The organism is Gammaproteobacteria bacterium (assembly GCA_029882975.1).
Taxonomy (GTDB): Bacteria; Pseudomonadota; Gammaproteobacteria; order SZUA-152; family SZUA-152; genus JAJDNG01.
Map to the genome: position 1 here is coordinate 1 of JAOUJW010000012.1, position 115,343 is coordinate 115,343.

The 115,343-nt window shown below is 43.7% G+C and carries 95 protein-coding genes and 2 pseudogenes (1 of these 97 running past the window's edge); 72 read left to right on the forward strand and 25 right to left on the reverse strand.

Features of this window, described 5'->3' with window-relative positions; genetic code table 11:
* The 3 genes from OEY58_10445 to OEY58_10455 form a co-directional block, all read right to left on the reverse strand.
* Positions 1–928, reverse strand: a 928-nt coding sequence (locus tag OEY58_10445; protein MDH5325870.1) for an NAD-dependent epimerase, incomplete at its 3' end; no start/stop codon positions are given.
* A 38-nt stretch (positions 929–966) separates the two neighbouring features.
* A complete protein-coding gene (gene tviB / locus OEY58_10450; GenBank protein ID MDH5325871.1) occupies positions 967–2,244 on the reverse strand; it encodes a Vi polysaccharide biosynthesis UDP-N-acetylglucosamine C-6 dehydrogenase TviB in 1,278 nt (425 codons plus the stop codon).
* Positions 2,245–2,320: 76 nt separating this feature from the next.
* Entirely contained in the window at positions 2,321–3,658 is a 1,338-nt protein-coding gene (locus OEY58_10455; protein ID MDH5325872.1) for a UDP-glucose/GDP-mannose dehydrogenase family protein, read from the reverse strand.
* Positions 3,659–4,008: 350 nt separating this feature from the next.
* Here OEY58_10455 and OEY58_10460 point away from each other — a divergent pair, with 350 nt between their 5' ends.
* The 22 genes from OEY58_10460 (at position 4,009) to OEY58_10565 (ending at position 34,594) form a co-directional block, all read left to right on the forward strand.
* Entirely contained in the window at positions 4,009–5,409 is a 1,401-nt protein-coding gene (locus OEY58_10460) for a TIGR03013 family PEP-CTERM/XrtA system glycosyltransferase (GenBank protein ID MDH5325873.1), read from the forward strand.
* Positions 5,410–5,444: 35 nt separating this feature from the next.
* Positions 5,445–7,499, forward strand: coding sequence for a PEP-CTERM system histidine kinase PrsK (prsK, locus tag OEY58_10465; GenBank protein MDH5325874.1), 2,055 nt, complete (start codon positions 5,445–5,447; stop codon positions 7,497–7,499).
* Between the two features lie 41 nt (positions 7,500–7,540).
* The gene (gene prsR, locus OEY58_10470; GenBank protein MDH5325875.1) at positions 7,541–8,908 is read left to right on the forward strand and encodes a PEP-CTERM-box response regulator transcription factor; all 1,368 of its coding nucleotides are present in this window, start codon (positions 7,541–7,543) and stop codon (positions 8,906–8,908) included.
* An 80-nt stretch (positions 8,909–8,988) separates the two neighbouring features.
* Positions 8,989–10,422: an EpsI family protein gene (locus OEY58_10475; GenBank protein ID MDH5325876.1), complete on the forward strand. Its 1,434-nt coding sequence runs from the start codon at positions 8,989–8,991 to the stop codon at positions 10,420–10,422.
* 27 nt (positions 10,423–10,449) lie between these two features.
* A complete protein-coding gene (gene prsT / locus OEY58_10480) occupies positions 10,450–13,227 on the forward strand; it encodes a PEP-CTERM system TPR-repeat protein PrsT (GenBank protein ID MDH5325877.1) in 2,778 nt (925 codons plus the stop codon).
* Between the two features lie 77 nt (positions 13,228–13,304).
* Positions 13,305–14,048 (forward strand): PEP-CTERM sorting domain-containing protein, encoded by a 744-nt coding sequence (locus OEY58_10485; protein ID MDH5325878.1) that lies wholly within the window; start codon positions 13,305–13,307, stop codon positions 14,046–14,048.
* A gap of 273 nt (positions 14,049–14,321) precedes the next feature.
* A complete protein-coding gene (locus OEY58_10490; GenBank protein MDH5325879.1) occupies positions 14,322–14,930 on the forward strand; it encodes a polysaccharide export protein in 609 nt (202 codons plus the stop codon).
* Positions 14,931–14,951: 21 nt separating this feature from the next.
* Positions 14,952–16,520: a chain length-determining protein gene (locus OEY58_10495; GenBank protein ID MDH5325880.1), complete on the forward strand. Its 1,569-nt coding sequence runs from the start codon at positions 14,952–14,954 to the stop codon at positions 16,518–16,520.
* A gap of 12 nt (positions 16,521–16,532) precedes the next feature.
* Positions 16,533–17,447 carry an XrtA-associated tyrosine autokinase gene (locus OEY58_10500; GenBank protein ID MDH5325881.1) on the forward strand — a complete coding sequence of 305 codons (915 nt, stop codon included), beginning with the start codon at positions 16,533–16,535 and terminating at the stop codon, positions 17,445–17,447.
* 42 nt (positions 17,448–17,489) lie between these two features.
* Complete coding sequence (locus OEY58_10505) at positions 17,490–18,932, forward strand: TIGR03016 family PEP-CTERM system-associated outer membrane protein (protein ID MDH5325882.1); 1,443 nt, start codon at positions 17,490–17,492, stop codon at positions 18,930–18,932.
* A 43-nt stretch (positions 18,933–18,975) separates the two neighbouring features.
* The gene (locus OEY58_10510) at positions 18,976–19,863 is read left to right on the forward strand and encodes a DUF3473 domain-containing protein (protein MDH5325883.1); all 888 of its coding nucleotides are present in this window, start codon (positions 18,976–18,978) and stop codon (positions 19,861–19,863) included.
* A 15-nt stretch (positions 19,864–19,878) separates the two neighbouring features.
* Positions 19,879–21,810: an asparagine synthase (glutamine-hydrolyzing) gene (asnB, locus tag OEY58_10515; GenBank protein MDH5325884.1), complete on the forward strand. Its 1,932-nt coding sequence runs from the start codon at positions 19,879–19,881 to the stop codon at positions 21,808–21,810.
* Positions 21,811–21,821: 11 nt separating this feature from the next.
* A complete protein-coding gene (locus tag OEY58_10520) occupies positions 21,822–22,067 on the forward strand; it encodes an acyl carrier protein (protein ID MDH5325885.1) in 246 nt (81 codons plus the stop codon).
* Complete coding sequence (locus OEY58_10525) at positions 22,067–23,629, forward strand: acyl--CoA ligase (protein MDH5325886.1); 1,563 nt, start codon at positions 22,067–22,069, stop codon at positions 23,627–23,629. The genes OEY58_10520 and OEY58_10525 overlap by 1 nt, the downstream gene beginning before the upstream one ends.
* A 9-nt stretch (positions 23,630–23,638) precedes the next feature.
* On the forward strand, positions 23,639–24,535 hold the full coding sequence (locus tag OEY58_10530; protein ID MDH5325887.1) for a peptide chain release factor N(5)-glutamine methyltransferase: 897 nt from the start codon (positions 23,639–23,641) through the stop codon (positions 24,533–24,535).
* A 29-nt stretch (positions 24,536–24,564) separates the two neighbouring features.
* On the forward strand, positions 24,565–25,548 hold the full coding sequence (gene nadE / locus OEY58_10535; protein MDH5325888.1) for an NAD(+) synthase: 984 nt from the start codon (positions 24,565–24,567) through the stop codon (positions 25,546–25,548).
* Between the two features lie 90 nt (positions 25,549–25,638).
* Complete coding sequence (locus OEY58_10540) at positions 25,639–26,154, forward strand: hypothetical protein (GenBank protein ID MDH5325889.1); 516 nt, start codon at positions 25,639–25,641, stop codon at positions 26,152–26,154.
* A gap of 36 nt (positions 26,155–26,190) precedes the next feature.
* Positions 26,191–26,601 (forward strand): GtrA family protein, encoded by a 411-nt coding sequence (locus OEY58_10545; GenBank protein ID MDH5325890.1) that lies wholly within the window; start codon positions 26,191–26,193, stop codon positions 26,599–26,601.
* Positions 26,602–26,609: 8 nt separating this feature from the next.
* On the forward strand, positions 26,610–28,187 hold the full coding sequence (locus OEY58_10550; protein MDH5325891.1) for an NAD(P)/FAD-dependent oxidoreductase: 1,578 nt from the start codon (positions 26,610–26,612) through the stop codon (positions 28,185–28,187).
* The gene (locus OEY58_10555; protein ID MDH5325892.1) at positions 28,171–29,562 is read left to right on the forward strand and encodes a glycosyltransferase family 39 protein; all 1,392 of its coding nucleotides are present in this window, start codon (positions 28,171–28,173) and stop codon (positions 29,560–29,562) included. The genes OEY58_10550 and OEY58_10555 overlap by 17 nt, the downstream gene beginning before the upstream one ends.
* Before the next feature lie 8 nt (positions 29,563–29,570).
* On the forward strand, positions 29,571–30,776 hold the full coding sequence (locus OEY58_10560; GenBank protein ID MDH5325893.1) for a glycosyltransferase family 4 protein: 1,206 nt from the start codon (positions 29,571–29,573) through the stop codon (positions 30,774–30,776).
* A 191-nt stretch (positions 30,777–30,967) separates the two neighbouring features.
* Positions 30,968–34,594: a discoidin domain-containing protein gene (locus tag OEY58_10565; GenBank protein ID MDH5325894.1), complete on the forward strand. Its 3,627-nt coding sequence runs from the start codon at positions 30,968–30,970 to the stop codon at positions 34,592–34,594.
* A 48-nt stretch (positions 34,595–34,642) separates the two neighbouring features.
* Here the strand turns inward: OEY58_10565 and OEY58_10570 are convergent, their stop codons facing one another.
* From OEY58_10570 to OEY58_10590, 5 genes are all read right to left on the reverse strand, one after another.
* Complete coding sequence (locus tag OEY58_10570) at positions 34,643–35,821, reverse strand: ATP-grasp domain-containing protein (protein ID MDH5325895.1); 1,179 nt, start codon at positions 35,819–35,821, stop codon at positions 34,643–34,645.
* A gap of 1 nt (position 35,822) precedes the next feature.
* Positions 35,823–36,845 (reverse strand): polysaccharide deacetylase family protein, encoded by a 1,023-nt coding sequence (locus OEY58_10575; GenBank protein MDH5325896.1) that lies wholly within the window; start codon positions 36,843–36,845, stop codon positions 35,823–35,825.
* Positions 36,846–36,858: 13 nt separating this feature from the next.
* Complete coding sequence (locus OEY58_10580; GenBank protein ID MDH5325897.1) at positions 36,859–38,001, reverse strand: DegT/DnrJ/EryC1/StrS family aminotransferase; 1,143 nt, start codon at positions 37,999–38,001, stop codon at positions 36,859–36,861.
* 62 nt (positions 38,002–38,063) lie between these two features.
* On the reverse strand, positions 38,064–39,125 hold the full coding sequence (locus OEY58_10585; GenBank protein MDH5325898.1) for a FemAB family PEP-CTERM system-associated protein: 1,062 nt from the start codon (positions 39,123–39,125) through the stop codon (positions 38,064–38,066).
* A 22-nt stretch (positions 39,126–39,147) separates the two neighbouring features.
* Positions 39,148–39,831 (reverse strand): hypothetical protein, encoded by a 684-nt coding sequence (locus OEY58_10590; protein MDH5325899.1) that lies wholly within the window; start codon positions 39,829–39,831, stop codon positions 39,148–39,150.
* A gap of 443 nt (positions 39,832–40,274) precedes the next feature.
* Between OEY58_10590 and OEY58_10595 the strand changes: the two genes are divergently transcribed.
* Genes OEY58_10595 through OEY58_10615 form a run of 5 tightly spaced genes read left to right on the forward strand, consistent with a single transcriptional unit; the run spans position 40,275 to position 45,175 of the window.
* Positions 40,275–41,423 carry a glycosyltransferase family 2 protein gene (locus tag OEY58_10595; GenBank protein MDH5325900.1) on the forward strand — a complete coding sequence of 383 codons (1,149 nt, stop codon included), beginning with the start codon at positions 40,275–40,277 and terminating at the stop codon, positions 41,421–41,423.
* Positions 41,424–41,435: 12 nt separating this feature from the next.
* Positions 41,436–42,245, forward strand: a complete 810-nt coding sequence (locus OEY58_10600) for an alpha/beta hydrolase (GenBank protein MDH5325901.1) — start codon at positions 41,436–41,438, stop codon at positions 42,243–42,245.
* Between the two features lie 5 nt (positions 42,246–42,250).
* Positions 42,251–43,198, forward strand: a complete 948-nt coding sequence (locus tag OEY58_10605) for a hypothetical protein (protein ID MDH5325902.1) — start codon at positions 42,251–42,253, stop codon at positions 43,196–43,198.
* Between the two features lie 5 nt (positions 43,199–43,203).
* Positions 43,204–44,451, forward strand: a complete 1,248-nt coding sequence (locus OEY58_10610) for an O-antigen ligase family protein (GenBank protein MDH5325903.1) — start codon at positions 43,204–43,206, stop codon at positions 44,449–44,451.
* Complete coding sequence (locus tag OEY58_10615) at positions 44,405–45,175, forward strand: GDSL-type esterase/lipase family protein (GenBank protein ID MDH5325904.1); 771 nt, start codon at positions 44,405–44,407, stop codon at positions 45,173–45,175. Before OEY58_10610 ends, OEY58_10615 begins: the two co-directional genes overlap by 47 nt.
* Before the next feature lie 24 nt (positions 45,176–45,199).
* On the opposite strand, the gene OEY58_10620 is transcribed toward OEY58_10615, so the two are convergent.
* The 4 genes from OEY58_10620 to OEY58_10635 are packed head-to-tail and all read right to left on the reverse strand — an operon-like array spanning position 45,200 to position 48,914.
* Positions 45,200–46,495 carry a GDSL-type esterase/lipase family protein gene (locus OEY58_10620; GenBank protein ID MDH5325905.1) on the reverse strand — a complete coding sequence of 432 codons (1,296 nt, stop codon included), beginning with the start codon at positions 46,493–46,495 and terminating at the stop codon, positions 45,200–45,202.
* 24 nt (positions 46,496–46,519) lie between these two features.
* On the reverse strand, positions 46,520–46,672 hold the full coding sequence (locus OEY58_10625) for a DUF5989 family protein (protein MDH5325906.1): 153 nt from the start codon (positions 46,670–46,672) through the stop codon (positions 46,520–46,522).
* Positions 46,672–47,118: an SxtJ family membrane protein gene (locus OEY58_10630; protein ID MDH5325907.1), complete on the reverse strand. Its 447-nt coding sequence runs from the start codon at positions 47,116–47,118 to the stop codon at positions 46,672–46,674. Before OEY58_10630 ends, OEY58_10625 begins: the two co-directional genes overlap by 1 nt.
* A complete protein-coding gene (locus tag OEY58_10635; protein ID MDH5325908.1) occupies positions 47,073–48,914 on the reverse strand; it encodes a carbamoyltransferase in 1,842 nt (613 codons plus the stop codon). Before OEY58_10635 ends, OEY58_10630 begins: the two co-directional genes overlap by 46 nt.
* Before the next feature lie 243 nt (positions 48,915–49,157).
* Between OEY58_10635 and OEY58_10640 the strand changes: the two genes are divergently transcribed.
* Entirely contained in the window at positions 49,158–49,898 is a 741-nt protein-coding gene (locus OEY58_10640) for a PEP-CTERM sorting domain-containing protein (GenBank protein MDH5325909.1), read from the forward strand.
* On the opposite strand, the gene OEY58_10645 is transcribed toward OEY58_10640, so the two are convergent.
* Positions 49,830–50,783, reverse strand: coding sequence for a glycosyltransferase (locus tag OEY58_10645; protein MDH5325910.1), 954 nt, complete (start codon positions 50,781–50,783; stop codon positions 49,830–49,832). The two genes, OEY58_10640 and OEY58_10645, sit on opposite strands and share 69 nt — an antisense overlap.
* A gap of 14 nt (positions 50,784–50,797) precedes the next feature.
* Complete coding sequence (locus OEY58_10650) at positions 50,798–51,952, reverse strand: glycosyltransferase (protein MDH5325911.1); 1,155 nt, start codon at positions 51,950–51,952, stop codon at positions 50,798–50,800.
* Between the two features lie 520 nt (positions 51,953–52,472).
* On the opposite strand from OEY58_10650, the gene OEY58_10655 reads away from it, so the two are divergent.
* The 3 genes from OEY58_10655 to OEY58_10665 all read left to right on the forward strand — a co-directional run bounded on the left by OEY58_10655 (position 52,473) and on the right by OEY58_10665 (position 55,492).
* Positions 52,473–53,354 carry a hypothetical protein gene (locus OEY58_10655; protein MDH5325912.1) on the forward strand — a complete coding sequence of 294 codons (882 nt, stop codon included), beginning with the start codon at positions 52,473–52,475 and terminating at the stop codon, positions 53,352–53,354.
* Positions 53,355–53,362: 8 nt separating this feature from the next.
* Positions 53,363–53,755, forward strand: coding sequence for a fibronectin type III domain-containing protein (locus tag OEY58_10660; protein ID MDH5325913.1), 393 nt, complete (start codon positions 53,363–53,365; stop codon positions 53,753–53,755).
* Between the two features lie 183 nt (positions 53,756–53,938).
* Positions 53,939–55,492: an oligosaccharide flippase family protein gene (locus OEY58_10665; protein MDH5325914.1), complete on the forward strand. Its 1,554-nt coding sequence runs from the start codon at positions 53,939–53,941 to the stop codon at positions 55,490–55,492.
* Positions 55,493–55,506: 14 nt separating this feature from the next.
* On the opposite strand, the gene OEY58_10670 is transcribed toward OEY58_10665, so the two are convergent.
* A complete protein-coding gene (locus OEY58_10670; GenBank protein ID MDH5325915.1) occupies positions 55,507–56,700 on the reverse strand; it encodes a glycosyltransferase family 4 protein in 1,194 nt (397 codons plus the stop codon).
* A 591-nt stretch (positions 56,701–57,291) separates the two neighbouring features.
* Between OEY58_10670 and OEY58_10675 the strand changes: the two genes are divergently transcribed.
* Together OEY58_10675 and OEY58_10680 are read left to right on the forward strand one after the other, a co-directional pair.
* Complete coding sequence (locus tag OEY58_10675) at positions 57,292–57,573, forward strand: hypothetical protein (protein MDH5325916.1); 282 nt, start codon at positions 57,292–57,294, stop codon at positions 57,571–57,573.
* Positions 57,574–57,590: 17 nt separating this feature from the next.
* Positions 57,591–58,721: a glycosyltransferase family 4 protein gene (locus tag OEY58_10680; GenBank protein MDH5325917.1), complete on the forward strand. Its 1,131-nt coding sequence runs from the start codon at positions 57,591–57,593 to the stop codon at positions 58,719–58,721.
* Here OEY58_10680 and OEY58_10685 read toward each other — a convergent pair.
* Positions 58,718–59,452, reverse strand: a complete 735-nt coding sequence (locus OEY58_10685) for a YdcF family protein (GenBank protein MDH5325918.1) — start codon at positions 59,450–59,452, stop codon at positions 58,718–58,720. The two genes, OEY58_10680 and OEY58_10685, sit on opposite strands and share 4 nt — an antisense overlap.
* Positions 59,453–59,623: 171 nt before the next feature.
* Here OEY58_10685 and OEY58_10690 point away from each other — a divergent pair, with 171 nt between their 5' ends.
* The 4 genes from OEY58_10690 (at position 59,624) to OEY58_10705 (ending at position 62,203) form a co-directional block, all read left to right on the forward strand.
* The gene (locus tag OEY58_10690; protein ID MDH5325919.1) at positions 59,624–59,869 is read left to right on the forward strand and encodes a methyltransferase; all 246 of its coding nucleotides are present in this window, start codon (positions 59,624–59,626) and stop codon (positions 59,867–59,869) included.
* A complete protein-coding gene (locus tag OEY58_10695) occupies positions 59,859–60,365 on the forward strand; it encodes a hypothetical protein (GenBank protein ID MDH5325920.1) in 507 nt (168 codons plus the stop codon). Before OEY58_10690 ends, OEY58_10695 begins: the two co-directional genes overlap by 11 nt.
* On the forward strand, positions 60,366–60,947 hold the full coding sequence (locus OEY58_10700) for an acyltransferase (GenBank protein ID MDH5325921.1): 582 nt from the start codon (positions 60,366–60,368) through the stop codon (positions 60,945–60,947).
* Between the two features lie 92 nt (positions 60,948–61,039).
* Positions 61,040–62,203: a glycosyltransferase family 4 protein gene (locus tag OEY58_10705; GenBank protein ID MDH5325922.1), complete on the forward strand. Its 1,164-nt coding sequence runs from the start codon at positions 61,040–61,042 to the stop codon at positions 62,201–62,203.
* Positions 62,204–62,231: 28 nt separating this feature from the next.
* Here the strand turns inward: OEY58_10705 and OEY58_10710 are convergent, their stop codons facing one another.
* The 4 genes from OEY58_10710 to galE form a co-directional block, all read right to left on the reverse strand.
* Positions 62,232–63,017 carry a hypothetical protein gene (locus OEY58_10710; GenBank protein ID MDH5325923.1) on the reverse strand — a complete coding sequence of 262 codons (786 nt, stop codon included), beginning with the start codon at positions 63,015–63,017 and terminating at the stop codon, positions 62,232–62,234.
* Positions 63,018–63,078: 61 nt separating this feature from the next.
* Positions 63,079–64,359: a putative Ig domain-containing protein gene (locus tag OEY58_10715; GenBank protein MDH5325924.1), complete on the reverse strand. Its 1,281-nt coding sequence runs from the start codon at positions 64,357–64,359 to the stop codon at positions 63,079–63,081.
* Positions 64,360–64,872: 513 nt separating this feature from the next.
* Positions 64,873–66,096 carry a pyridoxal-dependent decarboxylase, exosortase A system-associated gene (locus tag OEY58_10720; protein MDH5325925.1) on the reverse strand — a complete coding sequence of 408 codons (1,224 nt, stop codon included), beginning with the start codon at positions 66,094–66,096 and terminating at the stop codon, positions 64,873–64,875.
* Positions 66,097–66,106: 10 nt separating this feature from the next.
* Complete coding sequence (gene galE / locus OEY58_10725) at positions 66,107–67,102, reverse strand: UDP-glucose 4-epimerase GalE (protein MDH5325926.1); 996 nt, start codon at positions 67,100–67,102, stop codon at positions 66,107–66,109.
* A 234-nt stretch (positions 67,103–67,336) separates the two neighbouring features.
* Between galE and OEY58_10730 the strand changes: the two genes are divergently transcribed.
* The 17 genes from OEY58_10730 to OEY58_10810 all read left to right on the forward strand — a co-directional run bounded on the left by OEY58_10730 (position 67,337) and on the right by OEY58_10810 (position 91,446).
* The gene (locus OEY58_10730; protein MDH5325927.1) at positions 67,337–67,663 is read left to right on the forward strand and encodes an acyl carrier protein; all 327 of its coding nucleotides are present in this window, start codon (positions 67,337–67,339) and stop codon (positions 67,661–67,663) included.
* 608 nt (positions 67,664–68,271) lie between these two features.
* Positions 68,272–71,955 carry an XrtA-associated ATPase gene (locus OEY58_10735; protein MDH5325928.1) on the forward strand — a complete coding sequence of 1,228 codons (3,684 nt, stop codon included), beginning with the start codon at positions 68,272–68,274 and terminating at the stop codon, positions 71,953–71,955.
* A 291-nt stretch (positions 71,956–72,246) separates the two neighbouring features.
* Positions 72,247–72,510: a hypothetical protein gene (locus tag OEY58_10740; GenBank protein ID MDH5325929.1), complete on the forward strand. Its 264-nt coding sequence runs from the start codon at positions 72,247–72,249 to the stop codon at positions 72,508–72,510.
* Positions 72,511–72,734: 224 nt separating this feature from the next.
* On the forward strand, positions 72,735–74,909 hold the full coding sequence (locus tag OEY58_10745) for a YjbH domain-containing protein (GenBank protein ID MDH5325930.1): 2,175 nt from the start codon (positions 72,735–72,737) through the stop codon (positions 74,907–74,909).
* Between the two features lie 275 nt (positions 74,910–75,184).
* A complete protein-coding gene (locus tag OEY58_10750; GenBank protein MDH5325931.1) occupies positions 75,185–78,031 on the forward strand; it encodes an SLBB domain-containing protein in 2,847 nt (948 codons plus the stop codon).
* 39 nt (positions 78,032–78,070) lie between these two features.
* Positions 78,071–79,000 (forward strand): hypothetical protein, encoded by a 930-nt coding sequence (locus OEY58_10755; GenBank protein MDH5325932.1) that lies wholly within the window; start codon positions 78,071–78,073, stop codon positions 78,998–79,000.
* Positions 79,001–79,117: 117 nt separating this feature from the next.
* Positions 79,118–80,221 (forward strand): DegT/DnrJ/EryC1/StrS family aminotransferase, encoded by a 1,104-nt coding sequence (locus tag OEY58_10760; protein ID MDH5325933.1) that lies wholly within the window; start codon positions 79,118–79,120, stop codon positions 80,219–80,221.
* Positions 80,222–80,223: 2 nt separating this feature from the next.
* Positions 80,224–80,799 carry an acyltransferase gene (locus OEY58_10765; GenBank protein MDH5325934.1) on the forward strand — a complete coding sequence of 192 codons (576 nt, stop codon included), beginning with the start codon at positions 80,224–80,226 and terminating at the stop codon, positions 80,797–80,799.
* A 2-nt stretch (positions 80,800–80,801) separates the two neighbouring features.
* Positions 80,802–82,292, forward strand: coding sequence for an oligosaccharide flippase family protein (locus tag OEY58_10770; protein ID MDH5325935.1), 1,491 nt, complete (start codon positions 80,802–80,804; stop codon positions 82,290–82,292).
* A complete protein-coding gene (locus OEY58_10775; protein ID MDH5325936.1) occupies positions 82,289–83,467 on the forward strand; it encodes a TDP-N-acetylfucosamine:lipid II N-acetylfucosaminyltransferase in 1,179 nt (392 codons plus the stop codon). Before OEY58_10770 ends, OEY58_10775 begins: the two co-directional genes overlap by 4 nt.
* Positions 83,468–83,472: 5 nt before the next feature.
* The gene (locus OEY58_10780; protein ID MDH5325937.1) at positions 83,473–84,771 is read left to right on the forward strand and encodes an oligosaccharide repeat unit polymerase; all 1,299 of its coding nucleotides are present in this window, start codon (positions 83,473–83,475) and stop codon (positions 84,769–84,771) included.
* Entirely contained in the window at positions 84,768–85,907 is a 1,140-nt protein-coding gene (locus tag OEY58_10785; GenBank protein ID MDH5325938.1) for a glycosyltransferase, read from the forward strand. The genes OEY58_10780 and OEY58_10785 overlap by 4 nt, the downstream gene beginning before the upstream one ends.
* 82 nt (positions 85,908–85,989) lie before the next feature.
* On the forward strand, positions 85,990–86,769 hold the full coding sequence (locus OEY58_10790) for a glycosyltransferase family 2 protein (GenBank protein MDH5325939.1): 780 nt from the start codon (positions 85,990–85,992) through the stop codon (positions 86,767–86,769).
* Between the two features lie 32 nt (positions 86,770–86,801).
* The gene (locus tag OEY58_10795) at positions 86,802–88,559 is read left to right on the forward strand and encodes a carbamoyltransferase (GenBank protein ID MDH5325940.1); all 1,758 of its coding nucleotides are present in this window, start codon (positions 86,802–86,804) and stop codon (positions 88,557–88,559) included.
* A gap of 13 nt (positions 88,560–88,572) precedes the next feature.
* A complete protein-coding gene (locus tag OEY58_10800) occupies positions 88,573–89,328 on the forward strand; it encodes a glycosyltransferase (GenBank protein MDH5325941.1) in 756 nt (251 codons plus the stop codon).
* Positions 89,329–89,408: 80 nt separating this feature from the next.
* On the forward strand, positions 89,409–90,038 hold the full coding sequence (locus tag OEY58_10805; protein MDH5325942.1) for a class I SAM-dependent methyltransferase: 630 nt from the start codon (positions 89,409–89,411) through the stop codon (positions 90,036–90,038).
* A 178-nt stretch (positions 90,039–90,216) separates the two neighbouring features.
* Positions 90,217–91,446 (forward strand): undecaprenyl/decaprenyl-phosphate alpha-N-acetylglucosaminyl 1-phosphate transferase, encoded by a 1,230-nt coding sequence (locus OEY58_10810; protein MDH5325943.1) that lies wholly within the window; start codon positions 90,217–90,219, stop codon positions 91,444–91,446.
* Here OEY58_10810 and OEY58_10815 read toward each other — a convergent pair.
* Positions 91,356–92,033: pseudogene (locus OEY58_10815) on the reverse strand (transposase). The gene OEY58_10810 and the pseudogene OEY58_10815 sit on opposite strands and share 91 nt — an antisense overlap.
* Before the next feature lie 191 nt (positions 92,034–92,224).
* On the opposite strand from OEY58_10815, the gene OEY58_10820 reads away from it, so the two are divergent.
* Positions 92,225–93,436 (forward strand): undecaprenyl/decaprenyl-phosphate alpha-N-acetylglucosaminyl 1-phosphate transferase, encoded by a 1,212-nt coding sequence (locus tag OEY58_10820; protein ID MDH5325944.1) that lies wholly within the window; start codon positions 92,225–92,227, stop codon positions 93,434–93,436.
* A gap of 74 nt (positions 93,437–93,510) precedes the next feature.
* Positions 93,511–94,128, forward strand: coding sequence for an adenylyl-sulfate kinase (gene cysC, locus OEY58_10825; GenBank protein MDH5325945.1), 618 nt, complete (start codon positions 93,511–93,513; stop codon positions 94,126–94,128).
* Positions 94,129–94,142: 14 nt separating this feature from the next.
* On the opposite strand, the gene OEY58_10830 is transcribed toward cysC, so the two are convergent.
* Positions 94,143–94,670, reverse strand: coding sequence for a GNAT family N-acetyltransferase (locus OEY58_10830; GenBank protein ID MDH5325946.1), 528 nt, complete (start codon positions 94,668–94,670; stop codon positions 94,143–94,145).
* A complete protein-coding gene (locus OEY58_10835; protein MDH5325947.1) occupies positions 94,670–94,939 on the reverse strand; it encodes a DUF1778 domain-containing protein in 270 nt (89 codons plus the stop codon). Before OEY58_10835 ends, OEY58_10830 begins: the two co-directional genes overlap by 1 nt.
* Before the next feature lie 186 nt (positions 94,940–95,125).
* Between OEY58_10835 and OEY58_10840 the strand changes: the two are divergent.
* The 16 genes and pseudogenes from OEY58_10840 (at position 95,126) to OEY58_10915 (ending at position 114,004) form a co-directional block, all read left to right on the forward strand.
* Positions 95,126–95,215, forward strand: a pseudogene (locus tag OEY58_10840) (adenylyl-sulfate kinase).
* Between the two features lie 372 nt (positions 95,216–95,587).
* A complete protein-coding gene (locus OEY58_10845; GenBank protein ID MDH5325948.1) occupies positions 95,588–95,845 on the forward strand; it encodes a hypothetical protein in 258 nt (85 codons plus the stop codon).
* Between the two features lie 343 nt (positions 95,846–96,188).
* Positions 96,189–96,530 carry a hypothetical protein gene (locus tag OEY58_10850; protein MDH5325949.1) on the forward strand — a complete coding sequence of 114 codons (342 nt, stop codon included), beginning with the start codon at positions 96,189–96,191 and terminating at the stop codon, positions 96,528–96,530.
* Positions 96,531–96,546: 16 nt separating this feature from the next.
* Positions 96,547–96,939, forward strand: coding sequence for a hypothetical protein (locus tag OEY58_10855; GenBank protein MDH5325950.1), 393 nt, complete (start codon positions 96,547–96,549; stop codon positions 96,937–96,939).
* A gap of 162 nt (positions 96,940–97,101) precedes the next feature.
* Positions 97,102–98,559, forward strand: a complete 1,458-nt coding sequence (locus tag OEY58_10860) for an Ig-like domain-containing protein (protein MDH5325951.1) — start codon at positions 97,102–97,104, stop codon at positions 98,557–98,559.
* Between the two features lie 362 nt (positions 98,560–98,921).
* The gene (locus OEY58_10865; protein ID MDH5325952.1) at positions 98,922–99,281 is read left to right on the forward strand and encodes a hypothetical protein; all 360 of its coding nucleotides are present in this window, start codon (positions 98,922–98,924) and stop codon (positions 99,279–99,281) included.
* 1,435 nt (positions 99,282–100,716) lie between these two features.
* Positions 100,717–101,019 carry a hypothetical protein gene (locus OEY58_10870; GenBank protein MDH5325953.1) on the forward strand — a complete coding sequence of 101 codons (303 nt, stop codon included), beginning with the start codon at positions 100,717–100,719 and terminating at the stop codon, positions 101,017–101,019.
* 99 nt (positions 101,020–101,118) lie between these two features.
* Complete coding sequence (locus tag OEY58_10875; protein ID MDH5325954.1) at positions 101,119–101,475, forward strand: hypothetical protein; 357 nt, start codon at positions 101,119–101,121, stop codon at positions 101,473–101,475.
* 267 nt (positions 101,476–101,742) lie between these two features.
* Positions 101,743–102,789, forward strand: a complete 1,047-nt coding sequence (locus OEY58_10880; GenBank protein MDH5325955.1) for a hypothetical protein — start codon at positions 101,743–101,745, stop codon at positions 102,787–102,789.
* Between the two features lie 1,115 nt (positions 102,790–103,904).
* Positions 103,905–108,761 carry a PKD domain-containing protein gene (locus tag OEY58_10885; GenBank protein ID MDH5325956.1) on the forward strand — a complete coding sequence of 1,619 codons (4,857 nt, stop codon included), beginning with the start codon at positions 103,905–103,907 and terminating at the stop codon, positions 108,759–108,761.
* Positions 108,758–109,234 (forward strand): hypothetical protein, encoded by a 477-nt coding sequence (locus OEY58_10890; GenBank protein MDH5325957.1) that lies wholly within the window; start codon positions 108,758–108,760, stop codon positions 109,232–109,234. The genes OEY58_10885 and OEY58_10890 overlap by 4 nt, the downstream gene beginning before the upstream one ends.
* A gap of 320 nt (positions 109,235–109,554) precedes the next feature.
* Positions 109,555–111,813 carry an FG-GAP-like repeat-containing protein gene (locus OEY58_10895; GenBank protein MDH5325958.1) on the forward strand — a complete coding sequence of 753 codons (2,259 nt, stop codon included), beginning with the start codon at positions 109,555–109,557 and terminating at the stop codon, positions 111,811–111,813.
* Positions 111,814–112,256: 443 nt separating this feature from the next.
* Positions 112,257–112,619 (forward strand): hypothetical protein, encoded by a 363-nt coding sequence (locus OEY58_10900; protein MDH5325959.1) that lies wholly within the window; start codon positions 112,257–112,259, stop codon positions 112,617–112,619.
* A gap of 55 nt (positions 112,620–112,674) precedes the next feature.
* Positions 112,675–113,028: a hypothetical protein gene (locus OEY58_10905; GenBank protein ID MDH5325960.1), complete on the forward strand. Its 354-nt coding sequence runs from the start codon at positions 112,675–112,677 to the stop codon at positions 113,026–113,028.
* A 53-nt stretch (positions 113,029–113,081) separates the two neighbouring features.
* A complete protein-coding gene (locus OEY58_10910) occupies positions 113,082–113,426 on the forward strand; it encodes a hypothetical protein (protein ID MDH5325961.1) in 345 nt (114 codons plus the stop codon).
* Positions 113,427–113,632: 206 nt separating this feature from the next.
* The gene (locus OEY58_10915; protein MDH5325962.1) at positions 113,633–114,004 is read left to right on the forward strand and encodes a hypothetical protein; all 372 of its coding nucleotides are present in this window, start codon (positions 113,633–113,635) and stop codon (positions 114,002–114,004) included.
* 65 nt (positions 114,005–114,069) lie between these two features.
* Here OEY58_10915 and OEY58_10920 read toward each other — a convergent pair whose 3' ends face one another.
* A complete protein-coding gene (locus tag OEY58_10920) occupies positions 114,070–115,011 on the reverse strand; it encodes a GDP-L-fucose synthase (protein ID MDH5325963.1) in 942 nt (313 codons plus the stop codon).
* Positions 115,012–115,026: 15 nt separating this feature from the next.
* Positions 115,027–115,343, reverse strand: partial view of a GDP-mannose 4,6-dehydratase gene (gene gmd / locus OEY58_10925; protein MDH5325964.1) — the 3' portion only. It continues 769 nt past the right edge of the window; only the last 317 of its 1,086 coding nucleotides appear in the window; its start codon lies off the right edge, out of view; the stop codon is at positions 115,027–115,029.

Sequence of the window (115,343 nt, forward strand, 5' to 3'; positions counted from 1 at the left end):
ACAACCGGGTGATGTCCTGTACATCGGCATAGGTGTCCGGGACATCACCCGGTTGTAGTGGGAGGAAATTTATCTCGGCCTTTTTACCCAGGCAGTTCTGCAGCACTTCAATATAGTGCATCAAATCTACCGGCTGGTTGTTGCCAATATTGTACAGGCGGTAAGGTGCCAGTGCGGTGCCCGGGTCGGGGTCGTCACTGCTCCAGGCCGGATTGGATTGGGCCACATTGTCCAGCACTCGGATAACACCTTCGACGATATCGTCGATATAAGTGAAATCGCGGCGGTGTTTACCATAGTTAAACACGTCAATGGGTTTTCCGGCGAGAATGTTTTTGGTAAAAAGAAACAGGGCCATATCCGGTCTGCCCCAGGGGCCGTAGACGGTGAAAAAGCGCAATCCGGTGGTGGGCAATTGGTACAAATGGCTGTAGGTGTGGGCCATGAGCTCATTGGCTTTCTTGCTGGCGGCATACAGGCTCAGGGGGTGATCCACATTGTGGTGAATGGAAAAGGGCATATTGGTATTGGCGCCATACACTGAACTGCTGGATGCGTAGACCAAGTGTTCCACTTCATTGTGACGGCAGCCCTCAAGAATATTAACAAAACCCTGGATGTTGCTATCTATGTAGGCGTGGGGATTGATCAGTGAATAACGCACCCCTGCTTGGGCAGCCAGATTGACAACGCGATTGGGCTTGTGTTTTTTGAACACCGCTTCCATATCGGCACGGTCTTCAATATTGATGCGTTCTTCGCTGAAGCCGGGCTTATCTTTAATCAAATCCAGCCGAGATTGTTTCAAATTGACATCGTAATAGTCATTGAGGTTATCAATACCGACAACTTCATCACCCCTTTGCAGCAAGCGCTGAGCCAGTTTGTTACCGATAAATCCGGCTGTGCCGGTAATTAAAACTTTCATTCAATACTCCAGGCTTTTCTTACTCAAATTACAAACGTTTACAAGCGGTCGTCCACCTCGGCTCTGGGTAACAGGCCTTTGGCGTCAAATAAAACACTATTGGGTTTACAAAGCTTTTTAATGCCGGATATGCCCATTTCACTGAACTGGTGATGACTGACCGCCAAGATTACAGCATCATAGGTGGTGTGGTTAAGTTCGGATACCGGTGTAATACCGTATTCATCTTGCGCTTCCTGAGGATCCACCCAGGGGTCGTAGACGTGTACATTGGCGTGGTATTCCTCGAGTTCCTCAACGATGTCGATCACCCGGGTATTGCGCAAGTCAGGGCAATTTTCCTTAAAGGTTAAGCCAAGGATTAAAACATTGGAATCCACCACATGGATTTTTTTATGGGTCATGTGTTTAACCACTCGTTCTACCACATGGGCTCCCATCGCATCATTGATGCGTCGTCCTGCCAGGATGATTTCCGGGTGATAGCCGATCTCCTGTGCTTTGTGAGTCAAGTAATAGGGGTCTACTCCTATACAATGACCGCCTACCAGACCGGGGCGAAAGGGGAGGAAGTTCCACTTGGTGCCGGCCGCTTCCAAAACTTCGTTGGTGTCAATGCCCAGTCGGTTGAAAATCAGCGACAGCTCATTGATTAAGGCGATGTTCACATCCCGTTGGGTGTTCTCTATGACCTTGGCGGCTTCAGCGACGCGAATAGAACTGGCTTTATGGGTGCCGGCTGTGATGATGCTGGCGTAAAGCGCATCAACGTAGTCTGCGACTTCAGGCGTGGAACCGGAAGTCACTTTGAGAATGTTAGTAACTCGGTGTTCCTTGTCGCCCGGATTAATGCGCTCCGGGCTGTAACCGGCGAAAAAATCGCTATTGTACGTCATGCCCGATTCCCGTTCCATAATGGGGACACAAACTTCCTCGGTGGCACCGGGATAAACGGTGGACTCGAAAATCACCACATCGTTTTTGGCCAGCAGCTTGCCGACGGCAGTGCTGGCTTTTTCCAGCGGGCTCAGGTCCGGGCGTTTGAAATTGTCAATAGGTGTGGGGACGGTGACAATATAGACGTTACAGTCGCGTAAATCTTCCGGGTTATCACTGTAGGAGAGTTTATCCGCTGAGCGTAATTCGTCGGCGTCCACTTCCAGGGTATGATCCTTACCGGCGCGCAATTCCGCAATCCGCTTGGAATTAACGTCCAGACCTACCGTGGGAAATTTCTTTCCTAATTCCACGGCCAGAGGGAGGCCTACATAGCCGAGGCCGATAATGCCGATTTTGGCGTTATTTATATCGAACATGATAAGAGTTCCTAATCATTTGTTGCATATTTTGTGGTGCCGGGTTTCGTTGTATTCATAGCGGCTGTGGGCACCTTTAACCCGCTGTAGGCACCCCGCGACCAATCGCATAATAGGTGAAACCTTCGGTTGCCATAAATTGTGGGTTATACAGGTTTCTGCCATCAAATACGACCGGCTCCGACAATTTCGATTTGATTGACTTAAAGTCGGGGCTGCGGAAAATATTCCATTCCGTAGCGATTACCAACGCGTCTGCTCCGCTAAGCGCTTGTTCTGCGTTAGTGCACAGTGTTAAGCCTTTTTGGGCCCCGTAGATACGTTGTGTTTCTTCCATGGCTTCCGGGTCAAAAGCTTGGACAGATGCTCCGGCAGCCCACAAGGCTTCCATTAAAGTACGACTGGGGGCCTCACGCATATCATCGGTATTGGGTTTGAAAGACAGCCCCCAAAGCGCAAACGTTTTGCCTTTTAGGCCACTGCCAAAATGCGCCTGAATTTTTTGAAACAAAACCTGTTTCTGACGTTTATTGACTTCTTCCACTGCATTGAGCAGTGTGGCTTCATAGCCCACCTGTGCCGCAGTACGCTCCAGTGCCTGTACATCTTTGGGGAAGCAGGAGCCTCCATAACCACAACCCGGATAGATGAAGTGGTAACCAATGCGTGGATCAGAGCCCATGCCAATGCGTACGTTTTCAATGTCCGCGCCCAGTCGTTCCGCCAGATTGGACAGTTCATTCATAAAACTGATTTTGGTGGCTAACATGGAGTTGGATGCGTACTTGGTTAACTCGGCTGAACGAATGTCCATGTTGATCAGTCGGTCGTGATTGCGGTTAAAGGGTGCATACAAGGCGCGCATGATTTCGGTGGTGCGTGGGTTGTCGGTGCCAATGACAATGCGGTCCGGCCGCATGAAATCATCGATAGCAGCACCCTCTTTCAAAAATTCAGGGTTGGAAACCACGTCAAATTCCAGTTCCGCGTTTCGGGATGCCAATACTTCTGCAATTTTCCCCCGAACTTTATCCGCCGTGCCCACGGGTACAGTGGACTTGTTGACTACAATACGAAATTCGTCCATGGCCTCGCCTATGCCTTTTGCGACCGCCAATACATACTGCAGATCGGCAGAACCGTCCTCATCCGGTGGGGTGCCCACGGCAATAAACTGGAACAATCCATGCGCGACCCCCAGTTTGGCATCTGTGGTAAAACGTAAACGGCCGGCTTCCACGTTTTTCGTTACCAAGTCCTCAAGGCCGGGTTCGTAAATGGGTATTTCGCCTTGATTCAAGCGTTGAATTTTGTTTTCGTCAATATCCACGCACAGCACATCATTACCCACTTCCGCCAGGCAGGTGCCGGTTACCAGTCCGACGTATCCGGAGCCATAGATTGTAACATTCATGATTTTTCTCTTTGTTGCTATTACCAAATTAATAAAGTACGGTGTCGCTATTCTTTACGGTTTCTGCACGCGGCCGCACTGAGATTTAAATTCCACAAAACAATACCAGAGACCATCCCATTAGTCATCTGTAATATACTGAATTAGTGTGAAAAGGGTTGATTTGTATGGTGTTGGTATCTTATCAACATTATAATTGCAGCTCGTAACTCACGGGTTCTATCGGTGGAAACTAAAAAATAATAGCAGAATTCCGATTACATTTGATGTGTCCCGCCACCGAAGGACGTGGATCTATCCATAACAAAGTGTAAACGTAAACTATTCAAACAGTTATCGTAGGTTAAATTTTGGTTCGACTATTTAAACAATATATCCCAGTGTCGCTTGTCTATCTGGCCCTGGTAGAACTGGTATTGCTGTTTTTTTGTTTCTACGGCGGTGTGGTTTTTCATTCGGCTATAGAGTCAGATTTTTCGGTGACGAGTATTGCCCCCTTGTACCCCAAAGCCATTACCTTTGCTTTAGTACATTTCCTCAGTATCGGCTCAATGGGTTTGTATCAAAGGCGGTTCCGATTGGGGATTGCGGGTATTTTATTGAGGTTGTCGGCCGCTTTTTGTATGGGTGCGATCGCTATGAGTTTTATCTACTATGCGCTGCCCACTCAGTCCGTAGAACGATTGACTCAAGCCGCTTCTTTTGTCGTGGCGTTCTCCACAATTACTTTGGTTCGAGTTCTTTTTATGAAGACGGTGGACCAAAACTTGTTGAAACGACGCGTGCTGGTTCTGGGTGCAGGTGAATATGCCGGACAGATTCAGAACAATCTGCGGCGTACAACCGATCAGCGTGGATTCCTGGTGGTCGGGTATGTCCATGTGCGTGGCGAACACGACGTGGTGAATGAAGCACTTATTCTAAGGCCGGAACAACCGTTGGTGACTATTTGTTCCCAATTACAAATCGATGAAATTGTGGTGGCCGTAGGTGACCGGCGTCGCAAAAGTTTCCCGGTTCACGAATTATTGGATTGTAAATTGAGCGGGGTAGATGTTATTGATTTAACTCAGTTTTTTGAGAGAGAGGTGGGTAAAATCAAACTCGATATCGTTAATCCAAGCTGGCTGATTTTTTCCGAAGGCTTCAGTCAGGGCGAATACCAGGCCTTTTTTAAGCGCGCCTTTGATGTGCTCATGAGTCTATTGCTGCTGGCAGTAACCTGGCCGGCTATGGTTCTTGTGGCCATCGCAATATTTGTAGAAAGCGGGTTTCGAGGTCCCATCCTGTTTAAACAGGTTCGGGTAGGTCAGCATTGGCAATTGTTTCATGTGTTGAAGTTTCGCAGCATGCGGGTCGATGCCGAGAAAGACGGAGCGCAATGGGCGCAGAAGAATGACAATCGGGTGACCCGGGTGGGTAGTTTTATCCGTAAGGTGCGTTTGGATGAGTTACCACAAATTTTTAATGTGTTAATGGGGGATATGAGCTTTGTGGGGCCGCGTCCGGAAAGGCCTGAGTTTGTCACTGAGCTGTCCAACCAAATTCCTTATTACGCTGAGCGTCACCGGGTTAAACCGGGTATTACCGGGTGGGCCCAGGTGTGTTATCCCTACGGAGCTTCAGAAAAAGATGCGCTGGAGAAACTGCAATTCGATTTATACTATATTAAAAACTACACCTTGTTTCTGGACTTGGTGATTATATTGCAAACGGCCCACGAAGTGACTTGGGGTAAAGGTGCGCGCTAACTGTAATCGAAGTTTTGCAGGGTTTTAACATTGAAATGACAATCATAAACATTGCCGCCACCGGTTATGGTATATGTGCCGTCACCTTCCTGTTTTTAACAATCATTCTAGCTGTTAACTGGAGGGGGCATAGCCAAAGCGCTTTGCTTATTTCTGCGTGTATTGCCACTATTGTTTGGTCCCTACTTTGCGCATATCAGGTTTATTATCCAGACGTATTACATCCCTACCTGAGAATAACCGAACTACTCCGAAATTTGTTATGGATAAGTTTTTTGTTTTATTTGCTTGATCTGCGTGCTCAGGAAAGTAGCAAAAACAAAACGTTGTTGATGCTGAAGATATTTGCAACGCTATTAGTTTTATCCGGGGTTTTGGTGGAGTTGGGAGGGTTATTTGTCCCGTATATTTTTAATGCCAAACTCGTTTTTATCATCTTAATAGTAATTACACTGTTGGGATTGATTTTGGTAGAGCAGCTTTTCCGAAATACACCAATGGATCAGCGCTGGTCCATTAAATTTTTTTGCGTGGGTGTGGGAGGGGTTTTTGCGTATGACTTTTATATGTATGCCGACTCCTTACTCATGGTTGAAACCGATCAAGGTTTAATGAGTGCCCGCGGCTACGTCAATGCCATGGTTAGTCCTTTAATTGCGATATCGGCATCCCGTAATCCTCAGTGGGCGTTAAGGGTTCATGTTTCCAAACGATTTGTGTTTCATTCAGCTGCCATATTGGGGTCCGGATTTTATCTGCTGGCAATGGGAGCTGGAGGCTATTATGTGAAACAATTTGGAGGTACTTGGGGGGGGATTGCTCAGGTCATTCTGCTGACGGGTGCTTTGATATTGCTTCTACTTCTGCTTTTTTCAGGTTACATACGGGCCAGGATTAGAGTGTTTTTAAGCAAGAATTTTTTTCACTATAAGTACGATTACCGAGATGAATGGTTGAAATTGATAAATGCGATGGCGATGGAGCAAAATGACTACCAGATTCGCAGCAAGGCTATAATGGTAGTTGCGGATATCGTGGAGAGTCCGGCGGGCATTTTATGCCTGAAGGAGGATGACGGTGTCTATCGGACATCAGTGAATTGGAATATGCGGCAGGATGGAATATGTGAAACAGAGGCCAGTTCATTGGTAGAGTTTCTTAGTCGAAAACAATGGGTAATAAATATTGATGAAGTTCATGAAGTAACCGAACTTTATGACGGCTTGGAATTGCCCCGGTGGGTGGGTTTATTACCCCAGGCTTGGCTAATATTGCCATTTCTGCATCGTAAGGAGTTAATAGGATTCGCCGTATTGGCCCGCTCCAGAATTGAAACCAAAATAAATTGGGAAGACAGGGATTTGTTATTGACCGCGGCAAGACAGATATCCAGTTATTTGGTTTTGTTGAGAGCAAATGAAGAACTGATGAATGCAAAACAGTTTGATGCATTTAATCGGTTGTCTGCTTACGTAGTGCATGATTTGAAGAACTTGGTGGCCCAGTTAAGTTTGGTCGTAAGTAACGCTGCGAGGTTTAAAAACAATCCGGAGTTTATGCAGGATGCGATTGAAACCGTGCAAAATGCTACCGAAAAAATGCAGAAGTTATTGGATGGCTTGAGACAAAATCGACCAGTAGGTACTGTGGCAACGGAAAATATACTGCTACTGATAAAAGACGTAATTCGTAAGCGTGGCGGAACCCTTCCGATACCTGAGTACATAGGTACAAATCAGGATATATTTTTACCGTGTGAACGTGATCGGTTTCAATCCGTTTTGGAGCATCTGGTGGAAAATGCCCAACAGGCGACAGACGCAAGTGGTTGGGTTCGGGTTTCTCTCAGTCGACAAGGAAATGGTCATATCGAATTGAATGTCGCAGACAGCGGTTGCGGTATGGATGATCAATTCATAAAGGAACGACTTTTTAAACCGTTTCAAACGACCAAAGGTAATGCAGGAATGGGGATCGGAGTGTATGAAGCAAGGGAGTATTTCCGCTCCCTGGGAGGAACAATGAGTGTTATCAGTGAGATAGACAAAGGTAGTTCATTTACTGTGGTATTTCCCAATAATATGAAATAATAGGGGCCGGCGCTCCCTAATTTTCATTGAATGTCTGGGGTATGACTTTGAAAGACAAGAAAAAATATCTATTGGTTATTGAAGATGATCCTGGTTTGCAACGCCAATTGAAGTGGTGTTTTGAAGGATATGAAGTTCTTATTGCGGGTACTCGTGAAAGTGCCATCGCCCAGTTGCGCCGTTATGAACCGAGCGTGGTGACCTTGGATTTGGGTTTGCCGCCGGATCCGGCCAATGCGACAGAAGGCTTGAAAGTGCTACAGGAAATTTTGACACTGGCACCCTACACAAAGGTAATTGTGGTAACCGGAAATGACGATAGGGAAAATGCGATTCAAGCAGTGTCTATCGGCGCTTATGATTATTATCAGAAACCCATTGATTCTAAGATGCTCAGCATGATAGTGGATAGGGCTTATACACTCTATCAGTTGGAAGATGAAAATAGAAAATTGGTGAGAAAGAATCGATTAACGCCTATAGAAGGAATTATTGCATCCAGTCCGCAGATGATGAAAGTCTGCCGGACTATAGAGAAAGTGGCTCCTGTGGATGTGACCACGTTGCTATTGGGTGAGAGTGGAACCGGAAAAGAGTTGGTGGCTCGGGCTTTACATTCCATGAGCGGGCGCGAAAGCAAGCCATTTGTAGCGCTGAATTGCGCAGCCATACCGGATAATCTTTTGGAAAGTGAACTGTTTGGTTATGAAAAAGGGGCGTTTACAGGCGCTGCTAAGCAAACAAGAGGAAAAATAGAATTCGCCGAAGGCGGTACGTTTTTATTGGACGAAATCGGTGATTTGTCATTAGCATTACAGGCTAAAATTTTGCGGTTTTTGCAGGAGCGAGTGATAGAAAGGGTTGGTGGACGCCAGGAAATTCCTGTGGATGTAAGAGTGATATGCGCCACGCACAGGGATTTGGAACAGATGATAAAGGAAGAAAGATTCCGAGAAGATTTGTACTATCGTATTAGCGAAATAACGATTCAAATCCCGCCTTTGCGTGAACGATCCGGGGATGCACTTTTATTGGCAAAAAGTTTTCTGGAAAAATTCTGCAGTTTACAAGGACGGTCGGCTAAAGTTTTCAGTAGTGATGCGCAAGCTGCTATTGTCCAGCATCTATGGCCAGGCAATGTTCGGGAGCTGGAAAATAAAGTTAAGCGCGCTGTTATAATGTCCGATAGTGATCAAGTGACGGCCGAAGACATGGAGCTGGATTCTATAGTTAGCAGTGATAACATTGTTAATGTCCTCAATCTTCGTTATGCCAGGGAGCAGGCGGAAATTACTGCTGTGCAACAGGCATTGTCATTGACTAAGAATAATGTATCAAAAGCGGCAGAACTGCTCGGCGTCAGTCGACCTACACTCTATGATCTAATGAATAAGTTCGGTTTCAATTAAAGGGCCGCGGTTTGGTAGTGTCAAATCACGTAAACCCAAAATTGATTGCGTCCGTCGCTGTATTTCTCGTTTGTATTTCTATGGTTTTACATTGGACTACGCTCCGGGAGTTAGGGGTATTGTGGTGGCGCTCCTATACATACGGCCATGGTCTGTTGGTAGCTCCTGTTTGCTTGTATCTGTTGTGGGAAAAGTATCCCGAGTTACAGGAAACTCCCCACTCAGTGAGTTTGAGCGGTTTGTTTTTTCTTACTGTATTCAATGGCATCTGGTGGATTGCATACAGTATCGATATCAACATACTGGTTAAAGTGGTTGTGTTAGTGATGCCGGCACTTATTGTGTGGACTGTTTTGGGAAAACATGTGTTTAAATTATTGTTATTTCCATTGACCTACATACTGGTAGCGGTACCGGTGTGGGATCCGCTGGAGTCGATATTGCAGGTGCTTACCGCATACACGGTCGCCGGTGGTCTATCTTTGGTCGGGGTACCTGTTTTTCTGGAATCCACCTACATTTCGATACCAGAAGGTCAATTTCATATAGAAGAGGTTTGCGCCGGACTTAGATATTTTTTGGCGGCATTGGCGATTGCGCTATTGTTTTCGCACATGTATTTAAAAAAATTGTCGGTACAAATGGTATTTGTTGGAACAGCATTGGCGATTGCGGTTGTTGTCAATTGGGTACGTGTATTTCTTGTGATCCTGGCAGGACACCTTTCAAATATGCAGCATTCTTTCGTCCATGAACATGTCGGCCTTGGGTGGTGGATTTTTTCAATATCATTGATTCCAGTGTTTGCCTTAGGTATTTATATGCACAGAAAAAGTGCGAACCAAGCCGGTTTGCCAGTGGGGGTACATAGTACTCCAAAGAGTATTCCTGGCTATAAACCTGTGATTGTGTTGCTGTCTAGCGTACTTGTCCTGATACTCACGCCGGTGTCTGCAAATCAGTTGAAACAAAGAGGCATAGAGAGGGATTTCCCTGTTGTTTTACCTGAGGGCATCGGGGGTTGGGAAGGGCCTTTCGAATTAGAATCAATAGTCAATATCAGCTATGCCTCGGCGGATTACTCTTTAATTCGTTCATATAAAAAAAACAATGATAAACTAGCGTTGTTCGTGGCGGGATACAACAGCCAATCGCAAGGAAAAGAGCTGGTTCATTATGAAAACCGCGTGGTTGGTAGTTCAAATTGGAATATATATAAAAATGGAAAAATACTTTTAAGTAATTCCGGTGAAACTAAATTAGCGGTTAAGGAAAGTTTGCTAAAAAGAAAGCAAGGCCAGGTTGCGGTGATGTGGCAATGGTATACAGTAGCAGGTGAAAATACTTCGTCGGAAATGATGGCTAAACTGCTTCAATTAAAATCCATTGTTACAGGAAACTCTCGAGCAAAAGTGACTATATTGGTTTCTGGTATTTATGCGGATGCAAGCAGTGCAAGATCTCAATTGGAAGATTTTGTTAGTACGATGCGGAAAAAATTGGATTCGGTATGAATTGGTTTGGTAAATTTGGAGAAGCACATGCGAATTGGTGATTTCAGTAAGGGTATAGCGGTTACAGTGTGCAGTGTTTTTCTCCTGGCCTGTTCAGGAAAGTCCCCAGAGGTTTTGTTAAATGAAGCTTCAGAGCAAATCCGGCAAGGAAACTATCGCATAGCTATCATCAATCTGAAAAACGTTTTAAAACAAAAACCGGACAGCCGCGAGGGAAGGTTTTTACTGGGTAAAGTCTATCTGGAGATAATGGATGGTGTAGCGGCGGAGAAAGAGCTTTTGCGTTCTGGTAAATTAGGAATTGCTCAAGAGAAAATTATCTCACCACTGGCAAATGCTTATTTGCTTCAAGATAAATACGCCAAAGTAATTGAGCTGATTCGTTCGGGGCAAGCAAAGACATTGGATGCGGAGTTGTCTACATATATGGCGCAGGCCTATCTGGGGTTGGGGGATTTGTCGAATTGTGAAGAGCAGTTGAATTATGCGATGTCCATCAATCCTGATTTTGTCCCTGCATTGTTGACTAAAAGCAAACTACTTTATAGAAATAATAAATATGATGATTCCAAAAAGTTTTTGAACCAAATTACCGCTCTGGACGCTGGGTTTGTGCCGGCGTGGCTGATGTTGGGTGAAGTCGCAGCATCCAGTAGTGATTACAACACGGCAACACAAATGTATCAAAAAGCATTAGACATAGAAACCTCAAAATCTACACCGGTTCAGACCGGTTACATTAAAATTCGTATGGCCAATGTGCTCATGGATAGCGGTGAAATAGGAAAAGGAACTGCCATACTGGATGAATTGTTGGCCGAAAACCGGGAAAACCCCATTGCGAACTATTTATATGCGGTACACAAATACAAGTCCGGTGATAGAAAAGCGGCCTACGATCATTTGCAGCTCGTGCTCAAAGCGGTTCCGGATCACAAACCAAGCTTGCTGTTACTGGGGGCAGTAAATTTTGGTGAAGGGAAGCTTGAGCAAACCGACGTGCAAATTTCCAAGCTTCTACAAAGCGATCCAACTAACCCAACCGCCATAAAATTGCTGGGTGCTACACATTTGCGCCAGAGCCAGCCTGAACAAGCGCAGGAATTGGTGCAATCTGTTTTGGATCAAAACCCCAATGATTCGGAGCTCTTGGATTTAATGGGGAGCGCATTGCTGGCTCAGGGTGAGACCGAGAAAGGATTGGCTTACATAAAGGAAGCGGTATCAAGTAAACCGGAATCTGTGTTTCTAAGAAACAAGCTGGCATCAATATACCTCAAGCAAGGTGAAGTGGATTTAGCCGTACAGGAACTTGAAAATACAACTACACGCAAGAGCCAGGATTATAGGTCTCAGGTTCTATTGATTCTAAGTTACCTCAGCAAAAAGAATTTCCTTAAAGCTGAGCAATTGGCTGCTGCTTTGATAGAACAGTTTCCCAATGAAGGGCATGCCGGGCTTGTGCTTGTACAGGTGTATTTGATACAGAAAAAATTTGATAAAACGGAGGAGACAATAAGGCAGGCCTTGACTTCGTATGAAGATTATACCCCATTGCATCACAGCCTGGTTCGATTATATGTCATGCAGGGAGAACTGCAAAAGGCCGAAAAGCATTTAAATCGCATGCAGGAGCTGTTTCCGGAAGACAGTTCGATATTTGTTTCAATGGCACGGTTACATGTTTTACAAAATCAAGAGCAACAAGCAATAGAAAAATTGGACAAAGCAAGAGTTAAAAACACGAGCGACATTTTTTCGCGATTAATTTTAACTCGTTATTATTTGCAGAAATCAGATAAGGCCAATGCAGGGCCTGTTCTAAGTGAGGCCGAGACTCTGGCACCAAAGCGATGGGATGTAAAAATGTTACGCGCAATATACGAACTGCGTTTTGGTGACAGAAAGCGGGCGAAGCTCAAGTTCCAGGAACTGGTGCAATCTAATCCAAAATTAGGTATGGCGCATTACTATCTTGGTACCCTGCAAATGTATGAGCGCGAGACGCAGTCCGCTAGAAATTCATTTCAAAAGGCAATGCAGTTGCAACCATCGATTTCGAATGCGTATCTGGCATTAGGAAGGCTGGAATTGATCTCGGGTCGGGAAAAGGCCTTTAAGTCGATAATACTTACAGTTAATGATCGATTTCCCAATTCGGGGTTGGGAGACCTGTTAATGGGGGACTATTCTGTCGCCAAGAAAGATTATAAGAAAGCAAATGCTTTATACGCTAATACCTCTAAACACATGCAATCGTCCGAACTGCTGTTAAAAAGACATTATGTATTGCACCGACTTAAGAGATCGCGCGAGGCGACCTTGTTGCTGCAAAACTGGTTGAAACAACACCCAAATGACGTGACGGTACGAAAAAAACTGGCTTGGGATTATAAAAGTAGTGGTCAAGTGGACAAATCCATACGTGAATATCGGAAAATTGTCGAAATTGATCCAAAAGATGCCTCTGTTTACAACAATTTGGCTTGGTTGTTGTTTGAGTCACAAGATTCCAGTGCATTGGAAGTCGCCAACAAGGCCTATATGCTTGCTCCGGACAAACCGTTCATAGTGGATACCTATGGATGGTTACAGTTAAATTCCGGAAATTCCGCCAAAGCATTGGCTCTGTTGGAAAAAGCAGCGGAGTTGGCGCCAGTGCATATGGAAATTCAATTACACTACGCTGAGGCGCTGCAAAAAAATAGTCAAACGGAAAAAGCTAATCGCGTGCTGGAAATTGTAGCAGCTTCCGGCAACAAAAAACTCGCTGCGCGAGCTAGGGAATTAATGTCTGCTAAGTAGCATGGGTACTGTCGGTACAGTTTACACTTGTTGAGAAAGTAATAGAAAAAAATAATACAAATCAATTGGATGCGAATATGGCACGATTGATGCTTATAACAAGTCATTTCAGCAGTAATTTTTTCAAGAGGCTAGACATGAGAACAAAATTAGGGTTTCTCGCAGTATGTTCGCTTTTCGCCGTTTTGATTACCGGTAATGCTCATGCTGTCGCATACGAATATAACTACCAGGACGTGCAGGAGTTTTCACAGCTGTGGGCGGTACCTGACGGTTCAGCTGTTTTGGCTACGGATCCTTTCAGCGGAACGGGTTTTAATTCGGCTGGTGAGTTTTCTATCTTCTTCAATCCGACTCTGCCTATAGGGACTCCTGTGGAAATGGGGTTAGGGGTTGTTGGTGATCGGGATTTTTCCAGCTATACCGGTGTAACAATGGATCTACGTAACAGTAGTATCAATCAAGCAATTTTTGCAGCACTGTTTTTGACCGAAGATAATGGTGACGGTACATTTAATCTCTACCACGGAAACGTGCTGGCATTGAATGATAACGAAGCCGGAACAATGGCATTGGATTTTTCCAGCGCCAATTTACTTGTTATAGCAAATGATTTTTCGAGCTATACAAGTGCCGGAGCAGTCGCTTTGGATGTTGCAAATACCACATTTTCCTCTTACGGTTTTTCAGTGGGAACCATATCTGATGCCAGCACGTTCATTCACGCCTCTGCTGTTCCAGAGCCGAATACACTGGTGTTGTTAGGTAGCTCCATTTTGGTATTTGGTGGGTTACGTAGAATATTGCAGGTTTCCGCCTGATAGAACAAACAATCGGTTCACACTCCCGGGCTTTCCGGGAGTGTTTCGCTTATTCCATTCAGATTTGTTCTCTATCCCATTACACGGGAAATAAAGTTCATTGCCTTAGACCCGATAACTCAAAAAGACACCCTAATATGGAGTGGCGGAAATACTTAAGAAATTACTCCAGAAAGTACTAATTCAGTGTAGGAATGTAATACAATTGCGTTTTTAAGGTGTCTAATTGAAATAGTTGAGAAATTTCCTCGATTTCCTAACACGGTAGTCCAAATGAAATTTATAACACGTTGTTTTTTATTGGTATTAGTTGGTTTGCTGACGGGTTGTGCCACGGTGTTGGTTCAGCCGAAAACGGATCTGTCCGCTCCGAATTTCGAGTATCGATTGGGTCCGGGGGATATAATTGATATTTTTGTATGGCGTAATTCCGATCTTACGGTGAACGGTATACCCGTAAGACCAGACGGTAAGATTTCTGTACCTTTGGTGGAGGAGCTGTCGGCCAGTGGTAAAACACCAAAGCAATTGGCGCGTGACATCGAAGGCCAACTGGCGAAATATATTAAAGACCCATTTGTAACGGTTATGGTTAGGGATTTTGTTGGTCAGATAGATGACCAGATACGGGTCGTAGGAGAAGCCGCTACTCCTAGGTCTCTGGCCTATAGAAAGAGTCTGACCGTGTTAGACGTGATGATAGCCGTTGGAGGTCTCACGGAGCATGCTGCGGGTAACCGGGCTGTGTTAGTAAGAAAAGTTGGCGGCAAACAGGTTTCTATACCGGTATACCTCGAGAGCTTGTTGAAAGATGGTGTTATCGACGCAAATATATCAATGGCGCCAGGAGATATCCTGATTATTCCTGAGTCTTGGTTTTAGCGGGTTATTGAGTTTATATAGATGAATGATGCATTAGTTCAATACTTCGGTTATGTCCGCATCGTCTGGAGGCGACGTTGGCTTGTGGTATTAGTTGCGGCGTTAATTTGCGGGATCGGATGGCCGGTTGTCTTGAAGCTGCCAAATACTTATGAAGTGAAAGCACAAATCCACCTGGATACACAAAGTATTTTAAAACCTCTATTAAGCGGACTTGCGGTTGATAGTGAACTGACGCAAACAACGGCCCTGGTATTGCAACGAACTCTATTAACGCGTCCGAATCTTGAGAAGGTTGCGCGTGCTGTGGATATCGATTTGTTGGCGAATACACCATCACAATTTGAAGCACTGATTCGAAATTTGGGTTCGAATATATATATCTCTCAAATGAGAATACCGACTACGCGTCGTCGTCAAGCCGCAGGCGGTGAGGCCGTGTTTGAAATAGTCTACAGAGATCAAGATCCTCAAAGAGCCAAGATGGTGGTCCAGGAAATTTTAACTCTATTTGTTGAAGGTACTCTCGGAGCGGCACGAAAGGATACCGAGTTTACTGAGCAGTTTCTCAATTTGAAAATTGACGAGTACGAAGCTCAACTGGTTGAGGCGGAGGAGAGGCTAAAACATTTTAAAAGGAAAAATGTCGGATTGATGCCCAGAGAGGGGCAAAATTACTATTCGCAAATGAGCTCTGAGAAAAGTCGGCTAGAGGAAGCTCAGTTACAGTTGGACGAAGCGGTAAACCGGCAGCGGGAGCTTAAGCGACAGTTGAACGAGGTGGTTAATTCATTTCGCTCTTCCAGTTCCGATGCTGCATCGAATCCACTGGATGCGCGCATACAAACTGTACAACAAAAATTGGATGAATTGGAGTTGCAGTACACAAAGAACCACCCTGATGTGGTTGCAGCACAAAGAATGCTCCAGGAATTGCAAAAACAAAAACAATCCGAAAAAGCAAAAAGCACGGATACCGGAGAGGCGAATCTACTGGATAACAACCCGGTATATCAGGAGTTGAAGGTGGATCTCGGTCAGGAAGAAGCACAAATTGCAGCTTTGAAGGTCCGTGTATCCATGTATGAGGAGAGCCTGCACAAACTGCAAATGCTAATCGATACAATGCCCAAGGTTGAGGCGGAATTTGCAAAATTGAACCGTGACTACGGTATTATCAAAGAGAATTATTTGGGCTTGGTAAAGCGAAGGGAATCAGCAAAGCTTTCTTTTGATGCGGAAAACAAAGATGACAACGTCAACTTTAAAGTTATTGATCCACCTAGAGTGCCGCTCAAACCCATCAGTCCTAATCGACTACTGCTGATAACAGCTGTGTTGGTGTTAGGAGCAGGCGCGGGTATCGCTTTAGTAATTCTTTTGATTCAACTTAAACCGACTTTTTACAGTGCGTCTGATTTATCCCGAAAGCTGGATTTGCCTGTTTTGGGTTCAGTGTCAAAAGTGATACAGCCTGGAGAAATTGTTAAAGGTCGAATTGGTTTGTTGGGTTTTGGGCTTGTCATCTTAGCTATTTTGGCAGCTTATAGTGGATTGATCGCCATGCAATTAAATCTGATTAAGTTTTAGAGAGTGATGCAAATGAGTAGTATTGAGAAAGCCATCCAGAAACTGCAGAAAAAGAAAAAAGACTCAGGCGGTCAACTATCCGGCACGTTGAATTCGCGTAGTTCCTCAGATGCAAACAGGAGTATCCCCGATGCCTTTGTGGACGAAGAAGAGTTTTTGGCAACCCGAATTCAATCGACGCAATCTCAGCAAACGCGTCGACAGGTGACTATAGATTTGCAAAGATTGGAACAACGCGGCATGTTGACTCCGGATAGAATGCATTCCGTGATGGCAGAAGAGTTTCGTGGTATTAAAAGACCGCTCATAAGTAATGCTTTTGCCACCGGTGCCCTTGCCATAGACAAGGGAAACCTATTGATGGTTACCAGTGCCTTACCGGGAGAGGGAAAAACTTTTATCAGTGTGAATCTGGCTATGAGTATTGCCATGGAAAAAGACAAAACGGTTTTGCTTGTGGACACGGATTCCTCGAAAACCGGTGTCAGTTCTTTGTTAGGCATTAGTCCGGAACCCGGGTTGACAGATTATCTATTGGATGACTCCATAAATTTAAGCGATTTACTGGTTAGAACTAATATTCCAAAACTGACACTACTACCATCGGGCCGCTACAACGATAGAGTGTCGGAACTTATGGCCAGTCAAAATATGAAACGTTTGATATCAGACCTTTCGCAGAGGTACCCGGATAGGGTGGTGGTATTTGATTCACCTCCAATATTGGCGACCAGTGAGGCAAGAGTTTTAACTGACTTGGTTGGACAAGTAGTATTTGTCGTTGCGGCGGAAGACACCGCTGAATCAGCGGTTAAGGATGCTATGGAGTATTTGGATAAAACCCGCCCCATAGGATTAGTTTTTAATAAAAAAATTCAATCACTCGGTACGGGTTACAACTACTATGGATATGGGGCGGAAAAATAGAATTTTCCGACGCCAATCAAGCAGTACACATGTATTATAAAAATGATAAACGCAAGAAAAAAATTCGGGACTGAATTCCTCGGAGTGAAATTACGAGTTTTTTTTCTGTCGCTTGTTGGTTTGAGCTGGGCAAACAGTCTCCACGCTGTGCAGTGGCAGTTTACGCCAACGATGGAAGCGGCATTAGCCTACACGGATAATGTTTCGCTTAGTGCGACATCGGAACAGTCGGAAGTAATCCTTGAATTAAACCCGGGTTTTACTATGCGTGGTGAAGGAGCACATACAAAGCTTTCTTTGCAGTATGGCCTGGAAGCTTTTTATTACAATGAAATGTCAGAACAAAATGGTACTTACCAGCAAATGGATTTGTCATTGGATCAAGACATTTTTACCGATAATTTAGTTTTGAGTGTGGCAGGCAGTTATCAGCAGCAAAATATAGACGCAAGAGAAAACGCGCCTTCGAGTAATATGTTTGTAACAGGAAATCGGACGGATATGCAGAGTTATTATGTCGCACCTACATATAGGGTGCCGCAAACGGATACCCCCGGGGTGATGATTCGTCCTTCTTATGGTGCAGTGCGATATGACGAAACGCCTGATTTCAATGCGCGAGTGACTCAGCTGTTAGTTGTCGTAAATCAAACCCCCAATGTACGAACGCTGGCTTGGAATGTCAGCGCACAAAAACGGACGGTAAGATACCGGAATCAGGATGAACTGAACTTGGAAAGGCTGGATTACGGTTTAGATTTACCATTGGGTACTCAGGTAGTCTTGAAGGCAACAGCAGGTAAAGAGGAAAACAGATATTTCTATCAAAATATCGAAAGTATCTCCACCGGCGGAACCTGGCGCGCAGGGTTACGTTGGGAGCCAGCGGGACGTACATCAGTGGAGTTGGGTTCGGGCGAGCGATCTTTTGGAAAGACATACGACTTTGAGTTAAATCACGGTTCGAAATATTCCACCTGGAGATTGGGCTACAACGAGGATGTTGAAACTCTGTCTTTACAGTTACAACCTGTGTCCGGAGTGGATAGTGAAGGTGGGGTTGATGTCCCGTTGCCGTCTGAAGGTATCCAGGGTGTAGGTAACGAAGTATTTATTGCTAAACGCGTTAGCGGTTCTGTAACGTATTCGAAAGCGAAGTCTGACTACAATTTATCCTTGCTTCAAGAGAAAAGGGAGTATGAAATTGTACAGAGATCAGAGACGTACACAAACTTTGATGCAGATTTTTCATGGTCTATGTCAAGTCGGTCAGAGCTAAAAACGGGTATCGGACTGAGAAGAAGTAGTGCGAGTAATGATAGTCGAGTGGATAGTCTTCGTGAATTCACCATTTTATTTAGTAACAGAACAAGTCGTAAAATATCAACAAGCTTGAAGTATACGCATGCGTCCAACAATTCCACATCAGATATTTTGGATTACAGGTATAACTTGGTTGCACTGGAAATTGCGGCAAAATTTTAAAGGAGTGATTTGGTGAAGAGGGTGTATAAGAGGGTAAATGTTCATGGTCAGCGGTAAAGTAGTTAATGCCATGACTGTTGATGTGGAAGATTATTTTCACGTTTCGGGTTTTTCAAGGTATGTTGAACAAGCCAACTGGGAAAAATACGAATGCCGAGTAGAAGCAAATACTCGAAAGCTGCTGGAGTTGTTTGATAAATACGACGTTAGGGCAACTTTCTTTGTCCTAGGGTGGGTAGCAGAACGGTTTCCGAATTTAGTTAGAGAAATTGCCAAGTTGGGGCATGAAATAGCCTGTCATGGTTATAGCCATAAGCTGATTTATGAACAAACACCGGACGAATTTCGGAGAGAAACTGTAAAAGCCAAGACAATTTTAGAGGATATTATTCAAGACAGCGTTCTTGGATATCGAGCAGCCAGTTACTCTATCGTAAATAGCAGTCTATGGGCTCTGGATATATTAGTGGAATGTGGGTTTTCGTATGACTCCAGTATTTTTCCGATTCACCATGATCGATATGGTATATCAAATGCGGAGTTGTTTCCGCATAAACTAACCACCCCGTCCGGACATAAGCTGATAGAGTTTCCGTTATCAACAGTCAGGTTTCTAGCAACAAATGTTCCGATTGCCGGGGGTGGTTATTTTCGTTTGTTTCCTTACCATGTGACGAAAACTGGACTCGCCCACATAAATCGTCGCAATCGGCCATTTATATTTTATCTACATCCATGGGAAGTGGATCCGGATCAACCCCGAGTCGCAGCCAATTGGAAATCAAGGTTTCGACATTATAACAATTTGAATAAGTGCGAAAAACGATTGGAAAAATTGGTTTCTGAATTTACGTTTTCCACTGCCCAACATGTGTTAAGTAATCAAGGATTGTTAGACACCTCGTCGGATAAATTGGCGTTTGTTTCTTAGAGAGGGAATAGGGTAGTGTGTGGGTTAGCCGGTATATACAGTAGCAATAAGCAAGCCCCGTTTATGGGGGACCTGAAAAATATGGTGCGACAACTTAGCCATAGAGGTCCGGACGGTACAGGATTCATAGAGTTTCCTAAAATTGGTTTGGCCCATGCGCGTCTGAGCATTATTGATTTAGAGGGAGGGTCGCAACCTATTCATAATGAAGATAAGTCAATATGGGTAGTGTTTAACGGGGAAATTTTCAATTTTCCTGAATTACGACAGCAATTGATACAACAGGGACACTTGTTCTATACGCATACAGACACAGAGGTAATCGTTCATCTTTACGAACAGTATGGAGAAACCTTTGTTGAACATCTCAACGGTCAGTTTGCCATCGCGCTATGGGACAATAATAGTGAGACATTATTTTTAACGAGGGATCGGGTAGGTATAGTGCCTTTGTTCTATCAGAGCATAGATAATCGGCTCCTTTTCGCTTCAGAGGTTAAATCTTTGTTAGCGACCGCTTCCAGTTCGCCAAGTCTAAATACAAAGGCGCTCGATCAATTAATGACATTTTGGGCGCCGGTGAGTCCAAATACGATATTCTCCGAGATTCAGGAAGTCTCTCCAGGTGAGATGTTGCGTGTAAAAAATGGTGATATTAAACACATTCAATATTGGGATTGGAGTTTCAGTGAAACGCAGTACCGGGGCGGTGATGAAGATAGCTTGGCCGGAGAGCTGCACGACCTTTTGATTGACGCGACTAAAATTCGATTACGTTCCGATGTGCCGGTCGGGGCATATTTATCAGGGGGTTTAGACTCATCGGTCATTGTCGCCATACTGAAACACTACGGTGGCGTACCATTGAGAACATTTTCTATCGGGTTCGACTCTGAAGAGTTTGACGAAGGCTCGTATCAAAAAGCATTAATTGCACATTTAGGGACCGATCACAGTGCAATTAATTGTAGTAACTCTGATATTGCCGATTCGTTTGTAGATACAATTTGGCATACCGAATCTCCCATATTACGGACTGCGCCGGTGCCTATGAGAAGGCTGTCCGGTCTGGTGAAACAGGAGAATTACAAAGTAGTGCTCACCGGAGAGGGTTCCGATGAGGTATTGGGCGGTTATGACATTTTTAAAGAAGGTAAGATCAGACAATTTTGGGCAAAGAATCCAGATTCCAGTTTCAGGGCCGGGTTATTAAAGAAACTGTATCCTTATTTGGATATTTCGCAAGGCAGAGGACAAGCATATTTGAAGCAGTTTTTTGGTGCGGATCTTGATAAGCCCGATCTTGCATATTTTGCGCACATACCGCGATGGAACACCACTGCAAAAATTAAAGAATTTTTTTCCGATGATGTTAAACAGAATCTAAATAGTAATGCGCTGGAGGATTTATGCGCCACACTACCTGGAGCAATTCATCGGTGGCATCCGTTTAATCGAAGTCAGTATATAGAGGCTAAATCTCTAATGGCAGGCTACCTCTTATGTTCGCAAGGGGATAGGATGTTATTATCCAATTCAGTGGAAGGACGGTTTCCATTTTTAGATCATAGGGTAATTGAATTTGCCAATACCTTGCATCCTAAATACAAAATGAAAGCGTTAAACGAAAAATTCTTATTGAAAAAAGCATTTAGAAAATATCTTCCTCCGAAAATTGTCAGTAGATACAAACAACCATACCGGGCACCTGACATTGCCGCTTTTTTTGGGGGGGAAGTGCCGGAGTACGTTCACGAGTTATTAGGTGAGAAGAGCATATTGGATGCGGGATATTTCGACTCTAATAAGGTTGGCCGGCTGAAGAAAAAAATAGAAAAAGGGCGTGCCATAGGTTACAAAGATAACATGGCTTTGGTGGGGATACTATCTACGCAAGTTTGGCATTATCATTTTATTAAAAACTTTAACAAAAATTTTGGGAATTAAGGGTATAACACATGTCTACCGAACAAAAAATTAGAGACTATGTTTTGGATAACTATCTGTTCACCGATGATCAGAACGCTCTAAAGAACGATGAGTCCTTTTTAGATAAGGGAATTATAGATTCAACGGGAATTATGGAAGTAATTCTATTTTTGGAAGAAGAGTTTGGAATTGAAGTAGAAGACGAAGAGATGGTTCCTGAGAATCTCGACTCTGTTAACAATATTGTTAAATATATACAATCCAAACAAAGCTGATGGTCGATTCCGATTTGACAATACCGCCCCGGTTACTGCGAGACGGCCTGCTTTCCTCTGCAAAGCGTACACCGGACAAAGTCGCCCTTGTTATCGAGGGCGTGGAGTATACTTACTCTCAATTGATGCAAGCTGCACTTAAAATGGCATCACAGCTCGTACAGTCCGGCATTCAAAGAGGCGACAGAGTTGCTATCTATATGGACAATACATGGCCCTGTGTGGTTAGTATATACGCAGTGTTAATTGCGGGCGGGGTATTTCTTGTTATAAATCCGCAAACAAAATCTGACAAACTGGAATTTGTACTTAAAGACAGCGATGCAAAGGTTTTGTGTACGGATAGCCACTTGGCTGGAGTCTTCGCTGATGTGGTGGTAAACAGTCAGGTTACAACAGTAATCTGCTCTGGCGACACAAGCGAATTGACGTTAAGTTGTTTGTTGGATTTTAATCAGATATTGGCAAGTAATGCACCATTGGAAAAACCTGTTTTCGTTGTCCCAAACGATATGGCTGCGCTGATATATACCTCTGGTAGCACGGGAGTACCCAAAGGGGTGATGCATACCCATCAATCTATGGTGTTTGCTGCATGGAGTTTAATAGAATACTTGCGCTTATCGCGGGAAGATAAAATATTGCTTGTGCTTCCTGTTGCCTTCGATTATGGATTGTACCAGCTATTCATGGCATTGAAATTGGGTGGTACATTGGTAATAGAGCGTTCATTTACATTTCCAGTACAAGTGTATAAACGGATTGAAGAGCAAAAAGTAACGGTGTTTCCCGGTGTGCCTACAATTTTTGCCATGATGGTATCGGCTCATAAGAAAAAACCTTTGTGTTTTCCTACCGTCACTAGAATCACTAACACGGCTGCTGCTTTACCGGAAGAGTTTGTGTCGTATCTTCAGGAAATATTTCCGAACGCTTTAATTTATAAAATGTACGGCTTGACTGAATGTAAACGTGTCAGTTATCTGGAGCCGGAATTGGTTAACGCAAAGTCCAACTCGGTTGGTAAAGCTATACCGGGAACTGAAGTTTATCTACTGTCAGAAAAAACCGGTCAAGCTGTATCCGCTGGTGAAACAGGGGTTCTGTACGTTAGGGGTCCTCATATCATGCTCGGGTACTGGAAACAGGACGAGCTAAGCAGGAAAATGCTTAAACCGGGGAGATATCCCGGTGAAAGAGTGTTATGTACACACGATTTATTTCGGATAGATTCGGAAAACTATTTGTATTTTGTCGGACGCAACGACGATATTATAAAAACTCGAGGAGAGAAAGTAAGTCCCGTTGAGGTAGAAAATGCTTTGTACGAAATAAAAGGCATAAAAGAAGCAGCGGTCATTGGTGCTCCGGATGAGTTGTTGGGTGAATCTGTTAAAGCATTTGTGACGTTGGAGGCAGATTCGGATTTGACAGATAAAAAGATTAAGAAAATATGTTTGTCGAAACTGGAAAATTTCATGGTACCTAAAGATATAATTGTCGTGCCGGATTCTTTACCAAAAACAGCAAACGGTAAGATAGATAAAAAGGCGCTTTCTTGAGGAGGTGGTATGGAACAGAGTGAATTCTATCGAAAATGCCATTCAAGAATCAGCGGAGAACTAGCATTCCTTCCGGATAAGCCGGAAGAGAACGTGGATAATACGCTTCGAGCGTTGTGGTTTGCGGCTGCCGGTGACCCAAAGTCTGCACAAGCTGCGGAGGATGGCGAGTTGCCCGTGTTAGATGCGGAGAATATGTCAAAATTAGAGGAATACCTGAACAGGCGTCTGTCCGGGGTTCCGTTGGCTCATATTACCGGGCGACAACAATTTATGGGTGTAGAGTTGATCGCCGGCCCAGGCGCATTGGTACCCAGAAAAGAAACTGAAATATTGGGTCAGTCAGCAGTTTCTATCATCAAGGATAGGGCCGGAAGACAGGAAACAGTGCAAGTTATGGACGTGTGTACCGGTGCGGGAAACCTCCCTGTCGCCTATGCTTTGTCCGGGGATAACGTTAAGGCATATGCTGCGGATTTGGCAAGTGAAGCTGTAAGTCTGGCCCGGGAGAACGTTAAATTTCATAATTTGGAGGATAGAGTGGAGGTCAGGGAAGGGGATTTACTGGCTCCGTTTGATTCCCCGGAATTTTACAATAGCATGGACTTGCTAAGCTGTAATCCTCCGTATATATCCAGTGGCAAAGTAGATACGATGGACAAGGAAATATCGGCGCATGAACCGCGACTCGCTTTTGATGGCGGACCTTTTGGTATTAAAATTTTGAACCGGCTGATTAAGGAGGCACCAAAATACCTAAAGGAAGGTGGTTTTCTGGTATTTGAAGTTGGCGAGGGACAAGGGGATTCTATATCTCAGCGTTTGAAAAAGACCGGCTTTTATTCCACGGTGGAGTGTCTTTATGACTCTGATGGAAACATTAGATCATTAATGGCTCAGAAATAGTATTATTCAACAGATTGAGAGAGAAGAAAATGCCAAATACACCATTATCCCAACAGGTGTTGAATATCAACGAAGCAGAAGAAGTTGCTGTCATTACAAACTCGATTAGAGATCATTTACGTAAAAATTTAAACCGGCGTGGGTTGGTTGTTGCGATTTCGGGGGGAGTGGACAGCGCAGTGTGTGCAGCGTTGTGTGTTGAAGCCATAGGAAAAAACAAAGTTTTCGGCTTGTTGTTACCGGAAACTGATTCATCATCCAAAAGTGTTACTCTGGGTAAGCAATTGGCGGATCAATTAGGGATAGATTACCAAATCCAAGATATCGCCCCGGCGCTCGAATCAATAGGTTGTTACCAGTGGCGTGACGATGCTATTCGGAAAATTTTCCCCGACTACGGACAAAATTGGAAAAATAAACTTACTATAAGTGGTGGTAGTGAAGGGCAGATGAATCACTTCATGTTGGTAGTGCAGGACCCAGAAGGCAATATAAAACAAGAAAGGTTGAAATTAAAAGAATATTTACAAATAGTTGCTTCGGTTAATTATAAACAAAGAATTCGAAAGACGGTAGAGTACTTTCATGCAGACCGTTTGAATTATGCCGTTGTGGGTACTCCTAACAGATTGGAGTACGATCAGGGCTTCTTTGTAAAAAATGGAGACGGGTCAGCTGACATTAAACCAATCGCACACTTATACAAAACGCAAGTCTATACTTTGGCGAGGTATTTTAATTTGCCAATGGATATTTGTAACGCGGCACCTACTACCGATACGTATAGTATGGCTCAAGGTCAGGATGAGTTCTATTTTGCGTTGCCCTACAATAAAATGGATTTGGCACTTTGGGCTCACAATAACGGGCTTCCCCACCAGGACTTGGCCGAGGCATTGAATATCAGTGTGGATCAAGCGGGTTGGATTTATAGAGATATAGAATCAAAAAGACGTGCAACTAAATATTTACATACCAGACCATTGTTAATTCAGGAAGTGAATGAGATTTAGGCGTATTTAGGGATGTCGTTATATACGCAAATTTATAGTGCAATCTAATTGAATATATTTTCCAGAGTACTAAAAAAGATCGCTAGAGTTGTGCGGCACGAGAGTGTCAAGCGGCAGGCACGCAGCTGGTCACAAAAAAACCTGGAGAACACCAGAGCAAAAAAGTTGTTAGTCCTTTGCTATGGCAATATTTACCGAAGCCCTTTGGTTTCGGAGTACTTAAAAATAAAATTGAAAGAAACGGGTCTAGAAGTGAAATCTGCAGGGTTTTATCCAGTTGAAGGCAGGTGCTCTCCCGATGAACATGTAAGGATGTGCATGGAGAAAGGAGTGAATTTGTCACATCATCGATCAGATGTGCTTTCAAATGAATTGTTATCCTGGTCCGATATTGTGCTGATAATGGATTGCAGAAATTGGGACTTGTTGATGGATATGGATCCGAAATCAATGACCAAAGTAGTATGGTTAGGCAGCTTTCTTGAAAATGGCGACATTGAAATCGAAGATCCATATGGCAAGTCAACTGAGATAGCAGAACAAATTGTGGACAGGCTTCTGTCAGCATCGGATGGTTTTGTAAAGAAAATTAATACGGGTTGCTGATTGATTTTTATAACGAATTCGTAAAAGAAGAGTACTATGTTAGATGCAATCCTAAAGAATAAAACAAATAATACGCTTATCCAGTTAATCAGATACACTTTTGTCGGGGGATTCGCGTTTACTGTCGATTTTGGAACACTGTATGTGTTAACAGAGTTTTTTAATGTGTATTATCTGGTATCTGCGGCGATAGCATTCACCATTGGGTTGTTAATCAACTATACGCTTAGTGTTATTTGGGTATTTGATAAACGCGCTGTTCAGAATAAGTGGTTAGAGTTTGCTATATTTGCAGCCATCGGAATGGTCGGACTGGCATTGAATGAACTGTTTATGTGGTTTTTCACTGAAGTGGTCGGGCTCTACTATATGTTGTCCAAGATGATTTCCACCGGGTTCGTATACCTGTGGAATTTTATTGTTAGAAAAATCACATTATTTCGCTAGGAGTTATCATGAGTAAGAAAGTGGCAGTCATCATTGGTGCTGGGCCGGCAGGACTTACGGCTGCTTATGAATTGTTGGAAAAGTCTGATATAAAACCGGTAATATTCGAGATGACGTCGGACATTGGAGGAATTTCCAAAACAGTAAATTATAAAGGTAACCGCATTGATATTGGCGGTCATCGTTTTTTTTCGAAGTCGGATCGCGTGATGGACTGGTGGCGTAATATTATGCCTCTACAAGGTGCACCATCTAAGGACGACATAATTCTGAAGCGGGAAGTTACTTTATCGGATGCGCCGGATGCCCCGGATCCCGAAAAGACCAGCGTGGTTATGCTGATACGGCGGCGGCTGTCCAGGATATTTTTTCTCAGATCCTTTTTCGATTATCCTATTTCGCTGAAATGGAATACGTTTAAAAACCTGGGAATCGTTAGAATTATCCGAATTGGGCTCAGTTACGTTAAAGTTTCAATTTTTCCAATTAAAGAAGAAAAATCGCTGGAAGAATTTCTAATTAACCGATTTGGCAGAGAGTTATACCTAACATTTTTCAAAGATTATACGGAAAAAGTGTGGGGTGTTCCATGTAACCAGATTAAACCGGACTGGGGTGCACAGCGGATCAAAGGATTGTCGATAACGAAATCCGTTTTACATGCGATCAAAACCCTATTCAAAAAAGATACGAGTGTCGGACAGAAAAACACCGAAACATCCTTAATTGAACAATTCATGTACCCCAAATTAGGCCCCGGACAAATGTGGGAGGAAGTTGCGAGAATAGTTACGGAAAAAGGGGCAGAATTGCATTTTAACAAAAAGGCAGTAGGTATAAACCTGGGAACCGGTCGAGTGGCTTCTGTGGCATTTGAAGACATTGGAACAGGTGAAGTCACGACTATAGAAGCGGACTATGTATTTTCCACCATGGCCGTGAAAGATTTGGTGGAGGCTATGAGCCCTGGTGTTCCGGAAAATGTACTAAGAATCGCATCGGGTTTAACTTATAGGGATTTTATCACCGTAGGTGTTTTGCTAAATAAGCTGAAAATTGACAATGAAACCAATATTCCCACAGTGAATTCTATAGTTCCTGATAACTGGATATATATCCAGGAACGGGACGTAAAGCTGGGACGGCTTCAAATATTTAACAACTGGAGCCCTTATATGGTTAAGGATCCAGACACGGTATGGTTGGGTATGGAGTATTTCTGTTATGAAGGTGACGAATTATGGAGTATGTCTGACAAAGATATGTCGGAGTTTGCCGTTAAGGAACTGGAAAAAATAGATATCATAGACTCGACTGATGTATTGGACACAACAGTTATAAAAATGCCAAAAACTTACCCGGCATATTTTGGAACCTACAACGAGTTTGATGTGGTCAAGGATTTTGTCGACGGTCTGGAAAACCTGTTTCTGGTCGGGCGAAACGGAATGCATAAATACAACAACGCAGACCATTCTATGTTGACGGCAATGGTGGCAGTGGAAAATATTGTCGCAGATAAGAAGTCCAAAGAGAACATATGGAAGGTCAATGTAGAACAAGAATATCATGAAGAAAAGTCGTGAGTGGATCCAATCGATAATAAGCAATCCATTGTATGGATTGCTTGTTATTTTAGTCATTTTAACTTTGGCTAATTCCTGGTTTCGTGGGTTTGACCACGATGAATTGGAGGCTATACATACGGCATGGAAAATGGCTGCCGGTGAAGTAATATATGTAGATTTTTTCCAACATCATAACCCGTTATTCTATTATGTTTTGGAGCCATTCTTATGGGTTTTTAGCGATGATACATCAGTTTTACGTATCGCACGTTTGTTCATGTTTACCATGTATGCGGCAGTACTGTTTGTTACTTATAAGTTAGCTTTGCTTGTGCTCAAGGAACGGAGAGATGCTCTACTAAGTGTGGTGGTATTGGCAGGTACTACATATTTCTTCGATAAAGCTATTGAAGTACGTCCGGATGTTCCCCAGGTCCTCTTCGGTTTGATGTCGATTTATTGGATGTTTCTGTATTTTGATAAAAGAAAACTGATGTATGCTTTATTAAGTGGAGTCAGTTTGGGTATATCTTTCTTGTTTTTGCAGAAAGCAATTTTCTTGATCCTGATCATTGGCTTGATTCTAGCGAGGCGACTGTTTAATCGATCGATGCCTGTTCAGGAATTTTTTTATTATTGGTTAGCGTTCGCTGCTACTGTTCTACCTTATGCGCTGTATTTGCTTTTAAATGATCAATTTTCCACCTATATAACCTTTAATTGGTTATTAAATATGAAATTTTCTCATACATTCTCCCCGGTTAGTGGTGTACTTGCTATCTACCAAAAAAACACATTGGTTTGGTTGTTTTTTATAGTGGGTGTCGCTTGTATGGAGAAAGGAGTGATGCGGGAAATATTGTTTTTGGTGTTAGCCTTGATGGGATCCTTACTCATGGTGAAAGCACCCTATCCGCAATATTACATGATGTTTCTTCCCTTGGTTGCGGTAGTTGCAGCGCTAGGGGCCAGGCGAATGTTTCAATACCCGGTACATTATGGAATCGCTGCAGTCGTGGCCAGCGCGCTACCAATTTTTGTTTTGGCTACACAAGTCGTATTAAAGAATAACAGCAAGGAGTTGGCAAAAATAGAGTATGTTAGGTCAAACACCAAGCCGGACGATTTCATCTATGATGGAGAAATCTACTTTAATCTTTTTCGCAGAGATATAGATTATTTCTGGTTCAGCGTGAGGCCTGGCGTGGGTGGGTTGGCGACTTATCAGTCTATAACGCCGTATTCGTATGATGTATACGAATCTATAAGGAAGTACAAACCGGCATTAATCTCGTTAAATTATTTAGATAAAGATATGCCAATAATTAAGAACAACTACTTTCAATCAGATAAGTATCCGGACCTATGGTTACGGAAGAGCTCGGACAGCTAGGAGATTAGGTGCTGATTTATTGTTTCGCGGAAAGATATCCGGATCCCTACAAACCGTACCTGGACACCCAACTGGCTTATTTGCTGCGCGAGAGTCATCGTGTTCAGGTATTTGCCGAAGGAAGGTACGAAAGGGACAGAGTAGGCTTAAGCACGGAGCTGCTAAATTTAGAGGAAAAAACTCAATATTATCCGTCAACGTTAAAAACTCTTCCTCGCTTTTTTGGTAATGCTTGTATCGCAACAATTAAATCACCCTTGGCAAGTTTAAAGAATCTATACAGAACAATCGATGGCAGTGCGTCATTTAAAAAAAATCTAATGAGTGCAGCAAGAGCTTTGGTGCTGCCGACAGCTGAGCCGGATGTATGTTTGATTCACAATCTTGCCACGATGGAAAAGCTGACATTTCTCAAACAATTATACCCCGGATCGAAGGTGGTTATGTATTACCATGGAGGCGAGTTACCTAGACAACAGTTTATCCGCGATGAGAAAAATATATTCGATTCCACAGATAAAGTGTTTACCTGTACCCGGTACAGTCTGGACCATGCCGTTAAACGAGGTTGTCCGTCGGAGAAAATATTTATTAGTCCTGTGGGTTTCGAATTGAATAATTACCCTGTGGATGAGAATAAGTTTTACAGAAAAGATGAAGTATTAAGAATGGTGTCTATAGGCAGATTTAGCCAGGAGAAAGGGTTTATATTTGCTCTACAAGCGATACATAGTCTTGTTAAAGAAGGTCACACAAATATTCATTACACTCTTATAGGCGATGGGTATTTGAAACGTGAGTTGATTGATTACGTCCATACTAATGGCTTGGAGGGTTATGTAGAATTTGCCGGTGAGATGCCATATGCTAAAGTGATAGAGACTCTCTCTAAAATGGACTTATTAGTTTTACCCAGTATAACTACGGAACGTTGCGCAGAAAATCAGGCATGCGTGGTGCAGGAAGCGCTATTAATGCGTTTGCTGGTTATTTCGACTAAAGTAGGTGGCGTGCAGGAATCCATTTGTGATGAGTTAACGTTGTTTTCAGTAGAAGAGCAAGACAGCGCCGGCATCGCATCTATGATAAAGCTTGTTCTTGGTTTTTCTCAATCCAAATTCCGAACTTATGCAGACAGGGGCCGTGAGTTTGCGATTAATAAATATTCTATCAGTAAAGTAACTCAGCAACTGCTGCAACAATCCATAGGCTAGGTTTGTGGGATAGCCAGAAAGTGTCGGAATAATTTACAATCATGGAGAGATGAACTAAAAATACGTTATAACTATATGAATAATATGTAAAAATCAAATAGGTATGAATATTGCAGGTTTACATATCGAATATTGAAATTGCAACTAGATAGAGCAATTATTGACCCCATCCAACTCAGTAAGAAGTTCATATGATTCAATCAAAAAAACAACGATCAGAAAGCCCCGGAAGAATTTTAATAATATTGATTCTTGCATTATTTTTACACGTACCCTTCGCAGCAGCAGATTGGTCCATCGGTATCTATGAAGGCAGTACACCGATAAGCGCCGGGCCGGTATCCGGTGTTCCTAATGCAGTTATTACCGCGGCAGATGTGACAGATGTACCGGCCGGTTTTGTTGCCGATCCATTTTTATTCCGGGACGCGGGTACCTGGTACATGTTTTTCGAGATCCTGAATCTCAATACCAGTGAAGGCGATATTGGTTATGCGACCAGTCCGGATGGATATAACTGGACCTATCAACAAATTGTTTTAGATGAAAGTTTTCATTTGTCTTACCCGCAAGTATTTCAGGTAGGTGGCCAATATTATATGATACCGGAGACTGGAGACACTGACTCCATTCGCTTGTATACCACTAGTACATTTCCAACCAACTGGACCTATGTTTCCACATTGATAAATACCAGTATTGGTGATATTGATCCGACTATTTTCCAATTTAACGGTAGTTGGTGGATATTTTCCAGTCCCGCGACCAACGATCAACTAAGGTTGTATTATGCGGATAATCTTACCGGCCCTTGGACCGAGCACCCCAGCAGTCCGTTGATTACTGCGGATGCAAGTAGAGCGCGGCCGGGAGGTAGTGTTATAAATGACGGTGTTCATCTTTATCGAATTGCTCAAGATGATCTACCTAATTACGGTACCGGTGTTAGAGCATTTGAAATTACAACCCTAACCCGTAGCAGCTATGCCGAAGTGGAAGTGGTTGGTAGTCCGTTATACGGTCCTTCGGGGTTTGGGTGGAATAGGGACGGCATGCATCACATGGACGTTAAACCTAACGGTACCGGCGGATGGCTTGCTGCGGTGGATGGTAGAGGGGATTTTTCGCAAAAACTGGACAGTGGGATTTCAAAGGATACGTGGGTATTGTGGGATGTGGATAGCGAGGAATTGGTAGCAGAAAACGGTTCCGCCACTAATGCTTTTGATAACGATATTAGTACCTATTGGAATTCGGAATGGTTGGATGTGTTTCCTTTGTTGCCCCATTCTATAGAAATTGCATTGGGTGGACAGTATCCTGTTGATGGATTTGTATATATTCCCCGGCAAGATGGTACTGTGAATGGGCGTATTGGAGGCTATGAATTTTATGTGAGCGTTGACGGCCAGAACTGGGGATTACCGGTGGCCTCAGGAATATTCGCGAACGATGCGACTGCGAAAGAAATTCGATTTTCACCGCAAAATGCGCAGTTTGTTCGTCTGGTAGCAACCAGTGACTGGGCCGGTAGTAACTTGACATCAGTAGCTGAGTTGTATGTGTTGAATAGTGCTGGTGCAGGAACAGGGAATGTGGCGCCAAATGGCACTATTGATACACCCGCTACCGATATAACGGTATTTACTGGGGAAAGCGTCAATTTTTCCGGTACAGGCGTTGACGTGGATGGCGATTTACCGCTGAGCTACATTTGGAGTTTCGGCGCAGGTTCCGGTATTGCAGATGCTACCGTAGAAGACCCGGGGTCTGTACAGTTCAACACCCCCGGTAATTACACGGTAACCTTTACTGTCAGGGATTCAACCGGGTTGGGTGATCCTACACCAGCGACCCGAACAGTAACCGTCCGAAACGCGGGCGCCAGCGATCCCATCCCCCAGGCTGCCTGGAGCTTATTGAATGTGGATAGCGAAGAAACTGCGGGAGAGAATGGATCTGCAGTAAATGCGTTTGATGGTGATTTGTCCACCTTTTGGCATACCGACTGGTCAGGTGCCAGCCCATCGCATCCACACAATATTGATATTTTTCTGGGTGGCCAGTTTTTGATAGATGGCTTTGTATATACCCCAAGGCAGGACGGTGGTGAAAACGGGCGGATTGCGGATTATGAACTGTACATCAGCTTGGATGGCGTTAATTGGGGCGCTCCGGTAATCAGCGGCACCTTTGCCAACAATGACCTGCCTAAAGAAATTAATTTCGTGACAACTGAAGGTCAGTATGTTCGTTTCATGTCGCTGAGTGAGGTTAACGGTAACCCATGGGCAGTTGCGGCCGAGATCAATGTATTAGGCAATGCCAGTGCCGGTTCAGGGAATCTGGCGCCCAATGGTTCCATTATCACGCCGACGACGGATATCACTATCGCAGTCGGAGGGTCCATTGATTTTAGTGCATCGGCCTCCGATCCTGATGCCAATAATCCTTTAAGCTATCTTTGGAATTTTGGTGCCGGATCTGGAATTGCCGACTCAACAGCGCTTGTTCCCGGTGCCGTAGCTTACGGATTAGCCGGTACCTATACAGTAACCTTTACGGCCACTGACGCGCTGGGTTTGAGTGATCCTACACCTGCCATTCGCACGGTGACCGTTATTGATCCTTCGGCCACTACGCCCATTCCCCAAACCGCATGGAGTTTGTGGTACGTAGACAGTGAGGAGACTGCTGCCGAAAACGGAGCAGCGGTTAATGCCTTTGATGGTAATCCGGGGACTATATGGCACACAGATTGGTCCGGAACCAGTCCTGCACCGCCACACACATTAGAGATCGCGTTGGGTGCGCCCTATACTGTAGACGGGTTTGTGTATACGCCACGGCAGGATGGTGTCAATGGTCGCATTGGTGACTATGAGTTTTATGTCAGCACGGATGGTAGCAATTGGGTCCAAGTGTCAGTAGGTAGCTTTGCCAATGACAGCAGTGATAAGGAAGTTCGATTTGCCGCTTCGGAGGCGCAGTTCGTACGTTTGGTTGCCGTAGGCGAAGTGAATGGCAATCAGTGGACCACGGTCGCAGAGCTCAATGTTCTTGGTGTGCCGAGTACGGGGGGGGGTAATTTGCCTCCAAATTCAAACATAGACAGCCCGAACCAGAATCTGACCATAGTGGCAGGCGATAGCGTGAGTTTTACTGCGACCGGTTCTGATATAGATGGTAATACCCCATTGACTTATTCCTGGAATTTCGGCCCGGGTTCGGGCCTTGCGGATTCAACACTGGAAGATCCGGGACTGTTACCGTTTAATACCCCAGGGACTTATACCGTGACTTTGACCGTAACGGACTCTTTGGGCTTGAGTGACCCGACACCGGCGACCCGGACAATTACCGTGCAGGATCCAAATGCCGGTACACCTATTTCGCAGTCCGGTTGGAGTCTGCTGGCAGTGGATAGTGAAGAGACTGTTGGTGAGAATGGAGCTGCCAGTAATGCTTTTGACGGGAATCCTGATACTATATGGCATACCCAATGGTTGGGTGGCAGTCCCACTCCACCGCACAATATAGATATTGCATTGGGGGCTTCTTACTCCGTTGATGGTTTTGTATATGTACCTAGACAGGACGGTGGAGAGAACGGCAACATTAATTCCTACGAGTTTTATGTAAGTGTTGATGGTGTTAGTTGGACGCTTGCAGCATCTGGTGTATTCGCCAATGATGCCAGTTTCAAAGAGGTTCGTTTTAGTTCGCAGCCGGCACAATATGTTCGTTTGGTTGCGATTTCAGAAGTCAATGGCAGTGAATGGACTTCGGTTGCCGAAATACAAGTGTTTGGACGGTAGAACACAAAATCGATCCGGCTGTTCGTTCATAGCCGGGTCGGTTGGCTATTAAAAAAATTTTCTCCGCGTTTCCAATAACCAGGGTTTTATATCCTTCCATGAGAACACTTCGTAGTGGGTCTGCTTGTTCCATAGTTTAAGAAATTCAAGTAAGGTTTTCAGTCGCCCTGGGTGAGATGGTGGTAATTGCAGTTTGTGCGGTGGTTTCAACAGCAACAAAAGCAAAGCATCAAAATCACCCCAAAACCAACGAGAACGAATGCCAACACGATACTGGGGTACCGGATTTCTGATCTGTTTTAATTGGTAATCCGTCATGATCAAAGGAAAATTAACGCCGGCATCAATGGCCAGTTGCAGTGAACCCCAATAACGCGCGTTGATTTCCATAAGTTTAGGTTCATTATCATCTTCATCCAGTTTGAACTCCACCATGGCTACGCCATTCCATTTCAAGGCTTTGAGTAATTTATCCGTGTATAACTTTGCCTTCGGATTAACTTCGGTACTCTCCCTCAAAACACTAACGCCCCCTGACGGAGGTTTTTCCCTCAAACGACGATGACTGAAAATTGCCATTAATTGCCCATCCGCATAACAGGCAAAAACCCCAATCCCTGGGCCGTTAATTCTTTGCTGCAAAAGAACAGGATATTCCTCTTCCGGTTTATCTTCTAATGATTTACGGAGTTCCTCAGAGTCATAGGCATAACTGACTCGTGTTAAAAGCCAGCCTGACTTGGTTTTTACTCGCGATCTGGAGGGTTTGATGACCACCGGGTACGGAAATGCCGGATCCAGTGTTTCCAGATCTAATATGCTGTTCAGGGTGTGCGTTCTCGGAATGGGAACATCCAACTTGGCGGCTAGGTCAAATACATGAGCCTTGTTCGACGCATTGGCGATATTAAAATAGTCGGAAAATGCCAATTTACATTTTCCTTGAAACATTTCAGAGTTCTCGGTAATTAACAAAGTGGTAATCTCGGAAACCGGTATAACTAAATCAATTTTTTGTATTTCGACTTGCTGGAGTACATCCTCAACAAACTTATCGCTATGTCTCACCGGGTCTGCGTAAGTAAATTTACCATGGCAATATTTGGATGCTGAACTAATAGAGTCTTCGGTTTTTTCGCCACAAAATACGGTATAACCTGCTCTTCCTAATGAACGGGTGATGGCCAGGGCTGCACGGTTATTTCCGTCAGTTAACAGAATGTTCATGTTATAGCAGCCCTAACACGCGGCAGAAAAAAATGGGAATGCTTGCCGATACGGCATTGTTTACATTGACTCGTTTTAACATGAATGGGTTGTCGTTTGCGCTGACATGACCGCGTTGGGTGGTGAATGCTACTTTGTAGTTACATTCCTCACACAGAGAAAGCGTGTCTTGATTGTAGTCCCCATTTGGAAATGCAATGGAATCGATGCTTAAGCCGGTTTCGGTTTCTATAATGGTTTTAGAATGGCTAAGTTCATTTCTCTGCCGGTCACGGCTGAGTTTGGGTAACATCGTGTGAGACTGGGCATGTGACCCATAGTAGATAATATTTGAGTCCATGGCACGAACCTGATCCCAATTCAGGTAACTATCCATGTTTTCCAGAGGAAACTTTATATTCTGATCGTGCATGTATTGCTCAAGATCACAAAGCAAGGTTTCGATAGTTTCGGGCGACTGATTTTTTTGTTGGCTGACAAATTTTAAGATCTCATGGTCAGGGTCATTTGATTTCATTTCAAAACCCATACGCCCAAGTAGCTGTGCATGTTGGGCTAAATCTTTACAGAGTATATGCATGGTGTTACATAGACGTTCCTGCCAGAAAAGTTTTCCGGTGCCCATGTAGTCTGTCGGTAAAAAAATAATTGCAGGAATATTTCGTTTCTTAAGCTGTGTGTATGCGTGATCGTGATTATCTATCCAGCCATCATCGAAGCTAATCAGGCAGCTGGGTTTTTCAAACGGGATTTTCCGGTGTAGTGATTTAACAAACTCCGGCGCCGACAAAACTTGAAAATGTCTTTTGAGAAAATCCAGTTGCTTCTCAAAAGACTTTTCGTCAACAATTATGCCTTTATGTGAATAGGTTTTGAGACCCGGAGTCTCGGGAATGACACGGTGATACATTAAAACCACGGCTTTACCTCGCATGACCCATTTTTTAAACAAAAACAGCAGGCCTGAATAGTAAAGCAAAGCACATATAAGTCTTTTTATCAGTTGTTTAAAGGTGTGCAACATTTGTGTGTCCCACTCAAGAACTAATGAGTATATCAATGGTTTTATCTAAGGATTGTTGGTTCATGTATGCCTGGGTCGGTAGTGTGACAATCTCTTTTGCAACCTGGCATCCTCCAGGACAATTTAGGTCTCTGCGATCCAAAGAGTTACGCAACTGCGGAACATTTATTATTGCCTCAGGGTATGAAGTGGTGGCGCCGATGCCGGCCGCATTCAGTTTATCTACGATTTGATTTCTATTATCGGATATTAACAGCGGCAGTCTAAGATAGACCGGTTTAGACTGCTTGACAGGATGTATCGGCGTTATGGATGTATAAGGTTCTAAGGTTTGAATCATGTATTCTGCATTGTGAATTCGTCTGGAGTTGATTTTATCCAGGTCCTCAAAAAGCGTAAATGCCATATTTGCCATGACCTCGGAGTAAGCATGAACCGGGTAGTCTGTGGTGTATGGGGTGGTTCCCAGACTTAACAGTTTGGCGGCAATCCAATAGTACCGAGGCGGAAGAAGCAGCGAGTAAGCGCAGAGTTTTACGGTGTCTGCCATTAGACTTAGTGAAGATTGCAGCGGCAGGCTATTTACGGTTTCATCAAACACTTGACTAAATTCCGCATGATTGCTTACCACTATACCGCCTTGGATAGACGTGATGTTTTTCCCTTTGTCCAAGCTGTAAATACCGACATCGCCATAGGTTCCGGCGTATTGATCTGCAATCATTGCCCCCATGCTTTGTGCGGCATCATCAATAAAAAACACATTATGCTGCTTAGCGATGTTGGTTATCGCCGGTAAATCGTTGGGGAACCCGTAAAGGTTGGAACTGACTATTGCCAGAACTTTGCTGAAATCAAAACGATTGAGTGCGTCGAGATCATAGCTTAAGGTGCCGGGGTCAATATCGCACACGCGAATCTTTAACCCGGCTTTTTCCACTGACCCAGGGACTGAGTAACAGGTATAGGAGGGGATAATCACTTCGTCTGCTCCCGGATGGGGCGCCAGTGTTCTTAGGTCTCTAAGGGCCAAATAAAGCGCCGTTCTTCCTGACGAAATAAATTGACAGTTGAAAGTATGAAACTTTTCCTCGATCGCGTGTCGGAATGTTTCAATAGACTTTTTACCCGATAGTGATTGTGCTAACCATTTCATCAATACACGGGTCGGAATTGGAGTGCCGGCAGGAGCGAAATACTTTGGCATCGAGGTTGCTCTCAAGGAATTCTATTGGCCAACAAGGGGCCAACCAGGGTGGTCACTTGCAGTGGAAGTTTTCGCCAAAGCTTTATGGCAAGATCATATTTGGGATTGTTTACATTTAACTGAGGTATCTCGTTGTTTTTATTTAAAGCGTATTGCCAATAAAGCTGTAAAGCATTTGCATTCCACTTCTTTTTAAATTGCTCACTATTGGATTCTGCGCTGGATCTACCCAAATGATAAGAACTGAATCCTTTTTCACTGGCATCTTTGATCATATCCCAGTATAAGGCGTAATTTGGTTGTGCTTTACGGTATTCAGGCAATGCGCCTGCCCACATCCCTTCCACGGTATTTTTGTAATAACCATTGAAAGCGGCAGCAACCGGGTTGTTTCCCATGTAACAGACAAATATTCGGGTGCTTTCACCGAACCGATTTAAAATGGATTCGAAATATTGTTTTCGATATATAGGGGTACCGTGATTCTTCCATGAACCGGACAATACCGTGAAAAAATCGTCCAACAATTCCAGGTGCCCCGATCTCACAGATAGATTATTTTTGTAAGCTCTTCGTATATTGGTACGGTGTTTGGAGCTAAAACCGTTCCACACCGTTTCTGGGTCGTTACTCAATTGTAGTGACATACTTATCTTGTGTAAGGATGTATGTAGTTGGATTTGTGGTGATGCGAGTTGTTGTAGCGACCGAATTTCCAGGTAATCCGCTCCTAAAGAGCGGCTAAGTACTAAAGACTCCTCAAGCAATTTTTCCTGGATTGCTGTGTCATTGCTGCAGGGGCCTCCAAAATTCACAAATGGCATTGAGCAAAGTATATTGCCAAACAACACACTATTGACATGGATCAAAGGAAATGCCCCGACGATAGTGTTGGAGGAGTCGAAAGCCGCTAAAAAATAACTTCTATTTCCCAAGCAGGACTCGTTAAGATCCATCCACTCGCACCGATGGTAGAATGATGCATTAATATTGGATTCCAAAAACTTATTCCACTGTTGGCAATAGGATGAATCAACAGGTTTAATTGTTATATTCGGGGTGTCTTGTTTCAATGCAGTTAAATCCGAGTGAAAATTAAATTATTTCCGCCAGAGAAAATATCAACTGTCTGGCGAGTTGCTGTCTGCCCAATGAGTTAAGATGCCCACCGTCATGAGTGTATTTGCTGTGTAGTACAGGGATCATACGGTTATTAATTTTAACGGTGCTGTCTTTATTGTTCACGTACGATTCCCAGCGGGCAAGATCAAACAGGGGTTCTTTGCCGTTATACAGCTTTCTGAGTTTATTGTTATATATTTCACGTTTTTCGTTCAATTTTACATCTGTTGTGTACTTTCCCGCTAGTGATTTCAGTTTGGGCACCCACGCCGGGCGCACGGTGGTAATGGGAACGGTGCAATGTAAAATCGTTAATTCCGGGAATCTTTTTAATACTTTTTCCATGGCTTCTTGATAAGAATTTAGTAATTGGTCCAAATCGGTTTGTGGCTCTATATCAACATAGCACAGCTTAACAAAACAAATATCGACGCTTGCGCCAATGCCATTGTCCAGTACCTTAACGAATTCGTGTATTTTCGAGATGGGGTTCCGATTGGTACCGATGCGTTGATGAGCAAATACCGGCTTTGAAAATGTCCCAGCGTCAAAGTTTTCAGTAATGTTGAACTCTCGCTTGAAATCAAGCTTTTCGATACCCGCCATCAGGTCGAAGCCAACAGATTGATGAGCGAAAAACAGTTTTTTTTCAGCCAAACGGTGAATCAATGCGCTTAAGTGGTCCATGTCTTCCGGGTTCATAATTATCGAACAAAATAGCCTAGTGCAGCAGTGTGAGTCTGTCTCGGCCATCCTGAGACATTCTGCCGTCCGTGGCATGAAAATTGGGGATTCATGGTTCGAAAGTTTCCAAAGTAAAAAATAGAGTTGCTGCATAACACGGTGTTTTTATTTGAAAAAATAGTATACCAAAAAAATCGTCCAGATTCAGTAGCGCAGTGAACAGCTGACTTTTTGGAGTACCCGACAAACGGTAAATATTTCGGTACCAAAACAAAAAAATTGGTGATTTATCAGGTGATTATGCTGATCTAAATAGGTAGAATAGCGGGGAACAAATTAATGCTCGATCTGTTGCAAATAACTCCAATAAATACAATTACATAGAAGTTGTCGAGAAAGACAACAGGATTTCCTATATGGTGTTTGAATACATATTTTGGCTGATGTTTTTTGGGTGCTTCTATGCATATTTTGGCTACCTGTTGCTGCTCAAGTGTATGGCCTATATTTACGAGCCGCCGAAGGATCCGGCCCCGAATTATGATCTTCCCTTTGTGTCTGTTTTAATCCCTGTACACAATGAGGCTGCCATAATAAGAGAGAAAGTTGCCAATTCCCTGGCGTTAGACTATGAGTCGGGTAAGCTGGAGCTGGTCTTCATATCGGACGGTTCCACTGATGAGACCACCGAGATTCTGAAAGCGTATAGCGAAAAAAACATAATAGTGGTGGAAATCAGAAGTAGAAAAGGTAAAGCAAACGCGCTAAATGTAGGGTTGGAGCAGGCTGCAGGTGAAATAATAGTGTTCTCTGATTCTTCAATTATGTTAGAGAAAACGGCTGTCCGAAATCTGGTTGCTCCCTTTGTAGATCGACGTATTGGCGCCATTTCTGGTGAAGATCATATTCGAGAAATGGGTGGGGAAGGCCTGTACGGGAAATACGAATTGTACTTGAGAAATCTTGAATCTAAAGTCGGGTCTATTGTCGGCGCCAGCGGATCTTTTTATGCTCAACGTAAAGAACTATGTGACCCTTTTGTCGAAGGAGTTGCCCCGGACTTTTTGTCTGTATTGAACACTCTGGAAAAGGGCTATCGGTGTGTCACCGAGCCGGGCGCAGTGGGGTTCATGACCGCCTTGCAAGATCATAAAGACGAATATAACAGGAAAATACGGACGCTGGTCAGAGGGATGGCGGCATTGTTTTATAAAAATAATTTGTTGAATCCATTTAAGTACGGGTTTTTTGCCATCGAATTGTTGTCTCACAAACTGGCCAGATGGTTGGTGCCCGTTTTTATGATTATATTGTTGGTCAGTAATCTGTTTATGCTCGATCAAGCACTGTATGTTGTGACATTTGGGTTGCAGTTAGTGTTCTACATCGCTGCGATATTCGCGCATCTCAAGGTGATGTCTTTACATAAGCAAATTATCGGTAAGATTCCGTTATATTTTTGTGCAGCCAATCTGGCAATTCTGGTGGCATGGATACGCTATATCAGTGGCGTTCGTCAGGAAATTTGGCAACCAAGTAAACGATCCAGTAGTTCAACTCGGTAATCAACGATCAAAATGAAAGAAGAACCTTTTTACTTTCCAAACAAGAGATGTCAGTTATTTGGGATATTGCACTATCCTCATACAACGTGCCAGGGTGGGTTTGTATTTTGTCATCCGTTTGGCGAGGAGAAACTCTGGGCGCATCGAGTATTTGTTAATTTTGCACGTTTGCTAGCTCAACAAGGGTTTGCCGTATTGCGCTTCGATTTTATGGGGAACGGGGACAGCGAAGGGAAATTTGAGCAATGTACCGTTGAATCGAAAATATCGGACATCAACGTGGCCATAGCACAATTAAGGGAAAAATGTCCTGATGTGGGGGATATTGGATTATTAGGTTTACGCTATGGAGCCAGTTTGGCTATGTTAGCTCTAGCGCAAAACCCACAACAAGGACCGTTGATTCTCTGGGACCCCGTTCTAAGTGGTGCCAAATATATGAACCAGCTATTACGGGCGAATCTGACAACACAACTTGCTACGCATAAAAAAGTCATACATAACCGTAAGGCGCTTATAGACAGAATGAACAACGGTACGCCCGTTAACATAGAGGGATATTTATTGTCAAAAGACCACTATGATCAGGCATTGGAAATAGACTTGACCAAAGAGGCGGATAAAATTAAAAACAGATGCCTTGTCGTACAGATAGGTAAAGATGGCCAAGCGATCAGCGAGGGATTAAGTCAATTCAGCGACATGTTGTCAGGCGGTAGCTTAAGTAAAGTCGTGGAAGACGAGTTTTGGAAAGAAATTAAGCGGTTCTATAATAAAGCACCTGAACTGTATCGTTGTACTTTAGAGTGGCTTAGGGGGTAGTTTCTGTGAAGTCCGAAGCAGTTGTTTTTGAAAACAAATCAGGGCAGAAGCTGTTTGCCGTGATGCAGGAACCTGAGCAGGTTACATCCGACGTGGGTATTATTTTATTACCGCCTGGTGTGAAAATGCGCGTCGCACCGCATCGTCTTTATTTGGATATGGCTGAGAGATTCTTGGAACTGGGTTTTGTTGTATTTCGTATGGATTTTAACGGTTTGGGAGATTCGGAAGGCGAACACACTGAGGTGTATTTAGCAGATCTGTATAACGAGGTGCAAAACGGCCGCTTTGTGGATGACACATTGGCCGGTATTGAGTATTTGGCAAAGAAATCCGGCGTAAAGCGTTTTATCCTCTCCGGTTTGTGCGGTGGTGCCATAACGGGTTTGCTGGCTGGTGAAATGGATAAACGTGTAATCGGGGTTTTGGGGTTAGGACTACCCATAATATTTGACGTTAGTGAAAGTGATCGATATAAATATTTGACAAAAGGCCAAATCGAAAATTATAAGTACCGCTATATTAAAAAACTATTCAGCTTAAAGGCCTGGTTTCGCTTGTTGAGCGTTAAAAGTGATTATAAAACTATGGCTGTAATTCTAAAGCAATTGCTCGGCCAGAAAAAACAAGAATCCACCCAGGTAGTGGTTACTGATGCCGGTGAAAGTACCATTGTCGGCAACGTGAATCCACGATTTTCTCCGGCATTTTTTAACCTGTTGCAAAGATCCGGTAATATTCTTTTGATATTCAGTGGGGCGGACCGCTTGCAATGGGAATTTCAAGAAAAGTTTTATGATCCCAACCGGTCGGCCTTGGAAAGGTTTTCTGACTATTTTTCCATCCATACAGTGGAAAATGCCAACCACATATTTTCAGAAAACAATTGGAAAGCGGAGATGCTGTCCGTGTCTGAAGGTTGGCTGAAAAAACACTACCTTGAGAATGTTTGATTGAAATGAATTTGTTTTTCATAGCCTATTTATTTGTAATTGTCAGCGAATATGTTGGGTTGGGATACGAATTCAGAATTATCCAAAAATTACATTTACCCTTGCTGACTGTTTTATTGCTATTCATGTACTTGATGGTCAAAAATGGTACCGAAGTATTTTCCTCAAAACTTGCTAAAATGTTAATGGTTTTCGTTGCGCTAACATTTTTTGCAATGGCTCATTCTTACGTGGCGACGTACAGCTTGAATGCATTTAAAGCGCATTTTGGGTACTTTATGCTGTTTGTTATTGGGTATTATTTGTTAGACTCGCCCAAGCGATTGGAACAGTTAGCCAAAGTTTATGTCCTTATATTTATATATTTGATATTTATTAATATAGAAAAACTTGGCGGAGCGCGTGTAGGACATTTTAGGGCGGGTTATTTCCTGGGGGACGGTAACGATTTTGGCTGGGGTATTTTAGTTGCATTACCATACGCAATTTATCTATTTCGAAGCAGCAGCTCAATAGTCAAGAAAGTATTGGCAGCAACGGCAGCAATTGTCTTGCTGTTTGGGATTGTGGGAACGCAGTCCAGGGGTGCCTCTTTGGCGTTAGCGGCCTCTATGGTGTACTTGTTTGTGTTTTCCGGCAAGAGCAAAGTAGCGGGCATAGTGACTCTGCTTGTGATGGGGTTGGTCGCGATTCCGTTTTTACCCGATAAATATCTGGGTAGAATGGAAACCGTTAAGTCCTATGAAGAAGATAATTCGGCTATGGCTCGCATCAGAGCCTGGACATCGGCTACTCAAATGGCTTTAGACCATCCAATTCTTGGTGTCGGAGCGGGAAATTTCCCTACGGCTTTTGGTCGGTTTTACCTGCCCAAAGACGCACCTACCGGGAAATGGTACAACGCACACAGTATATATTTCCTTACGTTGGGGGAATACGGTTTTCCCGGTATTATTATATTAATATCGATAATAGTGGCCAATTTTAAAACCAACCGGGCTACACTGCTGCTGATACAGCAAACCAAAGATGGGACTGTACCGGAGATGTGGCCCAATCTGATAAACATGGGATTGATTGCTTATTCTGTAGGTGGGATGTTTTTAGGTGGACTTAATTATCCACATATCTATGTCATTAGCGGAGTCACTTTGGCTCTGCACCGGATGGCGAAAAAGGAATTAGAAACAAGCAAAGGTGAAATTAGTGAAGAAAGCGAAAAACAGGTACCGATACGTAGACGCTATTACTAGACATATAGTAACAAGTTTAATTTGTGTTTGTTGTGCGCAGAACGCAATCGGTTCACCAAGTCAGGAAAAAATCATGCAGGAAGAAAAATCAGTACAAAACCCTGGAAAAAGTATAGTGATAATGGGAGCATCATACGCAAAATCCTGGGGTGTTCAGTCCATTGCCGGATACAAAGTGATTAACAAAGGGCAGGGCGGACAGCAGACAGCTGAAGTATTGGACCGATTTCAAGCGGATGTTGTTGCCCTCAAACCCAGAGCAGTTCTGCTTTGGGGGTTTATAAATGACATCTTCCGCGCCGGGCAAAAAGACCGTACGGAGTTACATCAGGATATACAACGGAATATAGAGAGTATGGTTGAGTTGTCTCAAAAAAATGGGATTGAGCCCATCTTGGTGTCTGAAGTGACTATCCCGAAACCTTCCGGTCTAATGAATCAGTTAAAAGGGCTGGTTGGAAAAATATTAGGGAAAAAAAGTTATCAGGATAAAATAAATGAACAAGTTATTTTATTGAATCAGTGGTTATTGTCGTTGGGGAAACAGAAAAATTTACTGGTTTTGGATTTTCACCGAGAACTCGCAGCCGATGATGGATCCAGAAAAATCAATTATACTCAGGAAGACGGCAGTCACATATCTGAAAGTGCCTATGAGCGTCTTACACAATATGTGTTTGCAGAAGAGGGCCGTATTGCTCAACACCTGGAAAACAGGAAATAGATACGGGAGATAGAGGACTTTCAATTACTGCGCTGTAAGCTTTAACCTAATGTAATTGGAAATGTATTCAGCAACAATTCGATGACCTTCTACAGTGTAGTGGTCTTCATCCAGAAAGTATTTTTTAATAAGCACTTCACGATTGGTGTCACGAGTCAATTCCGAGTCGATTCTTTTTGAAAAAACGTCTGTGAAGTCAATTACATCTATATTGTTTTGTGTGGCAAATTCTCTCAGAATGGTTTGGGGGGACTGCAAGCTGGTGTCAAAAATTTGAAATGTATGGGGAAAAATCAGTATAGTGCTGTTCAGATGATGTTCGGCAGATATATTTTTAATTTTTGTCATTTCATCGATAACAAGTTTCCATGCGTTTTGTATATCCTTGTCCTGAGTTGAATTCATAGCCATGTACATGACGTTGTATTTTTCTTTTTCCTTTTCTTGATTCACGGATTGCTTATGTGTGCGGATTTTGTAAAGCAGACGACCGTAGCCTGTTTCGTTGACAAGGTGGCTCAGAACTCTATTACTAACTTGTGAAACCTCATGGTAGTCGATCCCTTTACCACCGAATTGTTTATTCACAATAAATGGTTCAATGACGTCATTCATGCAAAAGCCGATAAAAACCATATCCGGTTGAAAAACGAGTGATCGACTAAGCACCTGCCGTTCCTGAAATGTAGAATATCCTTGAACACCTGTATTGATTATTTGATAGGACTGGAAATTACCCGCAGGTTGCTTGGTAAGAAGTTGTTCGACTTGGTTTGGAAAAGCCTCACGGTGGGTTACGCCGTGTCCCATCGTAATGGAATCCCCCAGCATTAGTGCGCGAAACTCATTTGCAGCCTTTTCAATTGGGAATTCGTCGTCATGGTGACCGTAAGGGTTGGTTTGAATTAGCTTGTTATCAAACTCCTTACCCCAGGTTTTAGTTGCGTTCGGTCTGTGTACGAAATGATTTTGAAGATCCGGCATCCACAAGGGCAAACCGAATTTGGACAATAAAAAGCGATCTGACATGAGAAACAGTGACAGTATCAAAATCATGAATATAACGTTCTCAATCAAGGCACTTTTTGTTTTTGAGAAGACAACTCCAGCGAGAATTAGGACAGCGGAGGTCCCAATGCCCCAATAGAAATAAATCAGGAAAACATCCTGGAAATTGATATGCGTGTCTCGCCAGTATTTTCCCATCCACGGGTTAATAACCAGTGCGGATAACAGAATGGCAAAACCACAAAACGCAATGAACCGGCCTATAGTAATTTTTGTACCAGGTTTTAGGGAAATGTTTTCCTTATCTTGCAATTATATATACTCAAGAATGATCAATTAAAACAGCGTGTATATAAAAGGTGCAACGGCAGACCCTTCCGACAACACCACTAATGCCCCAAGTGCGAGCAGGATCAGAATGATAGGGGCAAGCCAAAACTTTTTGCGGGCGCGCATAAATCCCCACAAATCTCTAAGTAAATCTAACATTAGAACGGTTTCTCCATTTCATTTGGTACACGAGGTTTACTCTCTACACGATAACTCTTTGATTCTTGATCCAGTGTTCTCTGCATGGAGTCTTTGCCCAGTAATTTCAGTATCAGACCGATCGGGGTAAAAACCAGATAAAATACCAGCGCCAAAATGATGCGGGTATTTATGTACCCCATGACGGCCCCGAACTTCATCCAGGCAATGTAAACAGGTTTTAATATCGGTGGGTATGCGGCGGCAGTTGCAACAAATATTGCGCATACTATCCAGGGCCACATCGGCCAATTGCCGGTGATCAGGGGAATAAGAATGCCAAAAAGCGATGCCAGGATTACACCAAAGGTGATCCCAAAACTTCTTAACATTTTATTGTCTATGCTATGATTTTCCATGATCAGTCCAACTCGAATTCGTTCTTCCAGCTTTCGTCTTTTTCCCATTTGGGTTGCTTAGACTTTTCCAGTAAAAAATTTTCCAATACCAGGTAGTCCATTTCAGTGCGCATAAAGCAACGATAGGCATCTTCAGGGCTGCCGACGATGGGTTCACCGCGCACATTAAAAGAGGTATTAACAATGATGGGACATCCGGATCGCTCAAAAAATTGACTGATTAATTGATGATACCTTGGGTTGGTGTCTTTATGTACCGTTTGAATACGAGCCGAATAATCAACATGGGTCACCGCAGGAATGTCGGAACGCTTAACATTCAATTTCTCAATGCCGAAAAGCTTATTCTCACTTTCGGACATTGAAATCCGTAAGTTTTCCTGTACCGGAGCAACTAGAAGCATGTATGGACTTTCGTGATCCATTTCGAAATAATTGGCCACCTGATCTGACAACACCGATGGAGCAAACGGTCTGAATGATTCCCGGTATTTGATTTTCAAGTTCATAACCGACTGCATTTTCTCACTTCTGGGGTCCCCGATAATGGATCGACCGCCCAGTGCCCTGGGGCCGAACTCCATTCGACCTTGAAACCACCCGACAACATTTTCATTTTCGAGAATGGCCGCCAGTTTTGGCATAAGTTCATTGTCATCCAGTCTTTGGTAGACAGCACCTGTGGTGTCCAGGTAATGCGTAATTTGTGCATCAGAAAAACGTGGCCCCAAATAGGATCCGGACATGGAGTCTTTTCCATTAACAGATCGAGGTTTGTCCAGGTACTCATGCCAGGTGGATAAGGCGCTGCCCAGGGCTCCACCGGCATCGCCGGCGGCCGGTTGAATCCAGATGTCTTTAAAGGGACCTTCTCTAAGCAAACGACCGTTAGCAACGCAGTTTAGTGCCACCCCGCCTGCCAAGCATAAATAATCGCATTGTTGTTCTTTGTGTAAAGTATCAGCCAATCGTAATACAACTTCCTCGGTAACGGCCTGAATGGATCGGGCAATATCCATTTCCTTTTGTGTGACTTCGGATTCGCTTACGCGGGGTGGTCCTTGAAACAAAGCATGGAATTTATCATTGGTCATTGTCAGACCAGTTGCGTAATTGAAGTAACTCATGTCCAGACGGAAGGTACCGTCCGGTTTCAGGTCGATCAGGTGCTTCAGAATCAGGTCCACATATTTGGGTTCGCCATATGGAGCCAGGCCCATAAGTTTATACTCACCCGAGTTTACTTTAAAACCGGTATAGTACGTGAACGCAGAATACAGCAGGCCGAGAGAGTGTGGGAAATCGATTTCCCATAACGGTGTGAGTTTGTTGCCATCACCTAACCAAGCGGTGGTTGTTGCCCATTCTCCGACACCGTCCAGGCACAAAACCACGGATTTTTCAAAAGGGCTGGGATAGAATGCAGATGCGGCATGGGACTGGTGGTGTTCTGCAAACAGCAGGTCAGGCAGCTCAGATTGTGAGCATTGACCCAAGGCAGATAATTCTGTCTTTAGTGTCTTTTTTAAAAATAGTTTTTCCTTCAACCAGATTGGCATTGCAGCAAGAAATGAACGAAACCCATTAGGTGCATAGGCTAGGTAGGTTTCCAGCAAGCGTTCAAATTTCACCAAAGGTTTATCGTAAAATACAATTTTGTCAACATTGGCCAGCTCAACTCCCGCTTCATTCAAACAGTATGCGATGGAGTGTTTTGGGAAACCGGCATCGTGTTTTTTTCTGGTAAAACGTTCTTCTTGTGCTGCTGCTATGATTTTTCCGTCCAGAATCAGTGAAGCGGCGCTGTCGTGGTAGTAAGCGGAGATACCTAATATGGTGGTCATGGAGAAATTGTTCTATCCATCAACAAGTTTTAAATTAGCATTATATCACTCGTAAATATAAATTTTCATTACGCATAACCAGAGGAGTGTTGTCGATATTTTTTACAGATGAAATGAGAAAAATCAAAATCATTGTTATAACATTCTGTAATAAAAAGAGAAAATTAGTTTGCACCAAATATGCATTAAACTGAATATGCGCTATCAAGATTGTGGATAGAGAGAACCAATAAGGAAATGGAAATGAAGCAAAGCATCAAAGCATGCTTATTTGGGGTACTGTCGTTATTAACAACTTATTCACACGCTGTTCTGATTGAGCAGGACTATACTTCCGCAGGAGATGGTCGTATAACGTATGATGATTCCACAGGACTGCAGTGGTTGGATTTATCCGTTACATCAAATTGGTCCTACAATGATGTCACCAGCGAGTTTGGATCCGGCGGTTTATTTGAAGGTTGGCGTTACGCAACTGTAAACGAGTTTCGCGACCTCGCTGCAGAAGCGGGAATCTATGTTCCTTCAACTCCTGCAGATTATTACGGAATTGCGGATGAAGTTATCGCGTTGCTGACCTTGTTGGATGCACCGGGGTTTACGCCCACAAGCGGTATACAGAGTTACGGCACATTGGGACAAACTCGCGAGGAATTTTCCGGTTCAATCCCGCCCGAGCCTTATCGGGATGACTTATTAGCCGGCTTTCTTGGTTTGGCTTTTGATGCTGCGGGAATACCCATTGGTTATTTTGATGATCTTTCCTATTCGATAGATCCCACGTCCGCCAGTTATGACGGTAACTACTTGGTTCGTGTGTCCGTGGATGTGCCGGAGCCGGGAACCGTATTTCTTCTGGGAATTGGCCTGTTTTGCATTGGAATCGGTCGCCGGGCCCAAGCTTGGCGGGGTAAGTCAATCAGCTATGATCTTTTCAAATTCGGCAAGATTGGCGTTCCAGGTTTGAACCAGTTCTTTCTTTAGCACAGTGATTTTTTGTTGTAATTCATTTTTATTGCTAATGGAAAAAGAGATTTTGTCTGCAATATCCGCCGCGGTATTGTCAGTGAATACAGCACCATTGCCAAAGTATTTCTGTAGGGCCACAGAGTTTGATAACAACAATGGTGTTCCCGCGCCGATAGCCTCATAGGCTCCGCAAACCAGGCAGTTTTCACGCGTGGTCAGGTCAATAACCAGATCCGATTCAAAAAGTTTATTAACAAATTCTTCCTCAGATATATATCCGGTTAAAATGATATTGGGTGGTAAGTCTTTTCCGAACAGTTTTTCCCGACCCTTACTGTTCCCCGTGATATAAATACAGATTGTCGGGTCGATCTTTTCAGCGGCTTTAATGATCTCCAGGTAGGGCTCATCGTCTGCCCAGGTGCATATAAATAATACCGTACCCGGTTTTTTGTTAGGCGTTATGTTCGGGAATTGTGGTAGTGGGTCTGGAATGACGAATGCGCGGCCACCTAGGCTTTCCACGTGTTGTTTTAGGTCTTCGGTAGTTACGATGGTTTGGTAAGCATTGCGAGTAATGAACCGGGTGATAGTATTCAGCAATTTATTGTTTCCGGCCATCGGGAACAGGCCGGCATAATGGGCATCCACGATAATGGGTTTGTGAAATAGGCGGCCCAACACCACCGCAAATAGGGCTAGTAAGAAAGATGGGTTTTGTACGAATATGGTGCGAGGCCATTCTCGCAGGATGATGAACATCGTTAGAAAAACGACCACCGGGTAGCGCAGTGGACGACTCAACTTGTAGTCAAGTTGAAACAATTTGGCTTGCAGGTGACGACTTAATGTTCGATTTCTGCGCTGGTTTTCCCAGGTGATCCAGATTCTGTCAGTCATTGGTATCTGCGGGATTAGTCATGGGTGTGCGCCGTAAGATATTTTTCTTTGTATAGCTCATCGTATATGATTTGTACTTTAGCAACTCGGTTGGCAAATTCGAATTTTTCCAACACTTTTTGCTTTCCGTTCTGAGCAAGTTGGTTGGCAAAATCCATGTTTGAGATCATTTTGGTCAGGCCTTGGGCAATTTGATCCACTTCTCCTGCTTGGACCAGTATACCTGTTTTTTCGTTTTCAATAATGGATGGTACGCCACCTACGGATGTGGCCAGGACAGGGGTATCCATGCACAGCGCTTCCAGCACCACATTGGGAAAACCTTCGGTGTAGGAGGTCAAGGCGAGAATATCAATATCTCGGAACACCGGTTTTATGTGATGCTGATGTCCAACAAATACGACATGGTCTGACAAACCAAGTTCCTGCACTAAGGTCTCCAGGCCGGGTCGGGTCGGGCCGTCTCCTGCCAATAGAAAACACACATTGGAATGTTGTTTCACAATTTTCGACGCAGCCAGAATAAAATCTCTTTGACCTTTTTCTTCGCTTAAACGACCAATATTGCCAATTAAAAGCTTGTCGTGTGCAATGCCGAATTGGTCCCTGATAACGTTAGCCTGAAAATTTTCCGCTATGTAGTCGTCTGCAACAATTGCGTTGTAGATTAGCTCCAGTTTGTTTTCAGGCACCCTTTTCCTCAATAGCTCGTCCCGAATCGGTGGTGACACGGCGATGACTTTGTCAAAGTAAGGTAAAACCCGCTTGCCCAATTCGATGTAAATTTTGCTTTTCAGGGTATTGGTTATCCAACCGTGTGCGGTCGTCATTACAGGAACCTTGTAAATCTTTGCCAGAAACAAGCATAGAATATCGGATTTATACTCGTGGGCATGCACTATGTGAATGTTGTATTTCTTGACGACTTGGTAAATATTTTTAACGACCCGAGGGTCAAACTGATGCCGGGCTCGAATGGGAATTATGGATACGCCTCGTTGTTTCACGGCTTGGTAGTAAAGATTGTGGGATTCGTCCTCGTGGTCCAGTAATAACAATCCTATATGCAGTTTGTACTTGCTTTGATCGATCCTACAGGTGGTTTCCAGTACGGTCTTCCCGGGACCACACAGTTTATTGGTATCCCGTAAATGTAAAATATTTATCATACAGTTCGTTATGAGGCTGATTGGATCAAAAGGTGATCAGTTTAACAAATTTGCATGGCGGTAGGGAAACGAATAATCCAAAGGAAAGGGATGGGCAGTGAAACTGTGATCAGCTGGTCAAAAAGTAACCTAGATTAACTGAGGATTTGGGATAACCTTTAGTACGAATTTAGAGAAAGTGGGATTCGTAATTGACGTGTTTGTAACGATATAAGACAATATCAGTCGATTGGCCTGAGTATATTTGTTTGGTCTGATAAGGTCGGTTGGGCACTTTATTTGCAGATCTTATATCCCTTACTTCAACAAGCACGTTCACAATTCCCAACATTAAGTTTAGTACTGGTTAACAGAATGGCTTAGCGGAAATTAAGTGCGTGTCTCTTAGGTCGATACTGGGTCCAGGTAAGCATGGACTACGTTTCGCAGTAAAAAAATAATAAAAGCCGACAGGAAAGAGTAAAGTTTTGTCTCAAAACTTGCTTTTGTTATTAATGTATAGGAAAAACAGGTACTTAGAATGAGTATTTTAACAGGAAACAAAACTGGTTACACCTTGATCAAGGTCAAAAGGGTACTGGTTCTTTTATTATTTTTTTGCTTATCCAACAATGTATTTGCGGGTCGGGGGATAAATTCCCTGCCGTTTTCAGAAAGCTTTGATTCCAGCACCTACGCAGGAGACCTGCTCTGGGTCGACGGAAACTTGAATGCATCTCACTCATGGACGCAATCCGGCTGGTCCGGAGGCGCTGCGCAGTTTATACCGCCGATTGGTCAGGAAGGGTATTCCGGTTTGGGGGCCTTTAATGGTATCAACGATAATGGCGCCCAAATTACCAGGATAAATGTGAGGTTTTTGATTTATCACAGCAGTGGTTTTATTCCGGGCAATAGCGGTGTGAATAAACTGGTAATAGTGAGAAGAACCGGCGGTGCACGCCCAATGTTATTGAGTAACTATTATCCCCAGGGTAACTCAAGATACATGTCCTACGGAGCCTGCGATGGCACAGATTGCGCCTACCAGGGTGGCGGTTCGTGGCCGGATGGTACTGATCAGTTACGTATTGGCGATGGTCCCACCTATCGCAGCAGAGAATGGATTAGCATGGAATTTGAAGCCGACCTGGTTGCAGGCACGACAAAATTGTATGTTTATACGACAGATGGACTTTTGTCAGGATTATACACCCAACAGGTCATTCCTCAAGGCGGCGTGATAACAGATGTGGATATAATTGGCGGCTATTTTGGAAATTCGGCGAATTTTTCCACTACCACAGTAAACAACTATTTCATGATTGATGAGTTAGTTATTGATAATAGCTACATAGGACCGCCAGCGGGTTTTTTGCAAAACCCGCCGCCGTCAGCCCCAGAAGTCACTGACGTACGGTAAATTGATTTATGGATTATCAGAGCGAGCGAAACAATATGAGTATGATTTCTGTTAAAACAAAAGTGGTACTGTGTTGTATTTTGGGTTTGTTTTTAGGTGCCTGTTCGGAAGCAGACGTCAGTCCTTTTTCCGGTGGCCCTGGAACTGCAACAATAACTTGGTTAGCGCCAACAACGAAAGTGGATGGAAGTTCGTTGAATGCCGGGGAAATCTCTTCGTATAACGTATACTACGGTGAGTCAACGCAAAACCTGATTTTAGCGGCATCCTTGAACTCCGGTTCCTATGAGCACACCATTAGCGATCTGGCTCCAGGAACTTATTATTTTGCGGTTACTGTTTCGGATACAAACCAGAACGAAAGTTCTTTTTCCAACATTGTTAGTAAAGTAGTCGAGTAAGCAACCAATAAACCCCGTCGGATCCAGGATCCGGCGGGGTTTTTTTATGCCTGGAAATAGGCTCTCGGTGCAACTGATTTTATGAGCCATCCGACATGTACCGTGCTAGAATGCTCTTTCGCCGGCGGCAGGCAAGCCGTTTCAAATTCGTACCAAATCTTAACTTATTATAGAATATAAAAAATGAGCGTACTAAGAGGCATGGCCAGAAATATTTTTTCGAACTGGGCCGTACTCATTATCAATATCGTCATTTCCTTTTTTCTGGCGCCATACGTGGTCAATAAACTGGGCAATGTGTATTACGGCATTTGGACTGTTGTAATGCAATTTACCGGTTATCTTTATCTCATGGATTTCGGTGTGCGGGAGTCAGTGGTACGCTACACGTCGAAATTCAACGCCACGGGCTCTAAAAAGCTTCTCAATCAGATTTTAAGCACCGGGCTGGTGATGTATTCAGCTGTGGCGATCGCGTGTATGTTGATCGCGCTGCTGGGCGCTGTTCTGTTTCCGTACGTATTTGCTACCCCTGAGGAGTTTTCAGCTGAAATTCGCCTAGTGGTATTGTTAGTTGGTGCCACCATCGCACAGACATTCCTGTTTAATGTATTTAACGGGATTCTTATGGGGGTACACCGGTTCGATTTGGGTAACATTGTCAATGTACTGGTTTCATTTGTGCGATTGGGATTGGTGCTTTGGGTGCTTTCCTCCGGTCATAAAATAGTTGCTTTGGCAAGTGTGCAATTACTTGTTGGCGTGATTACCGGCATCTGTATGATGATTCTCGCGAAAAAAGAGCTGGATAAACTTGGATTGGCCTTTAAGTTTGTCATCAAAGGCAAGAAGAGGTTCTTGGCGCATGCCCGGCGGCTCTTTAACTACAGCAAATATGTCTTCGTTATCAATATCGGACAAAAAATAATATTTACCACAGACGCGATTCTAATTGGGCTTTTTATGCCCATTGCCAGCGTAACATTCTATGCGATTGCCGGTAATTTAATTGAATATTTAAGAAATTTAATTTCAGCAACGGCTTCAGTGCTCAATCCACTGACCAGTCATTTCAGTGCCAAAGGCGAGGAACACAAAGTTAGAGAGCTCTTGGTCAATGGTGGCCGATTGAGTTTGTTTATAGGGCTGCCGGTTGCGGTTGTTTATATGGTTTTGGGACAAAAGTTTATTGAACTATGGATGGGGGGGCAATACGCAGAGACATCGGGTGAGGTGTTGTTTGTTCTGGCCCTAACCATGGCGCTGGCATTTCCCCATCATACAATGTGTATGATTCTATACGGGTTGAGCAAACACAGTGTTCTTGCGTTCTGGAAAGTCATTGAGGCTCTATTCAATATCGTGTTGAGTATTGTTTTGCTAAATTATTACGGATTGCTTGGTGTGGCGCTGGGGACAGCATTGACACATGTGGTAGTGGCTTTGCTTATTCTACCACGCATCGTATGTAAGGAAATCCAATTGCCGCTAGCTTCATACTGGTTCAGAGTGTATTGGCGCCCGTTCGTCGTTACAATTCCGCTAGTGCTCGTTGCATTGTGGATTCAGCAGAATCTTCAGATAGATTCGCTGTGGTTGTTCTTTATCTATGTTGCGGTGTTGTGCTCTTTTTATGTGGGGCTCGCCTTTTTCATCGTACTTCTCCCTGAAGAACGCCAAAAGGTAGTTGCTAAATTGCGTGGTGTACAGAAAAACAGGACAACATCCGAAACTTGATGCTTCTTATGCCATTAGGATGTCTGCGTGGCAAAAATATTGTCGTAGACCTCCATGGTTCTTTTCACGTTCTCATCCAGAGTAAAGTTGCTTTGCAAGCGCTCAAAACCGTTCTTGCCAATGGTGGCCGCGTATTCCGGATCCGACAACAATTTATCCAACGCCTCGCTTAATAGACCCGGTTCGCCAGGATCCACCAGAATGCCGGATTTACCGGATTCAACCACTTCTGTCGGTCCCCCGATAGTTGTAGAGACCAAGGGTTTGGAAAGCGACATCGCCTCCAGGGTAACGATTCCGAAAGGCTCGGGTAGAACGGAAGTGTGCACTACCACATCCATGAGATTCATGTAATCGATGGGGTTGGTTTGAAAACCGGTGAAAATGACGTTTCTTTCTATGCCGGCATCCGAGATAATTTTCTCCAGCAATTCCTTATAAGTTTGATCTGCAGGTGGTGCGTCACCAACCAGCATGCAACGAATGTTAGGATATTTTTTTACCAGTTCTACAGTAGCACGAACAATGGTCTCCTGGCCTTTCCACCACTTCACGTTGCCGACGACACCGATAATTGGGGCATCGCTTTCAATGTCGTACTTTTTCCTCAGTTCATCGGCTTGTTCTTTAATAACATAACGTTTTAAGTCTACACCGCAGTGAATGACATGAATATTGGGGTATGTGAGTCCCAACTTGGTCATATTGTCCTTAATAACATTGGACAGGCAAATAATGGCATCCAGGCGTTTACCAAAATACTGCGATGTTCGGGAGAATCTGGGATTTATTCCCATTTCATGGGTCAGGCAGGGAATTCCCTGCATTTTGGCCGCCAGCATCCAGGTATGATTACAAACAATGGAGTTGTTAACATTGACCAAATCAATTTTATTTTCTCGTAAAAAGCGAGCATAACGCCGTGCCGGTAGGTAAAACTTTTTGAAGAAATTAATCGGCTTCTTGATTAATGCTAATGTGGTGTCGAGAAATTTTACGCCGAAACTGAACGGCTTGGGATTGTCAAAAATGTGTGTTTCAATACCAGCGTCCCGTAGTTGGGGAATAAGAAAATTATCGGTATGAAATCCTACTACAGGTCGATACTTTTCCGGATCAAGCGCATTAACCAGATCAACCATCAAATAGTAAGAACCTCCGACAGTTCCATCTACATTACCTTCCACATATAATACTTTTCGTTGCATACAAGAATACCGTACGGTTACTGATTGAGTCCCAGTAAATCCATAATAAACAATGAGTTAAGGGTATATGGGGCTAGCCCTGGCGAGGCTGTGCCAACGCGTTGCTATTGTAACATAGAAGAATTTACAGGGTGAAAACAAAATTGGGACCTTGATGACGAACGGTTCTATATCAAGAATAAAGGATGCTTAAGTGAGCGATTCGAATAAAGTCTATTTAGCACACCGGGTTCAGGTGAATCAGTGAACATCATAAACAAAATATTTGTGTATGGCATTGATTGGTTAATTCTGCAATATCGGTTGCGAAAAAACCAGGTCAAACAGCAGAATTATCAACGTGCTGCAGTGATTGGGAAAAACTTCTGCAAGAGCAAGTATAACAAGCTGCTGGGAAGCCAATTCGTTCTCTACAATCGTTCTGCGCGTGATAAAGTCAGTATAGGTGATAATGTTACTCTGGAATGCAAGCTAAATTGTAATTCGGGTGCTACGGTAAGTATCGGCGATTATACGTCTATTCGCGAAAACAGCGTCATAAATTGTGATAACAGGATTCAGATCGGCAGCTATTGTTTTATTGGCAACGAAGTGTTGATTCAGGACAACGACAGCCACCCGATCAGTGCGCAAGCCAGAAAAGAGCAGGCTCTGAAATACGTCGGTGGGCCATCCGATACCTTAGAGGCGCGCAATGAGCCTATCATTATTCAGGATTGCGTTTGGATAGGGACCCGGGTGATTATATTAAAGGGTGTTACCATAGGTTACGGTTCCATCGTCGGCGCAGGCTCAGTGGTAACCCGAGATGTTCCTGAGATGTCTATTGTTGCAGGGAACCCGGCGAAGCTTATAGCTCGCATAGAGAACTGAGTCTGTCTGGTAGAGAAATGAAAAAAAAGATTAAGGTGTTGCAGATTATCCATAGTCTGCATATTGGCGGTGCTGAAAAAGTGGTCGTCGATATCGCTTCCATGGCGGATTCAACTGAATTTAATGTGGTGGTTTGCTGCATTAAGGAAGGCGGGGTACTGGCCGAAAAGCTGGAAGATATGGGCGTTTCGGTCATCGTCGCCCCAAAGATAGGATCTGTACGGTATACCCGGATCATTCGCGGTTTGTACCAGGTGATTCGGGAACAGCAGCCGGATATCATTCACACTCATGGAGATATTTCCCTTATCGATACGGGGCCGGTCTATCTATACGGTCTTTTTCGACCGTTTCCCAAATGGATTCACACGTTTCATTTTGGCAACTATCCTCATATCAAAAAGCGATATTTGTATGCTCAAATGTTGTTTTCCAGATTTGTGGATCGTCTTGTCGCAGTGTCGCATTATCAAAGTGGTTTGCTGCAGCAATACATGAAGATACCCGGACCAAGAATTCAGGTTATCGAAAACGGGGTAAACCCTAATCCCTGTCGAGATGACCGGGAGTTGGTGATACGCAAGAAGCAGGAGTTAGGTATCCCCGAAGGCAAGATCGTTGTGGGATCTATTGCTGTATTGACTGTTCAGAAAGGGATTGTCTATTTTCTGGAAGCGGTTAAGGAAGTTATTGATACACACAAAAATGTACATTTTATCGTGGTAGGAGGGGGGCCATTGCAAAAAGAACTTGAAGCCAAGGCAAGGGCTTTGGGTATTCAGTCTGCAATATCCTTTGCCGGTTGGCGTTCCGATGTAATGGAGCTGTTTCCGATGATAGATATTTTTGTAATGCCCTCTTTATGGGAGGCATTTTCAGTGGTTTTGATTGAAGCCATGGCGGCCGGCAAGATGATTATTGCCACAGATGTTGCTGACAATGCCAGAGTAATTGAACATAATGTGAACGGTATTATTGTTGAGCCCAAATCTGCGCACCAACTTTCAAAGGCAATAGGATCGTTGCTGGAACATCCACAGATGTACCGGGAGTTTGGTGACAAGGCATTCAAAAAATTTGAACAAAACTATACAGTAAATAAGATGATAGGAAAATACGAGGTCTTATTCGCAGAGACAGTTGTCTAAATTTTTCCCGTAAGTTTATACCAGAGTAAAGCCAGCAATTCGTGCACGGCATGATCCGATACGGTAATGAAATAGGCAGAGGGTAGGTTTTGGGCGGCGAAAATGTTTTGTTTGGATAGGTAGTGGGTTGGTACTGCCACAGGTTTCAAGCCTTGTTTTTGGAAGGCGTAATAGGCTCTAGGCATATGCCCGGCGGATGTGATTAAGTAAAAATTGTGAGTACTTATTTGTGATGAACAATTGACGGCGCTTTCAAATGTATTGCTCGATTTGGTTTCGGTGTCTATGTTTGCAGCTGGAATACCGGTTGCGATCAGAGCCTCTTTTAATAGTGAAGGTATTTGTGCGTTGCCACTGATGATGAAACGCAAGTTGGTGTTTGAACTGTATAGTTTTCTTGCTTCCAGAACTCGGTATGCGGATGCGGAATTAATGCGGCTTAACGCGGGTTTGGATGGATCAGCTTCAGCAAAACCGGTTAGAATAACGGCGATATCGGCATCAATTTTGGCGGTAGCGTTGTCCGGAATGTGGAATTCCAATTGATTCAGTAAAAAGTATGCAAAAGGGCCATAACCGAATAACAGATAAGAGCTCAACGTAAATCCTAAAAATAGCCTTTTTGCCGGAAAATTTTCAAATCGCTTAAAAATGAGCAGGATAAAACTAACAACTAAAAGAACGGTAATAAAATGCGATGGGAGTACGATAAACTCTAAGAATTGCAGCATGATCGAAAATCCGGTTTTGACAATAGGTCTGTAGTTTACTTTATATTAGAATACCATAAAGGTTTCTCTGACGATATGTCGAAAAGTGCGTAACGTATTGTTTTAACAGTAAAAATACTTTGTTTTGTTTGTGCTATGCTGTGCCAAGCGGCGAACGGCGGGGAAAAATGAATGCATGAAATGCACGTAAGAAAATTAAATGACTCACAGCTTGAGGAATTTAACGTAGAGTATGTTAATGAACAAAGGTGGGGATACATAAAAGCCTGCCTGGACCGGGATTTTGGGGACGGGAAATTCAATTTCGTGGATATCGGCGGCGGAAATGGTTTGTTTGCCGATAAAATTTTGCATGAGTATCCCAATTGCACAGGTACTGTATTGGATTACTCCGAGCTGTTATTGAGTGAACAGTGAAAACTCGCGAAAACGGATCATATGCGACTCCGTGGAAAACTTGGCAGGCTATAAAGAAGAAAAAGGCTGTTATGACGTAGTTTTTTTTAACTGGTTGTTACACCATCTGGTGGGTGATTCCTATTCTGAGACTATAAAAAACATTAAGTCATGCATTTCTGAAAGTAAGCACCTATTGTCGGCCAGGGGCAGGATCTCCATCTTTGAAAATAACTACGATGGTATTTTGATAGATACCTTACCAAGCTACATGGTTTTCCAATTGACATCCATGAAAGCCATTGCACCGATTACCCGAAAACTTGGTGCTAATACAGCGGGTGTAGGCGTATGCTTTCTGTCGCGCAAATCCTGGGAGCAAGTGATTCAGGATTCCGGTCTCTCATTACAGGATTATTCGGAAGAGTTAAAAAGGACTATTCCGTTTCATAGAAAATTGTTGTTGCATTTGCGAGACCTGAATATAGGGCATTATTGGTGTGGTGTGAATAAATAAATGCGCAGTATTGTTAAACGCTCAATAACGGCACTGTGTCTATTACTTACTTCACCTTTAATACTGATGGTCAGACTTGCCAGAGTTTTTCGATCAGAAAAATTGTTTTTAACCTATGGCAGCTTTTTGTCTTTGATTCCGGGTACAGTCGGCAGCTATATCAGAGTGGCTTATTATTTGGGAACACTATCCAAAATGTCACCCGATGTCGCTATTGGCTTTGGTAGTTTCTTCTCACGATCCAATGCCAGTGTAGGGGATAATGTATCTATAGGAGCCTATTGTATATTGGGTAGTGTGGACATTGAGAATAATGTACTGATTGCCAGTCGTGTCAGTATACCCAGTGGGCGCCATCAGCACGGTGATTTTGAGTCGCAAGACAGAAGCGGAAAAAACGCGTTTGGGCAGATCCGGATCGGTCAGAATACCTGGGTGGGTGAGGCGGCAGTTGTGTTAAATACAGTAGGTAAAAACTGCATTGTGGCCAGTGGAGCGGTTGTTGTGAAAGAAATGCCGGATAATGTCTTGGTTGCGGGAAATCCCGCCTCCGTTAAAAAACAGATGGCGGCTTCGGGGTGACGGACACTACCTGGAAACGAAAGGCCAACAGAGTTATATCCCGGAACCAGTAGAAGCTTACCCGGACAATCAGTGGTAATGATGAGGTTTATATGGTTGATAAAATGAATTCAGGCGGAATTCTTATTGCTTTACATTTTGGTTCGAATATTGGTTATGCTATTGCGCCACTGGAAAAGACCTTCTATTTGATGGCTTTGGAACTTACGGGAGATGCATCCCGGATTCATTTCAGTTATCAAAACCTGGATAAAGGAATGCCGGAGTCTCTGCCGCAAGGATTCTCAAACGTCATTACACTTAAGACCCGCAATGCCTCAACGGAAGACCTGGAGTTTATAAAGAAGTACATAACAGAACACGACATTAAATGGGTGTTCGGATTTGATCTCCCGGTTAGTCTTCCGGTGTATAAGCCAATGCGGGATGCGGGAGTAGAAAGAATAGTGTCTTATTACGGTGCTCCACTTAGCAGCATTAATCGTGGAATGAAATTATTGCTTAAACGGATAGAGGTAGGGCTAAGACCGCATAAACCTGATCATTTTATATTAGAGTCTATCGCTATGCAGAACACGGCAGTGTTCGGGCGAGGCATTCGTGCAGCTGATACCAGCGTGGTCAATCTTGGCGTGGACACGGATAAATACAAACCCGATAACGATTTGGCCGATTATGCATACAGTGAATTCTCTATTCCAAGAGATCAAAAAATACTGTTTTATTCCGGTCATATGCAGGAGCGCAAAGGGGTGGATGTTATCATTAAAGCCATTACCCATTTGGTAAACACTAAAAAGCGCTCTGACGTGCACATGTTATTGCTGGGTAATAAAAATGATGAAGAAAAACGGTTTTATCCCATATTCGAAAACACCCCGGCACAGCAACATATTACCTTTGGGGGTTACCGGTCGGATCTTCACAAACTCATGGCATCCTGTTATTTGGGAGTGATTGCTTCCAATGGATGGGACTCGTTTCCGAGATCGGCGATCGAAATGGGTGCCAGTGGGTTGCCTTTGCTGGTATCCAACTTTCAAGGACTGACAGAGACCATTGTTGAGGGCAAGACCGGATACACCTTTCGAACCAGCGATCACGTGGATTTGGCTGACAAAATAATAGATCTTTTGGACAACAACAATGTGCGGGATCAGTTCTCCCAAAATGCACGAGAGCGCGCAGAAAGGCAGTTTACCTTAGATGTTCAGTTGAATAATCTTGTCGAGGTAATGCGGAAAGTCATAGTCTGACTTTCCGCATAATATTGGCCGGCCGAAACTAATTGATTGAATCAATTACGGGCGGGCTGGGTGCCACCGAGTCTGCTGTTGGCTCGTAGAGGCGCCAATTATCCCAGTATTGCATGCCGTTAGAGCTGTTCATGCCGGTTGTATAGCTGGTGAGAATAAGCTTGTTCATGCTGTAGTTGGTGGCTTCCCGCAGGTTCAATCCACTATGATCGATTACGAGTTGGTTGTTAACCCAGAATTGCACTATCCCATCACTAACGTTGGGCGTATTGAGTTTTACGTACAATTTCAGCTTATCCCATTGCCCAAGCCGCAACGCAACCGGGGTGGTAACAGCGTTTTGATCCAGACCGAAAAACCGCCACGAGTCTATATAGGAATGAACAATTCCGTAATTTAAAGTGCCCGGAAATATGGCGATATACACCTGGTACCTTCTTTGGCGAGTTTCGTCTGTAAGGTTGATGATTGCCAGTTTATGTTCCAATCGACCCGTTAGTTCGTATCCGGGATCTATTTTTGAATGGAATTCCAAATAGACCTCATCCACTTTGTCTAGATTTACAGTGCTGTAGTCCCCAAAAAAGTGCTCTCTATAGTTGTCACCATTAAAGGTTCCGGCAACCAGGGGATTCATCGCGCAGTAGGTTCCGCTTTGGCAGTTTTGATCGGTTATTCCCACGGAGCCAAATCCGTTCCATTCGGATGTGTTTCCTGTTTCGAAATCAGATGTCCATGGTAACCCGGACTCGGCAAAACAGACCGAGCCCATGGTTAAAAAGACTATTAAAGCAAGAAATTTTAATTGAATCATATGAGTCCTACTTTTTGCTGTAGCTTTACAGATTGTGATTATCATAGCGCCATCCATTCTTCTATTGTACCAAATGTGACATGGTATTGGATAAGGAGCTTTCATTACCACTGGTATCAACCGCCGTCATACTGAAGTAGTAAGTGGAATTGACCAGCAAATTGTTTACCACAAATGATGTCAAGCCTATGTTATTCACGGTTACCGAGGTAGTCATATTGCCTGGGGAAGTGCCATAGTAAATTCTGTACCCGGCCAGATCGGTTAGCGCTGATCCGTCTGCATTGGTTGTCGGTGGTGTCCAACTAATGGTTGCACTACCGGTTGCACTGCCGGCGACTACGTCTATGGTAAACCCCGGTAAAGACGTAGAAGCCTGCCCATCACTTACTGTGATGGTTATCGTTGTGGTGGCGCCTAAATTCGCAGCGGACGGGGTTCCTGTAATAGAACCGTTGCTGGGATTGAAGCTAAGCCAGGATGGAACGCCGGTTGCGGTGAAAGTCAGATTGTCTGCGTCCGCGTCACTGGCAACAGGCGTAAAACTGTACACCGTACCTACTGAGGCCACCGCAGGCGGCGTACCGGAAATAGAAGGTGCACTGTTAGCCGGACCGGTGTCGTTGTTGGTGATGTTCACCGTTGTGGTCGGTGTAGAACCCAGTCCCCAGCCTGTTGAAGGTTGTGACAGCTGAACCTCAAAGGTTTCGTCGTTTTCAACCAAAGCATCGTCAATGGTTTGGAACTGAACCGTTTTGCTGCTTTCTCCGTTCAGAAATACCAGTTCGGTCCAGCTGGCTCCCACGTAGTCAACGGTATGTACTGCACTAACACCCTGAGTGCCATAGCTGACGGATGCCTGTCCACTGCTGTTGGTTCGGCTGATGGTAACGGTAACTGTCTGGCCTTCGGTTACACTGTAACTGGAGGAGGAGAAATTGAACTGGCCAGTGGCTGTAATTGGGGATACGGTGATTGAAAATGCGTCTAAGGGAGTGGTGTGTGTGCCATCAGAAACTGAGATAACAATAGACGGAGTTGTTCCAATGTTTGCAGCGCCTGGAGTGCCGCTGATGGTACCTGTTGTGCTGTTAAAACTTAACCAGGAGGGAAGGTTGTTGGAAACTGAAAAAGACAAGTTGTCCCCATCAGCGTCCGAAGCGGTGGGTGTGAAAGAATAGCTGCTGTTTTGTGTAACGGAGATAGTGGGTGCTCCACTGATAACAGGTGGCGTGTTGGTGTCTTGCTGAGAATTGTTGGCGGGTTTGGTATCGTCACCGCCGCAAGCTGCTAAGAAAAGAAAAAAAATATATATAAAAATAGACTTCATATTTGTAGCCACGTCATAGATCCTCTACGGTATAATTAATACTTAACTACCTATCCATCAATCACAAACCCGCTGTGACTGTTAAAGACAGCCAATCGCAAGTCTTAGCGTTTATTTATAGGCAATCTTAAAAAGGAAGAATGGCGATGTGTTCACAAAAGTATTTTCCTATTGAAAAACTGTGAACAGCACAACTTTTATTTTTGAGGATGTTCTCGTTCCTATGTTTTCTTAGATAAATCTTCCATTGCTGTGCTAGTAGCAGGATTCGCACCATTTAATACTATTCTTATTAAATCAGTAGCTTAACAAACAATATGAGGTGTGCGACCGCAATGTTCTAATACAAAAGTGTTTCGCTTTTGCGACACAAAAAAGGATAAACACTCTAACTTATTGATAATTCGCTAGAAAGCGATGTCGCTGTATTGCGACAGTGGTTGCAGTGGTTGTCAAAAATTCTGTGACGGCGAAATGTTTCGATTGAGGAGTTGGCCGCAAATTGATGCTAGTTTACTTTTGATGCTATATGAGATATTCACGGATCTGAGGGTGGTTTAGGAAATCTGCGGGACTTGCACTGTAACCGTAGGCGCCTGATTGATATACAACGACCAAATCTCCGATTTCCGTGCACGGTACTCGCAGTTTGTCTGCGATTATGTCCAGAGGCATGCATAAACGACCGACAATAGTGGCGGTTTCCGATAGTGGCTGTGCGGCTTTATTACCGATTATGACCGGATAGTTTTTTCGAATCACCTGGCCGAAATTACCCGATGCCGCCAGATGCTGATGCAGTCCGCCATCAGTGATTAAAAATGTTTGCCCACGCGATACTTTTTTGTCCAGCACCTTTGATACATACAGTCCGGCCTCACCCACTAAGTAGCGGCCGAGCTCGAGAATGATTTTCGGGAAACGAATCTGTGACATTTTTTTGTGTAAATATTCAGCAATGGGTTCCAGTTGTAAATGCCTATCGCCGGGAAAATAGGGAATACCGAACCCGCCGCCGATATTAAGGCTTTCTATGGGTTCTGCCCAAGCTTCGGCCAAGCGGTTTGCGAGTTGGAATGTATTTTCCTGTGCATCAATAATGGCAGTGTGACTTAGATTTTGAGAGCCGGCAAAAATATGAAAGCCATTCAGACTCATTTGCCTTGCCTTCATAAACTGCAATGCCTGTGGGATTTGTTCTGCATCTATACCAAATTGCTTTGCACCGCCGCCCATACTGACGCCCGAACTCTTGAGCTCAAAATCCGGATTTACTCTCAGCGCGATATGAGCCGGTTTCGCCATTTGGTCGCATAGCTCAGCAATAGTAAGCAGCTCGGTATGGGACTCAGCATTGATAACAATGCCTTCGGATATAGCCAGCTCCAACTCAGATTTGTCTTTGCCAGGACCGGCAAAACTAATGTTGGATCTGTCTATATCGGTTTGTAATACTTTTTTTAATTCACCCGCTGAGGCGACATCAAAGCCATCCACCAACTCAGACATATAATTCACCAGTTGCTGCATTGGGTTGGCTTTAATGGCGTAATGTACATGTACATCAGAGGGAAGCAGTTGCCGGAGTCGGGAAACTCGTTGGGCAATGACTTGCTTGTCGTAAACATAGAATGGGGTGCTACCGAACTGTTTGCTTAACTCGGTGATAGAAAATCCGCCCACATGAATTTCATTCTCTCGGATCGAAAATTGGTCCATACGGGCATGGACAGGCAGTTCCCGTTTCATCAGTTAGAAACTATTGGTTTTGCTCGTACAGTTTTCTTTCCCAGTTCAATGAAGTTTCCACTATGAATTCTAAATTGTCATATTTTGGGGTCCATTCCAAAATCTGATGGATTTTTTCGACACCGGCCACTAAGGTGGGGGGGTCACCGGCGCGGCGTTCTTCTTCGATTACGTTAATGGGATGTCCGCAGACTTTTTCTACAGCCTGAATCACTTCTCTGACACTGTAGCCATGACCGTAACCACAGTTTAGAGTTTGTGATTCGCCCCCGTTGCGTAAATAGTCCAAAGCGCTTAGATGGGCGGAGGCCAGGTCTTCCACATGGATATAGTCGCGTACGCCGGTGCCATCGCTTGTTGGATAATCGGTACCGAATACATAAAGTTTCTCCCGTTTTCCCACTACGACTTCGCACGCGACCTTTATCAATAAAGTCGCCTTTTTAGTTGATTGGCCTATACGACATTGAGGGTCTGAGCCGGCCACATTGAAATATCTTAATGCGATGTGGCGCATATCGGTGGCAAAAGACAAATCCCGCAACATCCATTCGGTCATTAGTTTAGAAGTACCGTACGGATTGATAGGGTTTGTTGGTGTGTCCTCCTTCGCCAGTGGAGCTTCAGGAATTCCATAGGTGGCTGCGGTTGAAGAAAAGATAAAATGCTTAACGCCGGCTTCCTGGCAGCATTGGAGTAGATTTCTGGAGCTGCAAGTATTATTTCCGTAATACTTTAAGGGGTCAGAAACAGATTCAGGAACTATAGTGTGGGCTGCGAAATGAATGACTGAATCCACATTGTGTTCCCGTAATAGACGACTAACCAGGTTTTTGTCACCGGTATCTCCGACCACCAGCGTTCCATGCAACACGGACTCGGCAAAACCGGTGGATAAATTATCCAATACCACCACTTGTTCGTTTTGTTCGCCTAACTGCCTTACCACATGACTGCCAATATAACCCGCACCACCCGTTACTAAAATCCCTGCTTTATTTGTCATATCTATATTCAGATCCGCTGGTAAAAAGGTCTAGTGTAGGGCGGCTGGTGCCGCTTGGTCAAATACCCGGGCTGGGTTTTCAACAAAGACGGTTTTTTCGGATATTTTGAGATAAAATTAAAAGTAATAAAAAACAACGGGATACGGTTCTGTCATAATAAATCGTCAATTCGATATTAATAATGATATGATTCGACTTTTTAGGTGCAAGATCGAAAAGTTTCGGGAAAGACTATGCAACATATTTTGTACACAGATTTGGAATGGGAACGACAGAATTTGGACAGCATTGATTCAGACGCAGCGGTGGCGCAGCGCACCAAGGAAATACTCATCGACACCTTGCAGCTCGATGTTGCCCCGGATTCCATCCAATACGAAACGCCTTTGCTAGGGGCTTTGGCCGAGTTAGACTCCATGGCCGTGGTGAGTCTCCTGACCACCCTGGAAGAACATTTTCAATTTGTGGTCCATGACGAGGAAGTCACTGCTGAAGTATTTGAAACCTTTGGTAGTTTGATCGATTTTGTTGAGACAAATCTCCAAGCTAATAACCAATAAAAACAATATCTTACCGTCCATTCCCAACAGGTTTTTGTTATTGCCTCGGCGACAACCGTACCCAACAGCAAGCCGCAGAAAGTCCATCTGGTATTATCTACTTAAGTAGTCTGACGCGAGAAGTTGGACTCGGTGTTTTATGTTGAGTATTTGTTGACCAAAATCCATAAGTAAAGTCAGAGTAAGGTCAATCTTGATAGAATTTTCAATTATTAGGCAAAAACTATTCGCGTTGCGAAACTTTATGCCACTTATCGCCTGTTGCGCACCAATTAGCCAAGAAAATTTGCAGAAACCCATCGGTGTTATGGTATTATTTTGTTCGCAGTACTTAGTAATAGTTAGCCTAACGCGAGGGGTAATCCAGGAATGGGGTTGGGCTTTCAGATCTTGGGGAGTTCAAGACCTAAGTTTTGGAACACAAACAGTTTTCAGGGACAGAAAACATCGCGCGGGTTTTTGTGAATAGTACCTATTTGTCAACGTTAAGAATTCACTGAAAGATCCAGTGGTCGAGTGTCAAAATAAAACCGACTTTGGAATAATTAACAGTGTTAAGCGTTGATTAACCAAACAATGTAACCGATCCAGCAATAAGAGAGACACCCGTGTATCAAGCTTTTTACAACCTGACCGGAAAGCCGTTTCGCCTGAGTCCAGACCCCGCATTTTTCTTTCCAAGCCGGGGGCACAAGCGTGCGCTCGCCTATCTTCGCTATGGTCTGAATCAGGATGAGGGTTTTGTGGTCATCACCGGCGCGCCGGGTACGGGTAAAACCACCTTGGCGAAAATCTTGTTACAGGAAATGGGTGAAACCAATATTGTCGTTGCCCACCTGACCACCACTCAACTGGAAGCCGATGATATGCTGCGAATGGTGGCGGCTTCTTTTGGGTTGCGTTACGAAGGTTTGGATAAAACCGGTTTGTTAAAGTCTCTGGAAGCTTTCTTACTGGCACGCGCCAGGGAACGCAAAAAAGCTTTATTGGTTATCGACGAAGCCCAAAACTTACCGCCGCGCTCCTTAGAAGAGCTGCGCATGCTCTCCAATTTGCAAGTGGGTGATCGCAGCCTGTTGCAAATCTTTTTGCTGGGCCAAGAACAGTTCCGGCAAATGCTGGACGAAGTGTCGCTGGAACAGCTCAAACAACGAATTATCGCCAACTATCACTTAAGTCCTTTGGGGGCAGATGAAAGTCAACGTTATGTTGAAAGTCGTTTGCAGCAAGTAGGTTGGGATAGTGATCCGCATTTTGCTGAAATCGCTTTTGAAATGATTCACGAGTATACCGCGGGGGTTCCGCGACGCATCAACATGCTCTGTGATCGAATTCTATTATTTGGGTGCATGGAAGAAATTCACTCCATTACTTCAGAAGTCGTCAAACTGGTCACCAAGGAGTTGGACGAAGAAGTTACGGGCAAGATCACTGAAGAAGAAGATAGAGAGTTGGATTTGGGGGAACAGAAACCCGCAGTTAAAGCGGCGAAGCCCCAGGCAACACCTCAGCCTGCCCAAGCACCCGCGAGCACCGCAAATGTGCCGCAAGCACAATCCGATAGCGCGCCGAAAACACCGGATCAGGCAGTGGCTAATGCACCGGCAAAAGAATATTCGCGCCGTATGGATGAGGAAAACCTGGACATAGAATTTGCCGCATTCAGTTCCGAATTGGATGAGCGGCTTCCGGCAGAACCGGCCTCAAATCGTGATAAGCGGGCGGACAAGTTGCGCTTAAAAACCAATTTGCCGCTGGAAAAGAAAGGCGACGCGCAAAAAGATGACGACAAGCGCGTGATGGGCAATACCGTACAAAAGAAAAAACCGGCCGACAGACCTGCCGGAGGCAACAGTGCACCAGGTCCCATCGAGATCTCTGAACGGGATTTGTTCCGGGTGATTCCCGGCGGCAGGCCTGCGGATCAAATTGCACCGGCCGGCCAACGTATCGCGGCTCAGGCGCGTTCCGGCGTCTCCAGCCCCAGCAACGAAGACGTCAAATTACGGCGTATACTGCGCTTAGTACTGGCTTTTCATCGCTCGCCTTCACGGTTTCCCGGATTGGATAACCCGGACCAACCCTTACCGGAAGGTATTACTGAGTTATTGGAACTGGCAATTTCAGAAGACGATGTATTGAACAAAGTCAGTCCCGCCGCTGTGATGGGGATCTCTCCTGTCATGTTACGCGCCGCGGTACGGTTTTTCGTGCGTCGAGCCATGTTTATTATTAACGGTGACCATTACCGCGTCTTGGGTGTGCCGCCCACTGCGCCTCAAGCTTTGATTGAAAAACACTACGACTTGTTGATGCGTTTGTTGCGTCAAGACAAGCAACGCGGCTCTGCAGAATCCGTCACTCGAGTGGGGCAAGCCTATGAAGCCCTAAGTCGGACCGAGAATTCGGCATTTAAGTTTGCCAATTTGGATCGACAAGAAGACGAAGAAATGGTCATCGATTTCGATTCACTGGAAGGACAACACGCTCGGGAATCCGGGTTTGGTGCCAAGCCCAATGAAATGTTCAATCCACAACTGGGTATTTCGCGCAAGCGCATGCGCTATGCCAGCCAGGCGGCCGTATTGGGTTTTGGTGTACTGGTGGTGGTGTTAGGTTTGTATATTGTGCAATTAGAGCCGGGCGACACCAGCACTGCACAAAAGCAAGCCATGGTGGATAAGAAAGTGGTTTTGCCTGCTACAACCGAACCGAAAGTGGCAGACTCAACACAGTCCGAGCGGCGCAATTTGCAATTCTCGGACGGTACCCCGTCAAGTTCTACCGGCTCAAAAGAGACGGTGAGCGACAATACAACTCTGCAGTTCAGTCAGGATGAAATCGATGCTATCCGCAAAGAATTGCTGGGTGCGGTTAAAGAGCAGGAAATTCGTTTAAAACCCGATGCGGAAAAAGACCGTACAACGCCGGCACAAACGAACGCTAGCGTTGACTTGAATAAAGCGACCGAAACTAAGCCAGCTGTGGTAGAGAATGCACCCGTACAAACTCAAACCGCAACCCGCGAACCGGCGCCGCAAAGCACGCAGTTCATAGAGCCAAAACCAGCAACAGACACGGTTATGGCAGAAACGGAAACAGCTAGCCCGGTCGAAACACTGGCCATTCAGACTGAAAGTCCCTTGCAAACCGCCCCGCGTACAACCACACGGCGCTCATCGCGTTCTTCATTTGCAGAAGCGGCTTCTCGTTCTGCAGCCAGCTCGCGCATTGTGCAGGGTTTGTCTGATGAAGAAAAAAGAGCAATAGCGGCAGCAGCGCGTGCAACCGCGTCGGCTGCTGCACCTCGCGACATGGCATCTCCCGCAACAGAGGCACCAACAACAGAGGCACCAACAACAGATGAACCAACAACAGAGGCACCGCCAACAGTGGCAGTAGTTGGTGGAGACAGTGGCTTGGCTCCAGCACAAGTGTCGCAACCGGCTGTTTCCGATCAATCGCAAAGTGCCCCAGTCAGTGGAAGCGCAGCTGCCACCATCAGCCAAGACGAATTATTTGATGTGGTTGGAGGATTAATTAACGGATATGAAACCGGGAACGTGGATAAGCTTATGAGCTTTTTCGATTCTGCGGCTCGCACCAACAATCGCATCGATGCTAAAGGCATACGCGCAGACTACGAAGAGCTGTTCAGTGCCAGTTCTGCTCGAAAATTGCGCATTTCCGGGTTAAATTGGGAAATCGAAGCTGATGGTGCTCGTGCAGTGGGGGACTATGAAGCGCGCATCAACCCCATTAACAGCCGCAACGGTCAATCGTTTAAAGGCAACATCACCTTACAGGTCCGCAAGCATGATGACGGTGTGAAAATTACACGATTGTATTTTTCCAACCAGACCGTAAGCACCACCGAGCGTCTCTCGGAAAACGCTGCCGTTGCTGTAAAAACCACAGCACCCGCAATGACGCGAGAGGCATTGCAGTCTATGCTTAACAACTTTGTTGCAGCTTATGCCGAAGGCGACCTGGAACGTTTGATGACCTTGTTTGCTAAAAATGCACAGACCAATGACCAAAATACATTGGCGGGAATTCGAAACGACCATTCTGAATTGTTCAAATCTACGGCTGTGCGGGAAATATCCATCAAATCCGTAAAATGGACACTTCGTGAAAGTGATGCCACTGGCGAAGGTTGGTTTCAGGTAAAACTTCGGCCCCATGGGTCAGATCAAGTGAGCACGGTTAAAGGTCGTATACGCATCAGCGCCAAAAACACCGGCAAGGGTGCACATATTACCCAAATGTTTCACTCGGCAGAACAATAACTGATCAAATGATAGTCAGTTCTCTAGATTTAAGGAATTGAGGTACGCAGAGTGCATAGGGAAATGGCACACAGGGAGCACAGAAACAGGAAGTCAGCGAGATAACTAGTGGTGGATTAGTGAGCAGTTTTAGTAAGTAGTATTTTAGAGTAACTGTTAGCAAATCGTTCCGACCTAAATGTACTATGGGAGAGGGACACTGGACAAACACCGGGTCTTGACAATGCCGTGGACGATGTCCATAGTAAACCTGGGTTAACAACTTTAGTAATGGAAAAAATGGAGATTACAATGAAAAAAGCTGTTCTGGGAATGAGCCTTGCCGTAGCGCTGTCACCATGCGCGTTCGCACAAGAACAAAACAACAACGTAATTCATCTGGCTGCAGCGATTGGTGCCGGCGGTTCCACAACCACCGCTACCACTTCAAGTACTTCTGGCGCGGCAGCGGCCACCACCGCATCTGCGGCAACTGCCAATATGATTGCCACAGGAATTATCGTAGCATCCGGTATTGCGGCGATTTCAGAAGCGGGTGGCACTACCTCCCACTAAGTCTGAAGCGTTTTGTTGTTTTTAGGCGTCGTAGCCTTCCTTTTACCGTCTAAAAACAGTACAACACAGGCTCTTGGCATAGCCAAAGGGCCTGTGTTGTTTTTAATATAATAATGAACAATAAATAGACAGTTTAACTTCCTTTTGAATCATTCCAATCGACTGTGGCTCGCAAAACCTACCCCCTGTTGTTTTTTGTAGCTTGTCTGGGCCTTCCAACGAGTGTGATTTTCCCGTGGCAGTCGGTGCAGGCTGCATCGCCCTCTTTATTGGGGCAATCGGGTCTCATCAGCATGCCGGACGCCCGCCTGGGGGAAGAGGGCAGTTTGAACATTGGGTATAGTTTCTACAAACCTTATCCCACCTTCTGGAGTTCCATCAGTCTGTTTCCTCGGTTCGAATTCTCCGCCCGTTATACCCGGGTCATGTATGTAACCGCTTTTGCAGGTCAGGGTTATGGTGATTACAAAGACAAAGCTTTCGATGCCAAATTACAACTGTTGTCGGAAAGTGAGTACTTACCCGCCGTGGCGGTGGGCGTTCACGATTTTCTTGGTACCCAATTGCTAAGTGCCGGGTATATTTCCTTGAGTAAGCAATTTGGACCTGTGGATGTGAGTTTGGGTTACGGTGAGCAACGCTTGGACGGTTGGTTTGGAGGTGTGCGTTACACGCCCGAGTGGGCCAAAAATGTCAGCGTGGTGGCTGAGTACGATGCCTTTGATTATAAAAATGACCGCTATGCGATTCGCAGCGGTGCCGTGAATAAAGCCGGCGGCGCCACCCTGGGCCTGGAATACCGTTGGGGTTGGTTGGGATCACAATTGTCGTATCAGGACGGGGATTGGGGCATTAACGCGCATATTTCTATTCCCCTGCAACAAAAAGAATTTGTGCCGAAGATTCATGAACCCAAGGTGTATACCGAAGTGGTTCCGCGCAGCCCCACCCAACAATGGCAGGAAAATAAGCAAGATGCGCGGCAACTGGTCACAGCCCTGGAAGAACAAGGGTATAAAAACGTCAAACTTGGCTTAAACGGCCATCAATTGAATTTGAGTTTTTCTCAACCTCGCATCACCCTGGTGGGGCGGGCTATCGGTCGGGCCGCGCGCACGGCTATGCTGTTGGCGCCAACGGATGCCACCTCCATTAAGCTGACCTATTATACGATCACCGATTTACCCTTAGTCAGTTATCATTTTAAAGACCTGGAGCAATTACAACGCTTTTTTGCCGGGCAGGTTACCTATGGTGAGTTGCTTAAAAACCTGGAAGTGACTTATGCAGAAACCGATTATGTCGATCAGTTTCAGGCACACATTTGGGATTTGCCTGCGGCAGACGAGGTTAACCGCGACGCGGCAGGTAAAGATGCAGATAAAAATACGGGTGACCCGGGTCCGGATTCTGACAGAGTTAATGAGGGAGAAGTAGGCGTAGAGCCAAGCCGAAGCGGCACTTCACTGCTGGGTTTTAAGCTGAAACACAATGAAGACGGCCATTCCATTAGCCTGTCCCGCCAGGACAAGGCCCTAAGCCAATATAAAATCGTCCCGTTCAATTTCGGATTGTTTTTTAATGATCCCAGCGGCGCCTTGCGTTACGACACCTTTGCCAAATTTTACGGTAAAAAATACCTGGGACAAGGCTTGTTCCTGGAAGGGGCTTTACGCTTGCAAATGTTTGAAGACGTCAGCGGCGTGACCCAAGCATCCAACAGTTTGTTGCCCCATGTCCGCAGCGATGTAGCCGATTACAAGCGGGAGCGCGGTCTCAAAATCAACAATCTGGCTTTAAACCAATACTGGCTGCTACGACCGCGACTTTATGCGCGTGTTTCCCTTGGGCTGTACGAAGAAATGTTTGGCGGTGCCGGAGGCCAAATCCTGTATTTGCCCAAGCAGGGTAGTTGGGCTGCCGATCTCAGCGTCGACTGGTTACGCCAACGGGATACAGATGGGGAGTTTGGCTTTCGCCAATACGAAACTGTTACCGCTGTTGGCGCATTGCACTATCAAATTAAAAAATACGGTGTCACCACCACCTTAAGAGCCGGTCGGTTCCTGGCAAAGGATAGCGGTGCCCGCCTGGAATTTAGCCGCCGATTCCACTCCGGTATCAGAGTGGGCATGTGGTACACCCGAACCGACGGCAACGATATTACCGGCCCCGGAAACCCGGGCAGCCCCTACTACGACAAAGGTATCATGATGACCATTCCTTTCGGCAATATGCTTACCAAAGACACCCGCGCCAATGCCGGATTTGCCTTGTCCCCCTGGACCCGTGATGTGGGTCAAATGGTTAAATCACCCGGGGATTTGTATCAGATCCTGGAAGAACCGCTGTTGCTGGATCGACCGGGGCATCATTTATTGTCGGATTTTCACTATTGAGTAAGAGCTTTTAGTTTGTAGGCAACAACGTTTTAACAATTTAGTCTAGCAATTAAACTCCGTTCCAGTTCCAGTCAAATTCAAAAAACATCGCTAAATGCCTAAATATGTGCATTTTTTATTTGACTATTCTCCCCCAGAGCTTAGACTTTACCTGCACTGAGTCCTGAAAATACGTACAATTATTAAACAACTCAAGCGTCGATACGCATAACGGTCCAATGACAGTCAGATACGTACCATCTATAAATATTTCTATATTTAACATAGTGTTATTGGCTATATTGCCAGCCATGGTGCAGTCGGTAAGTGCTGCCCCCACACCCGAACAACTGCAAATGCTGCAACAACTGTCACCGCAACAACAACAGCAAGCACTCAAGGCGTTGCAAAAGGGTTCTGTCTCCGGTTTTGGTAATGTAAGTGGCAGCAAGGAAGCCACCTCCCTCAATGAGCCCGAAGTGGTTACTCCACGCGCGCCCGACGGGAACGCCGCCATGGAAGCGACTATCAAAGAGGGTACCGATGCACCCACCCTGGAGGAAGTCAAAGAAGAAAAAGAAGTCACTCAGGAACTGAAACAATTTGGCTACGACCTGTTTTCCGGTACACCAACCACCTTTGCTCCAGCTACCGATATCCCCATTCCATCCAACTATGTGGTGGGTCCCGGAGACAATATCCAAGTACAGTTGTTTGGTAAGGAAAACGCCGAATACGACCTGGTGGTCTCCCGCGAAGGCAAGCTGCGTCTGCCGGGCATTGGTCCCGTATCCGTCGCCGGGCTGACCTTTTCCAAGCTGCAAAGCACTTTGCAGGGCAGAATCAAACGCCAGATGATTGGGGTCAAGGCCAATATCACCATGGGTACCTTGCGTTCCATTCGCGTGTTTGTGCTGGGAGATGTAGAACGTCCCGGTTCCTACACCGTCAGCGCCTTGTCCAATCTGACCAATGCCTTGTTCGTCAGCGGCGGGATCAAACCCATCGGCTCCCTGCGCAATGTGCAACTCAAACGCCGCGGTAAAGTCGTCAGCCGCATGGATTTATACGACTTACTGCTCAAAGGCGACACCAGTGGTGACGCCCGCCTGCTGCCCGGAGATGTGATATTTATCCCCCCCATCGGCAAAACCGTGGGCGTGGCAGGGGAAGTACGCCGACCGGCTATTTACGAAATGAAAACGGAACAAACGGTACAGGAAGCCATTGAATTTGCCGGGGGCTTCTTGCCTACGGCTTACACTAAAGCCACTCAATTGGAACGTATCACCCTAAGCGGGGAAAAGACTCTGGTGGATATTGACGCCAGTCAGCCGCTTAATCTCAAAAAACACATCCAAGACGGTGACGTGCTGCGGGTGTACTCCGTGCTGGATAAAATGCAGGATATTGTCCTGATCTCCGGTCATGTACAACGCCCCGGCGGCGCCCAGTGGCGCCCCGGTATGAGGTTGACGGATATTGTTCCCAATATTGACACCCTGTTGCCCAAACCCGATCTGGAATACACCCTGATCAAACGGGAAATGCCGCCGCACCGGCACATCGAAATGATTACCACCCGCTTAAGCGAAGCCCTGAAAGACCCCAAGTCCGTTTATAACACCGAACTTAAACCCCGTGATGAAGTCTTTTTCTTCGGTGGGGGTACCGACCGGGAAAAACTCATTGAGCCCATTATCGAACAATTAAAGCAACAACAACGCTACAACCAACCGGCTTCCATTGTTACTGTATCAGGTAATGTGTACCACCCCGGTACCTATCCCTTAGCGCCCAATATGCGTCTGAGCGATTTAATCCGGGCTGCTTACGACTTAAAGCCCAAAACCGATTTGGACTATGTCATTGTCAGCCGAGAAGACCACATCAGTGGAAAAGTCTCTGCTTTTTCCACCTCCATCCGCAACACCATGCAGGCTAATGGCCGCGACATTGATATTGTCCTTAAGCCCAAAGACCAAGTATTTGTATTTACCACCGATGCCATGGCGGAAAAAGGGATTCGGCGTCAGGCGCTGATTGAGCCTTTGATCGAAAAATTGCGAATCCAGAGTAAACAGGGAGAGAGCGCACCCGTGGTGACCATCAGCGGTTACGTGCGGGACCCGGGGCAATACCCATTGGATCAGAAAATGCAAATAGCAGATCTCATTAAAGCCGCCGGGGGCTTGACTGAATCGGCCTATACTTTGAGCGCGGAATTGAGTCGCTACAATGTGGTCGCCGGGCAATATCGGGAAATTGACCACAAGGTAATTAATAATACCCAAATTTTTGCGGGAACCATATCCAGAGAATTCACCCTGCGACCCTACGATACCCTGCATGTTAAGCGGGTACCGTTATGGTCCGAGCAGCAAACCATCGAATTGAAAGGCGAAATTAAATTCCCGGGAGTTTATCCGTTCAAACGCGGTGAACGCCTCAGCAGCGTGATTAAACGAGCAGGGGGATTCCTGGACCAGGCCTTTATAGACGGCGCGGTTTTCCTACGAGAAGAATTACGCGAGAAAGAACAGGAACAAATTAACGGTATGGCGGCCAGGTTGGAGTCCGACCTCGCCGCCATGGCCCTGGAACAAAGCCAGGTGCAAACCGCCGACAAAAAGTCAGACCCCCAATCCGTGGCCATGGCCAATTCCCTGTTAAAACAATTACGCCAGACACAAGCCATGGGCAGGCTGGTAGTGAACTTAAACGAAATCAACTGGACCGAAAACGAGCCCGGAGAATACGATGTGGTCCTTAAAGACGGAGACAAACTGTTCATACCCACCAACACCCAGGAAGTCACCATTATTGGCGAAGTACAGCAGTCCACCTCACACCTGTACGCAGAAGACAAAGACCGGGATGACTACATCAATCTGAGCGGTGGATTTACTTACAAAGCCGATGAAGACCGTGTTTATATTGTAAGGGCTAATGGGGCTGTGGTGTCGGAAGATAATACGGCTTGGTATGGTGACAGTAAAAGTGTGAGGCCTGGAGATACTATTGTGGTGCCTTTAAAAGCGGATCGTATGAAGCCCTTGACTCTGTGGGCCAATGTAACGCAGATTCTATACCAGTTGGGGATTGCGGCGGCGGCTTGGCAGACGGTTGGGGTGTTTTAAACTGATGTGGTCTCATCTTCAATATATTGGTTTTGTGACATGAATTTGGATTCAGGTTTTAGTAAAAATGCTAAGGGTAAAGGGGCGCAAGATTACTTTGTGCAGGTACCGATTTTGGAAGAGAAAACAGGAATTAGTGGTGTTTTAAATCTACTCAATGATTTTAAGTTGTATATAATATCTGTGTTATGTATTTGTACTGTTAGTTCAGTTTTTATTGCGTTTTCAGTTACCCCAACCTTTCTTGCGTCAGTTTTACTAGCGCCAGCTTCTAATGAAAATCATAGAAGCAGTGGGATAGCTTCAATCGCTAACCAATTCGGAGGTTTGGCGGGTTTAGCTGGAATTTCAGTCGGGGGAAGTAATGATATAGAAATTGCTTTAGCGACACTCAGTTCCAGAAAATTTATTACTCGTTTTATTACTGACTTAAATTTGAAACCAATTCTATTTAGGGATAAGTGGGATGCCTCTAAAAAAATTTGGCTGGAAAAGGAGCCTAGCTATGGTGAATCGTATAAAAAATTTAGGGAAAAAGTGTTAAATATATCTAGAAATAGAAAAACTCAATTAATAACTTTGAGTGTAGAGTGGGAAAATCCAGTTGATGCGGCGAAATGGGCGAATGCATTGGTTACGCGCATAAACAACGAATTGCGCCAACAGACAATTGAAGAAGCAGAAAGGAGTATATCCTATTTGACCGATCAAATAAGCCAAACAAGTTTATCGGAGCTGCAAAATGTTATGTACAGAATAATAGAAGAACACACAAAGGTAATTACGCTAGCAAAGGTCAATGATGAATATGTGTTGCGAGTTATAGATCCAGCAATTCCGCCTGAGATTCGCTCTAAACCAAATAGAAAACTTATAGTAATGTTAGGTATATTGTTTGGCGGGATATTAGGTTTTTTTCCCGCAATTTATTTTAAGGCGTTCAAAGAAAATAGCATTTCAAAGGTCTAGTCTAGTTTGCCTAGTTCGCGAAATGCCTATAAAAAAACGAATCGCAAGACCTAGGCTATGAGGGTTTTGTTGATTCTTTTGTCAGGTTAACAACTTAGATTCCGCAGAGAAATTGCTATGAAGCCCGTATATGTAACAAAACCAGATTTACCGCCGCTAGAAGACTTTATTCCGTACCTTGAGAACATCTGGGATAGTAAAATATTAACCAATGGAGGGCCATTTCATCAACAATTAGAGGAGGCTCTTTGTGAATACTTGGGGGTTGAGCATATCGCGCTATTTGCAAATGGCACACTAGCTTTGGTTACTGCTCTGCAAGCATTGCGAATTACAGGCGAGGTAATAACAACTCCTTATTCGTTTGTTGCTACTGCTCATTCACTGTTGTGGAATGGAATTAAACCTATATTCGTAGATATAAATAGTAGGGACTTCAATATAAACGTTGAGAAAATTGAAGCTGCAATTACTCCTCGAACCACGGCTATTCTACCTGTACATTGCTATGGTTATTCATGTGACGTGTTTCGACTGCAAGAGATTTCCGATACTTATGGATTAAAGTTGATTTTTGACGCAGCTCATGCTTTCGGTGTTGGTGATACTAAAGGAAGCGTGCTGCAATATGGGGATATGTCTGTTCTAAGTTTTCATGCAACTAAAGTGTTTAGTACATTTGAAGGTGGGGCTATAGTTTGTGCTGACGCCAAAACAAAAAAAAGGATTGACTATTTGAAAAATTTTGGGTTTGCTGATGAAACTACTGTTGTAGCTCCAGGGATAAACGGAAAGATGAACGAGTTGCAGGCTTCGATTGGAATATTGCAGCTATCATACGTTGATAAGGCTATAGCTCGCCGAAAAGAGATAGATCTTATGTATAGAGAAAGTCTAAATAGTGTTAGAGGTTTAAAAATACCTGATCAGCCTAGGACTGTTAGACATAATTTTTCCTATTTTCCCATTCTGATCGAACCAGATTTTCCTATGTCTCGTGATGAATTGTATGAATTGTTGAAAATGAATTCGGTGTTTGCAAGGAGATATTTTTATCCGTTAATAACAGATTTTCCTATGTACAAAGGACTAACATCCGCAAGTCATGACAATTTGCCCGTTGCCCGTGAAATTGCAAAGAAGGTCTTGTGTTTACCTATATACCCTTCACTCACAGATTCTGAGCAGAAAAAGATTATCTCTTTGGTGCGAGACATATAGGTATGGCATATCTAGATAAGAATGCAATAAAAAAAATGGGATTTGCATCTGTTGGGGACAAGGTGCTTATCTCCGAGAAAGCTTCCTTCTATAACTGCAGTAATATTGCTATTGGGAGTAACGTTAGAATAGATGATTTTTGTGTTTTTTCAGCAGGAAACGGTGGGATTAGTATAGGTAATCATATTCATATAGCGGTTTTTAGTTCTTTAATTGGTTCTGGAAAGATTGTGTTGTCTGATTTCTGTAACCTTTCTTCAAGGGTATCGGTTTACTCTAGCACCGATGACTTCTCAGGGGGCACGATGACAAGCCCAGTGATTCCTGGGCGATATAAAAATGTGACGCATTCGGAAGTTTATTTTGGTAAACATGTGATTGTCGGATGCGGAGCAGTGATCATTCCTGGAGGTATTCTCGAAGATGGTGTTGCTGTTGGTGCACTAAGTCTAGTGAATCACCGTTGCAATGCATTTGGAGTCTATGCAGGGGTGCCGGCTAGATTTGTGAAGGAACGCAGAAAAAATTTAATGATTTTGGAGGAGGAATTTTCAGCAAGCGAATTACAGAAACGCTGAATATGTCACTAAAGAAAAACATAGTAGCCAACTATCTGAGTCAAAGCTATGTAACAGTAGTAGGGATACTTGCGTTTCCTTTGTATATAAAATATATGGGGGCAGAAGCATATGGTCTGGTCGGTTTTTTTTCGATACTACAGGCTTGGTTCAATTTACTGGATTTAGGGCTCAGTCCAACGGTTAGCCGGGAGACGGCAAGGTTTAGGGCTGGATTAGTTAGTCCATTGGAATACAGAAGACTATATAGATCACTCGGTTGTATCTTCTTGTGTATAGCATTGATGGGTGCGACAGGGTTGTTGATTGCTTCACCAAATATTGCGACAGGTTGGTTGAATGCTGAAAAAATTCCAGCAGATATAGTTTTGATTTCAGTGCAGATTATGGCGGTAAGTGTGGCCATAAGGTGGGTTTGTAGTTTTTATAAGGGATTGATAACGGGATTTGAAGGCTTGGTCTGGTTAGGCGGCTTTAACTCTTTAGTAGCAACTTTTCGGTTCGTTGGTGTGTTACCGGTAATGTGGTATTTCGGATTTACGGTCATGGTGTTTTTTACCCATCAGCTAATAGTAGCGGTATTTGAACTCTCAGTCCTATGGGTAAAGTCAAGAATAATTTTGCCACAACTTAAATCTGGAGTAGAAATAGGTTGGTCATGGTCGCCAGTACGGCCGTTAATTAAGTTTTCAATGACTATAGCTTTTACGGCATCTATATGGTTGATGGTAACTCAGGCGGACAAGCTGGTTCTATCTGGAATATTATCTCTAGCAGACTACGGTGTGTTTTCATTAGCTATTTTAGTGGCTAGTGCAATAAATGTTGTTGGGGGTCCCATTAGTAGTGCCATACTACCTCGCATGACAAAACTTGAAGCGGAACAAAATAAAAGGGAGGTTCTAAGAATATATAGGCAGGCAACACAGATAGTTGCAATAACTGCTGGTTCTATATCGTTAACAATGGCGTTTTGTTCTAAGTCATTGCTGGTGGCGTGGACTGGTGATTATAGTCTTTCAATTAGTGCTGCCCCAATATTGGTTCTATATGCTGTTGGAAACGGAATGTTAGCTATATCTGTCTTTCCATATTATTTGCAGTATTCGAGAGGAAATTTAAGACTACACTTAGTAGGGCATTTGATTTTATTACTATTATTGATTCCAGCTATTGTTGTTGCTGCAATTAATTACGGTGCTATAGGAGCCGGTTATGTCTGGGTAGTTGTAAACTTAGTTTATCTGACGATCTGGGTAGCAGTTGTCCACTCAAAATTAGAGCCAGGGTTACATTTGAGTTGGTTAACAAAAGATTTTTTAGTAATTGTAATGCCAGCAGCGGCTATTGGTTATGTTGTGCATTTGTTAGAACTGGAGTTTAATGGACGAATCGAAAACCTCCTGTATGTTTTTTGTTTCGGAATAGCAGTTGTTTTTTTCTCGGCACTTATGTCTTCTTACGTTCGCGAGAAAATGAGGGCCATTTTTTGATTAGAATTCTTCATATTGCACCTGATGAAAAATTTATTCCGTTTGTACAAAAGCTGTTCGATGAAATATATCCAGGTAACAATAGATTTCGAATTACGCTGCAACCGGGAAAGTCTCACTTAAAGTTTGCAGAGTCTAATGAGTATTCGAACAGTATTAACAGCCATTATTGGTTTTCAAGATTCCTTAGGGATGACTTAAATTGGTGTGATTGCCTAATTATACACTATTTGCACTTTAAATCTGCGGTACCTGTGCTATTAGCGCCAAGTCGAGTAACCGTGATTTGGAGTAGTTGGGGTAGAGATTATCAGAATTTTTTATATCAAAGCGAACGTGAATTAGTGCTTGACAGAACTCTCACTTTATATCGCCAGACGCAAAAAAGTAGAGGTTGGTTCAGAATGGTACAAGTTAAGTTAAGGCGAATAGTTAGATACATGGCATATCTTCTGGTGTTAAATCGGTTGCTTAGATCTTCTGTTTCTAGGGTGGACTACTTTTCTTCACCAATAAATAATGATTTCCATAAACTGCAGGAAAAGTTGAAATATTTTAAGGCAAGCTATATTCAACTTAACTATGGTGATGTCAGTGTTTGGTGTAAAGGATTAAAGCTGAGTCCAAGAAACGATATTTTAGTGGGGAATTCATCTGCGCCGGAAAACAATCACGTAGAGATATTTAGTTTACTTAGAAATAGTAATTTAATGGAAAGAAAAATTATCGTGCCTCTAGTGTATGGAGATTCTGATTTTGCGAAACAGGTGGAAACATTGGGTAAGAGTATTTTTGGGGAAAACTTTGTTTCTATATGTAAATTCATACCATTAGAAGAGTACAATGATTTGGTTTCGGGGTGTTCGGTGGTTATTTTTAACCATATCAGACAGCAAGCAGTTGGAAATGCACTTACCGCTATATGCGGTGGTGCTAGAGTGTATTTTAATCCTGAATCTGTAGTGTACAAGTATTTCAAGGATATGGGCGCGCATATTTATACTATTCCGGAAGAAGGTTTCAACGAAGAAGCGTTAGCGCCTCTTAGTCAGACCCAGAAAGAAGAAAATCGAAAAGTTGTGGAACAGTACTCAGGTTGTACAGTAGTGAGAAACAATGTGGTGAAATTAGCGGAAACGGTTGGAAAAAGTTCAAAAAAATATAAAATGAGATAGTTGCGATGATGGGTGTAAGCGAATCAAAATTTTTGCTTTTGTCGACTTCATTCATAGCAATTTCATTGATAGTTTCTTCATTTGTTATAAATGCTTTGTCAGGGAAACGTTTCCTGTTTAGTGCGAACACATATTTTTTAACAGGATTTGTGGTATTTATAATTATAGGTATGTTGAAGAGTGTTTGGATATACGATCAGCCTGTTACTAACGATATTTCTATTCTTGGTTTGTCATGTGTTAGTGTGATTTTGTCGCTATTTTGCTACTTGTTGGCTTACCATATTCCAAGCACGCTAGCATCGAGAAAAAGATTCACGAACGTCTATGAACTAAGTTTGAAAAAGATTTTGAGGATTATTTTAGTGCTAGGTTTGTTGGGGGGCATAGGGCTATTATTTTACAATCCATTGTCAACGGTTCATGAAATCGATAACTCAACAAGTATTGAAAGGTTTTCGGTGAATTTCACAATTGTCTCTGGAATTCTAGCCTTTTTTTTGTTTATGAATTCTCGTAAGAATTTAAGTCGAGTAAACAATATACTCGTAATTGCGGTATTGCTGTTCGGGTTAGGTACAGTTCTCTTTCGGGGGTCGAGATTTGTTTATTTGTTTTTATATTCATTTTTGATGTTGTATTACTTGTATGACCGGATATATATAAAGCGAAAAGTAATTAAGCTTTCAGGAGCGGTCACTATAGTTTTTGCTCTATTTATTGTAATTATTGTTGCTAATGTTACGAAAACATTTGCCGTTCTAGGATGGAAGACCTCAGAAGTCGAAGTAGATGCTATTCAAGTGGCTGCTTTGAGTCGCATGTTGTCTTTCGAATTTGTGGATGCATTTGACAATTTAACATTGATAGTAGCGCATTACGAGAAAACGGGAGAGTATATAAATGGTATGTCTTTGTTGACACCAATTGTAAATGTGATTCCAAGGTCAATTTGGAATGATAAACCAGCTGCGTTCGGAACTATGTTTGTTGAAAAAGTGTACGGGGGGATTCCTGGCTTATCGCTTGCTCCTTCGTTGACAGGAGAGTTGATCGCTAACTATGGTTTTGTAGCACTAATTGTTGGTTTTCTGGTTTTTGGATTTCTATGCAAGTTTCTGGATCATTTGTATGTGATTAATCAAGGTGATCCCTCGTATATGGTTGTTCATATACCATTGCTATACTTAATGCTTATGGAGAATCGAGGGGACTTTTTTCTGAATACTGCCGTTTTGTACATTATTCTTCCTCTGTTCCTAATAAAGAGATATATTGTGACTAGACGGAGGGCGCCAATTTGAATATTTGTGTAATAACCCCGTCTTTTTATCCGGCAGTTTATTGGGGAGGCCCAATTTATTCTACGAAGGGGCTATGCCAAGCGTTGGCGGTGAACAAGGGGATAGTATTGCGTGTATTAACAACCGATACTTCCGGCCCAACATCTAACGATCGATTGATAATTGAAGATTTGCCAGAAGGTTTTCCTTCTAACTTTTTGGTTTATTACTGCAAAAAATCTTTTGGGAAGGATGTTTCGCTAGAGTTTTTTGTAAAGCTTATACCCATGGTAAAATGGGCGGATGTGATTTATCTAAATGGGGTTTATTCACCACCTACGATTCCAGTTTTAATTGCGTGTAGACTACTTAAGCGGCCAGTAATTTGGGCAACACGAGGAGCGCTTCAACGTTGGGAAGGAAGCACAAATAGGAGTATTAAAGTGGTTTGGGAGTATATATGTAGGACTATAATACATCCAAGTCGGACTGTGCTACATGTTACATCCCAAGAGGAGGCAGATGCGGCAAAATCCAGAATGCCAAACGTGCCATTGTCAGTGATCCAGAACGGGGTTGAAATCCCAGAGGTTGAAAAGGATCGTAAATGGATTCCGCAAGGGTGCATTCGTCTTTTATATTTAGGAAGATTACATCCTATAAAAGGTCTTGAAAACTTGATAGGTAGCTTAACGTTGCCCGGTGCAAAAAATGCGAAATTGACTCTCGCTGGTGATGGAGATTCTAGATACCGAGATAAATTGGAAAAACTGGTGTTAGATAATAAATTAGATAGACGTGTATCTTTTCTAGGGCATGTTTCCGGAGATGAAAAACACAATTTGTTTTTAAACTCTGATGTATGCATTATGCCTTCGTATACAGAAAATTTTGGTATGGTTGTGGCTGAAGCCTTAGCTCATGGGCTACCTGTTATAGCAAGTAAAGGAACTCCATGGTCTAGAGTGGTGGGGGAAGGGTGTGGATTGTGGGTGGAGAACAGCCCAGAGGCACTGTCGAAAGCGATTGGAAGTATGGAGCTTGCGAATTTGAAAGAAATGGGAGAAAAAGGGCGTAAATGGATGATGAGGGATTATAGCTGGAGTGGTGTGTCAGGAGAGCTTTTGGCTGTCTGTGAAGGGTTATTAAACCAGTGAGTTTCCAGTAAATATGTTTACGAATCTAAAAAGTTATTGAGTTGTATATGAAAAAGGAAACATTGAGGGGTAAAGTTTAACTATGTCATTACTGGACAATATCACGCCTCTATTATTAACATATAACGAAGAAGCTAACATTGATAGGACGCTAAGGAAGCTTCAATGGGCAGAGACGGTAATCGTTGTCGATAGTGGTAGTGAAGATCGAACAAAAACTATTTGCGGAAATTACGGTAACGTTCGTTTTATCTATAGAAAATTTGATTGTCACGCAAAACAGTGGAATTTCGGTTTAAATAATACTGGTATTTCAACGGAATGGGTTTTGGCTTTGGATGCAGATTATGTGTTAACTGAGGAGTTCATAGATGAGTTAAAAACGTTGAAACCTTCCAGTGAATGTGGATTTCGATCTAAATTTAAATATTGCGTAAACGGAAAACCTTTGTCTGGGTCTCTATACCCACCAGTTGTTACTTTGTATCGTAAATCTAAAGCCCATTATGTTCAAGACGGACATACTCAGCGAGTAGTAGTAGATGGTAGGGTTGTTGATTTAGAAAGTTATATTTACCATGATGATAGGAAATCACTTGACAAGTGGTTGATGTCACAAAACAAGTATGCACAATTGGAGTGTGACTTGCTCCGACGCAAAAAGTTTGCAGAGTTACGTTGGCAAGATCGGATGAGAAAGTTGATATTTGTTACACCGTGGTTAGTGCCAATATACTGCATTACTATAGGGAAGGGATTTAAGGATGGTTGGTATGGTGTTTTCTATGCATTTCAACGCGGTATAGCGGAGACAATTCTTTCTCTAAAATTACTAGAAGCAAAGATAAATAAAGTTAAATAAATTGGATCGGAATATTTAGGGGTTTTGTAAGTATGGCAAACATATTGGGGATAAATGCATACCATGGAGATTCATCTGCATCGCTGATTGTGGACGGGGAGCTGGTTGCAGCGGTGGAAGAAGAAAGATTTAGGCGTATAAAACACTGGGCAGGGTTTCCTTCTAAGTCAATAGAGTATTGTCTTAGAGCACCAGGGTTGAAGATATCGGATATCGATTTTGTAGTAATAAACAGTGACCCGAAAGCAAACTTGTTTAAAAAAGTTAGTTTTATGGTTAAAAAGCGACCTGATATGAAATTGGTACTTGATAGAATAAAGAATAGGAAAGAACGAGTTTCGGTTGCTGATGAGTTAAAAAAAGCGTTTCCTGGGGAAAAAATAAAATGTGAAGTCAGGTATGTAGAACATCATTTGGCCCACATGGCTTCATGTTACTTAGTGTCTCCTTATAATAATGCAATCACTGTATCAATTGATGGATTTGGAGATTTTTCCAGCGCAGCATGGGGCGTAGGTAGTGGTGCGGATATAAAAGTTGAGGGCAAAGTTTCTTTTCCACATTCCATGGGTATATTTTACCAAGCTATGACTCAGTATCTTGGCTTTCCTCATTATGGAGATGAATATAAAGTAATGGGATTGGCCCCTTATGGGGAGCCTAAGTATATGGGCCAAATGCGTCAAATTGTAAAATTACATGATGATGGGTCATATAGTTTAAATCTTGAATACTTTAGGCACCATAAAGAGAAAATAGAATATGAGTGGGAAAACGGAAGTCCGCACGTAGGAGAATTGTTTACAGATGCATTAATCGGTTTGCTTGGACCAAAAAGAAACAAAGAAGATGCATTGGAACAAAAGCACAAAGACATAGCGAGGTCGATCCAATTAATGTATGAAGAGGCTTTTTTCCATCTTCTGAATACGTTACATAAAAAGCACAAAATAGATGATTTAACGCTAGCAGGCGGTTGCGCCATGAATTCGGTTGCTAATGGTAAAATTAGGAGAAACACTCCTTTTAAGAATGTGTATATACAGTCTGCTGCCGGTGATGCTGGTGGTGCCATCGGCGCCGCTTTAATAGTCGCCCGCGATATTGGAGATATTCAATCAACCTCTCATATGGATCATGCTTATTGGGGGCCGGAGTTCAGTAACGACGAAATAAAAAGTGTATTAGATGAGAATAGTGAAGATATAAAAGAAAAAAACTGTACAGTGGAATACATAAGTGACGAAAAAGAGCTGTGTAGAAGAACTGCAGAAAATATTGCTGAAGCCCAAGTTGTAGGGTGGTTTCAGGGGCGGTTGGAGTGGGGGCCCCGTGCTCTAGGAAATCGATCTATCGTTTGTGATCCTCGTCGTGGAGATATGAAAGATATATTAAATTTGAAAATTAAAAGACGAGAGTCTTTTAGACCATTTGCTCCTTCTATTTTGAGGGAGGAAGTAAATCAGTGGTTTGAAGAAGATGACGATGTGCCCTTTATGATGAAGGTGTTTCAAATAAAAGAAGAAAAAAGACACAAGATACCTGCGGTTACCCATTTTGATGGTTCCGGGCGCCTACAAACGGTATATGAGAAAACCAACCCTCGTTACCATTTGCTCATCTCCAGTTTCGGTGAGATAACAGGTGTCCCTATAGTATTGAACACCTCATTTAATGAGAATGAGCCAGTTGTTTGCCATCCTAAAGAAGCGTTAGATTGTTTTTTGAGGACTAATATGGATGTTTTAGTAGTGGGAAACTATTTGATCACGAGACTGAGAAATATATAAGGGTTAGATTTTGTTGGCTACCATTTCTATAGTAACGGTAAGTTATAACTCTGAGAAAACAATAAAGCATTGCATTGACAGTGTTAGAGATCAAAATGTGCCGGTTGAACATGTTCTCGTTGATGGGGCATCAACTGACGGTACGCATAAAATTATACGCGAATATCAAAACCATTTTAGTAAAGTAATCGTAGAGCCAGACAACGGAATCTACGACGCTATGAATAAGGGAATAGATTCTACAACGGGTGATATTATTGGAATTTTAAATTCGGATGATTATTACGCTACAAAAAATTCTCTCTCAAAAGTAGTCTCAGTTTTTTGTAACGATGAGATTCAAGCATGTTACGGAGACCTAAAATATGTTGATGCACAGGATGAGGCGAGAGTAGTAAGGTATTGGAAGGCAGGTGAATTCGATGCACAAAAGTTCTACTGGGGTTGGATGCCACCGCATCCAACATTTTTTGTACGACGTTCAGTATATCAAAAACTTGGAACTTTTAACCTGTCCTTAGGTTCTGCAGCTGATTATGAAATAATGTTGCGATTTCTCCTGAAGCATCGAATCGGGGCGACCTACGTCCCGTATACCTTAGTTAACATGCGTACGGGGGGTATGAGTAACGCTTCACTTGCAAATAGGTTAAGAGCGAATCTGATGGATCGAAGATCGTGGGAAATAAATCAACTGAAACCATATCCTTGGACGCTATATTTAAAGCCACTAAGAAAATTACCACAGTGGTTTATGAGCAAAGTATAAGGGCATAAATTCACAATTTGCACCCAAATAGAATTAAAACGAATATAATTGAAAATCAAACGTAGCACAGGATTCCAGTTATGAGCGAAAATGTCGTAAAAGAATATGGGTGGAAATCATGTCAAGGGCCACACTCTTGTGCCTACATAGTGCCACGTATTTTAGAGATTTTACAGACCACTTCGGCTGGAAGGGTTTTAGATTTGGGGGCTGGCAATGGTGTATTGTGTTCCCATGTCGCTTCTTCTGGTTACAAAATTGTGGGTGTAGAGTACGATTCTCAGGGGGTCGAAATTGCTAAAAAGGCCTATCCGTCAATTCCATTCTACAATTATGGTATTCAAGATGATCCATCTGAGCTGTTAAGGTTTGAGAAACCTTTTGACGTTGTTGTATCTACAGAAGTAATTGAGCATCTTTTTTCACCTCATCTTCTTCCACAATATGCTGCGGGCGTACTGGAAAAAGGAGGATTTCTAATTGTGACTACCCCGTACCACGGTTACCTAAAAAACTTAGCGCTATCGATATTTGGTGCTTGGGACAAACACCATACACCATTATGGCATGGTGGACATATAAAGTTCTGGAGTAAGAAAACTCTTTCACAGCTGTTGGAGGAAAACGGTTTTAAGGTTGTAGCATTTTCAGGAGTTGGTCGGCTTCCGTATCTGTGGAAAAGTATGGTACTTGTAGCACAGAAACTATGATTTTGCCCGCTTGTGGTTTTGATTTTTGCGGTTCAAAGGTAAAAAATAATCGCAAACTAGTTAAGTTAGACGTTCGACTATAGTTTGCTCCGAAATAGAGGTAAAATAGCCTACACTTAGTATATTTACTATGATTAATAATTATACAGATCCAATTCCAATAATATAAGGGTGTCCCGTGTCCATTTTGTTCGGCCTTTTTGCCGCGTTTTCGATCACTATCTGTTTGATTTTTCTGTTAAAACCATTCGCCCTTAAGGTGGATTTGGTTGACCGTCCCGACAGTCGCAAGCATCACGAAGGCGAAATACCGCTTATAGGCGGATTAGCAATATTTATGGGTTTTGTTGGTGCGCTGGCTGTTTCCGGGTTAATCACCCAAATTCAATCAGTTGGAATTATTCTAGCAGGCCTCATTTTGGTCGCTACGGGTTTGTTTGACGATTATAGATCCCTTTCTTTTCGGATTAAATTAGTACCTCAAATTACTGCAGCCCTGATCATGGTGCATTTGGGCGGTATCTATTTGCAGGATTTGGGCGGATTGTCTCTGGATGGTAGTTTGTTCAGTCTGGGTGATTTAGCGGTTCCGTTTACGGTATTCGCAGCGGTTGGGGTTATAAATGCCATTAATATGTCGGACGGTATTGATGGTTTGTCTGGCAGTTTGACTCTGGTTGCCTTGTTGGGTTTGAGTGCGGTGAGTTTTGTCCATGCCCGCGAATTCGAATTAACGACTCTGCTGTTATTGTCTAGTTGTGTGGTTGGTTTTTTGGCATTTAATATCAGTCTACCTCGTAGACCCAAGGCTGTGGTTTTTCTGGGCGATGTCGGCAGTATGTTTTTGGGGTTTGTATTGGCGTGGTTTCTCATTGGGCTTTCGCAGGGAGAGAGTCGAGCCATGTCGCCGGTAACGGCGTTGTGGTTTTTGGCGATGCCTTTGTTTGATACGGTGGGGGTTATGCTTCGGCGCATTCTTAAAAAGCAATCTCCGTTTTTGGCGGATCGGGAGCATTTCCATCACATCTTGCTTCGCGGCGGTTATACCGTATTTCAAACTCATTTAATAATTACTAGTCTGGCACTGAGTTTTATGGCCGTGGGCATTTTCAGCAGTTTTTACCAAATTAGCGACTTGGTTATGTTTGGGGCTTTTCTGGGGTTGTTCGGGCTTTATTTTGCCGGAATGATGCATGCCTGGAAGGTGATGAAGTTCCTTCGCCGCAATCACAATGTGGTACGATTTGAGGTTATATTACGTGGGTTGGGGGAGAATGACTGTCGACCATCGGATGAAACCGGTCATGATTGTTCTGGTCAAGCAAAACCGGACACTTCCCTAAATTTGTTTTCAAACCCAATTGGAGACAGATCTCCGTTTGAAGTGTGCAACCTATCAAGGTTGTAATACTTCATGTAGGCTGCGACATCGTTACGCATGTGCGCCCTTGCTCGATCACTGTGAAACACCAGGTTGACACAAAGGGAGGATTACCGATACCGTCCAATTTCAAAGCCTTCTTCAAGCTGTTTCGACTTTGCTCAAATAACAGCTTCGCTCGTCTATGCAAGTGCAGCGTGTCTTCGCTAATCATTTGGGCTGGTCGTTTTAACCAGTCGTAATAAGTCGTTTTACCGACTTTCATGACTTCGCATAACACGTTAACCGGAAAATCCTTGGATTGCTCCCTGATAAATTCGTATTTTACTTCATTTCCTGGGCGAAGAAGGCGCTCGCTTTTTTTAATATTTCTTTCTCCATCCGCAAGCGCTTATTTTCTTTGCATAGACGCAGGAGTTCTTCGCGCTCGTCTTCTGCTAGAACCTTACCTTCGCGCTGTGCCTCTATGGCATCTTTCCATTTGTACAGCACATTTGCGTTGATTCCCAATGACTTAGCCGCCTCGGGGACTGAGTAACCTTGATCTCGGACAACGCTACGGGTTCTTCCTTAAACTCCTGCGGATATCGTTTATACGTTCTTTTCTTACTCATGATGACACCTGAATGATTTGACAGTATTATCTCTCATTAATGTGTCCGGTTCCATTAGACCACTTCATAGTTTGTGACAGGGCCATTTCAATATTTTGCGTTAAAATAAAATAAAATAGCCTACACTTAGCCTATTTCCCATGATTTATAATTACATAGATTCATTCCAATAAATAATTAAGGGTTATTGCGTGTCTAACATTTTCGGTTTTATCACCGCTTTTTTGGTCAGCATCTGCTTGATATTCCTACTAAAATCATTTGCCCATAAAATAGATCTAGTCGACCGTCCCGATAGTCGCAAACATCACGAAGGAGAGATCCCTTTAATCGGGGGGTTGGCCATTTTCATGGCTTTTGTTGCTGGTTTGGCAGTTTCCGGGATTTTTACCCAAGCTCAATCCATCGGGTTAATGGTTGCGGGTTTGGTGCTTGTTTTTACAGGGTTATTTGACGATTATCGGACCCTGTCCTTTCGTGTTAAATTAATTCCACAAATTGCTGCAGCTCTGATTATGATTCATATAGGTGGGGTATATCTTGCAGATCTGGGGCGGCTGTCGTTTGACGGGAGTTATTTTAGTCTAGGAGACCTCGCTGTTCCGTTTACTGTATTTGCAGCAGTCGGGGTGATAAACGCCATTAACATGTCCGATGGGATTGACGGTTTGTCGGGTAGTTTAACATTGGTGGCTTTGTTGGGTTTGGCTGCGGTGAGTTTCGTCTATGCACACGAGTTAGAATTAACCACTCTAATTCTTTTGGCCAGTTGCGTAGTCGGTTTTTTGGTTTTCAATGTGAGTCTTCCTAAACGGCCCAAGGCGCTTATTTTTCTGGGCGACGCCGGAAGTATGTTTTTGGGATTTGTACTGGCCTGGTTTTTAATAAGTCTGTCTCAAGGCGAAAACCGGGCCATGTCTCCAGTGGCTGCCTTGTGGTTTTTAGCCCTGCCTTTGTACGATACAGTCGGCGTTATGCTTAGACGAATTCTAAAAAGACAGTCGCCGTTTTTGGCCGACCGCGAGCATTTTCATCACATTTTATTGCGCGGTGGTTATACAGTTTTTCAAACCCATTTGATTATAACCAGCCTGGCCCTGAGTTTTATGGCAGTGGGCCTATTCAGTACATTTTATCAGTTTAACGACTTGCTCATGTTTGGGATTTTCCTGGGTTTGTTTGGGCTTTATTTTGCCGGAATGATGCATGCCTGGAAGGTGATGAAGTTCCTTCGTCGCAATCACAACGTGGTAAGGTTTGAATCCATGCTGCGTGGCTTGGGTGAGAGGGAGTCACTGAGTAATTCTGAAGAGGAAGTTTCGGACGGTCAGATTGTTTCTTTCTCTGAGTCCAAAGATAAACTGAAGCGGCAGGATACAGAGAGTAAAATTCAATCAAAATAGCGAGCCATTGGCGTGCTCTTTTTTTTAATGGCGTAAAATATCCCAATTGCAACCAATCTTAGAGATGCGTAAAAGTGACCGATCAGGACAAAAGCAGCAACGTGGTTTGGCATAATGCCACTGTCAATCGTGAACGCCGGCAAAAACAGAATCATCACCGCAGTGTGGTGTTGTGGTTTACCGGCCTATCGGGGGCGGGTAAGTCCACCTTGGCCCATGCGGTGGAAGAAGAGCTGCACCAGAGGGCTTGCCGTACTTACGTACTGGATGGCGATAACGTACGTCACGGTTTGTGTGGGGATTTGAGTTTTTCTGTTGATGACCGGGTGGAGAATATTCGTCGTATTGCCGAGGTGTCCAAGCTCATGCTGGAGGCCGGGGTGATCACCTTAACGGCTTTTATTTCTCCTTTCCGGGAGGATCGCGCCAAGGCGCGCAGTTTGTTCCCCCATGGTGATTTTTTGGAGATTTATTGCCGTTGTCCGGTGGAGGTTTGCGAGCAGCGCGACGTTAAAGGCTTGTACGCCCGAGCCCGCAAAGGCGAGGTGAAGGAATTCACCGGGATTTCCTCTCCCTACGAAGAGCCGGAGAAACCGGAGCTGGTGGTAAACACCGGTTCAGACAGTCTGGAAAATTGTGTGGGGCAGGTGATCGGGATGTTGGCAGAGCGAGGGGTTTTGTTGGTTTTGTGAATGGTTGGTAGATGTTACTTAAAAAGTTTAGAGACAGTTTTCATCGGAATAAACATTCTCGGCCTGCTGTTGTGTTCGATTAGATCAATAAAGCCATAATTGCGGTAGAATGTTTCTGCTTCCGCATCTAAACAATCCACAATAATTGCGTATGCTTTCAATTGAGAATTAATAATCCATAAATGTTCCATTGATTTTATCAATGTGATTTTACCTAAGCCCTGTCCGCGATATTTCAAATGTACTGCCAACTGTGCCAGTAAAAAAACCGGAACCGGATAGCGTGGTAGCTTCTTTGCTAGCTCTACGGGTAGATCTGCTCGTTTAATCGAGCTTGGGGCTATTGTGTAGAATGAGCATATGGGAAGTTTGCTGTTTGCAAGGGGGGGGGAAGCAGGTAGGAGCATAGTTCTGCTTATCCCGGCTTCCATATGCTTGGCAGCTTGTGTTTGGAGAAAGGCGTTTAGTTCTTGTTTGCCGCAATCAAATGAATTCCGGTCGTGTTTGGATTTATCAAGCTCTACAAACTCCTTGTGGAAAATTACTTAAACCCCTGTTCTTTAGTAAAACTCGCTGCTTCACGCAGAGCTTCATTGGGTTCTTGTGCGTTTTCGCAAGCCGCTGTAAATCGGTCAAATATATCGGCTTCTACCGTAATGCTTTCGTGCTCTGCTATAACTTTTGTCGCGTCTGCATCCATTAGCCTGACGACATATTCAGTAAGACTTTTTAACCCAAGTAAAGCAGCTGCTTTTTCTGCTTTTGCTTTGATTTTTTCGTCGAGGCGTATATCTAAACGTGTGCTGGCCATCTTTTGTTTCTCCAGTATTGTACGGAAAATATCCGTACAATTTTAACTATAACTTATGCTATCTTGATCGTCAAGGTGTACGGACTTTTTCCGTACCTAAGTCCAAACTCGTTGGAGGGGGCATCCTGACAGCCTTTATTTCTTCGAGAAGATCGGGCCAAGGCCCGGAGTTTGTTTCCCCATGGCGATTTTTTGGAAATTTATTGCCGTTGTCCGATGTAGGTTTGCGAGCAGCGCGACGTAAAAGGCTTGTACGCCCGAGCCCGCAAAGGCGAGGTGGCTTGAAAAGTCGCAAAGTTCGTTCTATCTCATTGAAATTACAATAATTAGTTTCCTGGACTAATGCGCGTTAACCTCAACGTTTCGCTACGGTTAATAATAACAGCGTTAAAATATGCGATTATGGATATACGTCGGATATCCATAATGTTCTGTGAGCTCCAATGGAGGTGAATAGTGAAATCCAAAATCAGCGAATGGGGAAACAGCCATGGCGTGCGAATTACCAGCGAAATGTTAGAACATCTTAATATCCAGCCAGGGGAAGAGATTGAAATAAACTTCACCAGTTAAGGGATTGAGATTCTTAAAAACGAGCCATCGATCGACGCCCTCAAAACGATTTCCGACAATATTCTCAATTCTATTTTGGAACAAACCCAACCGGCCAGCATAGTCGAAGACCCTTATGCGGAGTCTAATGTAGCCTATATCGTGGTAGATATTAACTCGTGTAATCCGGTGGTTCGTGAAGTGCCTGCGGGAACGGTAGGGGCGTTCTCTACCTTAGCTGATGCCAAAGAAGCAGCCAGCCAAGTATTGCAGGCATCCATTTCTGAAGCACAGAAATCACTGAGTGAATTGCGTCAACTGGGTATCAAGGATATTACTTATATATCACTATGAAAGAGCAAATTGAAAACTTACAAAAATCTTTTGAGCTATCCAGTCAGCAGGAATGATCTACCTGCTATTCAATACAAAAGCATCTGATACATGCTGGTCTGTATAAATATTGATCATATCTTTGCTGTTTAGTTTATCCGCTCATTCTCCCGTAATCTTTTATACACCTTTATGATAAGCGAATCACTACTTATTTAACTACTGCTCACTCTATTAACTAATTTAATATTAACTGACATTGTGCGTTGCCATTTTTTAGTGGTAATGGTATATAGGTGTCGATTTCCAATGGTGAGAAAAACAACGGTAAGAGTGATGTAACAGGTGGGGGAGGAGTAGGCCTGTGAAAAATAACGGAAGTAAACAAAAAATCTTATTCTTGGTCTCTATCCTATTTTCAGGCTTTGCGTATGCAGATCCATGGTCGGGATGGACCAAGATAAATACCATGTATCCACATAATGGTGGTCTCAATATACTTATTGGATACGCAAACCCCAATTTTTCTTCATGTGACAATGGTACAAGATACAATTTATCTATCACGCATCCTAATTATAAAGTAATGGCGGCGAACATTATGTCTGCCTATGCATTGGGGAAAGAGATAAATATAAATATTCATGGGCATAATATTGATACGCCTGTATGTGCCCCTACTTTCAATCGTTTAATGATTCGGTAACTAGCAAGGGTACGCAATGAAAAAAACGTCGTGGTTATTCATTCTATTGGTTTCTATTAGCGGTACCGTTAATGCGGGTACGAACTGTTTTTTTGGCGGATCTCAAAATGTGCCGTTATGTCAATATTATGGGAAAATATCTGATGTATATATAAACAGCGCAAACAATATCTTGCTATATATGACTGAATCGGTAACCGAAGCAGAGCTTACAGAAGTAGGTTTTTCTGTGCCAATTGGTAATAGGAAAGCCATAATATTACCCGTAACAGAAAATCCGGATTTGGCAAAGATGGTTTATGCAACAGCACTAACGGCGCTAGCAGCAAACAAAACGGTAATGATTCAAATGTATACCGTAACTAGTGGCTATTTGAAATTCGATAGAATTTGGTTAAAAAATCAATAGATTTTTATGGGCATTATAGAGGTGGGTTGCGCTTAATGAAAATGATCATGATTGTCGTTGTAGTCTTTTCACTTTTTCCTGTATTGGGTTGGTCGATTACCAGGATGTAGATCTATTAAAACTACTAAAAATAGAAATATTAAAAAAAGCGGTGGAGGCTTTATGATTCTTCAGGGGAAGAAAACCAATAGAAACGGAACTAAACTCGTATTTTTAATCTTTAGTATACTATTTACTAGCCAATCCTTGGCGAGAATATCTTGTTATTTTGGTGCAGACAATACCGCCAGAGATAACGAAGTAATTATCTCTGAACAAGTAGATAACAGTTGCGCGCTTTATAATATAAGCGTGGAATTAGCCACAGTCTCAAACGGCATCTACGGATGTAAAGGATACTCTAACCCTTTGCTAATTGGCACATATGGTGGGGATTATTCTGTGCCGGCTGGCTATACATTTATTTTGTCTGGCAGCTCTTCCAAGTGTTCCGTAAGAAGTAACTATGGCCAAAGACGATATTTTCTCAATGAGCCGCCAGTGGCGGGATATAGAATGCTGCTGGTGGATGTAAATGAGCCTTTAAACGCACAAATAATCGCGACAGATTCGAATAATGACAGCTTAACCTATTCGATCGTCAATGGCGGAGGTCCTCAAAACGGTCTAGCGTCTTTGACTGCCGCTGGACAATTATACTACCAACCAAACTTAGATTACTCTGGCAGTGATCACATTATGTATCAAGTAACGGACAGTAAAAGTTTTCCAGTTTTCGGAGACATTGTTGTGAATGTAGGGAACAGTATAGAAAACGATTTGATCTTAACACCGTTTACTTTGACTGCCCAACAAGGCGAAAAATGGGGGCTTCAGATAGGTGCTGCTAAATACAGGAAAGAAGACGGTACGTTGGTCAGTGTGCCGGATTCGGATTTAGCGGTTTTCCCGAACAACTCCGAGTTACCCCTGCACGGTACCGTAGAGCGGGTAGAAAGTTTCAATAATTATTTTCTGTATCAATCGACGCCCACCTACATCGGTGAAGATAGAATTGGATTTATTGTGAGAGATAGCAGCAATCGCTTGGGAACTGTTACCGTCTCTGTTGTGGTCACCGAATACGACGCGGATGGCGATGGGGTATTCAATACTACGGATAACTGCATATATGTTCCTAATGCCAATCAATCGGACATTGATGGAGACCTGGTGGGTGATGTTTGTGATTTGGATGCGGATGGTGACGGCATGCCTAATGAGTTTGAAACTCAAAACGGTTTAAACTATCTCAATGCAGCGGATGCAAATTTAGATGCGGATACCGATGGTTTGAGCAATTTGGAAGAATATCAAGCAGGAACTAATGTAAATTTAGTGGATACAGACGGTGACACTCTTACCGATTTATTTGAAGTAAGAAACGGCTTAGAGCTTGGCGTAGATGATTCCAGTGCCGACCCGGATTTGGATAAGCTTTCAAATTTTGAAGAACAATCCTTAGGAACCAACCCAAAGAAAAAAGACACAGATGATGATGGTATAAATGACAATGAGGATTCTATCCCAACCTTAAATAATGGTGTGTTGGTGCCAATATTCTCTATTATATTGAACTAATAGACGGGGTGGATAGTATGAAAATTGCGCTATATGTTATCTTTTTTATGTTCTTGTGTGCTTCTGTAGAGGCTGCTGTACAATGTGGAGTCACAATAAACAGGGTATTGGTGTACAAAGATGGAAGTGTGAATGTGATCCATTCTGGGAGAGGAGATTATACATATATTTGTAATCTAAACTCGACTTGGAAAGGGGTGGGGGTCACAACATGTGCGATGTGGACAAGTATGTTAATTAAAAAGAAAGAAAATGGTGGGACAACACAGTTCTACTATGCGGATTCGCCGGATTACGATTCTTGTGGAAATCTCCCAACCTATGCGGCTTCCCCTTCACCTATTTATATAGGAGATATGTAGATGTCGATAGGAAACATAAAAGGTGTTCTATTTGGAGTTGTGGCGGGTTTATTTCTGCCACAGGCAAATGGCCATGCGGGTTCCTACCAAGGTAGGGTGACTAATGTATTCGCTTACAATAATAAAGTCTATGTGTTCGTGAAAAATGGAAACTTTGACAACAACAATACCTGTACTGGTTCAGTTCAGTCTTTAACACTTTGGCTGGACCCTCAATCAGATTATTCTAAAGCGATGTTGTCTATAGCTCTAACCGCAAAAACTACCGATAAAACGGTTTGGGTTGCCGGTAACAATGTGTGCACGGGGGCGCCTTCTGGGTATGCGGAAGGGATGTTAGCAATAGACCTGAAAGGGTAGCAAGATGACAGAAGCCAATAACTGGTACGGCGTAAGGTTCTATTTAGAAGCCACAAACGACTGAAACTTTGGTGCTTGCAATACCCAATTAGAAGATACTGATCCTTATGCATAGGAAATGATCTGATGTATTTTAATGTTGTGACTTATGATTAAGCGGGAGTAGAGGTGAGGATGATTATCAGAACTTGTTTTTGTGTTTCGATATTTACTTTCTTGGTATTGATGAGCGCTTCCGCATTTGGAAACTGTGCTCCTACATACTGTAAAGGATCGGTCAATGATGTGCTGGAATTTGTGTACGTTCACGAAAATGGTAACATTTATATGAAAGTGGTAGATCCACAGAAAGATCTATTAAATTGCACTCTTTCCGAGGGGGTGTATATGACTCTCGATGCTGCAAATAGCAGACAAAGAGAAATATACGCAACTCTACTAACGGCAATATCTACCAAGAGAACAATCACCCTTAGAATTACAGAAAACACATCAAATTGCCGCGTATCCTATATTATGATGAACATTTAGTTATCCTGGAAAAGGTCATTAAAAATGAAGCTAAGGTGTATTGGTGTTCTTTCAAAAACATTGATTGTAGCTTTGTTGATTGTAGTGTCTAGCAATGTAAATGCGGGTGTAAAGTGTTCCGGGTTTGTGCGGGTTTTGGCAATTGGACCAAAATCCGGGATACTCCAAGTAGACTCTGGTTTTGGCGTACATTATTTATGTAAGGTTCATGATGTAATGAATGGCGTACACCCGGAAATTTGTAAAACATGGTTTACTATGTTTATGACCGCGAAGATAGCCAATAAAAAAATAGCGCAATATTATGACGACGGATCAATATGTTCAGCGGAATATTTGGGAAATTGGGCAATTCCAAAAGTATTTCCATATTTCGTTAACATGGAAAATTAGGGAATGCTGTTTTGCTATAGATGTAGGCAATAGAGCATCTAAATTCGTTCCAGTATTTTTAAGTTTTTAGGGGGGGGTAGTGAAGAAAATAGTATTTTCAATTTCATGCGTTCTTATGTCAACGAATCTAATAGCAGGGACATTGACTTGTAACAACGTGAAAGTTAATAAGGTGGCTTATCATGGAACCAATAAATTGATGGTTCAATTAAGTAATATGAATTACCCCGTGTTTTTTTGTAACCCCGACGGTCAATGGAGCGTTCCCGGAACGTCGTACGTGATGGGGCCGGAAACATGTAAATCTGTTTTTTCTATGTTTCTATCAGCAAAAGTTAGCGGTGCAGTGCTGACCCGTGTTCATTTTGATGGTGACGACGTTCCGGCTACGTGTGACAGTTGGGAGCCGTGGAAATCTGCTGTAATTAGGTATGTGAATTTCTAGAATTTAAAAGGAAGTGCCTTCTTATTTCAAACGTATTGCTTTAAAAAAATTAAAAGAGAGTAGCTTATGAAAGGATTAATTTTCGCAATGGGTTTATTCTATTCTTTATCGGCACAAGCTATAGATTGTCCGCCCGCGAAAGTTGTACATTTACAACCACAAAAAGCAAATATACTGGTTAAGCTTGAGGGACAGGATTGGCACAAAGTCGGCAGTGCAGACGATCCAGGTGCGAAAGCAATGTACAGTGCATTATTGGCCGCACAGATGGCAGGTAGAACAGTAACTATAAGATATCCAGACGGCTATGATTGCTTGGCATATGAATTGTCTACTGACGCTTATATGGTGCGCACACACAACCAATAGATGTTTTGCTTAGAGGCTCTGTGAAAATATTGGGGTTGTTTTATAGGGAAGGGCTTCATATTGAGCTGGAATCGGTCAATCGACACATAGGGGAATACGATGAAACTGGCGGTAAAGATCGGATTGCTAATACTATTAGTAATAAATTCATCTGCTTTATTCGCTGCACGAGGGTACATTGGTCAAAACCCTGTGTCGGAAGTGGTAACCGTAGCATCAAGCAATTTTTGCGGTCCAAACGGAGGCGCTTGTTTGATTATATATTTTAAAGGGGGAGGGATAGGGTGCAGCCCGGCAAGTAATAGGATTGCTAATAGAACGAGCATTCCAAATTACAAAGATGCCAAAAATTACGCTTTAATTTCGTTAGCTACAGGCAAGAAATTTAGAACGTACGCGTCAATGGATTTTTGCGCTGATGCGGAAAATATTAATGCGAATAGTTTTTCTGTTTAAGAAATTGCGAATTAGGTGCGTAGTGCGTATGTTATACGATCGAACTATATAGACTGCTGTGTTATGTTATTTGCATAGGGCTCGAAGGGTATGTTTGTTAGGATGTAGGATTGTGCGAATAACAATCAGTTTTGGTTGTGCGAGTAATAAGCATAGGCTCCTAGAAAAATAGGTTTTTTGATTGAGTTAGGGTTTTGTGGTATAAAGCGCCTTACAAAAAAAGCTAGATAAAAAATATAATTGTATAAGTATTAAGTATTAAATCCTATGAAAATTCCGAAAATATTTTATATTGTCCCATCGATTATGGTGTTGATTTTCTTTACTAATGCCTATGCCAACGATAAAAAATCAGACTTGGACTTGGTTAAGTCGTTTGTTGCTACTGTTCATAAAGAAAATCCGACTATAGAAGACTATCAATACTTCTTCGGTTATACGGATATCGAAGAAATGCAGTGGCAGTGGAAAGATTGCCAGGAGACGCAAGGGAAGAAAAATAGTGATGGTAAAAAAAGTTGTTATTCAGTCACGGCCAGGAAATGGCTTCTCAAGAATAGGAGTTCTTCTAGCTATTTCAATTGGCTTAAGAGTATTGTCCCTGACGGGATAGCAAAAAATATTAAAACCGAAAAATCAGTGTATAAGAATTTAAAGGGTAGTTTGATTGAGGTGAAAATTAGCGGGGTTAAGCTGAGCTTCTGGCGGCCAACCAAGAATAGTGAGATTTTGGGGAATCTAAACCTAATAATGATCAATAATATGCCTGTATCCGTTCTTGCAAGATTCAGTGGTGCGTCTTCTTACTGGGAGTCAAAAGGAAGAAAGGGATTAGTGCAACCATTGTCTGAAAAAGAACGTGCCAAGAAAGAGCAGAAACTTAAAGAGATCTGTGATAAATCCCCCGCATGTGTAAAACGAGAAAAAGAAAAAGCATTTTTAAAAAAGCGTTCTGATTTATACCAAGAATTGGGTCGGAAGGTAAAAAAATGGTGCAAAGAAGATAGAAGTGCGTGTGATGGTTACAGAAAGGATAAATTGCTATTCGAAAAACAGTCAATAGAAATTCGATCCGAATGTGAAAATAGTATGGAGAAGTGCGTATCCTCTATGTCTTCCGGTTATAAGAAAGATTTGGAATTATTAGGAAGCTTCTGTAAAAACGAAAGAGCGTTGTGTGACCAAATAATTGCGGTCGATAAAGAGCACTACAGTAAAAAGGTAACTTGGTGTAATAGTCAAAAAGAAGTTTGTGATAAAAAATATTCCCGCTATGAAAGGGTTATGCATAAGATATTGTCAGGCAAAAAATAATCGTCTGATTCGAATTTACGATTCCGGGGCTATTAAGGATGTATAAAAAGAAAATATTTCTTAATCTATTTATATTAATCGGCATTACTCAGTTATATGTAGGAGCCGCTTGGTCTCATATGTCGACAGTTCCAGATGATTCAGATGTTCTATACGACATTCAGCAGAATTGTGTTCCGACTTTTTATGTGGATGGGCAGCCAGTCAATTCGTACCTGGAACCCGGCTGCGAAAACAATTTAACCGATGTTGTAGATCCGCTAGCCGAATTAGCTGGCCATATAGCTTTTGAGACTGCAGGATGGGTCGATCCTGCAAGTCGGGTGTACCCTGGGACGATTCCTGTGGGGGCAGACAAGACTGAACAACAAGCAGTAGATGACCTCGTGAATAGTTATCTTATGGATGAGTGTGCGAATGCATATCCGGATGAAACATGCCAAACAAAAACATTAGTAGAAGGCTCAGTAGCGGTCGGAGCTTGGGTGTGGAATTATGGAGTGTATTCGGCAAGAGTAACCTTTAAATATAACGATTATTATAGACAATGTGGCGAATTTGGCTGTGACGAATATAGGTCTGAAAAAAGTGTAGATTCTTATGCTCAGCGAACAGATCAATGTACAAATGATTACCCAGATTCTTATTCACCAGGGGTATGTTCAAATGTATCGTTGGTTAATGAGCCTGAGTTGTACAGTTTTGCATGCGATAACGCTGTAGTGGACAGTGCGCTGAGCTTCGTAAGTAATGGAAGTACAGCTGATGTTAAAGTTTCGCATCTATGTGTCGTTTATTTGGGCAACCAGATTGATAGCTCGCCGAGTTTTCTAGATCATACCGTCAGAGTGACAAGGAATTGGACTTGTCCCCATGGCCATATATCAGGTGTTCCAAACTTTTCATGTGATTTAGTTAACACTCCACCAATTGTAACGCCAACCACTGCGCCGGAAGCACTGATTAATACCACGTACCAGTATACGCCTACGGTGACCGATGATGGGCATCCTCTGCCGCTAGAGTACAGAGTCGTATTTCAACCGTCTTGGTTAAATCTAAATACCTTTACAGGGCAATTGTCCGGGAATGTTCCACCTTCTGCGGGAGGTGGGGTGGCTTTTCTGTGGTATGCATCAGATGGTTTAGATGAAGTCATGGTGGATGTTAACTTCAATGTCAATAGGTTACCAACGGCCAACGCAGGTGCCGATCAAGTCGTAGATCTACCCGATGGAACTCCATCCGTCACCGCAACATTCATTGGCTCTGCGTATGACGCCGACGGCGATCCATTGATATATACCTGGGACTTCGGCGATGAAAGCTACGGCTCAGGTTCGACCGCATCTCACACGTATACTCAAGCGGGGACGTATACGGTTACTTTTTATGTATCTGATGGTAAAAATCCCGCAGTTTCGGATTCGCTCCAGATATTGGTAAACGATAACCCAACAGCCCGTGCCGGTGGACCCTATAACACCAATTTAAATATACCCGTTCAATTTAGTGCAAGTACCTCATTCGATTCCACACCAACCGGAGTGCTTACCTATCAATGGGACTTTGGTGACGGTAGCCCCGTCAGCACATTGGAGAATCCAACGCATACTTTTGTTACGGCACCATCCCAAGATGTCACGTTAACAGTTAGCGACGGACGTTTATCATCCACTGTCGCTGTAACAGTTAATGTCTTTGACGAAACCGCCGTGGACGGTTTGGATGTCGGGTTAAACAATGGGCCTGCGGATTGTAATGGCTCAAACCCGATAAACGGAGCCACCGGTAACAAATACCAGTTAGAGTCCGATTATACAGGTGCGGGTCACTTCCCCTTGGTGTTCAATCGCCACTACAACAGTTATACCCCGGAGAGTGCCAGCTTGGGTAGAAACTGGCGTCATACTTATGAGCGTTCCGTGGTAATTGATGCATCGCAAACTCCCAATGTGGCTCGCGTATACCGGCAGGATGGGGTATACATTACCTATATCAACAACACCGGCTCTTGGGTTCCACGCAGCAGTACGGTTACTGAACGGCTGGTTGTGGTGACTCCGCCTTCGGCTGGGGTCTTGGGTGTTTGGCAGTTCATTGACAATAGCGACAATGTAGAAACCTTTACGGAAACTGCATTTGGTAGTGGCTCCGGGCGATTAACTGAGATTAAGACCAGTCAAGGTTTTACTCAAACTCTAGCCTATTTCGCCAACGGTAAACTGGAAACGGTAACATCACAGTTCGGTCAACAATTAAGCTTTACGTATGATACCGCGGGTCGATTGGACACCGTAACCGATCCGGCGGACCGTATCATCAACTACGATTACGACAGCTTTGGTAATTTGGAGTACGTTACCTATCAAAGCACACCACAACTTATCCGACGACAGTATATTTATGACCACAATCTGTATGCCAACCTACTGACCGGAATTGTGGATGAAAATAACAATCGCTATGCAACCTTTACCTACGATGCCATGGGTAGAGCGACATCAAGTTTTCACGCGACTGGTGCAAACACAGCGGATACGGTTACCTTCGACTACTCAGCCGTTGCAACTAGCGCAATTACGGCGGAAGTAGGTGATCCTGCAACTTTAGCGGGCGTGACCAATATAACCGACTCCAAAAACGAAACTCGAACATATGCCTACACCAATGAAGACGGTAAAATTAAAGTACGAATGATAGACGGGCAGGAGTGCCAGGTATGCGGCGTAACCGGTGGTATCAACACCTACGATGCCAACGGCTTCCCGGATATAGTCAAGGACTTCAAAGGTATCCAAACCGATTACAACTATAACGCCAGAGGCCTACCGGAACAGCGCATAGAAGCGTTGGGCACCGCGGAGCAACGCACCTTTACAACACAATGGCATAATGACTATCGCGTTCCCCTTTGTGTCATCGAGCCGAGAAAATCCATTAAGTTTGACTATTTTCCGGGTACAGCACTGCTGCAAACGCGCACCGAAATTGATACCACGCCTGATGGCACCGACCCTAATTGCGACGTTGCCATACTGAACCCGGCCTTGAAAAAACGAGCCTGGAACTACACCTACTATGACGCGACCCATGGAATTCGAGAAGGTCTGTTACGCACTGTTGATGGCCCTCGCGTGGACGTTTCTGATGTAACGACTTACATCTATAATGTGTTGAACGGTAATTTGACGGATATTCAAGGTCCCTTGTACCCGGCTCATCCGGCTACCGCCATTAGAGATTATGACGCCCATGGCAGAGCGCGCACCATTACCGACCCTAATGGGCTGGTTACCCGCATTGCTTACACCATACACGGTCAAAAAGACATAGTTAGCGTAGGTGATGGCGCGGGTAATGGAGAGGTCGGTGATTCAAACACCAATGAGATTACCGATTACAGCTATGACAATATGGGTTTTTTGACCGGCGTCATCATGCCGGATAAATCCACTATAAATTATGTTTACGATGACGCACACCGACTGAGTGATGTGTACGACCAACACGGTAACTTAATCCATTACGGTCGCGATACTTTGGGCAACGCAACTTTGACGGAAACCTATTCCGGAACGCAAAATGGCGATAGAAGTACCGGAACCCTGCGTCGAAAAGTGCAGAAATTCTATACCCAGCATAATCGCTTGGAGCGCATAGAAGGTGCAGGCACGCCGCCGCAGGTGACTCGTTTTATTAACATCGCCAATGGCGGCAACTACGACGCCAACGGTAACCGCTTATACCGCGAAGATCCGTCCGGCAACATCACCCGCTACGCCTATGATGCTCTAAACCGTTTGGAAACCATTACAGATGCCAAGTTGGGTGTGACAAGGTATACCTACCACGCGGATGGGCGTACTCATACAGTAACCGATCCCAACAACGTGATAACCACCTACAGTTACGACGGTTTGGGTAATTTAACGCAGGTAGATAGCGCCGACATTGGTGTTGTTAAGTACACCGACTACGACGAAGCAGGCAACCTCAAGCGTAAAGTTGATGCCAACAATATTGCCACCAACTATACCCAGTACGACGCCTTGAATCGTCTGGTTACAGTAAGCTATGGCGCCGACGTGCAGATCGGAGAACAAGTGTCTCGCTCCACTACCTATAATTATGATACCGGTCCCAACGCCATCGGTCGTCTTAACAGTATTACCCAAAACGCCACTAGCGGTATCCAGGACAATTCCAGCCTGCAATACGGTTACGATAGCCACGGTCGTATTAACAACAAAGTACAGGTCTTGGATAGCGTAGCTCTGGCGGTTGATTACAATTACGATACCGAAGGTAAGTTGGAAACAATCAATTATCCATCCGGTCAAACCATCAAATACAATTATACGAATAGTGAAGTCAGCTCAATTCAGTTCCTCGACGGTCCAAACATCATCAGCAACATGAGCTATGAACCTTTCGGCCCCTTGAGCGGCTGGACAGCCGGTGCAACGAACGTAAGCAAAACCCACGACTTGGACGGTCAAATAAGTGGATTTACCTTATCCTCCACAGAAAAAACCTTGGAATACTATCCTACCGGTAATCTGGAAAACATCATTGACCAAAAAAACATCATTGACCAAAATAGTGCAGTCAATAATGAAAACTACGTCTATGATTCCATGCTGCGTTTATCAGACTACACCGGTCCCAAGGGTACACAGGCATTTGTTTACGACAACGGTGGTGCCGGTAACAGCAACCGCACCGAAAAAACCACCGATGGAACGGTAGAAACCAGCACCTATACCACGGGTACCAACCAATTGTTGAACAGCGGCGTACTGGCTGCGTCCATACTTTATGATGATGCCGGTAACACCACCAACGACGGTACTTTTGCTTACTCCTACGGCGGCAAACAACGCCTCAACCGTGTGACTAACACTGCCGGTACGGTGGAATATGCCCGCTACACATTGAACGAGCTGGGCCAACGCATCGGCAAACGCAGCCTAAACGGTATTGGCGTGCAACCGGGAGATGCCAATGGCGATGGGGTTATCAATCAACAAGATCTGGAGCTGACTGCAGCGATTATTTTAGGTACAGCAACCTCAACGGGTGATGCCGACTGCAACCAGGATTTCAGGTATACCGTGCAAGACTTGGTCTGCGTTAATTATTCTCGTAACAGCAACGGTCGCACCGTGTACTACTTCTATAACGAAGCGGGGCAGTTATTGGGTGAGTACAACCAGTTCGGCGTAGTAATCAGAGAATACATCTGGTTCGGAAATACCCCTGTGGCAATAATCACCGGTGGACAGGTGTACCACATCCACTCAGATCACCTCAATACGCCTCGAGAAGTCACCAACAGTGCTAACACCGTAGTGTGGCGATGGGTATCCGATCCATTCGGCGAAGCCTTAGCGGAAGAAGACCCGGATGGGGATGGAATTCAGTTCCACTTTAACTTCCGCTTCCCGGGGCAGTATTTCGATGTGGAGACGGGACTGCACTATAATTATCACCGTACTTATAATCCGAGGACCGGGCGGTATTTGGAGGTTGATCCGATTGGGTTGGAGGGAGGGGTGAATTTGTATGCGTACGTTTTAAATAATCCTATTCTAGGTGTTGACAGGTTTGGGCTTGATTCGACAGAAGAGGCTCCCAATCCACATAAACCGCAAAAACCTGAAGTTAGTGTTGTTCAGGCAATATGTACGGGAGTAATAGCATTGGATTCGGAGTGTGAAAGACAAAAGCAAATCAACGCAGATTTGCACAAAGATAATATGAAATATATCAACATGTCTTGTGAAATCCATTATCAAAATTGCAGATTTGAGATTGATGAGAAATTTTATGAATGTGTCACAAGGGAGAGGAGGCGTTGTGCGGAAAGTGTAGATGCTGAACTTAGACGCAATCAGGAAGCAAAAATTAGGATAGAAAAAAACTTTCCCGTAAATTCTGACCTTAAGAAATTGTGTGACATGTTATGAAGAAGGCAAATATTAAAATTGACGCAATTATATTGGTGGTTATGTTAAATATCATTATAGTTACTAGTTGTTTATCAATCGAGAGTGAAGAAGCAAGAAAAGCGGCGGAGCTAGATTCTATCGAAAACTTGTTAACTATAGAGTTGAACGATCTATTAATTAAAGGAAAATTTGAATTGTTATCCGATCAATATTACTACGAGAGCATCGACACAAAACTAACAGATAGAATAAATAAGGCACAGGAAATTGCAGTTTTCGAATTAAAAAGTAATACGCAAAGATCAAGTTGTAGCTTTTTTCTCCTCGCAGCTACTTTGGAATCGCTAAAAATGTCTCTACATAAGTTAAGGGTATGTTTTGGTAGCGGTTGTAGAAAAAATGAGTTGGATCTAGAGGTAGGAGTTTTTAATGGGAAAGCAATTGAGCTAGCGCGAAAGATTGATGGTTGTAGAGGGTTGAAAAATAACTAGTCGCTCTGGCAAGTCTGGGGTCTGGTAAGTCTTCGGTGTAAGTCTGGGTGTAAGTCTGGGTCGGACCAAGATAACAAACTGAAACTATTAAGAAAGTTAGTGAAAAAGCACTAAAAAACAGCCTTAATTGGCCGCTTTTGGTACCAAAATGAACGTAATCCAAAGTCTGGGTCGGACCATGGAAAGCCGTTGTTCCTTAGGGATTCATAAAGAATGAACAGCATAAAAACAGCCTTAATCGACCTCTGTTGACGGCAAATCACATATACGTGGTAAGAAAAAATGGCAGTGTGCACATTGATGATTGGAAGAAAAATAGTATGAAAACAAAAACCAGCAAAAACTTTTTTTGTGAAACACAGGGGGGCAGCTCAAATTACAGCCGTCGCTGTGTGTTACGTATTAGTTCAGTAATACTGTTTTTAGCATTCAGCTCGTTTAGCCTCCATGCAGTTGCCGCACCGGATATCTCCGTAGGCAATGTCAATGTCAGCAGTGGTACACCGCCCGGATCCAATCGCGCCATTAACATTCCCATCAATTTCACCAACGATGGCTCCGTAATTGCCCTGCAGTTCGATGTGTCTTACCCGGATAGTGCAATTGATGTACAACAAGGTGAGACTTCAACTTCATCTAATGGCTTGACAATCTATTCTGCCGAGTTTTCCGTTAGTGCAGGCATGAAAACTACTCGCGTAATATTTGCACCCAATTTAGCCAGCACTTTAATTGCAGATGGAATAATAGTCAGTTTGCCTGCCCAAATCACAACGCCGCAGGGGTTTCAAATTGAAATTCAAATCAGCAATGTGTTGCTTAGTAACAGTCGGGGAGAAGAGGTGGCTCTTACGTCCATACAGGGCGGGATAATAACTCTACCGGATTATGATGCGGATTCCTTTAGCGATTTCATAGATGTCTTTCCGACAGACGGTACTGAATGGGTAGATTTTGACGGGGATGGCATCGGCGATAACCGCGACCCGGATGACGATAATGATCTAATTCCGGATAGTTACGAACAATTGTACGGTCTAAACCCATTCTTTAACGATGCTCTGGAAGATCCGGATAATGATTCATTGACGAACCTTAGAGAGTTTAATTTATTAACAAACCCAATAGAATTTACGTCTGCTTATGCAGAAGGATGGGATGTCACTAACCAGTGGGGGAGCGCCGCGTTTACTAGAGTTGGTGATTTCGATGGAAACGGGATGGTTGATATTGCCTCTGTAGATGGGGGTAACGTGTATATGAAGCTATCGAATGGTGAAGGCTTCAACGCCGAAGTCTGGTCTGTATTAAATAATTGGAACCTGCCTGAATTTACATGGGTGGGTGATTTCACAGGAGATGGTTTAGCGGATTTCGTTACGATGGCAACAAATAATCAGATAGCCATGAAAATATCTAATAGCGAAAGTTTCACCAGCATCGATTGGGCTTTGAATGGTACAGGTTTGGATTGGGGTGGGTCGGCTACTACTTGGGTAGGAGATTTTGACGGAAACGGGCTATTGGATATAACCTCTGCGGATAGTGTTTCGCAGAACATGAAGCTTTCGACGGGTACAAGTTTTTCAACTTCGAAATGGAACTCATCTTTAGCTTGGGGGGATCCGGTTTACAAGTGGGTTGGTGATTTTGATGGCGATGGACAGTCAGACATTGCCGGTTATGATTCCAGTAACACAGTGTTTGTTCATTTGTCGAGAGGAGGGGTATTTGATTCTCAAAGTTGGAGTGTTCCTGCTGGAGCAATAGGAAGATACAATTGGGTAGGAGATTTCAATGGGGATGGAAAGAGTGATTTAGCCTCTGGGCCGTTGTCCATAGATTACTCCGGTACAGATATAGATTTGCTTCTTTCGACAGGCGCTGGATTCAGGCATGAAAAGTGGGCAGCGAATATACAAAATTATCATTACTTATTTGGCCATAGTTTTAGGGGGTATGTGTGGAGCGGTGATTTTAATGGCGACGGGCTGACAGATTTAGTATCCACCAATGGCGATAATCTAAATGTAAATTATTCCACGGGTAGTGGTTTTTTGCAGGACTCCATCGCTCTGTACCCGCTGCTGTATAGTCGTATGATATCGTCTAGCCCATGGATCAAAGATCTTAATGGGTGGGGCAGTTTCGAAAATACGAAGGTAGGTGACTTCAATGGAGATGGGTTGCTTGATATTGCATCAATACTGGATTCAAAAGTATATATGAAAATATTTAACAATAGGGACGTCGACGATGATGGAATAGAAGATAGACTTGAAGTCCAGGCCTTCAGTAGCTTGCAGAAAGATGGCACTGCCGATACAGATACAGACGGATTGACAGATTTTGAAGAGCTCGTGATTTTTCATACAGACCCCACAATGTCAGATACAGATGGGGATGGATATATTGATAAGTTTGAATTACAACACAACTTCAATCCATTAGATCGTTTGGATGCTACAGTCGATACTGATGGAGATGGCGTTCCAGACTTGGAGGAACTAACTTTGGGCACAGATCCAAATGTTAATATTGGCGCTCTTATGGTTATTATTAATTCTATATTGCAGTAAGTGGCGGAGTGCAAAAACCTGAGTAATTGGTAATTCATAGAGAGCAAACAAGTGAAAAAATACATTACTTTGTTATTACTATTTGTAGTTTCACCCCTATATGCACAATACAATGCAAACATGAAAGGTGTGGTAACGGACGTGTTAATCTATTCAGATAGTAACTTGGTATTATTTAGATTGGATAACCAACCTTCAACCCACCCGCTCTGTGCCGTTGACTATTTTTCAATCGGCGTTGATATTCCGTATGATAGAGTGAAATCTCTTATAAGTAGATTGTTGATGGCGAAGGCAACGAAGGAACGGATTAATATAGGGTATGATGCTGTGGGGGATTGTTCTCAGAACAGGATTCGTGTGCATAGAGTGGGATAGTTAGTGTCTGGTTTGCATAACAAGAAAAAGAGAAAGAAATTTGTGGTGGGATAGAAGGAAAGATTATGAAAAACAATAAAAATCGGATTCTAGCGGCTTTGATGGCTCTCGCACTATTCACTTTGCCAAGTATCGGGAGAAGTGAGTATGCAGGCAATTTAACTCCGTTGTATTTGTATGGCGCAAAAACTATGGCCTTTGGTGTTGATCTTTCAGTAGCTAATGTATGTAATTATTTTGGACGCCATTTCAGGTTTGATGCGACCACTCCTGAAGGGAAAAACATGTTAGCAATTTTGCTGACAGCGATAAGTACGAAACGAAAAATAGATGTTTGGTACACTGCTAGTACTGCACCGGGTACTGATAACAATTCCGGGTGTACATTCGGAGCTTTGGCAGTCATAACTAGTGTTGGCATAAAGTAAAAAATGGATTGCTAGAGATTGACGGGCAAAAACAAGGTGTTCGGGGAGTATATAGATGAAAAAATATGTCGGAAAAGTTTTATCGATAATTGCATGGTCGATCACAATATTTTCCGTTCCAGCCTATTCCGGTACGCAAGAAGGAATAATTACAAACATTTTGGTAAGAGATAGTGATGGATTACACTATTTTTATGTTAGCGGCACGCAGTATGATCGGCCAGCCTGTTCTACCGGGCACACGTACTGGATGATTAAAGATGAAGCATCCGTTGCCGGACGATCGCAATTGGCGATGATTTTGGCTGCGTATATGTCAAAAAAGACGGTTAGGATAACCGGCAGTAACACATGTACCCGATGGGGAGACGGTGAGGATGTAAATACCATTCAACTGATACAGCGGTAGTGGTGTTGTGGGTTGGGAAAAGACGAGCATCGCAGTCTACAGTTAGGTGAAAAATGAGAAAGTATATTATTAGTTTGGCTTTTGTTTTTGTCACATTTTCCGCTTTTGCAGGGGTAGATGTGGAGTCTACAGTGGAGCGCGTTCAAATTAAGGGGGATGGTAACCTTTGGATCAAAATGACAGATGCGAGATTTGACCAATACTGCAGGCCAGGGTGGTTTGGGTTTAATCTATATATTCCGGTGTCGGATAAATCCTATCCTTACTATTACGGCTTGGTGACCACGGCGCTATCTAAAGGTCAACGTTTATATATAGCAAACATCAGTGTATTTGATGGTACTCAACCGTGTGATTTGACACAAACCGGTTATGGGGTAGTGTTAAAGAAGCCGTAAAAATTCAGTTAAGGTTTCTCAATACATAAGCAATAACCAAGTACAGTCCCAGGCTCAGATCAAAATTCGGGTTGTATTTGCGGTGATCTAGCAGTAATTACTAGTGTCGGAATTAAATAGTGACTCTCAGAAAACAAGCTGATGAATTCTAGCCTTAGGTACAATTTTTATAAAAATATATAGTTTTTCGAATCCCAGGGGGTGCAATGAAACAGGCAGTAAAGATTACATTAGTGTCGTTGCTAATTCTAAATTCATCTATCGCTTTTGCCGCGCGTGGGTATATTGGTCAAAATCCTGTGTCCGAAGTAGTAACCGTTGCGTCAAGTAATTTATGCGGTCCAAGCGGGGGAGCTTGCTTGGTAATATTTTTTAAAGGTGGGGCATTAGGGTGCAATCCAGCAAGCAACAGGATTGCTATTAGGGCATCCAATCCAAACTACAATGATGCCAAACAGTACGCTTTAATCTCCCTAGCTACGGGTAAGAAATTTAGAACATATGCATCTACGGATTTTTGTGCAGATGCGGATAATATTCATGCCAATAGTTTTTCAGTTTACGATATAGCGAATTGAGTATTTCTAGATGCGATAGTTGGTTTTATTGTATATCAGGTTTATAGTGAATATTATTTCCGGACTTAATTCCTAAAACTCTCCTGATGTTCCAAAAACCACTGATAGGTGGATTCCAAGCCTTGTTCCAGATCGATGGATGCCTGCCAACCCAAGTTGTTTAGTTTACTCACGTCCAACAGTTTTCTGGGGGTGCCGTCGGGTTTGCTGGCGTCGTATTCAATAGTGCCTTCAAAGCCCACGATTTTTCCCACCCATTGGGCCACTTCGCCGATGGAGATGTCTTTGCCGGTGCCCACGTTAATGATTCCCGGTTCGTCGTAGTTTTGCATCAGGAAGACGCTGGCATTAGCCAGATCGTCTACGTGCAGAAATTCCCGTTTGGGTTTGCCCGAGCCCCACACCGGTACGGATGGGGCCTGGTTCAATTTGGCTTCGTGAAATTTACGAATCAGCGCCGGCAGTACATGGGAGTTTTCCAGGTGGAAGTTATCTCCCGGCCCGTAGAGGTTGGTGGGCATGAGGGAGATGGCTTTAAATCCGTATTGTTTGTGGTAGGCCTGGCACATTTTGATGCCGGCGATTTTGGCTATGGCATACCATTCGTTGGTGGGCTCTAAGGGCCCGGTGAGTAAGTAATCTTCCTGCATGGGTTGGGGGCACAGCTTGGGGTAGATGCAGGATGAGCCCAGGAACAGCAGTTTGCTGCAACCGTGACGGTATGCCGAGTCAATGATGTTGCTTTGCATTGCCAGGTTGTCACGAATAAAGTCGGCGGGGTAGGTGTCATTGGCGTGAATACCGCCCACTTTGGCCGCGGCCAGGAAGACATAGTCCGGTTTATTGCTTGCGAAAAAGTCGTTGACCGCTTGTTGTTGGGTCAGGTCCAACTGTGAACGGTCTGCAGTGATGATTTGCTCGAAACCTTGTTGTTGCAGTTGCCGGATGATGGCACTGCCTACCAAGCCTTTGTGACCGGCGACGAAAATCTTGCTGTTTTTGTTCATGGGGTTTATTTGTTGCTATTCATTGTAATTGAAGGTACGGAAGCCTTCGCGGTTGCACAACTCGTCTCGTTGTGCGGCGCTCAGGTCTTCGCGAACCATTTCTGCCACCAGGTCTTCGAAGCTGCATTTGGGTACCCAGCCCAGTTTTTCTTTGGCCTTGCTGGGGTCGCCCAGAAGGGTTTCCACTTCCGTGGGTCTGAAATAGCGTGGGTCCACGGCGACAATGCATTTGCCGCTGCTGTCGTAGCCTTTTTCTTCTTCGCCTTGGCCTTTCCAGGTGATGCCAATATCCAGTTCTTTGGCGGCGGCGTCTACAAAGTCCCGTACCGAGT

What these genes read in the sequence shown, in the direction of transcription:
- OEY58_10680 (MDH5325917.1), top strand. Translation starts at nt 57,591, where the DNA reads ATGAAAAAAAAGATTAAGGTGTTGCAGATTATCCATAGTCTGCATATT.
- prsR (MDH5325875.1), top strand. Translation starts at nt 7,541, where the DNA reads ATGACTTTGAAAGACAAGAAAAAATATCTATTGGTTATTGAAGATGAT.
- OEY58_10640 (MDH5325909.1), top strand. Translation starts at nt 49,158, where the DNA reads ATGAAGCAAAGCATCAAAGCATGCTTATTTGGGGTACTGTCGTTATTA.
- OEY58_10580 (MDH5325897.1), bottom strand. Translation starts at nt 38,001, where the DNA reads ATGAAATGGTTAGCACAATCACTATCGGGTAAAAAGTCTATTGAAACA.
- nadE (MDH5325888.1), top strand. Translation starts at nt 24,565, where the DNA reads ATGCCAAATACACCATTATCCCAACAGGTGTTGAATATCAACGAAGCA.
- galE (MDH5325926.1), bottom strand. Translation starts at nt 67,102, where the DNA reads ATGACAAATAAAGCAGGGATTTTAGTAACGGGTGGTGCGGGTTATATT.
- OEY58_10630 (MDH5325907.1), bottom strand. Translation starts at nt 47,118, where the DNA reads ATGGGAAAAAGACGAAAGCTGGAAGAACGAATTCGAGTTGGACTGATC.
- OEY58_10555 (MDH5325892.1), top strand. Translation starts at nt 28,171, where the DNA reads ATGAAGAAAAGTCGTGAGTGGATCCAATCGATAATAAGCAATCCATTG.
- OEY58_10835 (MDH5325947.1), bottom strand. Translation starts at nt 94,939, where the DNA reads ATGGCCAGCACACGTTTAGATATACGCCTCGACGAAAAAATCAAAGCA.
- OEY58_10525 (MDH5325886.1), top strand. Translation starts at nt 22,067, where the DNA reads ATGGTCGATTCCGATTTGACAATACCGCCCCGGTTACTGCGAGACGGC.
- OEY58_10755 (MDH5325932.1), top strand. Translation starts at nt 78,071, where the DNA reads ATGAATTTGGATTCAGGTTTTAGTAAAAATGCTAAGGGTAAAGGGGCG.
- OEY58_10710 (MDH5325923.1), bottom strand. Translation starts at nt 63,017, where the DNA reads ATGATTCAATTAAAATTTCTTGCTTTAATAGTCTTTTTAACCATGGGC.
- OEY58_10890 (MDH5325957.1), top strand. Translation starts at nt 108,758, where the DNA reads ATGAAGAAGGCAAATATTAAAATTGACGCAATTATATTGGTGGTTATG.
- OEY58_10635 (MDH5325908.1), bottom strand. Translation starts at nt 48,914, where the DNA reads ATGACCACCATATTAGGTATCTCCGCTTACTACCACGACAGCGCCGCT.
- OEY58_10545 (MDH5325890.1), top strand. Translation starts at nt 26,191, where the DNA reads ATGTTAGATGCAATCCTAAAGAATAAAACAAATAATACGCTTATCCAG.
- OEY58_10720 (MDH5325925.1), bottom strand. Translation starts at nt 66,096, where the DNA reads ATGAAACGGGAACTGCCTGTCCATGCCCGTATGGACCAATTTTCGATC.
- OEY58_10520 (MDH5325885.1), top strand. Translation starts at nt 21,822, where the DNA reads ATGTCTACCGAACAAAAAATTAGAGACTATGTTTTGGATAACTATCTG.
- OEY58_10690 (MDH5325919.1), top strand. Translation starts at nt 59,624, where the DNA reads ATGCATGAAATGCACGTAAGAAAATTAAATGACTCACAGCTTGAGGAA.
- OEY58_10495 (MDH5325880.1), top strand. Translation starts at nt 14,952, where the DNA reads ATGAATGATGCATTAGTTCAATACTTCGGTTATGTCCGCATCGTCTGG.
- OEY58_10905 (MDH5325960.1), top strand. Translation starts at nt 112,675, where the DNA reads ATGAAAAAATATGTCGGAAAAGTTTTATCGATAATTGCATGGTCGATC.
- OEY58_10805 (MDH5325942.1), top strand. Translation starts at nt 89,409, where the DNA reads ATGAGCGAAAATGTCGTAAAAGAATATGGGTGGAAATCATGTCAAGGG.
- OEY58_10860 (MDH5325951.1), top strand. Translation starts at nt 97,102, where the DNA reads ATGATTCTTCAGGGGAAGAAAACCAATAGAAACGGAACTAAACTCGTA.
- OEY58_10910 (MDH5325961.1), top strand. Translation starts at nt 113,082, where the DNA reads ATGAGAAAGTATATTATTAGTTTGGCTTTTGTTTTTGTCACATTTTCC.
- prsK (MDH5325874.1), top strand. Translation starts at nt 5,445, where the DNA reads ATGACAATCATAAACATTGCCGCCACCGGTTATGGTATATGTGCCGTC.
- OEY58_10765 (MDH5325934.1), top strand. Translation starts at nt 80,224, where the DNA reads ATGGCATATCTAGATAAGAATGCAATAAAAAAAATGGGATTTGCATCT.
- OEY58_10500 (MDH5325881.1), top strand. Translation starts at nt 16,533, where the DNA reads ATGAGTAGTATTGAGAAAGCCATCCAGAAACTGCAGAAAAAGAAAAAA.
- OEY58_10455 (MDH5325872.1), bottom strand. Translation starts at nt 3,658, where the DNA reads ATGAATGTTACAATCTATGGCTCCGGATACGTCGGACTGGTAACCGGC.
- OEY58_10670 (MDH5325915.1), bottom strand. Translation starts at nt 56,700, where the DNA reads ATGCAACGAAAAGTATTATATGTGGAAGGTAATGTAGATGGAACTGTC.
- OEY58_10880 (MDH5325955.1), top strand. Translation starts at nt 101,743, where the DNA reads ATGAAAATTCCGAAAATATTTTATATTGTCCCATCGATTATGGTGTTG.
- OEY58_10595 (MDH5325900.1), top strand. Translation starts at nt 40,275, where the DNA reads ATGGTGTTTGAATACATATTTTGGCTGATGTTTTTTGGGTGCTTCTAT.
- OEY58_10730 (MDH5325927.1), top strand. Translation starts at nt 67,337, where the DNA reads ATGCAACATATTTTGTACACAGATTTGGAATGGGAACGACAGAATTTG.
- OEY58_10790 (MDH5325939.1), top strand. Translation starts at nt 85,990, where the DNA reads ATGTCATTACTGGACAATATCACGCCTCTATTATTAACATATAACGAA.
- OEY58_10900 (MDH5325959.1), top strand. Translation starts at nt 112,257, where the DNA reads ATGAAAAACAATAAAAATCGGATTCTAGCGGCTTTGATGGCTCTCGCA.
- OEY58_10705 (MDH5325922.1), top strand. Translation starts at nt 61,040, where the DNA reads ATGGTTGATAAAATGAATTCAGGCGGAATTCTTATTGCTTTACATTTT.
- OEY58_10565 (MDH5325894.1), top strand. Translation starts at nt 30,968, where the DNA reads ATGATTCAATCAAAAAAACAACGATCAGAAAGCCCCGGAAGAATTTTA.
- OEY58_10650 (MDH5325911.1), bottom strand. Translation starts at nt 51,952, where the DNA reads ATGATAAATATTTTACATTTACGGGATACCAATAAACTGTGTGGTCCC.
- OEY58_10685 (MDH5325918.1), bottom strand. Translation starts at nt 59,452, where the DNA reads ATGCTGCAATTCTTAGAGTTTATCGTACTCCCATCGCATTTTATTACC.
- OEY58_10505 (MDH5325882.1), top strand. Translation starts at nt 17,490, where the DNA reads ATGATAAACGCAAGAAAAAAATTCGGGACTGAATTCCTCGGAGTGAAA.
- OEY58_10655 (MDH5325912.1), top strand. Translation starts at nt 52,473, where the DNA reads ATGAGTATTTTAACAGGAAACAAAACTGGTTACACCTTGATCAAGGTC.
- OEY58_10665 (MDH5325914.1), top strand. Translation starts at nt 53,939, where the DNA reads ATGAGCGTACTAAGAGGCATGGCCAGAAATATTTTTTCGAACTGGGCC.
- OEY58_10600 (MDH5325901.1), top strand. Translation starts at nt 41,436, where the DNA reads ATGAAAGAAGAACCTTTTTACTTTCCAAACAAGAGATGTCAGTTATTT.
- OEY58_10625 (MDH5325906.1), bottom strand. Translation starts at nt 46,672, where the DNA reads ATGTTAGATTTACTTAGAGATTTGTGGGGATTTATGCGCGCCCGCAAA.
- OEY58_10870 (MDH5325953.1), top strand. Translation starts at nt 100,717, where the DNA reads ATGAAAGGATTAATTTTCGCAATGGGTTTATTCTATTCTTTATCGGCA.
- OEY58_10740 (MDH5325929.1), top strand. Translation starts at nt 72,247, where the DNA reads ATGAAAAAAGCTGTTCTGGGAATGAGCCTTGCCGTAGCGCTGTCACCA.
- OEY58_10475 (MDH5325876.1), top strand. Translation starts at nt 8,989, where the DNA reads ATGGTTTTACATTGGACTACGCTCCGGGAGTTAGGGGTATTGTGGTGG.
- OEY58_10855 (MDH5325950.1), top strand. Translation starts at nt 96,547, where the DNA reads ATGAAAAAAACGTCGTGGTTATTCATTCTATTGGTTTCTATTAGCGGT.
- OEY58_10510 (MDH5325883.1), top strand. Translation starts at nt 18,976, where the DNA reads ATGGTCAGCGGTAAAGTAGTTAATGCCATGACTGTTGATGTGGAAGAT.
- OEY58_10645 (MDH5325910.1), bottom strand. Translation starts at nt 50,783, where the DNA reads ATGACTGACAGAATCTGGATCACCTGGGAAAACCAGCGCAGAAATCGA.
- OEY58_10660 (MDH5325913.1), top strand. Translation starts at nt 53,363, where the DNA reads ATGGATTATCAGAGCGAGCGAAACAATATGAGTATGATTTCTGTTAAA.
- OEY58_10550 (MDH5325891.1), top strand. Translation starts at nt 26,610, where the DNA reads ATGAGTAAGAAAGTGGCAGTCATCATTGGTGCTGGGCCGGCAGGACTT.
- OEY58_10780 (MDH5325937.1), top strand. Translation starts at nt 83,473, where the DNA reads ATGATGGGTGTAAGCGAATCAAAATTTTTGCTTTTGTCGACTTCATTC.
- OEY58_10915 (MDH5325962.1), top strand. Translation starts at nt 113,633, where the DNA reads ATGAAACAGGCAGTAAAGATTACATTAGTGTCGTTGCTAATTCTAAAT.
- OEY58_10700 (MDH5325921.1), top strand. Translation starts at nt 60,366, where the DNA reads ATGCGCAGTATTGTTAAACGCTCAATAACGGCACTGTGTCTATTACTT.
- OEY58_10895 (MDH5325958.1), top strand. Translation starts at nt 109,555, where the DNA reads ATGAAAACAAAAACCAGCAAAAACTTTTTTTGTGAAACACAGGGGGGC.
- OEY58_10865 (MDH5325952.1), top strand. Translation starts at nt 98,922, where the DNA reads ATGTCGATAGGAAACATAAAAGGTGTTCTATTTGGAGTTGTGGCGGGT.
- OEY58_10875 (MDH5325954.1), top strand. Translation starts at nt 101,119, where the DNA reads ATGAAACTGGCGGTAAAGATCGGATTGCTAATACTATTAGTAATAAAT.
- OEY58_10795 (MDH5325940.1), top strand. Translation starts at nt 86,802, where the DNA reads ATGGCAAACATATTGGGGATAAATGCATACCATGGAGATTCATCTGCA.
- OEY58_10485 (MDH5325878.1), top strand. Translation starts at nt 13,305, where the DNA reads ATGGCACGATTGATGCTTATAACAAGTCATTTCAGCAGTAATTTTTTC.
- prsT (MDH5325877.1), top strand. Translation starts at nt 10,450, where the DNA reads ATGCGAATTGGTGATTTCAGTAAGGGTATAGCGGTTACAGTGTGCAGT.
- OEY58_10570 (MDH5325895.1), bottom strand. Translation starts at nt 35,821, where the DNA reads ATGAACATTCTGTTAACTGACGGAAATAACCGTGCAGCCCTGGCCATC.
- tviB (MDH5325871.1), bottom strand. Translation starts at nt 2,244, where the DNA reads ATGTTCGATATAAATAACGCCAAAATCGGCATTATCGGCCTCGGCTAT.
- OEY58_10575 (MDH5325896.1), bottom strand. Translation starts at nt 36,845, where the DNA reads ATGTTGCACACCTTTAAACAACTGATAAAAAGACTTATATGTGCTTTG.
- OEY58_10760 (MDH5325933.1), top strand. Translation starts at nt 79,118, where the DNA reads ATGAAGCCCGTATATGTAACAAAACCAGATTTACCGCCGCTAGAAGAC.
- OEY58_10610 (MDH5325903.1), top strand. Translation starts at nt 43,204, where the DNA reads ATGAATTTGTTTTTCATAGCCTATTTATTTGTAATTGTCAGCGAATAT.
- OEY58_10490 (MDH5325879.1), top strand. Translation starts at nt 14,322, where the DNA reads ATGAAATTTATAACACGTTGTTTTTTATTGGTATTAGTTGGTTTGCTG.
- OEY58_10920 (MDH5325963.1), bottom strand. Translation starts at nt 115,011, where the DNA reads ATGAACAAAAACAGCAAGATTTTCGTCGCCGGTCACAAAGGCTTGGTA.
- OEY58_10530 (MDH5325887.1), top strand. Translation starts at nt 23,639, where the DNA reads ATGGAACAGAGTGAATTCTATCGAAAATGCCATTCAAGAATCAGCGGA.
- OEY58_10770 (MDH5325935.1), top strand. Translation starts at nt 80,802, where the DNA reads ATGTCACTAAAGAAAAACATAGTAGCCAACTATCTGAGTCAAAGCTAT.